General features: G+C 45.7%; 84 protein-coding genes and 1 riboswitch (2 of these 85 only partly in view). Of the genes, 36 read left to right on the top strand and 48 right to left on the bottom strand.

The genetic code is table 11. The annotated features are described in order from the left end of the window. Nucleotides 1-797: the 5' portion of a CoA-acylating methylmalonate-semialdehyde dehydrogenase gene (locus tag VEJY3_RS23980; protein WP_014235026.1), read on the bottom strand. 700 nt of this gene lie to the left of the window's left edge; only the first 797 of its 1,497 coding nucleotides appear in the window; it begins with the start codon at nucleotides 795-797; its stop codon lies off the left edge, out of view. A gap of 25 nt (nucleotides 798-822) precedes the next feature. Continuing rightward, entirely contained in the window at nucleotides 823-2,163 is a 1,341-nt protein-coding gene (locus VEJY3_RS23985) for an aspartate aminotransferase family protein (RefSeq protein WP_014235027.1), read from the bottom strand. Between the two features lie 349 nt (nucleotides 2,164-2,512). Here VEJY3_RS23985 and VEJY3_RS23990 point away from each other — a divergent pair, with 349 nt between their 5' ends. Beyond that, nucleotides 2,513-3,427, top strand: a complete 915-nt coding sequence (locus VEJY3_RS23990; protein WP_014235028.1) for a LysR family transcriptional regulator — start codon at nucleotides 2,513-2,515, stop codon at nucleotides 3,425-3,427. Between the two features lie 263 nt (nucleotides 3,428-3,690). Then, the gene (locus tag VEJY3_RS23995) at nucleotides 3,691-4,890 is read left to right on the top strand and encodes a type III PLP-dependent enzyme (protein ID WP_014235029.1); all 1,200 of its coding nucleotides are present in this window, start codon (nucleotides 3,691-3,693) and stop codon (nucleotides 4,888-4,890) included. A 125-nt stretch (nucleotides 4,891-5,015) separates the two neighbouring features. Here the strand turns inward: VEJY3_RS23995 and VEJY3_RS24000 are convergent, their stop codons facing one another. After that, nucleotides 5,016-5,903 (bottom strand): LysR substrate-binding domain-containing protein, encoded by an 888-nt coding sequence (locus tag VEJY3_RS24000; RefSeq protein WP_014235030.1) that lies wholly within the window; start codon nucleotides 5,901-5,903, stop codon nucleotides 5,016-5,018. A gap of 137 nt (nucleotides 5,904-6,040) precedes the next feature. On the opposite strand from VEJY3_RS24000, the gene VEJY3_RS24005 reads away from it, so the two are divergent. Together VEJY3_RS24005 and putP (VEJY3_RS24010) are read left to right on the top strand one after the other, a co-directional pair. Next, nucleotides 6,041-6,427 carry an ectoine synthase gene (locus VEJY3_RS24005; protein ID WP_014235031.1) on the top strand — a complete coding sequence of 129 codons (387 nt, stop codon included), beginning with the start codon at nucleotides 6,041-6,043 and terminating at the stop codon, nucleotides 6,425-6,427. Nucleotides 6,428-6,476: 49 nt separating this feature from the next. Then, a complete protein-coding gene (putP, locus tag VEJY3_RS24010; RefSeq protein WP_014235032.1) occupies nucleotides 6,477-7,928 on the top strand; it encodes a sodium/proline symporter PutP in 1,452 nt (483 codons plus the stop codon). 210 nt (nucleotides 7,929-8,138) lie between these two features. On the opposite strand, the gene VEJY3_RS24015 is transcribed toward putP (VEJY3_RS24010), so the two are convergent. From VEJY3_RS24015 to VEJY3_RS24035, 5 genes are all read right to left on the bottom strand, one after another. After that, nucleotides 8,139-9,062 carry an OmpA family protein gene (locus VEJY3_RS24015; protein WP_014235033.1) on the bottom strand — a complete coding sequence of 308 codons (924 nt, stop codon included), beginning with the start codon at nucleotides 9,060-9,062 and terminating at the stop codon, nucleotides 8,139-8,141. 728 nt (nucleotides 9,063-9,790) lie between these two features. Continuing rightward, nucleotides 9,791-11,191 carry an APC family permease gene (locus VEJY3_RS24020; protein ID WP_014235034.1) on the bottom strand — a complete coding sequence of 467 codons (1,401 nt, stop codon included), beginning with the start codon at nucleotides 11,189-11,191 and terminating at the stop codon, nucleotides 9,791-9,793. A gap of 38 nt (nucleotides 11,192-11,229) precedes the next feature. Then, nucleotides 11,230-12,522 carry an FAD-binding oxidoreductase gene (locus tag VEJY3_RS24025; RefSeq protein ID WP_014235035.1) on the bottom strand — a complete coding sequence of 431 codons (1,293 nt, stop codon included), beginning with the start codon at nucleotides 12,520-12,522 and terminating at the stop codon, nucleotides 11,230-11,232. A 94-nt stretch (nucleotides 12,523-12,616) separates the two neighbouring features. Then, nucleotides 12,617-13,036, bottom strand: coding sequence for a RidA family protein (locus VEJY3_RS24030; RefSeq protein WP_014235036.1), 420 nt, complete (start codon nucleotides 13,034-13,036; stop codon nucleotides 12,617-12,619). A gap of 35 nt (nucleotides 13,037-13,071) precedes the next feature. Continuing rightward, nucleotides 13,072-14,211, bottom strand: coding sequence for a tyramine oxidase subunit B (locus tag VEJY3_RS24035; RefSeq protein ID WP_014235037.1), 1,140 nt, complete (start codon nucleotides 14,209-14,211; stop codon nucleotides 13,072-13,074). A 251-nt stretch (nucleotides 14,212-14,462) separates the two neighbouring features. Between VEJY3_RS24035 and VEJY3_RS24040 the strand changes: the two genes are divergently transcribed. From VEJY3_RS24040 to VEJY3_RS24065, 6 genes are all read left to right on the top strand, one after another. After that, entirely contained in the window at nucleotides 14,463-15,296 is an 834-nt protein-coding gene (locus VEJY3_RS24040) for an AraC family transcriptional regulator (protein WP_014235038.1), read from the top strand. A gap of 157 nt (nucleotides 15,297-15,453) precedes the next feature. Next, on the top strand, nucleotides 15,454-15,912 hold the full coding sequence (locus VEJY3_RS24045) for a hypothetical protein (RefSeq protein ID WP_014235039.1): 459 nt from the start codon (nucleotides 15,454-15,456) through the stop codon (nucleotides 15,910-15,912). 756 nt (nucleotides 15,913-16,668) lie between these two features. Further along, on the top strand, nucleotides 16,669-18,234 hold the full coding sequence (locus tag VEJY3_RS24050) for a M6 family metalloprotease domain-containing protein (protein ID WP_237708190.1): 1,566 nt from the start codon (nucleotides 16,669-16,671) through the stop codon (nucleotides 18,232-18,234). A gap of 11 nt (nucleotides 18,235-18,245) precedes the next feature. Continuing rightward, entirely contained in the window at nucleotides 18,246-18,467 is a 222-nt protein-coding gene (locus VEJY3_RS24055; RefSeq protein ID WP_014235041.1) for a hypothetical protein, read from the top strand. 9 nt (nucleotides 18,468-18,476) lie between these two features. Further along, a complete protein-coding gene (locus tag VEJY3_RS24060) occupies nucleotides 18,477-18,887 on the top strand; it encodes a hypothetical protein (RefSeq protein WP_014235042.1) in 411 nt (136 codons plus the stop codon). An 80-nt stretch (nucleotides 18,888-18,967) separates the two neighbouring features. Next, nucleotides 18,968-19,252 carry a hypothetical protein gene (locus tag VEJY3_RS24065; protein ID WP_014235043.1) on the top strand — a complete coding sequence of 95 codons (285 nt, stop codon included), beginning with the start codon at nucleotides 18,968-18,970 and terminating at the stop codon, nucleotides 19,250-19,252. A gap of 388 nt (nucleotides 19,253-19,640) precedes the next feature. Here the strand turns inward: VEJY3_RS24065 and VEJY3_RS24070 are convergent, their stop codons facing one another. The 3 genes from VEJY3_RS24070 to katG all read right to left on the bottom strand — a co-directional run bounded on the left by VEJY3_RS24070 (nucleotide 19,641) and on the right by katG (nucleotide 25,995). Further along, nucleotides 19,641-21,263, bottom strand: a complete 1,623-nt coding sequence (locus VEJY3_RS24070; RefSeq protein WP_014235044.1) for a glycoside hydrolase family 32 protein — start codon at nucleotides 21,261-21,263, stop codon at nucleotides 19,641-19,643. A 72-nt stretch (nucleotides 21,264-21,335) separates the two neighbouring features. Next, nucleotides 21,336-22,907 (bottom strand): glycoside hydrolase family 68 protein, encoded by a 1,572-nt coding sequence (locus VEJY3_RS24075; RefSeq protein WP_014235045.1) that lies wholly within the window; start codon nucleotides 22,905-22,907, stop codon nucleotides 21,336-21,338. 270 nt (nucleotides 22,908-23,177) lie between these two features. Next, nucleotides 23,178-23,262, bottom strand: a riboswitch (cyclic di-GMP riboswitch). Between the two features lie 561 nt (nucleotides 23,263-23,823). Continuing rightward, nucleotides 23,824-25,995, bottom strand: a complete 2,172-nt coding sequence (gene katG, locus VEJY3_RS24080; protein ID WP_014235046.1) for a catalase/peroxidase HPI — start codon at nucleotides 25,993-25,995, stop codon at nucleotides 23,824-23,826. Nucleotides 25,996-26,285: 290 nt separating this feature from the next. On the opposite strand from katG, the gene VEJY3_RS24085 reads away from it, so the two are divergent. Then, complete coding sequence (locus VEJY3_RS24085; RefSeq protein ID WP_014235047.1) at nucleotides 26,286-27,383, top strand: AarF/UbiB family protein; 1,098 nt, start codon at nucleotides 26,286-26,288, stop codon at nucleotides 27,381-27,383. 58 nt (nucleotides 27,384-27,441) lie between these two features. On the opposite strand, the gene VEJY3_RS24090 is transcribed toward VEJY3_RS24085, so the two are convergent. From VEJY3_RS24090 to VEJY3_RS24120, 7 genes are all read right to left on the bottom strand, one after another. After that, complete coding sequence (locus VEJY3_RS24090; protein WP_014235048.1) at nucleotides 27,442-30,195, bottom strand: pitrilysin family protein; 2,754 nt, start codon at nucleotides 30,193-30,195, stop codon at nucleotides 27,442-27,444. 181 nt (nucleotides 30,196-30,376) lie between these two features. Further along, a complete protein-coding gene (locus VEJY3_RS24095) occupies nucleotides 30,377-32,395 on the bottom strand; it encodes a polysaccharide lyase 8 family protein (protein ID WP_014235049.1) in 2,019 nt (672 codons plus the stop codon). A gap of 107 nt (nucleotides 32,396-32,502) precedes the next feature. Then, nucleotides 32,503-34,689, bottom strand: coding sequence for a 1,3-beta-galactosyl-N-acetylhexosamine phosphorylase (gene gnpA, locus VEJY3_RS24100; RefSeq protein WP_014235050.1), 2,187 nt, complete (start codon nucleotides 34,687-34,689; stop codon nucleotides 32,503-32,505). A 66-nt stretch (nucleotides 34,690-34,755) separates the two neighbouring features. Next, nucleotides 34,756-35,925, bottom strand: coding sequence for a glycoside hydrolase family 88 protein (locus VEJY3_RS24105; protein WP_014235051.1), 1,170 nt, complete (start codon nucleotides 35,923-35,925; stop codon nucleotides 34,756-34,758). A gap of 256 nt (nucleotides 35,926-36,181) precedes the next feature. Beyond that, nucleotides 36,182-37,234 (bottom strand): UDP-glucose--hexose-1-phosphate uridylyltransferase, encoded by a 1,053-nt coding sequence (locus VEJY3_RS24110; RefSeq protein WP_202796691.1) that lies wholly within the window; start codon nucleotides 37,232-37,234, stop codon nucleotides 36,182-36,184. Nucleotides 37,235-37,248: 14 nt separating this feature from the next. Then, nucleotides 37,249-38,265 carry a UDP-glucose 4-epimerase GalE gene (gene galE / locus VEJY3_RS24115; protein ID WP_014235053.1) on the bottom strand — a complete coding sequence of 339 codons (1,017 nt, stop codon included), beginning with the start codon at nucleotides 38,263-38,265 and terminating at the stop codon, nucleotides 37,249-37,251. A 3-nt stretch (nucleotides 38,266-38,268) separates the two neighbouring features. Next, nucleotides 38,269-39,894, bottom strand: a complete 1,626-nt coding sequence (locus VEJY3_RS24120; RefSeq protein ID WP_014235054.1) for a SulP family inorganic anion transporter — start codon at nucleotides 39,892-39,894, stop codon at nucleotides 38,269-38,271. A gap of 837 nt (nucleotides 39,895-40,731) precedes the next feature. On the opposite strand from VEJY3_RS24120, the gene VEJY3_RS24125 reads away from it, so the two are divergent. Next, nucleotides 40,732-43,440 carry a sugar-binding domain-containing protein gene (locus tag VEJY3_RS24125; protein WP_014235055.1) on the top strand — a complete coding sequence of 903 codons (2,709 nt, stop codon included), beginning with the start codon at nucleotides 40,732-40,734 and terminating at the stop codon, nucleotides 43,438-43,440. Nucleotides 43,441-43,543: 103 nt separating this feature from the next. On the opposite strand, the gene VEJY3_RS24130 is transcribed toward VEJY3_RS24125, so the two are convergent. From VEJY3_RS24130 to VEJY3_RS24165, 8 genes are all read right to left on the bottom strand, one after another. After that, nucleotides 43,544-44,707 carry an ROK family transcriptional regulator gene (locus VEJY3_RS24130; RefSeq protein WP_041170446.1) on the bottom strand — a complete coding sequence of 388 codons (1,164 nt, stop codon included), beginning with the start codon at nucleotides 44,705-44,707 and terminating at the stop codon, nucleotides 43,544-43,546. A 9-nt stretch (nucleotides 44,708-44,716) separates the two neighbouring features. Next, on the bottom strand, nucleotides 44,717-46,720 hold the full coding sequence (locus VEJY3_RS24135; protein ID WP_014235057.1) for a methyl-accepting chemotaxis protein: 2,004 nt from the start codon (nucleotides 46,718-46,720) through the stop codon (nucleotides 44,717-44,719). Between the two features lie 113 nt (nucleotides 46,721-46,833). Further along, nucleotides 46,834-48,507 carry an ABC transporter ATP-binding protein gene (locus tag VEJY3_RS24140; RefSeq protein WP_014235058.1) on the bottom strand — a complete coding sequence of 558 codons (1,674 nt, stop codon included), beginning with the start codon at nucleotides 48,505-48,507 and terminating at the stop codon, nucleotides 46,834-46,836. 10 nt (nucleotides 48,508-48,517) lie between these two features. Next, a complete protein-coding gene (locus VEJY3_RS24145) occupies nucleotides 48,518-49,693 on the bottom strand; it encodes an ABC transporter permease (RefSeq protein ID WP_014235059.1) in 1,176 nt (391 codons plus the stop codon). A gap of 16 nt (nucleotides 49,694-49,709) precedes the next feature. After that, entirely contained in the window at nucleotides 49,710-50,705 is a 996-nt protein-coding gene (locus VEJY3_RS24150; RefSeq protein ID WP_014235060.1) for an ABC transporter permease, read from the bottom strand. Between the two features lie 113 nt (nucleotides 50,706-50,818). After that, nucleotides 50,819-52,738 (bottom strand): ABC transporter substrate-binding protein, encoded by a 1,920-nt coding sequence (locus VEJY3_RS24155; RefSeq protein ID WP_014235061.1) that lies wholly within the window; start codon nucleotides 52,736-52,738, stop codon nucleotides 50,819-50,821. A 67-nt stretch (nucleotides 52,739-52,805) separates the two neighbouring features. Then, nucleotides 52,806-54,527, bottom strand: coding sequence for a DUF2264 domain-containing protein (locus VEJY3_RS24160; RefSeq protein WP_014235062.1), 1,722 nt, complete (start codon nucleotides 54,525-54,527; stop codon nucleotides 52,806-52,808). Nucleotides 54,528-54,875: 348 nt separating this feature from the next. Then, complete coding sequence (locus VEJY3_RS24165) at nucleotides 54,876-56,078, bottom strand: anaerobic sulfatase maturase (protein WP_014235063.1); 1,203 nt, start codon at nucleotides 56,076-56,078, stop codon at nucleotides 54,876-54,878. A gap of 135 nt (nucleotides 56,079-56,213) precedes the next feature. Between VEJY3_RS24165 and VEJY3_RS24170 the strand changes: the two genes are divergently transcribed. Next, nucleotides 56,214-57,710 (top strand): sulfatase, encoded by a 1,497-nt coding sequence (locus tag VEJY3_RS24170; protein WP_041170447.1) that lies wholly within the window; start codon nucleotides 56,214-56,216, stop codon nucleotides 57,708-57,710. Further along, complete coding sequence (locus tag VEJY3_RS24175; RefSeq protein ID WP_014235065.1) at nucleotides 57,707-59,173, top strand: arylsulfatase; 1,467 nt, start codon at nucleotides 57,707-57,709, stop codon at nucleotides 59,171-59,173. Before VEJY3_RS24170 ends, VEJY3_RS24175 begins: the two co-directional genes overlap by 4 nt. Before the next feature lie 203 nt (nucleotides 59,174-59,376). Here VEJY3_RS24175 and VEJY3_RS24180 read toward each other — a convergent pair whose 3' ends face one another. From VEJY3_RS24180 to VEJY3_RS24205, 6 genes are all read right to left on the bottom strand, one after another. Then, nucleotides 59,377-60,300: a Fe(3+) dicitrate ABC transporter substrate-binding protein gene (locus VEJY3_RS24180; protein ID WP_014235066.1), complete on the bottom strand. Its 924-nt coding sequence runs from the start codon at nucleotides 60,298-60,300 to the stop codon at nucleotides 59,377-59,379. 86 nt (nucleotides 60,301-60,386) lie between these two features. Further along, on the bottom strand, nucleotides 60,387-62,498 hold the full coding sequence (locus VEJY3_RS24185; protein ID WP_014235067.1) for a TonB-dependent siderophore receptor: 2,112 nt from the start codon (nucleotides 62,496-62,498) through the stop codon (nucleotides 60,387-60,389). 228 nt (nucleotides 62,499-62,726) lie between these two features. Beyond that, a complete protein-coding gene (locus tag VEJY3_RS24190) occupies nucleotides 62,727-63,701 on the bottom strand; it encodes a porin (RefSeq protein WP_014235068.1) in 975 nt (324 codons plus the stop codon). A 756-nt stretch (nucleotides 63,702-64,457) separates the two neighbouring features. Next, nucleotides 64,458-65,447 carry an L-arabinose ABC transporter permease AraH gene (araH, locus tag VEJY3_RS24195; RefSeq protein WP_014235069.1) on the bottom strand — a complete coding sequence of 330 codons (990 nt, stop codon included), beginning with the start codon at nucleotides 65,445-65,447 and terminating at the stop codon, nucleotides 64,458-64,460. A gap of 17 nt (nucleotides 65,448-65,464) precedes the next feature. Beyond that, a complete protein-coding gene (gene araG, locus VEJY3_RS24200; protein WP_014235070.1) occupies nucleotides 65,465-66,982 on the bottom strand; it encodes an L-arabinose ABC transporter ATP-binding protein AraG in 1,518 nt (505 codons plus the stop codon). A gap of 59 nt (nucleotides 66,983-67,041) precedes the next feature. Continuing rightward, a complete protein-coding gene (locus VEJY3_RS24205) occupies nucleotides 67,042-68,040 on the bottom strand; it encodes an arabinose ABC transporter substrate-binding protein (RefSeq protein WP_014235071.1) in 999 nt (332 codons plus the stop codon). A 381-nt stretch (nucleotides 68,041-68,421) separates the two neighbouring features. On the opposite strand from VEJY3_RS24205, the gene VEJY3_RS24210 reads away from it, so the two are divergent. The 4 genes from VEJY3_RS24210 (at nucleotide 68,422) to araC (ending at nucleotide 73,691) form a co-directional block, all read left to right on the top strand. Next, the gene (locus VEJY3_RS24210; RefSeq protein WP_014235072.1) at nucleotides 68,422-70,125 is read left to right on the top strand and encodes a ribulokinase; all 1,704 of its coding nucleotides are present in this window, start codon (nucleotides 68,422-68,424) and stop codon (nucleotides 70,123-70,125) included. After that, nucleotides 70,118-70,852, top strand: coding sequence for an L-ribulose-5-phosphate 4-epimerase (locus tag VEJY3_RS24215; RefSeq protein WP_041170449.1), 735 nt, complete (start codon nucleotides 70,118-70,120; stop codon nucleotides 70,850-70,852). Before VEJY3_RS24210 ends, VEJY3_RS24215 begins: the two co-directional genes overlap by 8 nt. A 63-nt stretch (nucleotides 70,853-70,915) precedes the next feature. Beyond that, a complete protein-coding gene (gene araA, locus VEJY3_RS24220; protein WP_014235074.1) occupies nucleotides 70,916-72,418 on the top strand; it encodes an L-arabinose isomerase in 1,503 nt (500 codons plus the stop codon). 436 nt (nucleotides 72,419-72,854) lie between these two features. Further along, nucleotides 72,855-73,691: an arabinose operon transcriptional regulator AraC gene (gene araC, locus VEJY3_RS24225; RefSeq protein WP_014235075.1), complete on the top strand. Its 837-nt coding sequence runs from the start codon at nucleotides 72,855-72,857 to the stop codon at nucleotides 73,689-73,691. A gap of 63 nt (nucleotides 73,692-73,754) precedes the next feature. On the opposite strand, the gene galM is transcribed toward araC, so the two are convergent. Genes galM through VEJY3_RS24240 form a run of 3 tightly spaced genes read right to left on the bottom strand, consistent with a single transcriptional unit; the run spans nucleotide 73,755 to nucleotide 77,234 of the window. Continuing rightward, nucleotides 73,755-74,834 carry a galactose-1-epimerase gene (gene galM / locus VEJY3_RS24230; RefSeq protein ID WP_014235076.1) on the bottom strand — a complete coding sequence of 360 codons (1,080 nt, stop codon included), beginning with the start codon at nucleotides 74,832-74,834 and terminating at the stop codon, nucleotides 73,755-73,757. Between the two features lie 56 nt (nucleotides 74,835-74,890). After that, nucleotides 74,891-75,829, bottom strand: coding sequence for a glycoside hydrolase family 43 protein (locus VEJY3_RS24235; RefSeq protein ID WP_014235077.1), 939 nt, complete (start codon nucleotides 75,827-75,829; stop codon nucleotides 74,891-74,893). 10 nt (nucleotides 75,830-75,839) lie between these two features. Continuing rightward, nucleotides 75,840-77,234 (bottom strand): MFS transporter, encoded by a 1,395-nt coding sequence (locus VEJY3_RS24240; RefSeq protein ID WP_014235078.1) that lies wholly within the window; start codon nucleotides 77,232-77,234, stop codon nucleotides 75,840-75,842. Nucleotides 77,235-77,523: 289 nt separating this feature from the next. Between VEJY3_RS24240 and VEJY3_RS24245 the strand changes: the two genes are divergently transcribed. Further along, a complete protein-coding gene (locus tag VEJY3_RS24245) occupies nucleotides 77,524-77,769 on the top strand; it encodes a DUF3297 family protein (RefSeq protein ID WP_014235079.1) in 246 nt (81 codons plus the stop codon). Nucleotides 77,770-77,929: 160 nt separating this feature from the next. On the opposite strand, the gene VEJY3_RS24250 is transcribed toward VEJY3_RS24245, so the two are convergent. From VEJY3_RS24250 to VEJY3_RS24265, 4 genes are all read right to left on the bottom strand, one after another. Further along, on the bottom strand, nucleotides 77,930-78,910 hold the full coding sequence (locus tag VEJY3_RS24250; protein WP_014235080.1) for an ABC transporter permease subunit: 981 nt from the start codon (nucleotides 78,908-78,910) through the stop codon (nucleotides 77,930-77,932). After that, a complete protein-coding gene (locus tag VEJY3_RS24255; protein WP_014235081.1) occupies nucleotides 78,910-79,761 on the bottom strand; it encodes a taurine ABC transporter ATP-binding protein in 852 nt (283 codons plus the stop codon). Before VEJY3_RS24255 ends, VEJY3_RS24250 begins: the two co-directional genes overlap by 1 nt. A gap of 29 nt (nucleotides 79,762-79,790) precedes the next feature. Beyond that, entirely contained in the window at nucleotides 79,791-80,822 is a 1,032-nt protein-coding gene (gene tauA, locus VEJY3_RS24260) for a taurine ABC transporter substrate-binding protein (protein ID WP_014235082.1), read from the bottom strand. 215 nt (nucleotides 80,823-81,037) lie between these two features. Next, complete coding sequence (locus tag VEJY3_RS24265; protein WP_014235083.1) at nucleotides 81,038-82,453, bottom strand: aspartate aminotransferase family protein; 1,416 nt, start codon at nucleotides 82,451-82,453, stop codon at nucleotides 81,038-81,040. Nucleotides 82,454-82,632: 179 nt separating this feature from the next. Here VEJY3_RS24265 and VEJY3_RS24270 point away from each other — a divergent pair, with 179 nt between their 5' ends. The 7 genes from VEJY3_RS24270 (at nucleotide 82,633) to VEJY3_RS24300 (ending at nucleotide 91,722) form a co-directional block, all read left to right on the top strand. Continuing rightward, a complete protein-coding gene (locus VEJY3_RS24270; protein ID WP_014235084.1) occupies nucleotides 82,633-84,108 on the top strand; it encodes a PLP-dependent aminotransferase family protein in 1,476 nt (491 codons plus the stop codon). A gap of 193 nt (nucleotides 84,109-84,301) precedes the next feature. After that, complete coding sequence (locus VEJY3_RS24275; protein ID WP_014235085.1) at nucleotides 84,302-85,027, top strand: TSUP family transporter; 726 nt, start codon at nucleotides 84,302-84,304, stop codon at nucleotides 85,025-85,027. A 34-nt stretch (nucleotides 85,028-85,061) separates the two neighbouring features. After that, complete coding sequence (locus VEJY3_RS24280) at nucleotides 85,062-85,838, top strand: SDR family NAD(P)-dependent oxidoreductase (RefSeq protein WP_014235086.1); 777 nt, start codon at nucleotides 85,062-85,064, stop codon at nucleotides 85,836-85,838. A 528-nt stretch (nucleotides 85,839-86,366) separates the two neighbouring features. Continuing rightward, the gene (locus VEJY3_RS24285) at nucleotides 86,367-87,062 is read left to right on the top strand and encodes an ABC transporter ATP-binding protein (RefSeq protein ID WP_014235087.1); all 696 of its coding nucleotides are present in this window, start codon (nucleotides 86,367-86,369) and stop codon (nucleotides 87,060-87,062) included. Next, nucleotides 87,059-89,548, top strand: a complete 2,490-nt coding sequence (locus VEJY3_RS24290; RefSeq protein WP_014235088.1) for an FtsX-like permease family protein — start codon at nucleotides 87,059-87,061, stop codon at nucleotides 89,546-89,548. Before VEJY3_RS24285 ends, VEJY3_RS24290 begins: the two co-directional genes overlap by 4 nt. Further along, a complete protein-coding gene (locus VEJY3_RS24295) occupies nucleotides 89,548-90,657 on the top strand; it encodes a lipocalin-like domain-containing protein (RefSeq protein WP_014235089.1) in 1,110 nt (369 codons plus the stop codon). The genes VEJY3_RS24290 and VEJY3_RS24295 overlap by 1 nt, the downstream gene beginning before the upstream one ends. A gap of 165 nt (nucleotides 90,658-90,822) precedes the next feature. Continuing rightward, nucleotides 90,823-91,722: a GyrI-like domain-containing protein gene (locus VEJY3_RS24300; RefSeq protein ID WP_014235090.1), complete on the top strand. Its 900-nt coding sequence runs from the start codon at nucleotides 90,823-90,825 to the stop codon at nucleotides 91,720-91,722. Nucleotides 91,723-91,777: 55 nt separating this feature from the next. On the opposite strand, the gene VEJY3_RS24305 is transcribed toward VEJY3_RS24300, so the two are convergent. After that, nucleotides 91,778-92,200: an organic hydroperoxide resistance protein gene (locus tag VEJY3_RS24305; protein ID WP_014235091.1), complete on the bottom strand. Its 423-nt coding sequence runs from the start codon at nucleotides 92,198-92,200 to the stop codon at nucleotides 91,778-91,780. A 135-nt stretch (nucleotides 92,201-92,335) separates the two neighbouring features. Between VEJY3_RS24305 and VEJY3_RS24310 the strand changes: the two genes are divergently transcribed. The 4 genes from VEJY3_RS24310 (at nucleotide 92,336) to VEJY3_RS24325 (ending at nucleotide 97,244) form a co-directional block, all read left to right on the top strand. Beyond that, a complete protein-coding gene (locus VEJY3_RS24310; RefSeq protein WP_014235092.1) occupies nucleotides 92,336-92,794 on the top strand; it encodes a MarR family winged helix-turn-helix transcriptional regulator in 459 nt (152 codons plus the stop codon). Nucleotides 92,795-93,073: 279 nt separating this feature from the next. Next, nucleotides 93,074-93,631, top strand: a complete 558-nt coding sequence (gene ahpC / locus VEJY3_RS24315; protein WP_014235093.1) for an alkyl hydroperoxide reductase subunit C — start codon at nucleotides 93,074-93,076, stop codon at nucleotides 93,629-93,631. 159 nt (nucleotides 93,632-93,790) lie between these two features. Further along, nucleotides 93,791-95,383 (top strand): alkyl hydroperoxide reductase subunit F, encoded by a 1,593-nt coding sequence (ahpF, locus tag VEJY3_RS24320; RefSeq protein ID WP_014235094.1) that lies wholly within the window; start codon nucleotides 93,791-93,793, stop codon nucleotides 95,381-95,383. 289 nt (nucleotides 95,384-95,672) lie between these two features. Next, entirely contained in the window at nucleotides 95,673-97,244 is a 1,572-nt protein-coding gene (locus VEJY3_RS24325; protein ID WP_014235095.1) for an arylsulfatase, read from the top strand. A 162-nt stretch (nucleotides 97,245-97,406) separates the two neighbouring features. Here VEJY3_RS24325 and VEJY3_RS24330 read toward each other — a convergent pair whose 3' ends face one another. Beyond that, complete coding sequence (locus VEJY3_RS24330) at nucleotides 97,407-98,408, bottom strand: arginine deiminase-related protein (protein ID WP_014235096.1); 1,002 nt, start codon at nucleotides 98,406-98,408, stop codon at nucleotides 97,407-97,409. Nucleotides 98,409-98,898: 490 nt separating this feature from the next. Here VEJY3_RS24330 and VEJY3_RS25690 point away from each other — a divergent pair, with 490 nt between their 5' ends. Together VEJY3_RS25690 and VEJY3_RS24335 are read left to right on the top strand one after the other, a co-directional pair. Beyond that, the gene (locus VEJY3_RS25690) at nucleotides 98,899-99,102 is read left to right on the top strand and encodes a hypothetical protein (protein ID WP_014235097.1); all 204 of its coding nucleotides are present in this window, start codon (nucleotides 98,899-98,901) and stop codon (nucleotides 99,100-99,102) included. 334 nt (nucleotides 99,103-99,436) lie between these two features. Continuing rightward, nucleotides 99,437-100,144 carry a hypothetical protein gene (locus VEJY3_RS24335; RefSeq protein WP_041170450.1) on the top strand — a complete coding sequence of 236 codons (708 nt, stop codon included), beginning with the start codon at nucleotides 99,437-99,439 and terminating at the stop codon, nucleotides 100,142-100,144. A gap of 70 nt (nucleotides 100,145-100,214) precedes the next feature. On the opposite strand, the gene VEJY3_RS24340 is transcribed toward VEJY3_RS24335, so the two are convergent. From VEJY3_RS24340 to VEJY3_RS24365, 6 genes are all read right to left on the bottom strand, one after another. Continuing rightward, on the bottom strand, nucleotides 100,215-100,691 hold the full coding sequence (locus VEJY3_RS24340; RefSeq protein WP_006740877.1) for an Lrp/AsnC family transcriptional regulator: 477 nt from the start codon (nucleotides 100,689-100,691) through the stop codon (nucleotides 100,215-100,217). 523 nt (nucleotides 100,692-101,214) lie between these two features. After that, the gene (locus tag VEJY3_RS24345; RefSeq protein WP_014235099.1) at nucleotides 101,215-101,463 is read right to left on the bottom strand and encodes a hypothetical protein; all 249 of its coding nucleotides are present in this window, start codon (nucleotides 101,461-101,463) and stop codon (nucleotides 101,215-101,217) included. 574 nt (nucleotides 101,464-102,037) lie between these two features. Continuing rightward, complete coding sequence (gene putP, locus VEJY3_RS24350) at nucleotides 102,038-103,531, bottom strand: sodium/proline symporter PutP (protein ID WP_014235100.1); 1,494 nt, start codon at nucleotides 103,529-103,531, stop codon at nucleotides 102,038-102,040. A gap of 136 nt (nucleotides 103,532-103,667) precedes the next feature. Continuing rightward, nucleotides 103,668-104,375: a 1-pyrroline-5-carboxylate dehydrogenase gene (locus VEJY3_RS24355; RefSeq protein ID WP_014235101.1), complete on the bottom strand. Its 708-nt coding sequence runs from the start codon at nucleotides 104,373-104,375 to the stop codon at nucleotides 103,668-103,670. An 11-nt stretch (nucleotides 104,376-104,386) separates the two neighbouring features. Then, a complete protein-coding gene (gene putA, locus VEJY3_RS24360) occupies nucleotides 104,387-107,533 on the bottom strand; it encodes a bifunctional proline dehydrogenase/L-glutamate gamma-semialdehyde dehydrogenase PutA (protein WP_014235102.1) in 3,147 nt (1,048 codons plus the stop codon). A gap of 386 nt (nucleotides 107,534-107,919) precedes the next feature. Continuing rightward, complete coding sequence (locus tag VEJY3_RS24365) at nucleotides 107,920-108,732, bottom strand: AraC family transcriptional regulator (protein WP_014235103.1); 813 nt, start codon at nucleotides 108,730-108,732, stop codon at nucleotides 107,920-107,922. A gap of 762 nt (nucleotides 108,733-109,494) precedes the next feature. Here VEJY3_RS24365 and VEJY3_RS24375 point away from each other — a divergent pair. Then, complete coding sequence (locus tag VEJY3_RS24375) at nucleotides 109,495-110,214, top strand: PAS domain-containing protein (RefSeq protein ID WP_024372625.1); 720 nt, start codon at nucleotides 109,495-109,497, stop codon at nucleotides 110,212-110,214. Nucleotides 110,215-110,281: 67 nt separating this feature from the next. On the opposite strand, the gene pdxH is transcribed toward VEJY3_RS24375, so the two are convergent. Continuing rightward, on the bottom strand, nucleotides 110,282-110,917 hold the full coding sequence (pdxH, locus tag VEJY3_RS24380) for a pyridoxamine 5'-phosphate oxidase (RefSeq protein WP_014235106.1): 636 nt from the start codon (nucleotides 110,915-110,917) through the stop codon (nucleotides 110,282-110,284). A gap of 278 nt (nucleotides 110,918-111,195) precedes the next feature. Between pdxH and VEJY3_RS24385 the strand changes: the two genes are divergently transcribed. The 3 genes from VEJY3_RS24385 to VEJY3_RS24395 form a co-directional block, all read left to right on the top strand. Further along, nucleotides 111,196-113,046, top strand: a complete 1,851-nt coding sequence (locus VEJY3_RS24385; RefSeq protein WP_049794713.1) for an ATP-binding protein — start codon at nucleotides 111,196-111,198, stop codon at nucleotides 113,044-113,046. After that, entirely contained in the window at nucleotides 113,039-114,265 is a 1,227-nt protein-coding gene (locus tag VEJY3_RS24390; RefSeq protein ID WP_014235108.1) for a sigma-54 dependent transcriptional regulator, read from the top strand. The genes VEJY3_RS24385 and VEJY3_RS24390 overlap by 8 nt, the downstream gene beginning before the upstream one ends. A 169-nt stretch (nucleotides 114,266-114,434) precedes the next feature. Continuing rightward, nucleotides 114,435-115,343, top strand: partial view of an HlyD family type I secretion periplasmic adaptor subunit gene (locus tag VEJY3_RS24395; protein WP_014235109.1) — the 5' portion only. The gene runs 483 nt beyond the window's last position; only the first 909 of its 1,392 coding nucleotides appear in the window; its start codon is at nucleotides 114,435-114,437; its stop codon lies off the right edge, out of view.

Genomic DNA, 115,343 nt, shown 5'->3' on the forward strand with positions numbered 1-115,343 from the left:
TTGATGGTGCTCGAAACTTCAGCATCCGGCATGATGATCGCATGGTTCTTCGCGCCACCAAGTGCCTGTACTCGTTTACCGCGCTTAGTGCCTTCCGAATAAATATATTCCGCGACAGGCGTCGAACCCACGAAGCTCATCGCTTTCACTTCCGGAGCTTCGATCAACGCGTCAACAACCTCTTTGCCGCCATTTACCACGCTTAATACGCCATTTGGCAACCCTGCCTTATGCAATAACTCAACAATAAATAACGTTGAAGCCGGTACCTTCTCTGACGGCTTGAGGATAAAACAGTTACCGCAAACAACCGCAAGTGGATACATCCAAAGCGGCACCATTGCAGGGAAGTTAAATGGTGTAATACCAGCGACGATGCCGACAGGTTTGTGATCACTCCACGCGTTAATGCCCGGTCCGGTTCCTCGGGTGTATTCGCCTTTTAATAACTCTGGTGCACCACAAGCGTATTCCACATTCTCGATACCACGCTGCAGTTCGCCGAGAGAATCTTCTATCGTTTTACCATGCTCTTCACTGATCAAACGCGCAATCTGATCTTGATTCGCTTCCAAAAGATCCTTGAACGCAAACATGATACGCGCTCGTTTTAGCGGCGGTGTTTTGCTCCAGGCTGGATAGGCACGTTTCGCCGATTCTATTGCCTGAATCACAGTTTCAGACGTACCCATTTCTACTTGGCGAATCGGCTCACCTGTCGCCGGGTTGTAAACATCAATCGTCGAACCTGAGTGTGAGAACTTGTCTCCGTCAATAAAGTGCGAAATAACTTCCATGATCTGACTTCCTTCCTTAATTTTTTTAATTTAGTTGATTCAATGTCTCGTAAACCGCGTCGAATAAGCGCTCTAGATCTTCAGCTTTGGCATTAAAATTTGGACCGAATTGAATCGTGTCGCCACCAGAGCGCACATAGAATCCTTTTTCCCACAGGTCTAATGTACATTCGAACGGCCTAATCGTTTGATCATTGTCTCTCGGTGCGATCTGAATCGCTCCGGCTAAGCCGCAATTTCTGATGTCAAGAACGTGGTTTGCACCTTTTATCGCATGCAGTTTATTTTCAAAAATCGGTGCCAGCTCGCTCGACTGTTGGATTAACGCGTCTTTTTCCAACAGGTCTAATGTTGCCAACCCTGCGGCACACGCGACGGGATGAGCGGAATAAGTATAGCCGTGAGCAAACTCGATCATATGAGGAGGTAAATCCTGCTCCATAAATGCCTGATAGATTTCATGAGACGTAATCACTGCGCCCATTGGGATTGCACCATTGGTAAGCTGCTTCGCGGTGTTCATAATATCTGGCGTCACGCCAAAATACTCAGCACCAGTCCAGCATCCCATACGTCCGTATGCCGTAATGACTTCATCGAAGATCAGCAAGATGTCGTGCTGGTCACAGATTTCGCGCAGACGCTGTAGGTAACCTTTCGGCGGCACAATCACGCCCGCAGAGCCCGACATTGGCTCTACAATAATTGCGGCAATATTGGATGCGTCATGAAGTTCAATGAGCTTCAAAAACTCATTCGCAAGTTCCACACCACCCGTTTCTGCGCAACCTTTTGTAAAGGCTAAATCAGGTTGCAGGGTGTGAGGAATATGGTCGGCATCAAACAGCTGACCGAATGTCTTTCTATTGCCGCCAATGCCACCCAGACTGGTGCCGCCAACGTTAACGCCATGGTAGCCACGGGCGCGACCAATCAGCTTAGTTTTCGACGCTTTGCCTTTGACACGCCAATAAGCTCTTGCCAACTTAAGTGAGGTGTCAGCACATTCCGAACCAGAGCCAGTAAACAGCACATGATCGAGCCCTTGTGGCATCTTCTCGACGATTTTATCTGCCAGTTTAAAGGAGAGTTCGTGACCAAATTGAAACGCAGGTGAGTAATCGAGAGTCCCTAACTGCTCTGCTACCGCTTTTTGAATCTCTTGGCGACCATGCCCGGCACCACATGTCCAGAGCCCAGACAATGAGTCATAGATATCACGACCATTGGCATCTTTGAGCCAAGCGCCTTGAGCTTGAGTGATGATGCGGGGATTTTGGTGAAAGCTGCGATTGGAAGTAAATACCATCCAATGAGCAGAAAGATCTGTATCGATTCCATCTTGTGCAAATTTGTAGTTACTCATCGCTATATCATCCTTGTAGTGACCAGGGTCTGTTGACCTTTCGCGGTTAATTTTTGTTCGAGATAAAAGCGTTTTAATCGCGGCGAGAGGTTTGTAGCCTAGTCATTCTAAGCAAACACCTCTCAACAAAGAGTAAAACGCTTTTAGCCGAACCCTTCGGGCAGCGTTTGTGGGTCCTTTCTACTGTGTTATCGGCTTATCAGGTAGGTCAACTACATTTCAAAGCCTCTGCCTTGTATAAAGAACCCACAAACTGCTGCAAAAATCAGCTCGAAAGGTCAACAGACCCTTTATTTATTTTTAGCACATGAGTATGTTAAGTAGATTATAAATTTACTTTACGTTAGTTATGAAAAAGCTCAACAATAAAAACCGAAGCATCATTAATCAGATCACCGACTTTGATATCAAACTGATCCGCCTGTTTAAAACCGTTGTCGAGTGCGGCAGTTATACCGCTGCTGAGCCCGTTCTTGGCATTACAAAATCAGCCATATCGTTACAAATGAGTGATCTTGAAAAACGGCTAAATATGAAGCTTTGTCATCGAGGGCGAGGTGGTATTACCCTGACTGACGAAGGCGAAGCAGTATTAGAATCCGCCGATATTCTGCTTGCTTCGATTGAGCAGTTTCGCAATGACGTAAACCAAATCAATAATGAGCTGCGTGGCGAGCTCAATATCGCGCTAGTCAATAATTTAGTTACTCAACCACACATGAAGATAACCCGCGCGCTAAAGCATATTCGGAAGATGAGTGAAAAGATTAATATCAACATCACGATGTCGACACCAGCAGATATCGAAAAAGGCCTGATCGACGGACGGTTTCATGTCGGCGCATTCCCTGCCAATAACAAAAGTAACAACTTTGATTACCGCACTTTGTACAACGAAAATTACTTCCTCTACTGCAGCAATGAGCACCCATTGTTTATGGAAAGTGATCAGAATATAGAGCGCCTTAAACAGACCAATTCGGTCATCACAAGACACCGAATGTCTCCCGAAGTCACCGATCTGTATCAAAAGCTAAAATGCTCGGCGACGGCGTCCGATCACGAAGGTATCGCTTTCCTTATATTGACAGGGACTTACATCGGGTTTCTACCGCAGCATTACGCCGATTATTGGTGTAATAAAGGCCAAATGCGTCCTCTATTTACCGATACGTTTCACTTCAGTTCAGACATATCCTTGGTGACCAGAAGCGGGTTAAAACACAACCAAATACTAGATAAATTCTTAGAAATCATAGAGTAAACATTAATTAATAAATGTTATCCTGACGATAAAAAACTTGTTCTTTATTTGCTGTATTTTTTATTGCGCGTGAAAACTTATGACCTTAATATCGCGCTGCTTCTTGATGATAGCCAATCCGAGTACATCACAGCAGTTTTGTGGCAAGGCGATAGAGCAACTATCCAAGAGTTTCTTTGACGGCGGTAATCCCGCTCTTATTGACGCTCCACTTTTCATCACAATGCACATGAAAAGTGTCTACTTAACTTTGGAGGTTTGCGATGGCTCATTCTGCGTCTGTACTCGGTTTTCAATCTTTTTCTTCTCCGGCTTTACCAGCGGAGACGGTCGATCTTATTCAAACATCTGTTGAACAATTTGGCGCGCCATTGTTAATGCTCGACTGCGATATGATTCGTAAAAATTACAGAGCACTAAGCCAAGCATTACCGAATGTTACTCTGCACTTTGCATTGAAGCCATTGCCTCATCCAACGGTGGTTAAAACCCTATTGGAAGAAGGTGCAAGTTTCGATTTGGCAACATCAGGTGAAGTTGACCTGGTAAAACAGCAAGGTGTGCCTGCAGATCGTACGATTCATACTCACCCTATTAAACGTGACCGTGATATTCGTGATGCATTAGCGTATGGCTGCAATGTGTTTGTTGTTGATAACCTGAACGAGCTAGAAAAGTTCAAAGCGTACAGCCACAAAGTAGAACTACTTGTGCGTTTGAGCTTCCGTAACTCAGACGTGTTTGCCGACTTATCGAAAAAATTCGGTTGTACGCCAGAACAGGCACTCAACATCATCGAAACGGCGAAAGAGTGGAATATTCGTATTAAGGGACTGTCGTTCCATGTTGGTTCACAAACGATGAACCCACAGAAATACGTTGATGCAATCCGTACTTGTAAGCAAGTGATGGACTTAGTTGTGGCTCGCGGTTTACCTGCATTGAGCACACTGGATATTGGTGGTGGCTTCCCGGTTTCTTACTCAGAAAAAGTGATGCCAATTGATGAATTCTGCGTACCGATTAACGAAGCGTTAAACGAGTTGCCAGAAACAGTACAGGTCATTGCAGAACCAGGTCGCTTTATTGTTGCTGAGTCAGTTACCAGCGTGGCATCAGTAATGGGTCAAGCAGAGCGTGACGGCCAAATGTGGTACTACCTGGATGATGGTATCTACGGCTCATTCAGCGGTTTGATGTTTGATGACGCGCAATACCCATTGGTGACGTTGAAGCACGAAGGCGAGTACTTACCAAGTGTGTTGTCTGGCCCAACTTGCGACAGCATTGATGTGATCGCAGAAAACGTAATGCTACCAAAACTAGAAAACGGCGACTTGATCATTGGCCGTATGATGGGCGCTTACACCAGCGCAACAGCAACGGATTTTAATTTCTTCAAACGTGCTCAAACGATTGTGATTAACGAGCGTGATGAGCGCAGCGAACGTCTGTTTGGTTAATTAAAAGCAAATAGAGATAGAACACAAAAGCTCCCAACTCTGGGAGCTTTTTTCTTTGATAAAACAGCAAATTAATCCTTCGCCACAAGCAACATCTAAACGCTCCGATATCACCCTAGCGCATTTTACTTACACACATCGACAAACCACTCGACAAAAGACATCACGTCTTTGGATGCATCTTTCCTTTTGCAGATGTTGTAAAACTTATCGGTATTACTCGCGATATCAAAAAGAGTAACTAAATCGCCTCTTTTGATTTCTTCCCGGAAGGCATCAATAGGGCAAAGTGCGACGCCATGGCCTGCGATAGCGGAAATCACGAGTAAGTTAAAATCGGCATAAGTGTTACCTGGAAGCCCTCCCTCCACATCGACTCCCGCCAATTTGAACCACTCTGTCCAACCATCTTTGTTTTCATCGTGAATCACCTCGGAACGGAGTAAGTCTTTGGGTTCATCAAACGGGCCATATTCTTCCAAAAACTTCGGGCTACAGACTGCGTAGGTGTTCCTTGAGATGAATGGAATTTCAATCACATCATCCGATTCCTGCTCGATGTAGGTGATGAGTACATCATAGGTACTTCCCGCCAGTTGATCCCGCATATCCACGTATAGAACCTGCACTTCAACTTCTGGGTAGAGCTTGGTAAAACTTTTCAGATTTGGAACCAGCCACCGAGTTGCAATCGAAGGAATACACCCGACGACTAACGAACTTTTCCTGCCTCTGACTTTAAAATCCGTCGCTATATCCGCAAGCTCATCAAAAACACGCCCGGTTCTATGCTTAAGCTCATGTCCGGTTTGGGTCAGCATCACGCTCCTGCCCTTTTTCTTGAATAACTCAACTCCAAACCACTCTTCGAGGTTTGATATCTGATGGCTGATAGCCGTACTCGTGACGTGTAACTCCTCGGCGGCTTTAGAAAAATTCTCATATTTTGCTGCACAATTAAATGCTTTTAGAGCATTAAGAGGAGGTACTAAAAACCCTTTATTTATACTCATCAATAGTCAACTTTTTCTCATCATTTAATCTAGATTTCATCATTTGTTTACAAAAAACTCAAGTGATAGCATTGTTTTCGTAGTAAAAACTAGCCAAAGCCAACAGGATTGGTGAATTAATTTCATAAGGAAAACACATGTTTGTAAGAAGTTTAAAAGACGTAGCGACGAGTGATTACTTTGTTGATTGGGGTAACGGTACGAGCCACCGACTGCTTACTGAGCAAGATGGCATGGGATTTACCGTATGCCACACCGTTGTTGCACAAGGTTCAGAGTCAATCCTTGAATACAAAAACCATCTAGAAGCATGTTACTGCATTGCTGGCGATGGCGAAGTTGAAGACATGGAAGGCAATGTCTACAAAATCTCTCAAGGCGATATTTATGTTTTGGATAAGCATGATAAGCACTACCTGCGAGCTTCAGAGAAAAACGACATGATTCTAGTCTCTGTGTTTAACCCACCACTAAAAGGCACAGAAAGACACAATCTTTCTGGAGATGGCTCATCAAGCTACTAATCTCAGCGCCCCTTAAATAACAAACAACTACATTCAGGGAGGAATGTCTATGGGTTATCTATATACAGCCTTCATTCTCTATTTACTGGGAATGCTGGCCATTGGGTACTACTTCTACAGAAAAACGAATACGGTATCCGATTACATATTAGGTTCTCGTAATCTACCACCAAGTGTTGCGGCATTAAGCTCAGGGGCTTCTGATCTGAGTGGTTGGGCGTTGATGGGTTTACCGGGGGCGCTTTATGCCGGCGGCCTCGGATCCGTATGGATTATTGTATTTACCCTGATGGGTGTTTATCTCAACTGGAAGCTGATCGCACCTAGGCTGCGTTTAGAGACGGAAAGACTAAACGATGCTCAGACGATTCCAGAATATTTACACTACCGCTTTAAAGACAATACCAATGTTCTTCAACTTACGTCCTCGCTCGTCACTTTGCTATTTTTTACCCTTTACGTAGCAGCAGGACTCAGTGGCGGAGCGGTTCTCTTTGAAAGTACGTTCGGCTTAAGTTACGAATCAGCCCTAATTATTGGCTCAATTGTTATCGTCTCTTACACCTTCATGGGAGGTTACCTTGCGGTATGCTGGACGGACTTTTTCCAAGGGTTAATGATGGCGCTATCGCTGTTCATTACCGCTTTAAGTTTGTTCTTCCTGTTTAGTGCACCAGAGCAAGGCGTAAGCTACAGCCAAATCATGAGTGAGATTTCACTGGAAAGCTTAAAACCATCTAATGGCTGGTTCTTGGGTCTTCTATCTCTCAGTGGCTGGTGTATTGGTTACTTAGGTCAACCTCACGTGCTCGTCCGTTTTATGAGCGTACGCAGCGTAGAAGACGTGAAAGTTTCTCGCCGAATTGCCATGGTCTGGTCAACCATAACCATGATGTCTGCAGTCGTTGTTGGCGTGCTCGGGTCATACTATTTTGAGCCAAAGCTTGATAATGCTGAAACGGTATTTATTGCATTGGCACAGGCATTTTATCATCCACTGGTTGCTGGACTGATTATTGCGGGTGTGCTGGCAGCAATTATGAGCACCATAGACTCGCAGCTGCTTGTGTGTTCAACCACTATCTCTGAAGACTTATACAAAACCTATTTGCGCAAAAATGCATCTGACAAAGAAGTGTTACTGGTTGCACGCCTTGGTGTCATTGCCGTCGCACTAATTGGCCTTGCGCTGGCATTCAACAAAGCGGATCAAACACTATTAAGCATGGTTGCCTTCGCTTGGGGTGGATTTGGTGCAGCCTTTGGTCCTGTCATCTTACTGAGCTTGTTCTGGCCAGCGATGACCAAAGCGGCCGCTATTTTCGGAATGATAACAGGTGCAGCCATTGCATTAGTTTGGGAAATTTTGGACGGAGGTATTTTTGATATCTTTGGTGTCGTGCCAGGATTCCTGATGTCCACACTCGTGATTGTTGTATCAACGTTGTTGTCAGCCAAAAACGACGGTAAAGAAAGCGAGACATCATTGCAGTTCAAGTAAAGCAATAAGGCTGCTTTTGAGTCTCTAGAAAACTACCTTCAGACGAAGGTAGTTTTTTATTACAGGAAGACTCCGACCACACAGTGGATCAATTTACAAAACTCCCAGTCCCAGAACGTATAAACCGTCCCAAAAAAAGACGGATTACTCTTTCCTGTATAACAAAGAGGCGAGTACACGACTCGCCTCTTAGAGCTGTAGGAATTTGTTTTAGTTCAACGTGATCTGAACAGAACGCTCAAGTTGTGCGTTACTACCATTCGTTAAAGGCTGTTGATTTGCAACACCAGAAGTGTGGATGCGTTCAGCGTCAATACCTTGATCGATCATGTATTGGGCAACATGCTCTGCACGCTGCGTTGAAACACGTTCATTGGTAGCAGCAGAACCAGTCGCATCCGTACGGCCTACGATTTCAGCAGTCAACTCAGGGTTGCTGCGCATTGTCGTGATCACTTCATCAAGGTTGTAACGACCGTAGTCATTTACATCAACCTGGCCCACTTGGTAAGGCAGTGTGTAAGTAGAGCGAGAAGTCTGCGTCACTTCTTTTACGACTTCTACTGGCACTTCAACTTGCTCTTCAACGACTAGAGGCGTTTCAGGTTGGCCGAATTTGTACGTCATGCCCCAGTACACTTGACTAAGATCTAAATCGTGGCCATTTTTCGCTTCAAGATTGTTGTAGTAGTCGTAACCGATTTTTGTCGTTACAGCATTAGTCAGTTGGTATTCAAGACCCACACCTGCAGTACCACTAAAGCTGTCAGTTTTTAGTTCGCTACCATCAGCAAAGATGTACGTTGCACCAAGCTTACCGAACATCGACAAGTTGTCAGTGAAGTACAGATTTCCTTTCACGCCTAATGTGCCAAGGTGCAGTTCTGCATCGCTTAGGTTATGCATGTAATCGTACCTGCCGTAAAGACCAAAATGCTTGCCGAAATCGTAACCCATTTCAAGTTTAGGGCTCAGTACTTCGCTTTCTCCAGCATCAGTATCAGATAGACCCATACCAGCTGCTGCACCCAGCCAAAATCCAGATTTATCGATATTTTGATCTAAGTCCGCTGCATTTGCAGCCGAAATCCCCCCAGCCACAATAATTGCTAGCGTTGCTACTTTTAGTTTCATATATTTTTCTGCCTTTATTCAATTATTCGATATAAAATTAAAATCGATAGTTATCGAAATAAAATAATCAATTAACTGAGTTAATAATGTGTAATTTAATTAAAACAAGGAACAACTAGTAATAAGAATGAAATTACATTTTATATGAATGCTGTTTTTTAATTAACAACTCAAATTTATCTCTGTCATAAATGACATTTATAGAATCCAGTCACATTACACTTGCTAATTAATTTCAACATCATTAATTCACGAGGCGCATAAAAGCATACCATTTCGCTCAAAAATCAAACTAAATTAACAAATTACCTCTCTATAGAAAGAGAACGCCTCATTTTTGTAATCATAAATTCCATACTTGTAACTACATGTTTTTCAGATAGTTCTTACAAAACCGATAAATCGAAGATTATTATTCATCCGTATGTATTTTAACAGTGAGTTTTATACGTTATATCTGATGAAAATTAACAATCCTTTTCTTTTCCTGAGAAATTAATCCATTAATGGTTTTAATAAGATTGATGTTTTTAATTATGTTGATGAAAAGCTAATCTCAGTCGGTTAGTCAGCCATCATCATTGTTGTTTGGTCTCATAAAATATAGTTCAGATGAAATTTCTACGTAATTTGTAAAAGTGTCTTTAAATAACCAAAAGGACGCATTACTTGCGTCCTTCTATTCTTAATTCACTTTTATACACTTAACGTTTAAACGCTAGGTTTCGCTATTTCATGTCTGGTTCAAACAATTTACGTTTCATGTAAAACTTCACCCAAACAGCACTTATCGCTATCACTAAAGCCAAAATGCCTCCAGTAATGGTGTAAACCAGCGATGTCATCTCCGGTGAAGGTGAGTTATTCAGCGCGACATAACCCATCCCGATAATCCCTAAGATCTGCGGCAGCGGGTAGAAAGGCGTTTTGTACGGACGCTTGTGTTCTGGCATACGTTTACGCAATACGATGACATTGATATGAGCCACCATGTAAGCCAGTAACCAGCTTGTGGTTGCCGCAATCACCAACACAATCAGTGAGTCGATATCGAGAAACAAAAACGGAATAGAGGTACAACCAGCCATCACTACGATGCCTACCCAAGGCACATCAAAGCGATTAAGCGCTTTAAACTGCGGGAATGCCTGATCTTGCATCGCCATTCCGTGCAGCATTCTAGGGATAGAGGCTAAAATAGTATTTACCGTGCTGCAGGTTGCGGCCAGCGCCATCACTGTTGCAATCACTAAACCAGCTTGCCCGAAGACAGCATTGATGTAATCAAGATATGGGATTGGTGAGCTCACTAACGTATCCACGTTGAGATAAAGGCTGGCTCCGTAGGCAAAAGCGAGAAATATTAGGAAGATCAACAACAAAGAAAGGTGCATAGAACGGGGGATATTCTTAACAGGATTTTTCACCTCTTTGATCATCGGGCAAATAAACTCGACGCCGACCATCAGCCACATTGCGAGTGCAATCAAGCCGACAAAACTACCATCAATGACACCACCAAAGCTCCAATCCACCGTTGTGCCTGATAACTCGGGATGCGGTTCACTTAATCCGGTGATCGCACACAATCCGACAAGAATAAGCGCTGCGACCAGAATAAATGCCAGCAGGTTTTGAACTCGAGCAAAGACATCCGCGCCAACCATGTTTGTAACACTGAGCAAAACAAGGATACCTAAAGGCACCACTTTTTCAGGTAGCATACCGGGCAATAGCTCACTTAGCATGGCGTCGACTAAGAACAACTCAACCGGCAGTGCCAGCACGGACACCACGACATAGCCAGCAAATACCGCGACAATAGCAGGAAAGTGGCCGATGGCTTTTTGTGTGTAGGTCGCAAGCGACCCCTCCTGCGGAAACATCAAAGACAGTTCCGCAAAGCTCATCGCATTAAACTGGGCGAGGATAAAGGCGGCGAACATAGCGGCAACAAACGCCATACCACCGAGGCCAATGCCCTGAGTCGCCGAAATCATGGCACCCTGAACAATAACCAGGCCGATACAAATCGCCATCATTGTTCCAAGCCCAATCTTTAACTTTTGATTCTTAGTCGCTGATCCTTCAGCTATATGAATGTTGTTAGTGTTGACTACATCGTTCATATTTCTATTCCTTAGATTCGTTAAATCAAGATAACCAACTACAATCGGTCAAATCGGTATGGCTCGGGATTAATAAGTGGTGTCGTGCCACTTATCAGATCGGCCGCGAGCATCCCTGCGGCTGGCCCTGTACCAAACCCATGACCCGAAAACCCGGTAGCAATAGTCAACCCAGGTATCGCGTCCAGTGTGTCGATAACGGGTTTGGAATCTGGTGTAATATCAATCAGCCCTCCCCACTCTTCAGCAATTTCAGCTTGCTCAAAGTCAGGCCATGCTTTGCGCAGATTTCTCAGTGCTTCTTGGTTTAATCCAGAGTTATGATCCGGGTTCATTACGCGAATTTGTTCGAACATGGAAGATTTGTTGCGTGACCAGCGTTTCGAAGCTTTAAGATCTTCAATGAAATGTCGCCCGACCGAAATTCTCAGCGCATCGCGTTGCTGTTTCAGCTGCCCTAAATAACGGTGTCCAATCAGGAAGTGATCGAGTGTCAGGCGTGCTTCTATCGCGCCGCGCTGCATGATGACAAAGCCGCCATCCAAGTGTTTACGAAATGAAAAATCTGGTCCCGCAACGGCGATGTCCGTCGGGCCGTTCATCGGCTTGGAACGCATCACGGAACAAATCAAAGGCAACGAAGGCAAAGATACACCGTGGTGACTCAAGAAAGCTTTAGACCACGCACCACCAGCCAGCAGTACTTGCTCACAACGAATCTCACCCTTTTCAGTCACCACGCCGCTGACTTTCCCTCCTGACAAAGACAAATTGCGCACCGCACAGTTCTGAATAATGACCGCACCTTTCTCAATCGCAGCTCTCGCCATCGCACTGGTGGCGATGGAAGGTTCAGCTCTGCCGTCCGAGGCGGTATAGATTCCACCCAGCCATTTGCCTTCACCGCCTGGCACCATCGCTTTGATTTCTTCAGCACTCAAAAGTTTGGAGTCCAGAGAAAGCGACTTAACCGATTCAAGCCACGACTCATAAGCGCCCATCTGCTTTTCGTTATCAGCCAGGAACATAATGCCGCTTTGCTTGTAATCCACATCACGGTTGATTCTTTCTGACATACCCGCCCATAGCTGGTCAGAAGCGAGTGCCAAAGGAACATCGTCCGCATGACGATTGGTTTTACGTATCCAACCCAGGTTGCGTGAAGATTGCTCCGCGCCAACAAAGCCTTTTTCAATCACAACAACTGGAATGTTTCTCTCAGCTAATGTCAGTGCCGCATTAATACCAACAATGCCGCCACCAATAATCACGACGCTGGTCGATGCTGGTAGCTCGTTTAGTGTCTCTACAAATTCGAGTGTTTTTATCATGTCTACATCCCTTTAGTAACCTGAACTCGAACCATCAAAAACTCAGCGATTTGCTTGTTCCAAGCTCAGGTTAAAATGATAAGAATCTGCCTTGTTAGCCGATAATCCGATGTTCGGTATCGCTCTTAGAAGCGCCTCGGTAAGCCGTCACTTCCAACTCAACTTTGTAAATACTTGAGCCCAGAGGAGGACACGTGACCGTGGTCGTAGGATCGATTCCTTTAAACTTACTGCCGATGTGTTCCATCACAGCGCCGACGTCGTCTGGATTTTGAATGAACACTTTTGACGTCACGACATCGCCCAAGCTCGCGTCTACAGCTGCAAGAGCCCGCTCAATGTTGAGAAACACCTGATCAGTTTGCTCGAACACATCGTCTGGCATTTCGTTGGTTTCCGGATTTCTTCCCGCAGTGTTGGAGACGAATATCCAGTTATCGACAGTCACGACACGTGAGTAACTCGCAATCTCTTCGAATCGGGAGCCGGTTTTTACCTTGATTATTTTTGCCATCTCTACATTTCCTTTGTTCTGTTATGCCACTCGATTTAGCTAAGTACTGGCTCATCCCATAAATTCAGCGAAACACCAATGCCTTTCTCAACAGCGTTGCGGTAAATTTTGGTTGCCCAAGCCACATCTTCGACTGGCATGCCACCCACTGACATCACGATGATTTCTTCGTCGTTTTTGCGCCCCGGAGTAACACCTGCGACAATCTCACCCAGATCTTCCAGTTCACTTGCAGACATTTTTTCAGCGTCGATCATGTCCATAAAGCGCATTCCAACCAGAGGGATGATGTTGTGAGTCGGCTTGGGTACCTCTTCAAACCACGCCTCATACAGCCCTTTGTTATCCATTACTTTGCGAACATCAGACTGTTCCATCCCTTCATCGAGACGACAGCTGGCTGGCATCGCAAGAAATGCCCCCGGTTTTACCCACTCGCGTTTCACTTCCGGATAAGTAGACGGATCACCGGTCTCTCCTGAGTTGCAATAAGTCACCAGATCGGAATCTCGAACCGCCTCTTCTACGGTATCGACAATCTGAACATTGGTGATTTGAGGGTAAGAAGCGGCGAGCCAAGTCATAAAGCTGTCCAGGCTCTTTTTGCCACGACCTTTAATTTTGATGGTATCGACCTGCGGGCAGGCTGCGATAAAGGCGGCGACGGTGGTTTTGCCCATGACACCAGGGCCAAGCAAACCAATCACTTTGGCATCTTTTCTCGCAAGGTGGCGCGCGCCCACTCCGGGTACTGCGCCTGTGCGATACGCAGAAAGCAAGTTTGCAGACATATAGGCAAGTGGAGCACTGGTTTCAATATCGTTGAGGATGAACATCAGGATTGAACGCGGCAGGCCTTTCTCTCGGTTGGCGATGTTCGAGCCATACCACTTCACGCCGCAAGTCTGGAAATCACCGCCCAGGTATGCAGGCATCGCCATAAGACGTCGGTCAGCCGTGGGTTTAGGCATGTTCGGGAAAGGGGACTCATCAGGAAATGTCACCATTGCGCCGTGCGAATCATTGTTCGCACCTGCCATTCGGTAGTCACCTTTTTGGAGCAGTGAGAACATCTCTTCCATTGTGTCGACACATGCAGGCATATCCGTTACACCCGCTTTAATCATGTCCTGCTCTGAAAGGTAGATAAAATCAATTTTTGTGCTGTCTGACATAACGCCACCTATATCCATATAGTTTTTTGTTTGCTGCTTCATGCATTCATCAATGTGCTCAAGAAATCCGTTATATGTGAATCAGGCAGTTTCCGTCTTGAGCCATTGCTTTCGATACTATTGAGCAATGTTCTTGGCGTATTGAATTTTTGCGACATTGGGGAACACGGGGCTTCGCGGAAAAATATGGCACCTTGCTTGCTTTACTTGCTTACTTTGGCGGCTTATCGCTGAGCAGTGAGGAGAAGTGAATGGTGGCTTCATCAATGATGTTCAATATTTCGGGGATTCACTCAAAACAGCCTTGGTTTGTTTTGAGTTCAGAGCAGTTTCTTACGCGTCTATCAACCAGCAACCCCGAAGTGTCTCACTTCTACAGCTTTAAAGCCGGAAGTTCAGAATCCCCAACGACTGCCATTCCAGATGGGTGTATCGATATCGTCTTTGACTGCGATGCAGACACATCTGGCGCATTAGTCTGCGGTACGAGATTAGAGGCTTCGTCGGTACTATTTGAACGGGGCCATCGCTATTTCGGTGTCCGCTTTAACCCAGGAGTTAAGCCCGATTTTTTACAGGCCTCAGCAGGCGAACTCACGAACAAAGAATATTGTTTACAAGATGTTATGCCTCACTCCAATGAACTCATTGATTACGTCTTAGCAGCAAAAGATTTTTCGAAGCAAGTTGACGCAGTAAGTCAGTTTCTCACTAGGAAAAGCCCGCGAGATTCGACGAACGTGACCCGACAAATCGTAGCCAAAATTTGCCAGCACAAAGGGAATATCCAAGTTCAGGAACTGGAGAGGTTTTCAGGATATACCTGCCGGACTTTGCAGCGTATGTTTAAAAATGATATTGGACTAACACCGAAAGGCTTTAGCCGCGCTATTCGTTGCCAGTCAGCCGTTTACGATATAAATCACAGCAACAATCTCACGTTTTCTAACCTAGCGACAGATTTAGGTTTCAGCGACCAACCCCACTTCCTTCGAGAGTTTAAGAAGCTAGTGAATGTTACCCCGCTCGAGTATCAAAACAGAGTAAAAGAAAAGACTTATCTAGAGCGAATTCATTGCTACTAAAAGCACTTTAATGGTGCGCTTTGCTCTAAATTTGTACACTTCTGCGTTGTTTTTCTCACAATAAGAGTCACTCCTAAACGAGAATAAACAGTGGTAATCGAAATTTCAGCACTTAGAATGCAAGGACTGAAACCTATTACCAAACTAGAGTGATTTTATGCTTCGTGATTACACCTTCGATTGCCTTGTAACCATGCCTCGTCATGAGCTGGAAGAGTTTAGTGCTCGCATGATCAGCAAAATGGTGCCAGAAGACGTGATGAATGAGCTGTTTACTTTTGATCAAGAAGAAGTGGATAGTGAAGACCGCATGCTGTCTGCCCGCCTCGATGCGATGCTGCGTATGACGGCTATTGCGCTGAGTGAAGTTCAACAAGCTTTTTATGACTCCGAGAACGCGAAGCAAAACAGCGAGAGAATGACACGCCTGATCCTTTGGCATTTCTATGCGATCTCATTCCGTTTGGAAGAAGCCATCACACTTGAAACCCATTGTGAGCAAGTAGAAAAGCTGCTTGAAAACACCCCGACGGATGTATTTGTGTGGGTTAAGACGCTGACAGAGCTCCTGCACACTTATGCTGAGATCAATGCCAAACAAGCCCCGCAAGATTAAGTTCGTTTTACTATCTTCAGGTTAATTGGAACAAGGTGGAGCATCGGTCCACCTTTTTACAACGCTATTCTTAGACGCTGGCAGTGTAATCAGGACTGCCTCTACTTAGCTAGAAAATAGCGTATAGTTGAGGAATCCATTCCCCCAAACACACTCGAATAATCACCTGCTTTCAACAAAAAAATCAGATAAATTTTTTCGTATTATAACAATCTGAGCAAACAGAAAATTAATCACGATAGTGATACTATTTTCATATTAGATGCGAGCAGTCTGGAATCACGCAAAAAGTTAAACAAACCTCTACACACTCACCAATATGCAACTTCGTGCATTTAAAAACTCTCATTTTAACAACTAGCAATTACTTAAAAAATATCTTTTATTTTTACGTCGCCTCATTGTTAGTGAGTATTTACATACTTAATCAATATTATCGTTCTTAACCGCTCATTTTAGCTTGTTTTCAACGCCTCTTCTGTCTTGCCAAATTAGGCTGTAGCCCTTGCTGTATTTGACTTGCCGATTGTCTTGACTAAAGTTTTATGCACGTAGTTGAGTAAAGTATAAATAAGAAGAGTTTGAGACATCTCTGCCAATGCAGGGACAGTTGGAGTAGTAACGTGAATCTTACAAGACATGTTCTTATTTCAGGCTGAATCAGCTGCTTCATTTGGTAACGAGCTTGCCCTTGTAAGCACGTGCTATCGTTCTGGCCAAGCAGTTAAAAGATAACCAGAAATCGAACGTAATATAATGGCAAAAGGAATTTATATTATGTGTAGAGACTTATGTATTATGCCTCCGGACCCGGATCTGCATAACAAGATAGACAAGTCCAAGGATGCTTTCTTACACGGTAGCCTACTGGACCAGGTCGATCAGGTCGACTTGCTTGATATGCGTACTTATACGCTTATCACCGGACGCCCGGCAAAAACCCGCTCTCATAACCACACTCTTGAGTCGGCTCCGGTAACCGGAGTGCGACGGGCGCTGGTGTTGCTCGTCGACTTTTCAGATAAAACCGCCACGCAACCACAGAGTCACTTTAATAACCTGCTGTTTTCACTCGGTGGCAACAGTATGCGTGAATACTATCGCGAAGTGTCCTACAACAAGTTAGATGTACAGGGCCAAGTATCCGGCAGCGGTCCAACAGCCGGATGGTATAGAGCGCCGCAGCCAAAAAGTTATTACACCAACAACGATTTTGGCTTTGGTAGCTACCCTCGCAACGCTCAAAAACTGGCAGAGGATGTGATTGATCTGGCTGCACCTCATGTCAACTTCGCCAACTACGACAACAACGGAAATGGCAAAGTAGAAGCTTTGGTGATCATTTGTGCGGGCATCGGCGGCGAACAATCTGGTGATAAAGATGACATATGGTCACATAAATGGAGCATCTCACCCAAGAACGTAGATGGAGTGGTGGTCGATCGTTATTTTATGGCACCAGAAAATGGCCGGGTCGGCGTCATGTCGCACGAATTAGGGCATCTGCTAATGGGATGGCCAGATCTATACGACACCGACTATTCAAGTCGCGGTACTGGTAGCTGGGATTTAATGGCGGGCGGCAGCTGGAACAATGGCGGTAATACCCCAGCGCACCCGACCGCTTGGTGTAAGGTACAAGCTGGGTGGGTCACACCTGGGGTGATCTTCAACAGTGCTCAGGCTATTAACCTCAACCCCTACAGCGACAACGCACAGGTTTACAAGCTTCCGATTGGTAGTGTCAACAGCAAGGAGTACTTCCTGCTCAGCAACCGTCAAAAAAGCGGTTACGATCAATACTTACCCGGAGAGGGGATGATCATCGAGCATGTCGATGAAAACAAAACAAACAACACCGACGAAAGCCATTATCTGGTCGATATTGAGCAAGCTGATGGGCAACGCCATCTCAATACCAACGCTAACTCAGGCGACAGTAACGACCCGTATCCATCGGGCAGCAATAATCGCTTCTCCAATACCTCGACACCCAACAGCAAAAGCTACAGCGGTGCCGACTCCAAGGTAACCGTCAGCGATATTACTCGCGTGAGCAACAATATCACGGCTAACGTCAATGTCGGCGGTGCAGCGGCGAAAGAATGGAAGCACAACGTCGCGGTTTCACGCACGTATGCCACCGTTCATACGAACAATTGCTGGGCCTACCTCGCCGGAATCGGCTGGCGGAAAATAGATGGTATCAGCAATGATGGCGTCAGTAATGTATTCAATCTATTGGTAAACGCGCGAGCCTTCGATAGACCCGTCTCGGTACAAATCGACGGTAGTAAAATTTATGCCGCATACATGAATTAGGAGAAATACTCATGAACTTTTCCAACAAAAAAATTCTTCGTACCTATTCGACTCCACACTCAAAAAATGTCTGGGGGTATATCGATACCATCGGCTGGCGGAAAATTAAGCCTAGCAATACCGATAGCTCAACTAATATGTTTATGATGCTCAATGCCGCAAAAGGCAGCGGTAAAACTGTATCCGGCACCATTGAAGACAGTACCAGTCAAATCACCATCCTTTATTTCTAGGGGGCTGCTATGGCACAGACTATTAATATCAATATTACTGAGTCACAACCTGATGTTCAGACATCGGCTCAGGCATTCGTCACAGACGACGGTCCTCCCCCTACAGGCGTTGAAGAAGTTGCAGAGAGTCACGATGAGCTGAGTGCACCGGCACCCAACGGTTCTGCTGAGTTCAACGAAGCGGCTGCGTTTGACGACGTGCCCGCACCAGGTCCTGAAGACTTCTTTCACGAAGAAATAAGCGACCTAAGTGTGGCTCCGCGACCGGATATGGTTGAAATGGCATTTTCCGACTCGCTCGATGAGCATGTACCCATGCCTGACGATTTCATGGATGCAGAGTTGACCAGTGACGCCATCCCCGAACCGAAAGAACAACCGGTCGCTGAGAAGAAAAAATCCACCCGAGCGAAGAAGTAGAATTGAACGGGTACTTAACAAGCCGATGCACACCTTCTACACTGCTGGTGTGCATCTTGTTATTTTTTACGGAGCCAACTATGAGCGGAGTTTCGGCAGCCCCCAATCAATCCACCCTAACCGGTCAGGTGCTGGTAATTAGCCCGAATGAAAATGGTAAGCATCGGGTACGTTTACTCATCGAGCAGGTCGATCGTCAGTTTGGCCCTTGCTTTACAGAGCCTGGCTCCCATTTAGACTGTTTCACCTTTGACAACGTCGACGAGCTAACGGTCGGCAGCCAAATTCGGGGACAGGCAGAGTTTATCGGCGGGCCACATCATCAGGAATGTCTACTGAGCGATATCAGTGTCGATTTTCATTAGTCTCTAGACGATTAGGTTAAGCTGAGGATTACGCCAAAGGTCACAGCAGAATCGGACTCAGAAAAGTACTTTCCTAGCCCTCTAATAATTCCTTAAAGGTAGACTTACCTGAGAGCTCCCCTTTACCTTCCCCCAAGGGTAACCATTATCATCAGATCGACATTTCTCAGTAATAGAGGACCAACCATGAGCTGCTGTAATAAACCCCCACGTGGTGGTAGTAATGATCTTGGATTAATGATGAAGTTTTTTCTGGTTATGCTGGCTGTTATTTTTGCGTTAGCCTTAATTGCCGGAATGTTTTAGTTAGTCGGTTTAGCGACTCTGAGGCAAATATGAACAAATTATGGCAAGCCATCACGCCCTTTTAGCTTGCCAAATTAAACTCTTATTTCTTCGCTCCCTCACTAGAGTAACGCTGAATCGGAGTAACCTTCAGTGGCGTAAGTTCTAGGTTACGGAGTACGGTGGTGCCTCCAACAGATACCGCCGTAAGATCATTGGCGTCCTGAGTTCCAAATATCAGATTAGACAGCGACATCTCACCATCGTTAACAAAGACCTCGATGGAGAACGTATCGACAATGATGTCTAGTTTTACGACACCGTTCTGGGCACGAACTACCGTTTTACGTTCCTCACGATATACATCAGGCATTGAGCTTGCTATTGCGTCCCTATCGCGTCTGATAAACACCGTTTCGTGTTCGAAGTCATACCCTACAATGGCAAAATGACCGTCCTTTCCTTTGAGTTGTAACTGGAACTCGCTGGCGTCGGAGTGTGCGTCAAGATCGATTTTAAGGCGGTAAGCGTCAGATATCGGCTTAGGGAAACTTGTGTTCGATGACTCTAATACTTCAACGGCCGAGCGAGTATAAGGATCGCCTTCAAGCCCTGCTATTGCCTCAATCGGCTGGGAGAAAAGGACAGGGTTTCCATCTACAGAACGCAGTTTTATTTGACGAACAATAGAACTCGCGGCTCCATGCCATGCTTTAGTGGGCAACTCGTTGGCATAACCCCAATTGTTAAGCCAGCCAATCGCGTAGCGAGATTCAAGACGCTGGTCAGCACCTAAATTGGAATCTTGCCACGACACCATCGCATAAAAATCGGCTCCTGCGTCCAGCCATTGTGGTTCTTCACTTTCTGGTATAAAGCGCTTTCCATCCCAGCTTCCAATCCAGTAAGCCGTGCCCGTCGTTTTTCCTGTTCTGAAACCATTCGCGCCGGATGCAAGCACCCAGCGAATATTATTAGGATCACCATCAAGCGAGAGTTGAAACAGATCAGGACACTCGAGAAGACCAAGATCATCACGCTGGAAATCGGATTGATATGTCCAGTGTTTAAGGTCTGAAGAGGTATAGAAGCCAATTTTGTGCCCTTCCGCAAGCGCCATTACCCATTGACTGTTCTCCTCATCCCAAATGACCTTGGGATCACGCCAATGTTCAGCCCCGGGATTATCCATAATTGGGTTATCGTCATACTCTTTAAAGTGATAGCCACCATCGGTTGAGACAAAGAGTGACTGACGCTGTACTCCGTCATGTTGCTGAGTTGCAATAGCAATAATCGCTCCGGCACCAAAGCCCGCTGTATTTTTGGTATCAACGACGACGCTCCCCGTTTGAATATCGCCAAGACCATTTTTATATTTGTGAATAGCTACACCATGTTCCTGCCAATGGACGAGGTCTTTTGATGTCATGTGATACCACGCCGTCCCATTCCCATTTGGGTAATCAGCGTTATAGAGATAGTAGAAATGCCAGACACCATCGATAAAGAAAGGACGCTGAGGATCATTCATCCAATGTCTGTTGGGAGTAATATGTATAGCTGGCCGATAAGGGGACCATTCTGAAGGGCGAGTAAATTGAGACGAGCTGGCAGACGCTAATTCAACGCCAGAAAGTGAGAGACTGGCAGTAAACAATGCAAATGAAGCACAGGCAACAGTGACAAGTGGCATGCCCGTCAGTGAGTTAAGTTTAAAGCGCATAATCCTTCTTATTATCATAGAGGGGCGGAATGCCCGCCCCTCTGATTTATGACATGTACAACTTCAGGAATTCTATTTAAGCGTTTTCTGGATCACACCGCTTGGATTAACGTTTATATTTGCAGGGATATCTGCCCAGCCACCTAGCCCACTCGTCCCGTAAGAGTAATCGACTTCAGTAGTGTCACCATCAATCAGGACTTTCACTGTTGGAGCCAAAGTACCACCACGTCGGAAGTTTTCTTTAACGCCGATAGTATCGATAAAGGATTGAATCAACCCATCAGGCATCACATAGTGTGAGTAAGACTGGAAGTGACCTGCTGGCTGGTTGTAGTCTGGGTCGTAAGGCGTTCCTGGGTAGAAGTTCAGGTTGGTTGGGTTACCAAGTACAAGACCTGAACCTTGGTTCAGTGGTTGGTAATCACTACGGATACCATCACCTACAAAGCCATACACCCCTTCCGGACCAGTGATACCACTTGCAAACGTCGTGCTGTGGCTGATAGTGAATAGGTAGTATTTACCATCTTTTTGATAGATCTGAGGGCGTTCGGTCTGGTCAGTAACACAGTTCGCCGAAAGGATCGGTGGTAAAAACTCCCACTCGGTAAGGTCATCATTCGTCGCTCGCGCTAAACCAACGTTACCAATCTGGAATGTCGCACCCGATGCATTCACATCTCTGACTGTTTCAGCGTACGGGTCACCATCCTGATAACCTAGATCTTCCTCGGAACACTTCGCCGAGCCCCTTTCCATTGCTGAGTTACCTTCAAAGACCATGAAGGTTTCGCCTGGATGAGCAGTATCTTCGAACGTAAACGGGTCACGGAAGTTAAAGTAAGGGTTTTGTTCAGCCGTCTGATAGTAGGTACCGTCAGCTTCCAGAAGATTAATCACCTTATCGAATCCGGTGAATTTTACGCCATTTTTATTCGCGTGTATCTTACCGACACTGAGTGCAATGCGTGGGTCATATGGCTTGATGTCATTGCCGTTTGAGTCACGATAGAACGCAACATCGGTAAAGAAAAGTTTCACTTCACCACCTGGGAAAATTCGGGCAGAGCCAGACCATTGTGTCTGATGACTGTATGACTGATCCTCAAAGATTTGTCCGGTGACACCTTCGTCAAAAACAAGGCCACCATAAGTCCAGCCACCGTTTTCTGGGCGTTCCTCTGCTGGAATACCCGCTGGACGATAGAAGTAGCCGATCTTCGCATACTGGTGTCGTTCATCAAAACCTAGGCTTCTATCCGCAACAAGAGAGAAAATAATCTCCTGTCCGTTCACGCTATATTGGTTGGCATCCGCATCAGTCAGTGGCCATGAATCCCATACCCATACCTGCTCATTAGACATGTCAGGAAAATCCTGAGGGACGCTAGGCATCGTGTACTCTTGTGGCATAGAGTTCTCACGTGACCCAGCCATTGGATCAGACATACGCTTGAGCTGACGAGCATCAGCACGGGTCCATTTAGCCGTAAAATTACTCTCAGGAGCGTAAGCTTCTTGAGTGTGTAACGTTGGCTCTGGACCAGGTTGAAGCTGTGCTGCAAAAGCTAACTGACTTGCCGCTGTTCCCATTAAAATCCCTAAAATAGGGACTCCCGTTTTCATTTTTGTCGAACGCATTTTACTTACCTCTGTTAATAAAATTCTCAAAATATTCAATTTTCCAGAAGTGGTTAACCCTCAGAAATGTCACAAACTATCAACGGCATAACCCATTCGAAATCATCTAAAAATCACACTAATTTCGGTAACGTTCCCGAAATTAGGTAAAACTTAGCCATTCACAGACAAACAGAATCAACAAATGGCTGAATGCACCCGTGAATGTAAATATCAGACCAAAGAGTTTGATACTAAAAATCGAACGAATTTAATAAGTCGAAATACAAAACTGGCGGTCCCGCTATCATAGGAAATGTCCGTTAGATCGGAGACTTTGCGTCACCCCCTTTCGGAGGTTTTGCCTTTTCAGTCATGCATCCTACAAGAGAAGAGATGATGAACTGAGTGTGGGTAAGCCTTTGCTAACCACGCGAAAAAGCATAACAACGAAAAATGACAATTCAAGATCAATAAGATTAAGGATATAAAACTCTGACAATAGCCAGACATCCTAATGCCTTTATATATGAATACGCGTATCTAACAAACCCTTAATGAAACTGACTTGGATCCGGTTACAATAAAATTGTTTAGATACATTAACGCCCCCTTCATAAACAACTGATTTATTAACTAAAAACTGTCATTTTTATGACAATAATTTTAGTAATTTAAATATCGATCAAATTTCATACACAACAACGAACTCACATTGGTTTAACTTAGAATAAAAAGGGAACGTTACCAATTATTCAAAAAGTGTATTTGGGTAAGATAAAGCGATACATATCTGCCGTTACAATTTTCATTCAAGCAACGTTATGCAAATAAAAAATGTCTGGCATGGATTCGCAAAAAAGCCAGCAGCGATGCTGCTGGCTTTTAAACACGAACACTGATTACTCATCAGTCTGTATTTGACAGAATTAGTTCGTTAAACCAAATCGAACCTGTCAGCATTCATCACTTTCGTCCAGACAGCGATGAAGTCTTTGACAAACTTCTCTTGGTTATCGTCCTGAGCATACACCTCAGCGTAAGAGCGCAAGATAGAGTTTGAACCAAACACAAGATCCGCGCGAGTTGCAGTGAACTTCACTTCACCCGTTTTGCGATCACAAATCTCATAAGAGTTGCGGCCTGTTGGTTTCCAGCTGTATGCCATATCAGTTAGGTTGACGAAGAAGTCATTCGTTAATACACCAACGCGGTCAGTGAATACCCCATGCTTGCTACCACCATGGTTTGTACCAAGTACACGCATTCCACCAATCAGGACTGTCATTTCTGACGCGGTTAAACCAAGTAGTTGTGCGCGGTCTAGCATCATCTCTTCTGGAGTAACCGTGTAGTGCGTCTTCTGCCAGTTACGGAAAGCATCTGCCAGCGGCTCCAAAACGTCGAATGACTCTGCGTCAGTTTGCTCTGCTGTCGCATCACCACGGCCAGCGTAAAATGGCACGTCAAAGTCAAATCCTGCTGCTTTCACCGCTTGTTCAATACCGACGTTACCCGCAAGAACAATCGCGTCTGCAACACTGATACCAAATTCTTCCGCCACTTTCGTTAACTCTCCCAGCACTCGCGCCAGACGTTCTGGTTCGTTACCTTGCCAAGCATTTTGCGGGGCCAAGCGGATTCGCGCACCATTTGCTCCACCACGAAGATCCGAACGACGGAATGTGCGAGCGCTATCCCAAGCTGTCGCAACCAAATCAGAAACACTCAGGCCAGTTGCGGCAATCTTCGCTTTAACCGCTTCGATATCGTATTCGGTATTACCCGCTGGAATTGGGTCTTGCCAGATTAAGTCTTCAGCCGGCACATCAGGGCCAACATACCGAGCTTTAGGGCCTAAATCACGGTGAGTCAGTTTGAACCAAGCACGAGCGAAGACTTCATTGAAATAAGCTGGGTCTTGGTAGAAACGCTCTGAAATCTTACGGTAGTCAGGATCGACTTTAAGCGCCATGTCGGCGTCCGTCATCATAGGGTTGTAACGGATTGAGAAGTCTTCAACATCGACTGGTTTATCTTCTTCGGCAATTTCTACTGGTTCATATTGCCAAGCACCTGCCGGGCTTTTTGTCAGCTTCCATTCGTGCTCAAGCAGCATTTTGAAGAAACCGTTATCCCATTGTGTAGGATGAGTGGTCCACGCGCCCTCAATACCGCTGGTCACCGTATCACGGCCGATGCCACGCGATGTATGGTTGTTCCAGCCAAGGCCTTGCTCTTCAATATCTGCAGCTTCTGGCTCTGGCCCCAATTCCGCAGCATCACCATTACCGTGCGCTTTACCGACCGTATGGCCACCAGCAGTTAGTGCTACCGTCTCTTCATCATTCATCGCCATGCGAGCAAAGGTCACGCGCATATCAGCTGCCGTTTTTAACGGGTCCGGATTGCCATCGACACCTTCTGGGTTCACGTAAATCAAACCCATCATTACAGCTGCTAGAGGGTTTTCTAGGTCTCGCTCGCCAGAATAACGACTCCCCTCAACACCTGAAGGCGCTAACCACTCTTTCTCCGAACCCCAGTAGGTATCTTTTTCTGGGTGCCAGATATCTTCACGACCGAATGCAAAACCAAAGGTTTTAAGACCCATTGATTCGTACGCCATGTTACCCGCCAGAATCATTAGGTCAGCCCAGCTGATTTTATTGCCGTATTTTTTCTTGATTGGCCACAGTAAGCGGCGTGCTTTGTCTAAGTTACCGTTATCAGGCCACGAGTTTAGTGGCGCAAAGCGCAGATTACCGGTAGATGCACCGCCTCGACCATCAGCAGTACGATAACTGCCTGCTGAGTGCCACGCCATGCGGATCATCAAACCACCGTAATGACCCCAATCCGCTGGCCACCACTCTTGGCTATCTGTCATCAGATCTTTTAGATCATTTTTCAGCGCTTCTACATCCAGCGTTTTCAATGCTTCACGATAGTTAAAACTTTCACCCAGAGGGTTGGTCTTTTTATCGTGCTGATGAAGAATATCTAGGTTTAGGGCATTCGGCCACCAATCCATAACAGTAGAACCCGTAGATGTCATACCGCCATGCATCACCGGGCACTTCCCCGCAGAATGGTTATCTTTACTCATAAAGTTTTCCTTAAAGAGATAAATATCTTTTTGTAAGTGAATCTCATTTATCGCTAAGTTAGCATAAGCTCTAGGCTAATTTTCAAACACTTACCCCTTTAATCATGGTTTAAGAACTGTATGACAAATTGGTCAGAAAGGTATGACACACGCATACAGATCATCCTCACAAAACTTCAGTTCCCGATATGCGCCTTAAAACTCAGCCTCTTAGTTTATGAAGTAAGGAGGATTTACAAACTGACACTCTTGATAAAATAATCAGAATCAATAGGAAGATGGGCATTCACATGGACAAACGTCAAAAGCAGCAGATGCAATTTGAAAAGAGCGGAGAAAATCTCATCGTTGGCAATATTGACGATTGTCCGATATCTCCGGAACAATTGGCTCGAACGACGGAGGCTTCTCCTTATGTGGTGGAAGCTTTTCAAAGTGGATTAACGGCTGAAGTATTTCGGGTTCAGTTTGATGGAAAAGACTACACTCTGAAAAAGAAGCGCCCTGAAGCCAAGGTGCAAAATCTTAATGGACAGTTGTCGTTCCTGAATGAAGTGCAGCGTCGTTCTGATTTGCAAAAGCAGAAAGATTCTACGCACACCTCCGTGGACTTCGAATGCATCGTGCCGACGGTGTACGCTGATTATCGCTTAGGCATCATTCTTTCTGAGTGGATAGAAGGGAAACCCATCAGCGATGTATCTTCCTCATTGCTTTACCAGCTATTCTCAACCTTATCTGCGTGTGAAAAAATTGGCCTGTTCGAGTGGGACTTGTGCAGCGGCAATCTGCTCGTAGATGACGACCATAAGCTCTGGCTGTTCGATTTCGGTTACATGTACCCCTTCGACCCGCTAACGGAGCTCAACAGTGACGGCCTTAATGCGCCTATCTTTCAGTTTTGTGAGCGCTTTGAAACTCGATTCCTTTCGGGCTGGCTTGTGCAGCAAGGTTATTCTCATCAAGAATCATTAGCTCTGTTCAAAAACGTTAAACATGAAGCACTTAGCGTCTTACTTGAGCAATGCAAGTGGCTACGTCTTAACCACGCCAGTTCAGCCGTTTTAAACCACAAAGAAGCGCAAGTGACCAAATACCAAACCGCCCTTCAGAATGAAAAAACCTTAGAGGACTTATTCATTGTTGAGATGTTCCGCTCGCATGTTTTGGATATCGAAGATGATATTGATGGGAAAAGTTGTACTGCAACGACGCTAAAGCGCGTTAATACGGTTCTTGAGATGGTAAACGAGCATTATGATTTCCTCCGCGAACAAGGTGCACTGTTCTACCAAAATGAAGGGAAATCAAAGCAAGAACTTATGGACTCCTACCGCGAAAAACTTGCTTTGGTGAAGGAATATCAGCTCAGTAAAAACCACCAGTAACCACTTAATAGCCCAAGTAAAATGTCCATCTTCTCACTTGGGCTAAGTGACAATTGTGCTACTTCTTAATCGGATTAAGAATGATCGTTGTGCGTTTTGCTTTCGGTCCAAATACTGCTCGCGCACGCGACTTAACCTCTTCCAAAGTGATGCTTTTAGCCGTTTGTTCCACATTCAGCAACAGATCCAGCCCATAGTCATGCACCAGATAACGACCATATGCCCATGCTCGCTGGCTAGGTCTGTCTTCCACTCCCTGCATGGCGACCACCAATTGTTTCGCTGCGATATCGACCTCTTTCTGGGTAATGTCTTTCGCCAGGTCATCAAAAATTTTATTTAACTGACTGTCCATGACCGACACATCTTTTGGGTCGACTTGCGATTCAAAGATCCAATCCGAGACTTGCTCACGATCCTGTATCATCGGGTAAATACTCGGACTGTAATCCAAACTCAGATCTTCACGTAATTGAGCCATTACGCGTCCGGCACTGATGCGCTGTAAGATGTCGACAACCATAGTGTCCCTCGCGCTTTGGGTAACATCATTGGCGTTGGTCAAACGCTGTAAATAAAGTGAAGACGGCTCATGACCATCCGTCATAACAGAGCGACCAGATGCCTGCGGATTCAAAGCCACGTGGTAATCAATAGGCTCACCAGGTGTCATTTCGATAGAAGCAACAAACTTGGTCAACAGGGGTTCAAGTTGCTCTGGTTCTATGTCCGCAACCACCACCATTTTGAAGCCGTTATTGAACTTAAATAAACGCTTGTGTACGGCAAGTATCTGTTCTGCGGTAACGCTCTCGACACCATCGCTATCCAAAATACGATGGCGACTTTCCGGCAGATAAGCATTTTGATTGGCTTCCTGAACCAGCTTTCCCATTGGTGATTCAAAAAACGCGCGACGCTGCTGTTTAAATTCTTGCTTTACCGCTGTCAGTTGGCGCTCATCGACCTTAATTTCTGTGCTCAGGTTGTAAATTGCATTCAATGCACTTTCTAACTGTGCTTTTTGTGTGGTGACTTTTACGCCGTGACTGGTGGTATCTAACATCGGAACAATAGAAGTATTATTGCTACGCAAGTAACTGTCTAACTTCGAACCTGAAAAGTACCCGAGCCCGCTTCTTACCGCTGCCATGGTGGCTATCTCATAAGCTGGGTAAAGCGGCTTATCTACTGCCGCTTTACCGCCTTGGCTTGCAAAGTAAATGTAAGCGCGCCCACCCGCTTTTTCGTCCTTTTGGAACCATACATCGACGCCATTAGAGAGTGTATATACCTCAAACCCTCCCGCCTCTTTGCGAGCACTGATAATGCTGCCTTCCTTAACTGGCTGAAGGAAACCACCCGCTCTCGCTTCCATCGACAATGGTTTTTCTCCGGGTTGGAAATAAGCCGTATTTAGAGATGAGAATACATCGGGAAACTGCGCGCGCGTTTCGTTTTTGCTCATCCCGATAGAAAAGCTCGGCGGCAAAGATAACAGCTCTGTAATGTGGGCATTCACACTGGCTAACGTGGCGTTGTCGAGAAACGTTGCCAGGCTCTGAGCGTAACTTGATTTGGACTGGCTGACGCTGTTTTGCTCTAACTGGAATACACGCGCATCTGCGTAGCTATTGGGTTTACGCTTGCTCCAGTCAGAATCCAGATTGGTGAGTTCACCTTGCCAGTTAGCCATAACACTGTCTAATTCTGCTTGGGTGACGCCATAACTCCGAAGCGAAGTTAACGTGCTGATAAACAGGCGGTGCATTTTTTCGCGGCGCTCTGGCGCAAACGCAATACCGGCAGACATCATCCGGTGGTAGTTAGAATAGTAAGGTTGAGCGTACGCATACTGGAAAGGAACGGCAGCATCATTGAGATCCGTGATCAGTCTCTGCTGGATCAATTGTCCAGCGACTTCATCCAGCCATTCTTGATGCTGATGTTCGACGGTTTGGCGTCCTATCGCGCCTCGTTCAACAACAAGATGCAGGCTGGGTGACTCAATGGAATTACTTGGCAGGATTTCATTATTGATGTTAACGCGAATATCGCGGCGTTTTTTAATCACCACATCTGACGAGCTTTTCCAGCTGGAAAAGGTCTTGTTAATGTCTTCCGCAAGAGCGTCGACATTAACATTGCCGGTCACGATAAGCTCGGCGTACTGCGGCTGGTACCACTGTTGATAAAAGCTTTTCAGCGTAACTGGCGTCGCCTTTTCTATCGAATCTCGAGTACCAATAGGATCATGCTCGCCATAAAGTGTACCTTCTACCGAAGCTTGATACGCATTTAAAGCAAAAGGCTTATCATCCGGGTTCGCACGACGCCACTCACCTAAGATCACGCCTTTTTCTTTTTCCACTTGGGTTGGTGAAAAGGTCAGCCCGTCGCCAATATCGCGCATCCAGATTAGTGCGTCTTGCAATTGACTTGAGTCCGCGAGCTCCAGTTTATATCCCGTCTGCTGATAGGTCGTGAAAGCATTGATGTCCGCGCCAAAACTCCCTCCGGACTGCTCGAATAATCTTATCGCCTCATTACCAGAAAAGTGCGTACTGCCATTAAATGCCATGTGCTCAACAAAATGCGCATAACCTTTTTGGCTTGTTTGCTCTTGGAACGAACCAATGTTCATCACCATACGCACAGAGATCTCTTGGTCTTGTGTCGGGTAAATATGATATTTCAAACCATTCGGTAACTGATTAACATACCAGTTGGTGTCAGCCTGAATCTTTGTCGAGTTAGGGGTAACAACACAGCCCGACAATATTAAGGTCGAGGCTAACAAACTATAGCGCATAGCAATGATCCGAGATGATGACCATGCAATTCAAACCCTTTCTAGTCGCATAGCCTTAATATAAGTGATGGGGTCTTCGGCTTAAATCCATACTCCAGACCCCGCTTTAGCGATGGCTTATATCCAATTGAAGTCCAGGTGCAAGACTCAAAGCGTAGCCACCAGCTCAAGTTAAAGAAAACTAATGCAAGTGTAGGTCAAAACGAACACTCTCTCCGAGTCGATCAAGCTTGTCGGAAGTCTCGACAAAAAATCGATGACTCTCCCCTTTAGAGTGAAGATCTAAGTTGACTCTATCCCCTCTTCCAGGCGTTGATACGGCAAACTGAAAACCTGTCTGTGTTTTCTCACAAAGCAATAAACACGGCTTATCGACCTCTAAAGTTACACCTTCTTGCGTATCAGACTCAGGTATTTCAATACGCCCCGGATGACGAAAAACACAACCAATATGGCCTTGATAAACCACCGCCTGAAGCGCAGGCGTATTCTCCAATACCTTAACATAAGGTTGAGCGGCATAACGTTTCGTCTCTGCTAATGAAGACCCAGGTAACAGCGTGTATTCATAACAGGCATTTTTAGGTTGAACACCATGGTCAATTGACAATTTAAACACCCTGCCACTCACTTTGTCTGCACTCAAGTGGGCATTAATTCGCTGCCCACTGCCTTGTTGTATGTGACTATGTAAGTGAGCATTCACATTACCTAGCACGTAACCCACATTTGCATGATGCAACCAACTTTTGGCTTTAACCAGCGTAGACTCACCATTATGGTATGCATCATTTACACACGCTGGGAAATCATAGTGGCACTGGTTAATCGTGGTCATTACCGGCTCAGGGTGCGTCGAACTTATCCCCGCACCAAGAGCGATAATCGCCCCCTCACAAAAGAACCACGATTTTAGCCCCTGGGTTTGCATCACATCCAGCTCGAAACTGGTGATGCCCCAACGGCGATTGCTGACGCCGCCCGTCCAGTCGGTTTGTTGTTCTATTCTTCCCCATTCGTGGGCTGGCATTACAATTTGTGGACAAGTCACACCCGGAATCTTAGCCCAATCCCAATAAGGATAAATATCGTGGTACTCGTTACCCGTCACCCCAATATTCATACTGCCAAAGCCCAACCAAAAACCCGTCAGATTTTCCTGATTACCAGTTTCAATCGGCGTGATTCGACAAGAATTGGCTTTCACAGACACAGCGTATTTATTATTAGCCATAACCGCGTAATCAGAACGCCAGAAGTGTTTAAACCCAGAAAAAGGGTAGTCATGCCCCTGAAGGTGTTCGAGATATCTTTGCAGCTGAAGGCGATAATCAGGGAACAAAGCCAACAACATCTTCGCTTGAGTTGTCAGCATGGTTCGACAATGCGGTTTTTCCAAATCAGGTTTGGCGATAGCCCGGCCACAAGCGTTGTAGTCCCAGCGCCCGGTCCGAGTCATCCATACCGAGCCTTGGAGATAGTAAGTCAATAACAAACGTTGTTGCTGTGATGAAAAACGGAATCGAGTCTGCGCGCAAACATAAGCCCAGGGAAGCGCAACATTGATAAACGATTCACCATAGCCACCATTTTGTAATTGCGGACCGTGCTGTTGATAGGAGAAATCAGCCTGTATGCCCTCTTCCTGAGTGATGGCAATCGTTTCTGCTATCGCTTCCATCGCCTTTGCAAAAAGTGATTCATCGCTTTCTAACAACCCACGATAGGCTATTCCATTGGCAAGATCGACACGATTGGCGCCTGTCATTGACGCGTTATTGGGCAGATCTTCTATCAACTGCTTGATTAACGTTTCACTAAGCTCTTCACTGAGCAACAGAGCGATTGGCCCCATCAGTCGTTGCTTGCCGATTTGGTTCCACCACCAGTTCCAGTTAGTTGGATTTATTTGATACCAATACGCCAAGGCCTGTTCAGCAATAGTATGCGCGTTTAAACAGCGCTGACGTTTAAATTGGCAAGCGAGAACCAGCACACGCTGTAAATAAGCATGGATGATTTGTCCATCCTGCACGGCGTCTGCCAACTGGAGATCGGGCCAACCAGAATGAGGAGAAAAAGTGGCTTGCCACTGCGCTACTTGCCGTTGCCAGACTTGTTGTGTTTGAAGAGACAATTGCTGATCAACAATTGTTTGTGACACCTTATGTCGGATCTGCATCAAATGTTGTGAATACACGATGCGAGTAACTCCTTAATTCAGCCAGAAAGGGGGATGCAACAGTCAACCTTGTTCACTGTCAGAAAATAAAAAAAGAAGGTGCTCTCACACCTTCTTTGACTTGATTAGTTATCGAACCAACTCCACTCATATGGCTGTAATGCCAATTGTTGTGGTTCACCTTGTGTATTGAATACCGTGACCTGCTGAGCTTGATCCGTGAAGTTCACGGCCGTGGCTTTGTTGGTCTCAGGATAAAAAGCAACATCGACGTACGGGTTGTTAGACAACCATGCGTGAGAAACCGCTTCCTGCTGGGTCAGCCACAACAGAATGTGTTGTAGCAAACGCGCGTTTTCCATACTGAATGGCAAGTTACCCAGATACACAGCTCGACCAGCACCGTATCCGCGCGCGGTTAACGCCAAATGTTGTCCCTGCGCTGCCAATACCGTCAAGTCATCCGCTTGTGGATACACATAGCTTGGGTTACCGAAGTCCTCGTCACCCTTAATGAACTGACTTAAGTAATGGTTTTCCGCGATTTGCAGTGGCATCGCGACGCGTCCCATCGTCAGAGAGGTTTCTTTCTCTAAACCAAATACATCGCCAAGCTGGAAGTAACGGCCATTTTTCTGCCATGCAGAAGGCTCAGACACACCCAGTAAGCCACCGCCTTCAGCAACAAACTGACGCAGTGCAACGATGACTTTTGGATCGTTCCAACACTCACCACCACTCCATGCAGAGTTCGCATCACCCGTGTTGATGATAACTTTGATCTCCGGATCGATGCCTTTTTCTGCAATGTCATCAAAGCTGATGAACTCAACGTCAAACGGCAAACCAGACAGACACTCAAGGATGTTGTTACCTACCAGTTCCATCACATCAGGGCGAGGTGGAACGTAGAAACGCTGGTCTCGAGCCTGGTTTTGCAGCCAGCTACGTGCCGCGCCCCATGCGCTTAACACGGCAACTTTTCCTGCTACTTTCTTCGATTCACTGCGTTGTGTGAACTCAAGGTAGTCACCGAACTGACTTGAGATTTCCGTCACATGGTCAATAAAGTGCGGGAACTGGTTCGCAAGTGACAAGTAGCCGCCATAGCCAATACGGTCCAACGGTTTTTGCAACATCGCACGGCGAATCTTGGTCCAGTTAGACATAGACTCAACCACAGGATCATTTCCCTCGCGGAATACATCCGGGAAGAAGTAAGGATAAAAACGCGCTTCACGAATCTGATCACCGCCCGAATCCGTTAAACGACGCAGAGCTACGCCATCTTCTACCGCGCCGACATTGATATCGATGCCAATCTTTTGGTAGCTCTCAAGGAACGGTTCTGTGCCAATCCAGTGATCACCCTGGAACATCGCGGTCTTTTTGCCTGCTTGATGAGCCATGTTGACTAACTCTGCAGCAAACTCCACAACGAATTCCTGGACAAAGGTCATCCAATCTTGGTACTGCTTAGAAGGCACTTTATAGGTACCGTTGTAGTAACCGGCATCAACAAAATCTTCTGGAGACAACTTGTAGCCAAAACGCTTTTCAAAATCTTCCAGCGCTCGTGGGCTCACGGTTTCGCCATAGCCCGTCCAATCTCGATAGATGTCTTGGTTCTTTTCACCCGTATCGATAACAAACAAAAACGCAAAGGTGGTGAATCGAACCACTGTGGTATTTGGGTGCGTTTCCAACCAGTGTGCAAAATGGTTTAACAAATGTGCACGACATTCCGGATGGTATGGGTCAAGACTCTTAATACGAGGGCCTTTCCAATCGTTAGTCAGCGCGTTGTACATAGAAACGCTGTCCCAAACCTGGCGCGCCATAAAGGTAATGGTGTACTCGTGATAAGGGATCGCATCAAAGATTTCAATACGTTGATGTTCCGCATCAAATTCCCACTTGTCAGCCGGAATCACTTCGTTCAAGGTACGGTTTCTTACTTCCCACCAAAGCTTCGGCTCACTGTCATCATCCAGTTCATATTTGTCTTTGCTGTAACCATTGAGTGGGTAAATCTCAACGCGATCACTCATCGCCGTCACAGGGAACGACATCAGATATTTACGATGTAAATACTCTGGATGTTGGTTAGCGTATTCCTGATCAGCACGAACAAGGCACATCACTGAATAGATGTCGCTGTCTTGTTCAGCTAATGAATCTGGCATGGTTGTACCATCGCTGTCGCGAAGTGCATCCGCTTGCCAACGCTGATATAAATCCAGTACTACTTCTTCCTGCCCTTCTTCGACAGGCAGGGTCATATGACCTTTACGAGAGGCAAATTGGGTCATGATAGGCTCCAAAAAGTTGGGAGAGACAGGGGGCTTTCATCCCCCTGAATGGATATTCGAGTGTGCTTACCAGAAGAACTTCTGATAACCGTTTGCGCGCATCAAAGCTTCTAGATAGTAGTAATCACCGTACGGCAACATGTTGTCGCACAGACCAACTTTGACAAACGAAGCGCCATGCGCAAGCAAGCCAAGCGCAGATTCATCGCCCGTTAAATCACAGCTGTTCATCAGACCTTGCAACAGGAAGTTACCCCAATCTCGGTACTGCTTCGCTTCTTCTGGATCTTGAATACACTGCGAAATCAACAGTAAGCCCGCAGCAGTAATTGCGCCTGCTGAACTGTCTTTGTACTGAATTTCGTCACTTGGTAGCGAGTAATCCCAAACAGGAACGCCATCGTCTGTGATTTGCTCTACAGCGTAGCGGGCTAGCTTCTTCGCCAGCGTTAGGAATTTCTCGTCTTGAGTGTACAGATAAGTTTGAGCGAAACCGTGGATTGCCCATGACTGTCCGCGAGCCCAACAGGAATCATCCGCGTAACCTTGGAACGTCTCACCTTTGATCGGCTCCTGAGTGACCGGATGGAAGTTAAATGAGTGATACGTTGAGTAATCCTCACGCACAATATGCTTCGCTAGCGTCTCGCTGTGTCGAGTTGCGGCTTGCGCATAAACAGGAGAACCCGTCACTTTTGACGCCCAAAATAGTAACGCAGTATTTTGCAGAGAATCGATGATCGATTTGCCTTGCGTAATTTCAGGGCCAAGAGGATGCGTGTCATTCCACGCAACGATATAACCACCAATCTTTCTGAAACGATGGATAAGGTGATCAGCGGCGCGAATTGCCATCATTTTTGATTCTTCATCGCCCGTCAATTTGTAATCGGCCACGCAGCTTAAGCTGTATTGGAAACCTAAGTCGTGATCTAACCAGAATGGGTCAAGCAACATGTCGGCAAAATATTGTTTGCGCAACTTGGCACTGTTTTTAAACTGCTGATCAGCCGTCATTTGGTAGCAGAGCCATAACTCTCCAGTCCAAAAAGACGATACCCAATCAAACTGGTCACAGTAATCCCATTGGTGATCCGACGTACCAATTTTTGGATTACGCTCACCAATTTTAGGAATATTACGCTTAATCGCTTCTACTACCGTGGTTAGATGGTTCACCACTTTTGTTTCGTCCAGTGTGCCTGGCAACGGACGCAAAGTAATCGTTTCACTCATACCGAAATTCTCTTAAAACCTTTGTAATGCAAACTCAGGGTTATGCTCGATGATATATCTATAGTTTACAGTGATACTTTTCTATAAACGCATAACTCGCTCACATTTTTAAAACATCATTTCATTTTAAATATTAATTTCAAAAAAAAGCTGATCTTCAGCTTTCTATTACAGCGAATGGTCAAACTCGCCAACCGCCAACTACCTTTATGATTCAGCGGTTCGGAGAAGCGTTTCTTCTCCGAACGTCGCAAAACTAGTCTTGCTGCTTGTAGTGCGTCTCTGAAGCGTTGCGTAGACGCTCTGCCGCTTGCTCAGGCGTTAGGTCACGCTGGCTCTCTGCTAGCATTTCATACCCAACCATGAACTTACGTACTGTGGCACTGCGTAGTAATGGTGGTAAAAAGCTCGCATGTACTTGCCAATAAGCGTCGGGATTTCCGCCGATAAACGGTGCTCCATGCCAGCCCATTGAGTAAGGGAAAGAGCACTGAAAAAGGTTATCGTACTTAGTGGTTAACAACTTAATTGTCTTGGCGAGATCAGCCTGGATCTCTTGAGTCATTTCCGTCAGTCGACTTAGCTTAATTTTTGGCAATACCAAAGTTTCGAATGGCCAAGCTGCCCAGTAAGGAACCAAGGCCACCCAATAATCACTTTCGACAACAATACGCTCGCCAGACGCCACTTCACGCTGAACATAATCCAGTAACAGAGGACTATGGTACTGCGCAAAATAGCGCTGCTGCTGCTGGTCTTTTTTGGCTACCAAGGTAGGCACAAAACTGTTTGCCCAAATTTGACCATGCGGGTGAGGTTGAGAGCAGCCCATGCTTTCACCCTTGTTTTCAAACACCTGCACCCAAGGATAACGCTGGCTCAGTTCTTCCGTTTGTTCTATCCAAGTAGTAATCACATGTCCAATTTCTTCCACGCTCAACTCTGGCAAAGTGCGGCTGTGATCAGGCGAGAAGCAGATCACTCGGCTTTCCCCTTTGGCACTATGAAGTTGAAAAAGAGGATCATCGCTCACTGGTGAATCAGGGGTTTGCTCTGTAAGGGCGGCAAAGTCGTTCTTAAACACGAACGTACCTTGATAATTCGGATTCACATCACCGCTGATTCTAGTATTTGTTGGGCACAAAAAGCATGAGTCATCATAACTCGGCAGGCTTTCAATATTGAGGGTTTCTTGTTGCCCTTGCCATGGTCTTTTCGCGCGATGAGGCGACACCAGCACCCACTCACCCGTAAGAGGATTAAAACGACGGTGAGGATGCTCTGCAACATCAAATGATTGAGACATTATGTTTCCTTAAAGAATTAAGATTGGTAACCATTCGGATTGCGCTGCTGCCAGTTCCAACTGTGCTCAACCATATCCATTAAATCGTGATTCGCGCTCCAACCGAGCTCTTTCTCAGCCTTATCCACTTCGGCAAAACACTGCGCAATATCACCAGCTCTTCGTGGCTCGATACGCACTGGTAACTCTCGGCCGAGTACCTTATTCATCGCCGCAACCATATCTAATACGCTGACGCCATTACCCGTCCCGAGGTTATAAACATGTAGCCCACTGACATTGCCTCGCTCTTCCAGTGCCGCCACATGGCCTTCGACGAGATCTTGAACATGAATGTAGTCACGTACGCCAGTGCCATCATGCGTTGGGTAGTCGTTACCGAAAATAGAGAGCGTGTCGCGTCGTCCAATCGCCACTTGAGTAATAAACGGCATCAGGTTATTGGGGATACCGGTTGGGTCTTCACCAATTAAACCGCTAGGATGAGCCCCGATCGGGTTGAAATAACGTAACAGCGTGATGCTCCAGTCCGGGTTGGCAGCAGAGAAATCTCTCAAACAACTTTCGACCATATGTTTACTCGTACCATATGGGTTGGTCGTAGCGCCGGTTTGGGCTGTTTCAGAAATAGGAACCGTTAGAGGATCGCCATAGACCGTCGCCGATGAACTGAAGATCAAACGGTAAACATGTGCGGCTCTCATCGCTGCCAGTAAATTCAGCGTGCCTGAGAGGTTGTTATCGTAGTATTCGAGGGGTTTGGCCACTGATTCGCCTACTGCTTTTAACCCGGCGAAATGCATCACGGCACCGATTCTGTGCTGTTCGAAAATGCAATCAAGCACGAGTCGGTCGCGAATGTCGCCCTGATAAACAACCAATGGACGCCCAATCAACTTCTCAATACGAACCACGGCCTTAGGGTTACTGTTGCTGAAGTTATCCAGCACAATCGGTTCATGTCCTGCAGCAACCAATGCAACACAGGCGTGACTGCCGATATAGCCGCAGCCACCCGTCACTAATACTTTCATGAATTACCTCTTACAAATGAGCTTTAACAATGGCGTCAATCGATCGGAAAAATGTTCTTCTCGTACCGACGTTGCGCCATTTAATAGTGATGCTTTGGCGTTCGCTTTAAAGCGACAGAAATAGACGCTCCGCCCGCTGGTTGACACGTAGTCATCGAGCATCTGTACGCCAAGGTGGTCAATGAAGTTGATCCCTCTTCCTAAGATAATCAGTTGCTTAGAACTGATCTTCTGCAACTCTTGGTGGAGGTATTGAACGCAACCAAAGAAAATCGAACCATTGATGCGGATAACCGCGATATCTTGCTGCTCATCAATATTCAGCTCGTCGCAATTGAGTAATTCAATGGTAGGACGCGACGTTCTACGCAGGTAAAAGAAGAGAGAAGCTGCAACGCCAACATAGATAGAAAGTTCAAGGTGAAGAAAAATCGCGGCTAGGCTGGTCACTGCCAAAATAAAGATTTCTTTACCATCATGTTTTGCAATCACTTTAATGTGATGAACATCCACTAGGTTCCAGGCAACAACCAGCAACAAACCACCCATACCTGCAATCGGTATATAGGCTGCGTACGGAGCAAACAGCACCATGATGATTAATAAGAATAAGCCAGCGAACACCGCGGCTAGTGGGGTTTGTGCGCCGCTACTGTAATTCACGCCGCTGCGGGTGAAAGAGCCCGAGGAGACATAACAAGAGAAGAACGAGCCAACCATGTTTGAAATTCCCTGGCCGATAAACTCTTGATTACTATCAAGCTGTTGGCGAGATTTCATCGCAACTGAGCGGCTAATTGAAATCGCTTCAACCAGACCCAACATCGCAACCGCAAAAATGCCGTCAAGCATGGTAGATATATGGCTAAAACCAACAAAAGGAGAAGACAGGCTTAAATAGTTACTGCTTACTTGGCTCACCATCAAAACCTCGTTACCGGCATGATTCATCCAAGTCGCAAACCCCATCGCCACCAAGGTCGCGAATAACATGTGGGGTAGTTTTGGCCAAATGCGTTTACACAACACACAAACTGCGATGGTAACAATGCCCACTAATAGCTCTTTACTATTTAATGCATTGATATTACTGACTAGCAGTATGATATTTTCAACCGCCGTTTCGCCTGAGTCATATTGTAAGCCCAATACATGTTTAAGCTGGCTGACCCCAATAACAATCGCCGCACCTAAAGTGAACCCAAGCACCACCGAGTGAGACACAAAATTGACCACAACGCCAAAACGCAACAGTCCAAAAAGCAGTTGAATAATCCCGGCACACAAGGTCAACGTAAAACACAGTTGGATGTAAAGAGGCGTTCCCGGATCAGCGAATTGACTTATGGTGGTAAAGACAATCACCGAAAGAGCCGCTGTCGGGCCCGAAATCAAATGATGCGATGAGCCAAACAGTGATGCCAAAATAGCGGGAATAATTGCTGTATACAGACCAAACTCAGGTGGCAAACCTGCAATTATGGCATAAGCAATACCTTGGGGGAGCACGATAATTGCTCCTGTAAGTCCGGCTAAGATATCCGCTTTAAGAGTTTGAGAGTTTACCTTGGAAGACCAGCTTAAAAACGGAAACAGAAGGGACAACTTGCGATGTTCAACAGCGCGCATCACGATTCCTCTAACAACAGTCGATTTATGACGGGAAGATGATCACCTCGCTTTCCTGTACTCACCCAGAAACTAAAAATTCATACAGAAGCAAAATGAGCACAAAAACTATAAACAATCGCCCCGATGCAATCAACATTAAATGAAACATCATTTCATTTTTAATTTTTATCAATTTCAATTATGTGACACAGATTATAAAACATCGTTTCAAAATTGATTTATCACTCCATAGTGATACTATCTAGCTGTGAACGCTAGTTAGCTATTAGCTGTTCTTATTTTATGAAATATTTCTTCACTATCAGATTAATATTTTAATCCAAAGATATTGAATATGAGTCATTTAAAATACGATGGTTTTAATGAGGTTAAGTTAGCAGCATTTGAAACTTAAAGTCTTTGATAGCTCAAAGTAAGTTTTAACTGGTATTGGCCCTACGAAAGTAGTTACTGGTTGAAATAAGATATAGCTTTATATTTCCTAAGATATTGTTTGCATACTAAAAGAGCCCTTATGGGCTCTTTCTTTTTTATAAACAAAATCAAACAATTAACTTATTCATCACCACTTACACTTTCTATTAACAACCCATTTCGCCCCAATAAAAATATAAGACAAAATAATATTCCTTTATTTTTTCGACCTTGTTAATTAATAAATAAAGCGACAATTGAGTTTACACATTCGTAAATACCAACAATCACGCGATTAAATGGAACAATAGTAAACTTGGTTAACTTTGTAGTGTGATTTTGGATTCAAAACTGTTCTAAATTGAATTTTAAGGCGTTGATATAATACCGCGGTCTAAGTAACAGCATTAGGAACAACACATGGCATCACAGATAGAAAAGACACGTTGCCTGTCACAACTCATTCACCACAAGCCAATTCACTCACTTGATTGTCAGCGTGATTTTTCTCATTCTGGATTTTTCTCTATGCCAGCTCCGTCTCGTCACGTTTTTGATTTCAATGGGGGCTGGCTGTTCTACAAGGGTGATCCTGTAAACGCCAATCAACTTATTTGCGATGATAATAACTGGACATCAGTTTCTCTCCCACATTGTGTGGAATTGTTACCTGAAGATGCCAGTGGCACCATTAACTACCAAGGCGTCGTTTGGTACCGGAAGCACTTTCTTATCCCGGAGAATTTAAAAGATCAAAGAATAGTCATTGATTTTGAAGCGATTCAAGGTAAATCAGAAGTGTGGATTAACGGAGAGCTGATTGCCTCGCGTAAAGAAGGCTTTCTACCGCTTGTTATTGATATAACGTCATTCCTGAACTTTGATTCAACCAATATTATTGCGGTCAAAGCAGATAATAGCGATGACTCAAGCTTCCCTGCAGGAAAAAATCAATACGAGCTTGATTTTACTTACGTTGGCGGTATTTATCGCGATGTGTGGCTTTTTTCCACACAAAAGATGATGCATTTTGGCCATGAAGGAATCGCTAACACTCCAACCCCTAATACCAAACATTCTGGATTAAGAGTTCGCTATCGCAACGTTTCAGAACAAAGTGCCACCATTGATCTTGGCATGCAGATCATTAATCAAACGAATAATACGCAGCCAGTCACTATTGAGTGCCAACTGAGCTCTTGCCAAACTGGATACGTTACTACCAAGCAGTCGTTGAATGTTTCGATAGAATCTAGTGATCAGCATGTCAGCTGTAAAATGCAAGTAGAGCAGCCAGAACTTTGGCACCCCGACTCACCTAATTTGTACTGGCTAGACTGCCGACTCTTCGACAATTCTGGCGAACAGATTGATAGCGTGCGATTGAGAATTGGCATTCGCACTCTCGAACTTAAAGGAAAAGATGGCCTTTACATTAACGGCAAAGCCTACGAAGAAAAGTTAATCGGTGTTAACCGCCATCAGTACTACGCACACATCGGCACTGCATTGAGCAATAGTCAGCATTGGAATGATGTAAAGAAACTCAAAGATGCTGGCTTATCGGTGATCCGCACTGCGCACTACCCGCAAGACCCAGCCTTTCTTGATGCCGCTGATCAATTAGGAGTATTAATTATTCAGCCTTCTATTGGTTGGCAATTCTGGAATGAAGAGACTCAGTTTGTTGAACAAGCCAAGCAAAACGTACGCGAAAAAATTCGTCGCGATCGCAACCACGCATGCATTTGGATGTTTGAACCCGCTCTAAATGAAACCCATCAGCCGAACTGGTTTTTAAAAGAGTTACACCAAATTGTTCATCAGGAAATGGATGAAACGACTTGGGTTCCACTCGATAGCTATATTGATTGCCCTGAAGCAAGAGAAGTGATGTATGCACACCCTAACCAAGTCAAAGCAGGTGAAACGGATGAAGGGCAATTGATTTATCCTGCGGAATTTGACGTTCCCGTATTTACGCGCGAATGGGGAGATAACGTCGACGACTGGAATTCTCACAACTCTAACAGCCGAGTTCATCGTAGCTGGGGTGAACAAGCACAAATCATTCAAGCGCTGCACTACGCTACAGGCTCCGATAGTTCCGGCCATGAATATGCCACCAATCTCAACGTATTACATCAAACACCACGGCAGCATATTGGCGGCACTTTATGGCATGGTTTTGATCACCAACGCGGTTATCATCCTGAGCAGTTTTGGGGTGGTATTATGGATGCGTTTCGCCAAGATAAATACAGCTACCATGTATTCATGGCGCAGCGTAACCCAAACAAAACCCATCCTATTTGCCAATCGGGTTACCATTTAAAAATACTCCACGAAGCTACGCCTATTTCTGGTTCAGATATCGTGGTGGTGAGCAATGTGGATAGAGTTGAACTGAGTGTCGCGGGTCAATATTTCGGTACGCAAGTTGTCAAAAATCCGAGAAAAGGCATTCCGTTTTTGCCTGCTATATTCAAAGGCGCTTTTGATTTTATGGACTTTAAGAATCTACACCGCGAAGAAAGGTTCACCGAAGCCTGCATTATTGCCAAAGGCTTTGTGGGTGACGAATGTGTGATCACCGAAATCAAGTATCCGGCAAAACGACCAACACGTCTGCGCCTTAGTATCGACAACTCATCGCTCATCGCTAATGGTTCTGATATTGGTACCATCGTTTCTGAAGTCACTGATGAAGATGGAAATGTAAAACGTTTGGCCCGACATCACATAAAGTTTGAGGTTTATGGTGAAGCGAGCCTAATCGAAGCCGACAACATTTTTGCGAACCCAAGGGCGACGGAATGGGGGAGCGCACCAGCGTTGATTCGTACCACGCAAACGGCCGGCAAGATACTGGTGATTGCCCGTCCGGTAAATGAAGGGATGAATACGCTTGTACCCGCTATTTTGGAATTAGATACCAAGCCTAATACGCTTCCTATTCTGCAATCGGAGCTACCAACTCAATCATCCGATAGCATTGCGCGATTAGCCGAAATTAAACACTCTTTTGTTGAGGAAGTTGATAATAGAATCGCTCGCAACGCCTATATAAGAGCCAAGCATCGAGGTGTTGAACTGCAACAATCAGATTGTGGCGAATTTCATTTCTAATCTAACGCGCCAACTCAGTTGGCGCATTTTTCTCAGCCAAAAATCTTGGGTACTAAACTTACCCCGACTCTAAATACCTAGGTGTTAATCAATAATGCTCAGGCTAATTTAAGCTTTTCTCAATAAATAGATACGCTAACCCCTTAAGTTGTTGAGAAGTCGATAATTCACCAAAAATAACTTGAGTTTGATGCTGAGTCAGCTCGTCGTTGTCATTGAATGGGTGTGAGGCAATTGCTTCGCGAATACTGCTTAACCAAGCGTCACCCAACTCACATAAAGGGCCATACAGTAAAATTTGCTCAATGCCGACTAAATTTAAGCAATTACTTAACGTTCGGCCAATCACATTGACTGCATTTTCACTCAAACGTATGGCACTTGGATGATTCGCTAATACCGCATCAATAAAATGTGCATTCCCTATACACCCTTTCTGTAAAACCTTGTCCCACTCACTTTGTAATGCCGATAACGAGGCAACCGTCTCCAGGCACCCTCTCTGGCCACAGCCACACTGCTTGCCATGAATATCCACCAAAGTGTGTCCAATTTCGCCATTCGCATGAGAACGACTAAAAAAGACTTGCTCATCGATGATAAAAGCCGAGCCAATTCCATAGTCTAAATTCACTACACAAAAGTGCTCAGGGCGTTCACTTTGCCACTTTTCTGCCAATGCCAATCCGACACAATCGTTTTCAACAATGACCTCTGTATCAAGCCGTTGCGCTAACAAATATCGACATTCAAAGCCGCCTTTCCACTTGGCAAGAGGCATATGTAAAGATGCCCCACTGTGCCTGGATACTTGACCGTGCAAGCCGATAGCGACACGTAGTTTGCGCTGTTTACTGGCGTTTCGTGCGTTATCATATACGTCACAGACCGCGTCAATTAACGCTTCTGGTGTTTCGACATTGATCTCGGTCTCTGAGGCTTCGAATAGCAACTCCAGGTCTGCAGTAACAACGAGTGCCGCGATTTTGTTTGGTGATACATTTAAACAAAGAATGGGGCTGAGTTTATTACTAAGTGCATAGATCCCCGCACTGTTACCGCGGCGTTGAACAGGTCCGGGGAAAAGCATGATTTTTGATTCAGCATCCAATTCCGACAGTATCTTGCTCACAGCAGGTATCGAAAGCTGAGTGCGGGACGCCAACTCTGATTTACTCAAGGGACCACTTTTCGCCAAATGCATTAAGATGGAACGCTTGTTGTGAACTCGAATCGCTTTATTGGACAAACCTAATCCTTGACGCATCTCCATCACTCACCCCAGCTTATAGTGCTCAATCAATTTAAGTTGCTCTATCGACAGCTCTTGCAACTTCTGTCCGTTTGCTGCCACTTCCACAGCGCCTTTTGAATTCGATGACGCGATGTCTGAGATTCGACTGATGTTTTTTGCTATGTCTATCGCGGTGTTTTGTTGCTGTTCTGTCGCCGAAGCGATATGTGCTCCCAACTGAGCAAGTTCAGAAATTGAAGCTTGAATACCTTGCATTACCATGCTGGTTTGATTGGATGATTCGCGCGAGTGCTGCATATAAAAATGGCATTGTTCCACTTGCTGGACCGCCTGCTCAACCGATTTATGCAACAATTGAGTCATTGTATGGATCTCTTGGGTTGAACGACCTGTACGACCAGCGAGTTCCCTAACTTCGTCCGCAACCACAGCAAAGCCGCGCCCCATGCTTCCAGCTCTTGCGGCCTCGATGGCGGCATTAAGCGCGAGTAAATTGGTTTGATCCGCTATGGCTTGAATCACTTCGAGTACCCGGCCTATCTCTGTGCTTACATCACTCACTCGCGATATGGCATCTGCGGACTCTTTGAGAGCTTGTGAAAGCTGATGTTGAGCCTCAAGGTTGTCAGTGGTTTGTTTTTGTCCTTTCACGACCGAACGCTCAATATCGTTTAACTGAGTTTGGCTGGTACGTGTGGCTTGGGAGACCTCCGCGACCGAGCTTTCCATTTCGCTCATCGCCGCTGCGACACTTTCGGTTTCGATGCGCTGTGACTCCAGCGATTTTTGACTTTTAGAGGCAGTGACTTGATTGTGATTAGCAAGCTGGTTTTGCTGATGGGATACCGACTGTACCAATGCCACCAAGTGCTTGAGTGTATTGATCATTTGATCTATCGAGTTAGACAATTCGCCAAACTCATTCTTGCTTTTAATGCCGGTAGTTAACGTCAGATCGCCATTTTCTATACGATTTAACGACGCTTTAAGCATGTATAACGCGTTACGAATCGTCCGGCTTAGTGTCACAGCAACCATTGACACGATTAAGAAAGAGAATAACGTAACCAAAATGATCAGTTTTTCTCCCCTGGCTTGCATCACATTGACTTCAGTAACTTGCTGTTCAGACAGTTGTCGAAGCTGTTCAGACTGATGGACAAACAGATCGATCAACTGTGCCGTATCTGACTGAACCTCGGCGAGGAGTTCGAAAACTTCGGCCTGTTGCAACATGGCGTGATAATGTTTGACCAACACGCCTTGCTCGTCCGTCGCATGATCGATCACAGTCTTCAGGAGTTTTTGATCGCGCGTTGTATAACTGCGTGTTTTTTCCGCGAGAGACTGGCTGGTTTTAATAATCCGCTCGGCGACGGCGCGATTCTTTTTAATCAGTCCATCGATAACGTCTGCCGAACTCGAATTTAAGCCTTGGTTGGTATTAAAAATAAGTGAATCAATAGTGGCTGCTAGATTGTTTGCCATAAAGCTGGCATTCATATCATCAACCGAGCCAGACAAGCTATAAGCGGCACGTTTCATTTTGGTGCTGTCTAAAACAAACTGCCTAGTCCGACCCTCTACCCATTGCTCTGTGTCGACAACTTGTTGATACCATTTGAACAAATCGTGTGTTTGAGAAAATAGGGCGATGTCATGTGGAGTTTCTAACAAATCAATTTGGTGTTCGTTGAGTTGGGTGAACAACGCATCCAACTCCAACAATTTTTCATCATAGCGCTGATGGTTTTTTAAAAACTGAGATTCGATTGTTGTATATATGTCGGCATCCAACGGTGTGAAATAAGAGTTAGCCAAGGCTTGGCTAGTGAGCAGATGCACTGTCACTCGATTCAACTCAACCATATAAGGAGAAATCACTTCAGTCACGATATGGGTACGCTCAGACTGCAAGTTACCCTGGAGCAAACTCACGCCCGCAATCGAAATCATCGCCAGCAGCAACAAGGTAAAGCCAATGTAGATACGTCTAACAATGGACAGATCTTGCCAAAACTTCATAGGAACCTTTTAATATTTTTATAATTTACGAATTGTGAAAATAAAAAAGGCCGCATAACGCGGCCTTTTAAAGACAACTTAAAGTCACCCTGAGTTAGAGTAACCAGTGAACTTTACGCCACTTCTTTAGGTAGTTCGGCAACAGGAACCGCTGCAATCAATTTTTGAGTGTATGGTTCTTGTGGGTTATGAATTACCTGCTCGATGGTACCCTGCTCCATTATCGTGCCGTGTTGCAGTACGATCACTCGATCACAGAAGTACTTCACGGTTGCAATGTCATGGGTGATTAAGATGAACGATGTGCCAAATTCGTTTTGGAATTCAATCAATAGGTCCAAAACCTGTGCACGCAATGATACGTCCAATGCTGCCGTCGCCTCATCTGCAATGATCAGTTTAGGGATCGTCACCAGTGCGCGAGCAATAACAATTCGCTGGCGCTGCCCGCCAGAGAATGCGTGTGGATAGCGGCTTGAGAACTCCGCAGGCAAACCCACTCGACGCATCATATTACGTACGCGATCTTTACGTTCTTGCGCGCTCATCTCTGTGCGAAGCAGTTTCAGCGGCTCTTCAATGATATCCGCAACTGTCATACGTGGATTTAAAGAGGACCATGGGTCCTGGAAAATCAAACGTAGATCGGCAAACAAAGGATCGCGTTTAACACGCTTGTAGTCAGCAAGCTCAAGCTCGACGTCACTACTTTCGTCTACGTAACGAATGTTACCTGACGTTGCTGGCTGCATACCTAAAATCGCTCGACCTAAGGTACTCTTACCAGAACCGGACTCACCAACAATTCCCAAAGATTCGCCTGGGTGCAGCGTCAACGTCGCGTTGTTCACCGCCGTCATAAATTGTTTTTTCTCGAACATCTTGCCCGGTTTTTCAAACACTTTAGTGACGTTGTTTACATCTAAAAGTGGCGTTTGCCCTGTGTAAACAAACGGTTTTTTCACCTCAGAAGGTAGCTCAAGCGCACGCGTCGCATTCATCAGCTTAATCGTATATGGGTGCTCAGGTCGCTCGAAGATTTGGCGCACATCACCTTGCTCGACAACCACACCTTTTTCCATAACGACGACACGGTCCGAGATTTGTGCCACTACCCCTAAATCATGAGTAATGAACAAAATAGCCATGCCTATCTCTTGCTGCAGTTTGGCAAACAACTCCAAAATTTCAGCCTGAGTGGTCACATCTAACGCCGTTGTTGGCTCGTCGGCAATTAATACATCCGGACGACTGGCAATCGCCATCGCGATGACAACTCGTTGACGCTGACCACCAGATAACTGGAACGAGTACTTGTTAATCAAACTTTCCGGCTCAGGCATTTGTACCTGAGTCAAAAGTTCAATTGCACGTTCATGAGCCACTTGTTTCGTGATGCCTGGATCAACAAGACAAAGCACTTCTTTAATTTGATCGCCAACCGTATGAACAGGGCTCAGTGCTGCCATTGGCTCTTGCGATACCAATGAGAAGTTAAAGCGACGCAAATTACGCATTTCTTCACTACGCGGATGCAACGTGGTGATATCCACCTTGGATCCATCGGTATAATAAAGAATTTCCCCTGAATCAATGCGTCCTGGTTTGTCCAGCAGTTGAAGAATCGCGCTGGTTGTCACAGACTTACCAGAACCCGATTCACCGATGACTGACAAGGTTTCCCCACGATTTAAATGAAACGATACGTTTTTAACAGCGTGGAAGGTTTCCATCGTTGTCGGGAAGCTGACGTTCAGATCTTTAACTTCAAGAATTTTATCCGCCATTTTAAATACCTTATTTTGCACCTTGTTCATGGTAAGGGTCGCAGGCGTCACGTAAACCGTCACCTACAAAGTTCATCGCTAGAATGGCAATAACCACACTTGCTGCTGGAATTAACAGCCAGATTGCATCCGCTAGTGCACGGATGTTTTGAGCTTCTTGTAACAATACACCCCAACTCACCATAGGTGGTTGAAGGCCTAGACCTAAGAAGCTAAGCGCCGTTTCGCCCAAAATCATGCTCGGAATCGCTAGCGTAACCACTGCGATGATATGACTCAGGAAGTTTGGCACCATGTAACGGCGGATAATTTCAAATGGCGAGTTGCCATCTAACCATGCCGCTGCAACATACTCTTCGCTCTTCAATGACATGAAGCGGCTGCGGACAACGCGAGCCATATCAGGCCATGCAACCAAACCTAAGATAATGGTGATCAGGAAGTAACGCTGCAACGAGCTCCAGTCATTAGGTAATGACGCACCTAGCGCCATCCAAAGTGGAAGCGTTGGTACCGATTTAACAATTTCCATGGTGCGCTGGATGAAGTTATCCACTCTGCCACCAAAGTAACCGGAGATACCACCCACCAAAATACCGATGAAAAAGGTAAAAAATACACCAATCAGACCAACCGACAACGAGATACGCGCACCATGAATTAGTCGCGATAACATATCGCGTCCCATTCGGTCAGAACCGAGGATGAAGAAAGGATCACGTTTATTCTTAGGTACAAGTAACTTGTACTTCATCGGAATGAAGCCCGCTAGCGTGTACGGTTCTACCTCACCAAAAAATTCAAAGTAAACTTTCTTCTCTGGATTCTCGGTGTAATGACGTTTTAGCGAACGAGGGTCGGTTTTCACTGTGTAGCCGATTAAATGTGGCGCCCAATCCCAACCTTCGTTGGTTTTCTCAAACAGGTTTACCTGTTGCGGCGGCGCGTAAGTGTATCGACGCCAGTTGTCACTTGAGTTAAACGGTGCAAAAAACTCCGCGAATGCAGCGACAAAATAGATTAGAGCTAAGAACCACATACTGTACCAAGCCAGTTTGTGACGTCTTAATTTAAGACCAATCAATTGCCAGGCGGTTGCTTCCGTTAGGTCAATCTGTTTTTTCTTTCGCTTCCATACTCGAGCAAATATGCTATTGGCAGGAGCAGTTTGAATATTAGCTGTCATGATGATTACTCCTCGGTTAAAGACCAGCGCGTACGCGAGGGTCTACCCAATACATGATGAGGTCAGAAATGATGGTGCCGATAATGGTTAAGGTAGACATCAGCAATAGAATGTCGCCAGCCAGGTACATATCTTGGTTACGCAATGCGCTAAGCATGGTTGGTCCCATTGTCGGGATGTTCAACACCTGGCTTACAATCACGTCTGCACTGATAAGAAGTGGTAACTGCCAACCAATCGTCGCAGCAAGTGGTAGACACGCGACACGAATAGGGTATTTAACTAAGAGCGTAAATTCTTTTTGGCCTTTCGCTCGTGCGGTTTTTACATAAGGCTTTGTTAATTCATCGAGTAAGTTGGCACGCATAATACGAATGATACCCGCCATACCTGCAGTACCCGCAACGAGAATATACAACCAGCTACGACTAACACCGTCCATGAATTTGTCGAAACTCATAGGTTGAGAGATATACTCTGGCGAGTAAAGACCAGACAGCATCACGTCAAAAGAGTGATAACCAATTAGCAAGGCAACAATCGCAATAACAAAGTTAGGCGTTGCCATACCAATGAAGCCAAATATGGTTGCGATGTAATCGCCAAATGAGTATTGACGCAGAGCAGAGTAAACACCGATTGGAATAGCCAACGTAAATTTGAAAACCAGTACGGCACAGGCTAAAAGAATGGTAGGTAACAGTGTAGGCTGAATGTTATCCCAAACTGGTTTATTGTTAACCAGAGAAAGCCCGAGATCACCTGTAAGTAGACCTCCCATCCAACTTATGTAACGCTCATGCAACGGTTTATCCAAACCAAACATTTCACGCAAAACAAGTATCTGCTCTGGGTCGACATCTTGACCCATAGCGGCCATTTCTGCGATTTTTGCAGAAGCAAAATCACCTGGTGGTAAATCAATAACGACAAAAACTAAAATAGACACGACCAGCAAAGTGGTAAATACCGCCGCTAATCTTTGTCCTATATACAGAAAAAAACTGCTCATAATTATTCCTACATTTGCAACTTCGCAAACAGTTAAAACAAAAGGTTCGTTAGCCGCAGCTGCTAGTGACTGCGGCTAACAGGTCTGGTTTAACCATACCTAGTTCAACGAAATTACTTTGATTCCTTCCAAAGTTGAGCGGTACGCATTGGACCTGGCGAAGCGATACTGTATGAGTTTGGAACCTCAGTATCAGCGTTGCGAACGCCTTTACGAATGATCACACCTTCATCCAGAGGCTGAACCGTACCAATCACATAGAAGTTTTCTTTCGCAATATCAATAATTTGTTGCATCAGCTTAGACTGTTCTTCATGAGAAGACGTTTTACCCATAGCTTGGTAAAGCTCAATTTGCTTCTTAACATGTGCAGGTGGCTCAACAGCATTAGCGTGTGAAGTATCTGTCATCCAGTAGTAGTAGCCTAAGCCCCAGGTAGACTCTGGGTTTTGAGGTGCATAGCTGCGGAAAGTATCCAACACACCGATACCACCATCACCTTTCGCTGGCGCTAAATCATATTCATTCGCCAAACGTTGAGTTTGCAGGTAAGAACCTTCAACGATACGGATATCCAGGAATACGCCCACGTCTTTCCAATCGTTTTTCACAAGCTCAAGAATGTCTGTGGTTTCACCAACGTGCTGTTGGTTAACCAACGCTTCAATACGCAGGCGGTTGCCATTTTTATCCAGGCGGTAGCCATCGTCGTCTTTCTTGTTCAGGCCGACTTTGTCTAACAGTTGGTTGGCAAGTTCTGGGTTGAACTCTGTGTATTGAGTTGCAAATTCCTCATCGTAGAATGCACTACCCTCTGAAGGCGCTGCTTGGTATGGCGCAACGACACCAGAGAAAATAGTCTCACTAATACCTTCACGATCAATTGCGTGAGAAAGTGCTACACGGAAATCTTTGTTAGAAAATAGTTCACGCTTAACTGGATCTTTGTGTGTTTGGTTTAAGCCAAGGATCTGCGCGTTCATGCTAGTACTTGGACGAGTCGCGTAAGTGTAGTCACCCTTCTTCTCGTTTTCGATGAGCATTGGACGGTACTTAGCTACGCCAATATGGCGAGTTTGGAAGTCTGTCTCACCAGCGGCAGCGCGAAGAACCATCTCTTCTTTATTCTCAGAGTAAGAGAAGTAAACCGTATCTAGGTAAGGTAATTGGTTACCCGCCGTATCGACTTGCCAATAGTATGGATTGCGTTCCCAAATTGCATATTGCGTTTGCGGACCTGGAGCGACTTTTACTTTCCAGGCGTTTACTGTAGGACGGTCTGGGTTTTGGTAACTTTCTTGGAAGTAAATCGCACGACACTTAGTTTGGAAGTATTGCTGCCAGCTATCAAAGCCAGCGGCTTTTGCTTCTTCAGTCACTTTAGCGTTTACTTCAGGCAAAAATTGCTCACAGTAATGTTTCGGGAACTGAACGATGTTAGAACCATCCGTGTTCGCCAATTTACGAATGAACATACCATCGGCATTTTTTAGCGTGATTTTGATTGTGTGTTTGTCGACAACGGTACCGACTGCATCACCTGATTGACGAGCATAGAGTGGTTTGTTGCCAGACCAGTCTTCACGGTTAATTAAATCTAGGTAGAACTTGATGTCTTCCGCTGTAAACTCTGTTCCGTCAGACCATTTAACGCCTTTGCGCAAGCTGATCGTGTACTCTGTAAGCTCTGGGTTTACTGTGTAGCTAGTCGCTAGATTTGGCTCAATACCCGTGTAGTGACGGTTAAAGTTAAATAAGTTGTCGTACTTAAGCATACGCATACGGTGACCACGGTCCGCTTTTAAACCAAGCAGACGCAACTCACCACCGTATTGACCGATAGATTCAATCGGCTCAACAACAAGTGGGTTTTCAGGCAAACGCTCAGAAACAGGGGCTAGTTGCCCAGCTGCCACCAACTCTTTTAGCTGTGGGGCTTCGTTGTACGTATCCGCCAAAGCAGAAAAAGAGACAGAGGCTGCAACCGCGATAGCGACTTTGCCAAGTAGAGGTAAGCTATTCTTATAACTCATCAGTAACTCCCTGATTTGTATACAAATGTAAAGATTAATTCTTTCGCACTTCGCGTAGCCATTTAACTCAGCGAGGCACATTGCCAGCGTTCACGGCGACAATATACTGGTGTGTACCGGGTTCGATACGGCCAGTAATGGCAGGAACACTAGCTTGGGGATAAAGTAAATTGGTGTTGGGTGCGCATGGGTAGACTCGGGTTTTCCCCTCACCTTGCAATAAAATCAGTTCACTAAAGAGCCGCTCAGACTCCACTCGTGCAGGCTGAATCACCTGATGGCTAAACCAAGCTGACCAGCCATCTACGGCATACCCTGTCATCACAAATTCCAAAGCAAAGTCTGTGGTAATTTCATGGCTGCGAAGTTCACCCTGCTCAGTAAATTGTTGGCGCGTTTTCACCACACAACCTTCAAACGGCTGCCATAAAGAGACCAGTGCATCGCCTTCACGATAGCTATTGATATTTCGGGTGCGGCTAAACCATTGACGAGTCTGTGGATGAGCAAAAGCAAAAATATTGTCTCCCGCCCAACCCTGATCCAACCAATTAGTTGATTCAACACACAGTCCATGCGCGGAGCTATAGGCAAACTTGCTGTATTTGTCATTACAATTACGCAGCTCGTTTGCAGGTGCGCTATTGGTCAACAGATAACTACCCTGACGGCGGGTAATCAGGTGGCGATCACCAATCCACGTGGCGGGCATATTGCTCGATAATGGTTGTTCTTCTACCGTCCAAAATGGATGCTGTTCAGGCAGGTAGAGGGCGTTAAAGGCTTTAAGTGCCAACATCGGTGACGCGTAACTGGTATAGAATTCACTCACGAGCAAGTTAGGGTAAGCAAAGCCCGGTAACAACTGTGCCTGTTGATCCCATATCGGCTGATTCGCCCACCAGCGCATGGTTTGCATCCAGTAGCTTTTTGCCGTTGCGATATCAATATCAGGATGTTCAGTACGCGCCAATTCCGCCCAAAAAGCAGCACCAGCAAAGCGATAATTCAACGAGCGGCCGTAGCACAGAGGCTGACCATCTTCGCCAAACCAATATTGATAGCGATGAGAAAACTCTATTGCACGGTCAAGCAAAAGCTGACTGCCAGCACTCTGATAGTTGTCCCAGCGGGCGTACACCAATGCGTAAAGTTGGAAAGCAAACGGGTTGTAATAGTCCACCACACCTGTGAGACCATCCTGATACCACCCGTTTTTCAAATGCATTTCATCAATAAAAGCGAGGTCTTGTTCAAGCACCTGTTGCTGAATTTCCACACCCAGTAACGATAGTGCTTTTAAGATCAGAACCCTAAACCAGCGCCAGTTGTTTGGTGGCAACTCTAAATCGGAGACGGAATTTAACCAACTCACAAGATTGGTGCGTTGCTCGCGATCTAACGGCTGCCAGTAAAATTCGTTAGCATCGATCAACGCGACTGCAATCGATGACATCTCCACCACACGTTGGTCATAATTGCGTGGAAACTGCCAAAAGTCTTGGTGCATGGGATTGGTACCGTTGGCGATTAACTGGCGCAACTCGGCATGCTCATCTTTCAGCGCCTCTCCAGCTGGCACTGCACCCCACATCAAACGACAAACATGTTCGATACCCGCTACGCTTTCTGTATAGTGCGCCGCGCTATTAAAGTGCGGCACGTCTTGTGTTGTTCCACGAACAACATCCATTTGGCGCTCTACAATCGCTTTTAGCATTTTCAGCGTTTCAGAACGGCCTGTGCATCCTTGCGCCGTATTTGCCAAACAATTCAAACTTATTGCCACGGGTTACTCGCTTAACAACAAAATCATCAATGAATGAATTAAAACTCATAACCTATAATTATTGAAACGCTTTTTTATATTTTTGATATAAAGATCAAAACTACGTTTTATTTTTTTAGTTCAATGCCCACCTAGCTCACAAAATTGAACTACCAAAAACAATAAAATTAAAACGATGTTTCATTTATTAATAATTTGCTTTCTTAGCATAGATTAAACGGGTTCTGATGTGCTGGGCTGATAGGACTACGGAATTGTAAGCACGCTGAAATAGAAAAATTAGGCTATGACAGCATGCCCTTTAACAATGCCAGCAGAATTGCTCAAAGGATGGATGCGCACACCAGCCTAAGGATGGCGCATAAATCGAGCGTAATAGAGAGGTGGCAAGCCACGTTGCAAGCATCGCCCCATCGCATCAAGGTAAGGGCGAAGATGAGAGAAAAACTGATAATACCCGTCACACAGATAATGCTTTGCGGATATAGATAACTCCCCGTTTGCATCGATCCGCTGCGCAGGGCAAGCGCCATGACAAAGCGAACGTTGGTCACATCGCTGGCAATGGATTTGGCTACCAGTTGGCTTGCGGGTAGCAAATTGTTGCTGGATCGGTGTTTCTATCAAGTCAGGGTAATCTCGCTGGTTGATATTCCCCACTTTAAATTCTGGATAAACAAAATGGTCACAGCTATAGGCATCACCATTGTGCTCAATCACAAGATTCTCCCCACACTGAGGGGCATGTACACAAATAGAAGACGGCATACCCAAATGCATACCAAGCGCATTATCAAAATGGCTGACGTACACCTTACCAATGTCACCTTTGCGCCACTCTTCAAACACATCCACCATAAACTGACCAAACTGCGTCGGTGATACACTTCGCTCCGAAACACCTTTACCTTTTTCCGGTTCAACAATTGGAATGAACTGAATAAATGTCACCCCAAGTTGTGTCAGGTGCCGATATACTCGTTTACCATGATTGCCGTTGTGGTTTTGAATCACAGTCAGCACATTGGTATCGACCTGATACTTTTGTAGCGTCTGCAAACCTTGGATCACCTGACGATAAGAGCCCTTCCCACTGCGTGTTTTGCGGTAGTAGTCATGCAATTCTTCATCACCATCAATACTGATCCCAACCAAAAACTCATGCTGTTTAAGAAACTCGGCCCAACTGTCGTTAATCAGCACACCATTGGTTTGCAGCGTATTGATGATCTTCATTCCCGGGCGGGCATATTTTTTTTGCAGCGCCACTGCCTGGCGAAAAAACGCCAACCCTCTTAATGTCGGCTCCCCACCCTGCCAACCAAACGTCACTTCCGGACAACCAGCAGGCTGGCTCTCTATGTAGTTTTTTACGTGTGCCTCAAGTGTCGTGTCCCCCATATCAAACTGCTTGGTTTGCGGGTAATAGTCGGTTTTGTCGAGATAGAAGCAATAGTCGCAATCTAAATTGCACAAAGGTCCAATCGGTTTGGACAAAATATGAAACGGACGCTTTGCTTTCGCTTTACTGATGGGAATAATAAGTGACACCGTAACTACACCTTGTTATTAGTTGACGAATTATTTTAAAACGCCATTTTAATTTATCATCAATCCGTGATCGCAAACAACATTTATAAAACAATGTTTCAATATAATATTTCAAACCCTCTATTATTGTGAATCATGAAAAAACCCAATTTACTCTATGTATTCCCCGATCAATTTCGCCTGATGTCGTTAGGTATCTGGCAAAATCCTGACTATCGTGACTTAATTCCCGGTGTGGGGGACCCTGTCCATACACCCCACCTTGATGCGTTTATCCAACAATCAACGTTGCTGAACAACGCCGTAAGTAACTGCCCAGTTTGTAGCCCACACCGCGGTAGCTTGATGACCGGGCAATTCCCGTCACGCAGTGGTGTGCCACTGAACTGTAACTCAGACCGCGTTGATTCCGAGTTGCCAGAAACCGCGATTTGTTTCACTGATGTCCTGTCAATGTCAGGCTATCACGTCGGCTATATCGGTAAATGGCATTTGGATGTACCAACACCAAATGATCCAGTGCAGCCCGGTCATTACGTTGACCCGAATGTACCTGCCTGGGACTCGTACACCGAACCACAGCGCCGCCATGGAATCGATTATTGGTATGGATACGGCACGTTTGATGAACACAACAATCCCCACTACTACGACACCGATGGCCGCCGTCACGAACCAAAGGTATGGTCGGCAGAACATGAAACCGACAAGGCGATTGAGTATCTGAAGAACGAACAAGGCCAGCGCGACGCAAACAAACCTTTTGCGCTGTTTATGTCGATGAACCCGCCACACAGCCCATACGACAGCCTTGACGATTGCCGTATGGAAGATTGGTTACGTTACAAAGACACGCCTGTTGATGATCTTTTATTGCGCGAAAACGCTGATACGAGCCTCGAAAAAGCCAATAGCGCGCCTTATTACTTTGCCAATGTTACAGGCACCGACAGTGAGTTTGGCCGTCTGGTTGAGACACTGAAAGCGATGGGTGAATGGGACAATACCATCGTGGTATTTACCAGCGACCACGGAGAAACCTTGTGCAGCCAAGGCGTAAATGATGCCAAAAACTGCATCTATAACGAGGCATTTTCAGTACCTTTCATCGTAAAAGCTGCCGATCAGAGTCAGGCAAATCAACACCCAGCCTTTTTGAGCAGTGCTGATATTATGCCAACTGTCTTGGGATTGATGGGGCTTTCATCATCTTGCCCAACCAATATTCATGGCCGCAATCTCGATGAGATTTTCCGCTCAGGTTCGATGGATACCAGCCCAACTTACGCTCTCTATCTGAAGAACATGAATACCGCGCCAGGCGCAGACGGTAAAATCCGTGGCTATTTCGCTTCAGTTCGAGGCATTAAGACTGAGCGCTACTCCTTAGCACTACATATTGATGATTTCGGCCAAGTCGAAAAAACCCAATTTTTCGACAACATCCAAGATCCCTACCAAACCAATAATCTAGCTTTCGACCCTGAACAAGCGGACCTTCGTCGCCTATTACGCGCCATGGCAGAAGAATTGGTTCGAACCGACGATCCATGGGCTGACGGCCGAGTGCTTGATCACTTGCTTCCATATGACTTGTTCATTCAAAGTGGAACCGATAAGGAATTCTCATGAGTAACGATACACTCCCTAATGTAATTATTATGTATGCCGATGATCTCGGTTTCGGCGATTTGAGCTGTTACGGTGCCAACGACATTCCAACGCCTAACCTGGATAAACTGGCTGAAGAAGGGCTTAAATTCCATCAAGGTTATGCCACAGCGGCAACGTGTACGCCTTCGCGCTATAGTTTACTGACTGGCTCTTATCCTTGGCGTAACCCTAACGCAGCTGTTTTACCAGGCGATGCCCCGCAGATCATCACCATCTCTGATTTTACGATGCCAAAAATGTTCCAAAAGGCTGGCTATCGCACCGGCATCGTCGGTAAATGGCATTTAGGGCTCGGCGATGGTGAACTCGATTTCAATCAAGAAATTCAGGGAACACCAAACGATGTCGGTTTTGACGATTCCTACATTATGGCTGCGACCAATGACCGTGTTCCATGTGTCTACATCGACAATCGCCATGTTGATAACCTCGATCCTTCAGACCCGATTGAAGTGACCTACGATTGGGATCAAGCCTTTAATGACGTACCTACAGGCCGCCACAACCCAGAGCTTCTGGATGTCATGTACGATCATGGCCACGACGGCACGATCATCAATGGCGTTAGCCGTATCGGTCACATGCGCGGCGGTCAATCCGCAATCTGGGATGATGAAACCATGGGCGAAGTCTTTGCCGACAAAGCCATTGAGTTTATCGAGCAAAACCAAGATCAGCCGTTTTTCCTTTACTACGCCTTGCATCAACCGCACGTACCGCGTATTCCGAACCCTCGCTTTAGAGGCGTGACACCTCACGGTGTTCGCGGCGATGTAATCGTCGAAATGGATTGGTGCATTGGGCAGGTCCTCGATAAATTGGAAGAGCTGCAACTGGCTGATAATACGATCGTGATCTTCTCCAGCGACAACGGCCCTGTACTAAATGATGGCTATAAAGATCAAGCGGTTGAGTTCAACGGCGAACATCGAATGGCTGGCCCACTGCGCGGCGGAAAGTACAGCCTGTTTGAAGGTGGTACGCGAGTGCCATTTATTGTCCGCTGGCCAAACGGCGCTACCCGAGGAGAAACAGAAGCCTTGTTCAACCAAGTCGACCTTTATCACTGTTTTGCTCAGCTAACCGGCTCTGAACTGCAAGAGGAAGAAGCGCCAGACAGCCAACCGCTGCTGGACACGTTACTGGGTAAGGAACCTCAAGGCCGAGACAATATGGTGCTTGAAGGGATGCAATACAAAAAGGTATTCAGAGACCAGCGTTACGCTTATATTCCGCCACACGATGACGATTTTATCTGCCAATATACGGGGAATGAAAAAGGTAACCTCTCCAGCGCTCAGCTATTTGATTTACAGGATGATATTGGCCAAGTCGTTAATCTCGCCGAGCAGTATCCCGAAAAAGTTGAAGAGTTAGCAGCTCTGCTTGAAAAGAGTATTAAAGCACCACGCACTCGTTAATCGCTTCTCTTAGATGTACTGGTGATTGGAGACAGTTTACAAGCGATTTTTGGTACGCAGTCTGACTCAATTAAGTCAGAAGTGCACAGCGTACTTGCGACCTCCTGATCTTACCTCCCCCCATCTGGGTAAGATTTGCCAACCTCCTTGTGAGGTTGGCTTTTTCGTTTTTCCTCCATCGCAGGTTTTTGACCTGTGACGAATTAGGAGCGTTCCAAAAGCGCTTTAAGATTATGGGCGATCTCTTCAGCCGCCAGCATACCGCGGTTGAGTGACCACAGTTGCGGTGAAACCTCGATAACTTGTTGCTTTTTGACTGAAGTCAGCAATTTGAACAATGGATTTTTGCGCCATTCATCGACAACATTTGGGGTGGAATACAGCCCAATCAGTAACCAATCTGGGTTAGTTTTGAGAAGAAACTCAAAACTTGTCGGCAAATAAGCCGTTTGCGTTTTGTCGTCCAGAGGACTGTTTAGCCCCAGAGTCGTTAACACTCCACCAGCGTAAGACACCGGACTATGTAACCACATACCTTTGTCGGAAACGACGCCAAACTGTATAGTCTCTTGAGTAGTAAAGTGCTGTTTAAACTGCGCCATCGTTTGATGATGCTGCTCGACTCGCTGCATCATTTGATCTTGCTTTCCAATCGCGACACCAATTTTTAATGCAGACTCAAGATTCTCTTGGTACGTCTCACCACGACTTTTTAGCAACAATGTTGGCGCTATTCGCTGCAAATCCTCATAGATAGTACGATGACGTTCCGCGTCAGCAATGATGAGATCCGGCTTTAGCTGCGCAATCACTTCTAGGCTAGGCTGTGACCTAGCACCAACAGACTGCCAAGGTTCTACTTTCTCTCTAACGGCGGCAATGACGCGTGTTGGGTCTTTATCATCGGCAACACCAACTGGCGACACATCTACTGCGGCTAAGGCATCCACAAAAGAAAACTCTAAAACAACGACACGTTCTGGCGTCGTTTCTATCTCGAATGTGCCCTGCTCATCTTGAACGGTGCGCATCTGAGCCATGGCTGAAGATGAAGCAATGACAAGCATAAGCAACATTAGTGAACACACCAAAAAACGGTCAGTCGCCAATCTAGCTTTATTTTCCATAACAATATTCTCCAATACTATGATCGGCAAAGTCGCCAACTTAAGCCGACGACTTTTTTCTAGATCAGTAAATCAAGTTCAAAGCACTAAAACTGGTAGTTGAGATCAAGCGTGTATGAGCGTCCAGGTGCTGGGTAGCGACCAACAGGGCTAGTATCGATTCCGCGGAAGTAATAATCTTCATCAAACAGGTTGTTCACGGCGACATTCATGCGCAGCTTACCTTTTTCATCCTTGTATAAGTCCGTACCTAAGTTAAAGTTCCAGACCATATAAGACGGTACTTTACCAGTCGCTCCCGTACTATCCTCAGAGCTAGTGTTGGCGTTATCGGTATACGCATCGCTGAAATAGAAACCAGATAAAGTGGTATCTACGCCAGAGAAGACATAAGTCGCATCCCAGCCAAGTTGGTGCTTGGAAGAGAACGGTAGCTGATTGCCTTTGTTGTCACCATCTTCTTCGAGTGTGGCATCTAAGTAGTTGTAGCTTACGCCGAGGCTGAGTAACGGTAATGACTCGGGAACATATCGAGCTGACAGTTCAATACCCTGATGCAGCGTTTTACCAATGTTGTCAAAAGTTTGCGTCGCGCTTTGCCATTGCAGTTGATCCTCGAAATCAACGCGGTAAATTGCCGCGTTGAAACTTGTCTCGTTCTGAGTAAAACGCGCGCCCACTTCGTAGTTCCACGCCAACTCACTGCCCTCTTCACCCAAGCCTCGAATGTAAGCAATCTGAGGTGCACGCAGAGATTTTTGCGCATTTGCGTAGGTAACCCACTGTTCATTGAGACTATAAGCCAGCGTCAAACCGGGTAACCACTCTGTCACTTTATTATCTGCACTTTGCTCTTTTCCAAGATCGTCAAAGCTCATATCAACCGATTCAAAACGCAATCCAGGCGTGATTTTGAGTGTATCGTTGAATAGACCAATTTCATTGCTGATGTAACCCGCAAACGCGTCGGTATCTAAGTGCCAGTCACGCGGAACATTGGTGTTACCTCCAGAGAGAGGCGTTTGCGTAAGTTTGTAGTCGATATCTTCGTTTACGTAACGAGCACCAATAATCCAGTTTTGAGTAACGGACTGACCTTCACCAAAATACATTGCTAATTTCGGCTCGATACCATACACAGTAAATTCGCGAGGTGAGGTACGAATATCAGTGGACGGCAAAGCGGGATCAGCCCAGTGCCCACCAGCACTATTAAAGCCCCACTGGAAAAAACGCTCAGATTGATGACCAAAGGTGAGTAACTCAAGTTCAGCACTGTCTGCAAAGGCTAAATCGTGAATGTATTTTACGCTCCAACGCGTCGATTCACCCTGATACTCATCGTATTGGCGTTTCGACTGCTCACGGTCTTGCTGATAATCTTCAGGAGAAAGTGCACCCGGCATTTGAGTGTCTGCTTCATAACGTTGAATAAATGCCTGAAGCTCTTGCGTATCACTAAGTAACCACTGAACTTTGGCTTGGAAATTTTTCACATCCGTATCTGAATGTTCACGGAAGCTCTCACCTTTTAAAAAGTTACCTTCCAATTGCAAAGCGAAAGTATCACTTAACCACCCCCCAGTTCTCAGGTAGAAATCGTTGAGCGGTGTATCTCCGCCTTCAAATACTGTCAGACGATTACTGATCTCCGTCTGCCAAGTGTGGGGAATCGGTTTGGTGACTAAGTTGATCACGCCACCTACGTTGTTTGGTCCGTACTGAACCGCCGCTCCGCCGCGAACAATGTCAATTCGTTCAACCATGGACAACGTCGCTGGGAAAATAGACTGACCAGTATGGCCATATGGTGCGAGGGTTAGGGGAACACCATCCATGAGCATTTGAGCATGACCACTGCGACTCGCATTTAAACCACGCACTGAAATGTTGGGTAGGACTCCCGTTCCGGTTTCATCCTGAACTTTGATACCAGGAACACTTTGCAGCGCGCCATCAATCGAACTTGCCGCCGTTTTTTTGATTTGATCACTGGTGATGATGGTTCGTGCGCCTGGATATTCTTTAACATCTTCAATTTCAGAATTACCTATCACGCTACCCGTAACAACAACGGTTTCCATTGCTGTCGTATTGACTTCAGAAGGTGAAGCACTTGCCTGAGATACCATCGTTGTTGAAGCTAGCGAGGACACTATCGCAATAGCCAAAGGATGCATGGTCAACATTTTGTTCATTCGTTCATTCCGTTTCATTATATATGACATACAAATACGAATGAGAACAAATATTAATTATGTTTTCAACATTAACTTGAAAAACATTTTTTATTTACCTTAAAAACACAGACGACAACAAAAAACTAACGCAACATCCTCTCTTCAAAAACAAAAAACCCGCATTCAAACCGGAATGCGGGTGGCTTTAAGTAAGGTAAAGCAGTGGATTATTAATAGAACTGGAAATTAGAACGAGTATTTCGCTACAAACTTAAGGCCGTAACCGTCTTTCTTCTCTTCGCCTTGCTTTTCTACAGAACCAGTTTGAACGACAAAGTCTGTTTTGAATGAATCTGTTACATCGTAGCCAAGACCTAGGTATGCAGTTTGCGCTTCTACAGCCGTACCTTGTAGGTCACCGTCTGCGTATTGAAGTGAACCGTAAACTTTGAAACAGTCAAATGTGTACGCTGCTGCTACAGAGTAAGTTTCACCGTCGTTTGGAGATTCAAGCTTAAGTTCTACACTGTCGCTAGCTTTCAAGCTCGCTGCGTTTTCGAAAGAAATGAATGCCGCGCCAAATTTGAAATCACCCAGTGTTACGTCACCTGCTAAACCGACAGAGTTAGCTTTGTCACCGTCAGAACCGTAAGCTACCGCTGCAGAGAAATCGTCTACTTTGTAGTTTAGAGATGTAGCAAAGTTTGCTTCGTTGTCTGAGTCACTGTCCGTTTCGTAGTTTGCTGAAAACTCAAGATCGTTGATTGTTTTCTTGTAACGGATACCTTGGCCATCTACACCACCTTGACCGATGATGTATAGGTTAGAACCTTCTCCTTGTTTCGCTTTTTCAACTGCACCGAATGAGTTACCTGTATCACCGAAAGAGAAGTTACCGTAAGTAGTGTGATCAAATTCTAATTTAATATCAGCGAATTCTGCATTACGGTTTTCTTTTGTCACACTGTCGCCAGCATTAATTGCGAAAGAACCGATTAGTTTCGCATCTTCATTCAATTGATGCGTACCTTTAACTTTTAGGTGTGCATCTGTAAATACGTGTGGTTCTTTCTTTTTATCATCAGCATTAACGTAGATTGCGATACCTTTTGCCCAACCTGACATTTCAACTGTATTTTCGTCTGATTTGTAAATTTCGCCAGCTGCTGCTGCACCAGTAAATAGAACAGAAATTGCAATAGCTAAAGGTTTGATGTTCATATCGTACTCCATGTGTTGCATAATTTTCATCGCAACTAATTGTATTAAAAGTATTTATAGGCTAAGAGATTACATTCTTATGCTGAATGTGCTTCTGGGATAATATTATCGAAATAAATTTAATTTAAAATTGAAATGTTATTTTATTTTTAATAAACAAGATCTAGATCATAATTAAACCTATATTTGCAAAGTCACGATATGCAGTTTCATGCATTTAAATTACTAGTTTACGGCGTATTTTATTGATTAAGATCAAACACAAGATCAATCATTATTGAGGTGGCGGGGTTTGATATATAAATATGTTTTAAAAACAAACAATACAGTGATAATAAAATCATGAAATAATAAAAATAAAAATTAGATATGAATCGCAAGTCTATTTATAGATATATTCATTATTATTTTAAAAATGCTAAGAGCGGGATCGGATATATAAATATATCTCTGAACATTGAAGATAATTGATTTCGCATCTTTGAGGATTATGATTTTCACATAATTGAGACGCTGGCTAAACAGCAGACAAGAGCCCTAAATCCAGCATGATGCTCGAGTGCTTGCGCGTATAATCGCTGTGTTCCAGGTTTCTGAGGGGTGGGATGTTATGATGAGTTCGTAAGCTTTGCAGATTCAACCAACCAGCAAGACTCAGTAGATCAATGGGTTTTAAGATAGACAAAATAAAAAGTCCCCTCATTACTGAAGGGACTCTTTCTAGTGATTTGTAGCGTTCTTAGGTCAGCAATTCATTTATGCTTTTGCTGTCTGTTTGTAGCGGTCAAAGATAACCGCTGCTAGTAGAATTAAACCACGAACAACGTATTGAGAAAACGGAGACATGTTCAGTAGGTTCATCGCGTTTTCTACAGTACCCAGAATTAATACACCAGCGATAACGTAAGAGACTTTACCGATACCGCCTTTTAGAGATACACCACCCAGAACACAAGCAGAGATAACCACCAGTTCAAAACCAACCGAAGTCATTGGCTGACCAGAAGTCATACGTGCAGCCAGAATAACACCCGCTAGTGCAGCCATGAAACCAGAGATGGTGTAGATCATCATCTTGGTCTTAACCACGTTTACACCTGCCAGACGTGCAGCTTCTTCGTTGCCACCAATCGCCAGTGTATTACGGCCATAAACGGTACGGTTCAGTAAGAATGTGAAGACAGCGAATGTAATCAGTGTTAGCCAAATTGGTGTCGGAATACCGATGAAAGAAGAATTACCTAACGCGAAGAAGCTCTCTTCTGTGATACCTACCGCTTTACCGTCAGATATGATGTAGCCTAGACCACGAGCGATCTGCATGGTTGCGAGCGTCGTGATCAGTGCGTTGATTTGCAGTTTGGCGATAACAAAGCCGTTTAACAGGCCAAATGCCACACCAGAAAGCAGGCCTGCACCCACACCCAGAACGACGCTGCTGGTCGCGTTGATAGCCACAGCGGTGACAACACCTGAACATGCGATTACTGAAGCAACAGAAAGGTCAAGGTCACCACAAGCAAGACAGAACAGCATGGCACATGCCACCATACCACTCATTGAGATTGCCAGGCCTAAGCCTTTCATGTTGATGAAGGTTGCAAAGTAGGGAACGAAAAGGCAGCAGAGTATAAACAGACCTGCAAACACCATTAGCATTCCGAATTTATCCCAGATTTTACCGAAGCTAAAGCTGCCAGTTTTTGGAGCTGACTCTATCGCTTTTGTAGGGTTAGAAGTAGACATAATGATATTCCTTAATTTTAAGCGGCTGCCGACTCTTCTTTATCTAGCATGGCCAGACGAAGCGCGGTTTGTTCATTAAATTCGTCGCGTTGTAGTTCACCGGTTACCGCGCCGTCTTTCATAACAAGTACACGGTCAGAGATACCCAACACTTCTGGTAAATCGCTGGAAACAACGAGTACCGTTACTCCGTTTTCTGCCAGCTTAAAAATGAGTTCGTAAATTTCAGATTTGGCGCCCACATCGATACCACGAGTAGGTTCATCCAGTAAGATGACGCTCATTGCCGTTGATAACCAACGACCAAGAATCACTTTCTGCTGGTTACCGCCTGATAGCTTGCCAATTGGCTGCTCCAGAGAAGAAGCTTTGACATTCAGCGCTTCTTTTTGCTTCGAGGCATTCTTCTTTTCCCAGTCGAAATCAATCAAGCTCTTGAATTTTAAATGCCAAGGGCGAGCACTGATGTTGGTGTTCTCTTGTACCGACATGATAGGAACGATGCCGTCTGCTTTGCGGTCTTCCGAACAAAGCGTAATGCCGTAACGAATCGCATCTTGCGGGTTTTTGACGCCAATTTTGACATCGTGTAAGTAAAGATCGCCGCCTGTCTTTTTATCTGCGCCGAAAATAAGACGAGTAAGCTCAGTACGACCTGCGCCAACCAATCCAAACAAACCAAGAACTTCACCTTGTTTGACATCCAGTGACACCGGTGCGGTTAACCCTGGGCCTTCGAAGTTTTCAATGCGTAAACCACTCTTACCATGTTCACGCGGGCGGTAGTTGAAGATGTCACTAATTTCACGGCCAACCATCAGTTCAACTAGACGATCGTTAGTCAGCTGAGAAAGGTCAGTAAATGACTGCACGTGCTGGCCATCTTTGAAGATAGTTAATGCATCACACAGGTCGAAGATCTCTTCCATACGGTGCGATACGTACATAATGATTTTGCCCGCATCACGCAGTTCACGGATAACCTTGAATAAGTTTTGAATTTCGCGCTGTGACAAACTACTGGTTGGCTCATCAAATGCGATAATTTGTGCGTTTCGGCTTAGTGCTTTGGCGATTTCCACCATCTGCCATTGGCCAATAGACAACTCTTTTAGCTGGCAAGATGGGTCGAATGTTTCACCTAAACGCTCCAACTGAACTCGTGCGTTCTTGTTGAGGGTTTCTGTATCCACTCGACCACCCTTGGTTGGTAGTTGACCAAGATAAATATTTTCCGCAACCGTCAACTCAGGAACCAAGTTGAGCTCTTGATAAATAATGGCAATACCGTGCTCAAGCGCATCATTGGTTGAATTCAGCGCTACTTCTTTACCATCAATAGCGATGTGACCTTCCGTAGGCTTATGAAAACCACTTAAGGTTTTGAGTAACGTTGATTTACCAGCACCATTTTCACCCATCAAAGCATGAACACTGCCCGCATCGGCGCGGAAGCTCACGTTGTTCAATGCCTTAACACCTGGGAAGTGCTTCGAGATGTTTCGAAACTCTATGTAAGAGGGGGACTTCGCCATGACATTCTCTCCGTTAAATCAGTTGGTGACGACCAAGCCGGCCGTCACCGAAAGTGAGCTTACAGCCCTTTTTTCGCCAGTTCGTCTTTGAAGTTGTCACGAGTGATAAGAACAACGTCCGTAACTTCAACAAATTTCTCTGGTTGAACGTCTTCTTTTACCCACTTGTATAGAGACTCGATACTCTTGTAGCCATGTACGTCCGGGCTAGGTAATAGTGAACCGTAGAAACCGGTCGGTTGAGATTTCGCAAGTTCGTTAACCGCATCCACACCGTTGATACCAATGCCGATTACGTTGTCTGAACCAAAGCCCTGACCTTCCGTTGCACGTACGCCGCCTAATACTGTGTTGTCGTTCATACCAACAATTAGCCATTGCTTAACTGTTGGGTATTGAACAAGTAGAGAGTTCGCAGCGTCCAGTGCTCCTGGAATATCATTGGTTTTGGTTGGTACGCGGTAAATTTGATCAGCTGGGAATCCAGATTGCTCCAGAGCCGAGATAGCACCGTCTACGCGACGACGCGCCGTATCAAGTTCGTCCGCAGTGATTGCCATAACGCCAGTTGTCGAAGCATCCCAGCCACGCTTCTGCATTTCTTTGTACAGCTCTGTACCTTGACGTTCACCGATAGCAGTCGCTGCCATCATAACCAATGGTACGTCTGTCATTGGCTCGCCTTTCGCGTTTAGGAACTGGTCATCAACAGTGACAACTTTTAGATCATAGCTTTTCGCTTTCGCCATGATTGCAGGACCTAATTTAGGGTCAGGAGTACAGATAACGAAGCCTTTCGCGCCTTGCGCCGCTAGAGTGTCGATAGCATTCAGGGTTTTTTCGCCATCTGGCACCGCCATTTTTACTACTTCAAAGCCTAAATCTTTACCGGCTTTTTCAGCAAATGACCATTCCGTTTGGAACCATGGCTCTTCAGGTTGCTTAACTAGGTAGCCTAGTCGGGTGTCATCATTTGAACCGAAAAATGCGTTGGCCGAAGCACTAAGCATAGTTACGCCAGATAGGGCAGCGATTGTGAGTAGTTTTTTTAGTTTCATTGTTATCCATCCACTGGTAGAGGTGAGTGTTCGCTATACATATTTGTGGATTTAGGGACATTTGTTAGTGACAAAAATCACAGCGGAAAAATGTAGCGAATTTGTCCATTCATTTAGCCAGTGTGGCTATGACACAGATCTCAATTATGCGACCAATGATCCAAATTCTCAGTAAGCAACCCAATACCAGCCTAATGCAAACGTTGAATTCGCTGGTTTCTTGCTTTTCCGACCTGACAGAAGAAGGTGTTAAAAAGAACACAAAAAATCGTCCATGACGTTTTTGTCCATAAAGTTAGCAGACCTCTTTATGGGATAACGTCCCTCCTCTAGCTATAACAACAAGTAGATTTAGTTTGCTGACCAAAAGCTGGAGCAGTCATGGACACATTAAACACACAACAACAGCATGTCATTGGTTTGGACTTCGGTTCAGACTCCGTACGTGCCCTTATCGTAAATGCACAAACAGGCAGTGAAGTATCTTCGTCTGTCGTCTATTACCCGCGATGGATGAAAGGGCTATATTGTCAGCCTGCTCAATCTCAATTCAGACATCACCCTCAAGACTATCTGGATGCAATGACCAGTGCGATCCAAGAAGTACTGACCACGGTTTCACCTGAATTGGCCTCTTCCATCGTTGGTATCGGTGTCGATACCACAGGCTCAACACCAGCCCCAATTGATGAAAACGGCAACATCCTGGCATTACTACCAGAGTTCGAGAACAACCCAAATGCGATGTTTGTCCTTTGGAAAGATCACACGTCGGTAACTAAGGCGGATCTGATCAACGAGCTTGCCCACTCAGGTGATTTCACCGATTACACCCGTTACATCGGTGGTATTTATTCATCGGAATGGTTCTGGGCTAAAGCCGCTTGGGTCAGCGAACAAGACGAACAAGTTGCTAAAAGCGCGTACAGCTGGGTAGAACTTTGTGACTGGATTCCAGCGATTCTCGCTGACGCTCAGCATCCGCAAAAACTGCGTCGCGGTATTTGTGCTGCCGGACATAAAGCCATGTGGCACGACAGCTGGGGCGGTCTGCCTGACCAAGCGTTTTTAAGCGCGATTTCTCCAACACTGGATGGCATACGCGATCGTATGTTCACAGAAGTATTCACTTCGGACCAAGCCGCTGGTTTCCTGTCAAAAGCATGGGCAGAAAAACTGGGCTTGCCAGAAGGCATTGCGATTGCAATTGGCGAGTTTGACTGTCACATGGGCGCGGTGGGTGCCGGTGCCGGTGCCAATGATTTGGTTAAAGTGATTGGTACCTCTACGTGTGACATCTTGATGGTTGAAGCCGATCAGGTTGGCGATCGCACCATTCACGGCATTTGTGGCCAGGTTGAAGGTAGTGCGATGCCAGAGCTACTGGCGCTAGAAGCAGGACAATCTGCGTTTGGTGATATGTACGCTTGGTTTAAGAACGTTCTGATGTGGCCATTGCAGGCTTACGCTGAGCGCAATCCAGACTTTGCAAAAACCGCTGACGAAATTGCGTCTGACTTATTGCCAATGCTTTCGCAAGCCGCGGAGCAGCAGGGTATCGACAAATACACACCTGTCGCGATGGACTGGCTCAATGGCCGACGCACACCATACGCCAACCAACGACTAAAAGGTGCTATCAGTGATTTGAACCTTGGCAGTGCTTCACCAGCCATCTTCTCAGCGTTGGTTGAGTCAACGGCTCACGGTGCCAAAGCGATTGTGGATTGCTTTATCGAGCAAGACGTCAAGGTTGAACGCGTGATTGCCATCGGTGGTATTGCGCAGAAATCCCCGTTCGTGATGCAGATGTGTGCGGATGTGATTGGTCGAGAAATCATCGTGGTTGAGTCGGATCAATGCTGTGCATTAGGGGCAGCGATATTTGCGGCAGTCGCGGCTGGCGTTTACCCAGACACCAAAGCAGCGCAAGACGTCATGGCAAGCCCTGTTCGTCAAACATACTCACCAAACCCACAAGTGCAAGCACTGCGAGCAGAGCGCTACGCCACTTACCGTCAACTCGGTCAACACATGGAACAAATGGCAGAGTTCCATCAATCTCAGGAGCGTGAAGATGTCTGAACAAACAACATGGAGTGACGTGGATTCATTCGCTGAACGCATGAAAACGCTTCGTCATCAGGTGTGGCAAGCGAACATGGATCTTCAGCGACACAACCTCGTGACCTTCACCTGGGGCAATGTTTCAGGCATCGATCGCGAATCCGGTTTAGTCGTGATTAAGCCAAGTGGCGTCGAATACAGCGAACTCAGTGCGGAAAACATGGTGGTTGTGGATCTGCAAGGCGAAATCATTGAAGGCAATCTTAAACCTTCTTCTGATACCGCGACGCATCTAGAGCTATACCGCCAGTTCCCGTCAATCGGCGGCATCGTGCATACCCATTCGTCTTATGCGACGTCATGGGCGCAAGCGGGCGCGGCGATTCCTGCATTCGGCACCACGCACGCGGACTATTTCTACGGTCATATTCCTTGCGCCCGCGCTTTGACTCAACAAGAGATAGAAAGCGATTACGAGCTGAATACCGGCAAAGTCATCGTTGAAACGATTGGCGCAACTGATCCAATGGCGATTCCCGGAATTTTGGTTCGCGAGCACGCGCCATTTACCTGGGGAACCGACCCACATAAAGCCGTACATAACGCCGTGGTGGTGGAAGAAGTGGCAAAAATGGCGTTCCGCACACTGTCTATCAACCCGAGCACGTTACCGATTCCACAGACCTTGCTGGATAAGCACTACTTACGCAAGCACGGTAAAGACGCGTACTACGGACAAAAATAATCAACAATTGTCGCCTGGCAAGTAGCGAGGCGACCAATGCGACACAGAATAACAGAGGCACTTATGAAAGATTTAACAAACAAATCTGTATGGTTTATCACCGGTTCACAGCACCTATACGGTCCTAAAGTATTGGAGCAAGTGGCAAAGAACAGCGAAGAGATCGTGGCTGGTTTCAACCAGAGCGACGATGTGTGCGTGCCTGTTGTATGTAAAGAAACAGTGAAGTCGCCAGAAGAAATCCTCAACGTATGCCAGCAAGCAAACAACGATGAAAACTGTCTGGGTGTAGTGCTATGGATGCACACTTTCTCGCCAGCAAAAATGTGGATTTCAGGTCTTAAGCAACTGAATAAACCGTTTGTTCATCTCCACACCCAGTTCAGCGAAGCGCTGCCTTGGGAAAGCATCGACATGAACTACATGAACCTGAACCAAAGTGCGCACGGTGACCGCGAATTTGGCTTTATCGGTACGCGCCTTGGCTTGGACCGCCGCGTTATCGTTGGTCACTGGCAGAAGCCTTCTGTACGTAAGCAGCTCGACCACTGGTGTCGCGCGGCAATTGGTTGGCACGAGAGCCATACTCTGCGTGTCGCTCGTTTTGGCGATAACATGCGCCAGGTAGCGGTAACTGAAGGTAACAAGGTTAGCGCACAAATCGAATTTGGCTTTGAAGTACACGCCTACGGTTTGGGTGAGCTGACTGAAGTCGTGAACAAAGTCGAAGACAGCGCAATCAATGCCCTGCTAGAAGAGTACCGCTCAACGTACCGAATCGCTCCGGAGATTTTTGAAACGCCAGAACAGTTGGAAATTCTTAAGAATGAAGCTCGCCTTGAACTAGGCATGGAAACCTTCCTGCAAGAGCGCGGCTGTATGGCGTTTGTGAACACGTTTGAAAACCTGACTGGTTTGACTAACCTACCTGGTTTGGCAACACAACGCCTAATGGAAAAAGGCTATGGTTACGGCGGCGAAGGCGACTGGAAAACGGCCGCGCTGACACGCATCATCAAAACCATGGGTCAAGGTCTACCTGGCGGCACGTCGTTCATGGAAGACTACACCTACAACCTAACAGGTGAAGGACAGGTACTGGGCGCGCACATGTTGGAAGTGTGCCCGACTATCGCCGCTGACAAACCATCGATTGAGATTCATCGCCATACTATCGGTAAAACTGACGATGTCGCACGTGCGATCTTCAGCGCCAAAGCGGGCCCGGCATTAGTGGCAACCCTGATTGATTTGGGTAACCGCTTCCGCTTGTTGGTGAATGAAATTGATACCGTGACACCGCCATCAGATCTACCAAACTTGCCAGTGGCACACGCGCTTTGGGAACCTCAGCCTAACCTGGAAGTATCTGCGGCTTCATGGATTCATGCGGGTGGCGCGCACCACAGCGTATACACGCAAAACGTCACTTTAGATATGCTAGAAGACTTCGCTGAGTTTGCTGGTATCGAGCTGGTTGTGATTGACAAGAACACCACCATCCGTGACTTCAAAACAGAGCTGAAACACAACAGTCTGTTCTACCGTTTTAGCAGCGGTATCTAAAAACACGCATGCACCTATTCGGCTGAGGGGGTCAGTCGAGTAGGTGTTTCGCTATATTTTGAACATCCAACTTCCCGCACATCATGCCACCCTCCCTATTAGCTTGAACAATTCCCTACCTCTCGTTTTCGTTACCTATTTTTTTACTGCGCAAAGTAATCGAGTAGAATTTGTGGGTTATGCGTATGCCAAACGAACAAGGATAGCAGTGCGGTCTGTGACAACTATACTGATAAATCCATGCTTAGCATGACAGGTTGTGGCGTAGCGATGTGATATGCGAACTAGGTGCCTGCCATCGCAACAACATAATGGCTGCAACCGATAATTATGGTGAAGCGTTAAAACAACGACTTAAACAACGCCTCCCACTCTGGTTTACTTTTTTGCCGCGCGATTTTGCGGCAAGTTTTAATGCTGTTATACGGAAAATAGAATGCAAAACGATCCCTTGAAACCTGGATATGACTTCAATGCTCATTTAGTTGCGGGTTTAACGCCAATCTCAAAAGGCAACGATCTAGACTTTGTTATTGACCGTCCTCATGGGATGAAGGGCTTTATCATCAATTTGACGGTAAAAGGTCAGGGCACCGTATTTCACGGTGACGAATCATTTACGGTTAATGAAGGCGATTTACTACTCTTTCCAACGGGTGTACCGCACTACTACCACCGCTCAGAAGAGGCTGAAGACTGGCATCATCGCTGGATCTATTTTCGCCCGCGAGCCTACTGGATAAACCGTCTCAAGTGGGAAAGCTGCATCAACGGTGTGTTTATCACTAAAGGTGTGCACATTGACGCTCAGGAAAAGCTCGAGCAGCTGTTTAAGCAGATTGAAGACCTGAGTAAAAAGGACGAGCCCTACAGCGATGAGTTGACGCTCAACTTGCTAGAGCAGCTATTGATACGCTGTAAAATGAACCAGCCGAACCTGATCAAGAAACTCGTTGATCCAAGAATCACCAACGTGTTGAATTACATGGCCAAACACCTCAATGAAGATTTCAGCAACGAAAAATTAGCCGATCTTGTGTGTTTGTCGCCCTCGAGATTGGGGCATTTATTCCGCGACGAAGTTGGGATGACGATAATCCAGTGGCGTGATGACCAACGAATTAGCCGAGCGAAACAGTTACTGGTGACATCGAACTATTCCATCAACCAAATTTCTCGCTTGATTGGCTATTCGGACCCACTCTATTTTTCGCGTGTGTTTAAGAACAAAGCCGGGTTAAGCCCGAAACTCTATCGTGAGAAAGTGATGTAAGTAACCTTAAGACGCTGAGTATACATGTCGGGCAGGAATCTCTCCTGCCCGAATTATTTATGATTATTGAAAGTTGAACTGGTAACTGGTTTGATGCTGATAGAACGACTTTTGAGTAATAAAGCGTTTGTTCGCCTCTGGCCATTCTGGGTGGTTTGGGCAATCCGGTAAGAACTGAGTTTCAAGCGCTAGGCCTTGATAATCGCGATACTCCCCATTGCGAGAAGGCGTTCCTGCCAAGAAGTTACCGCTGTAAAACTGAATCGCAGGTTTATCGGTAAACACTGACATCTCCACCAGCTTGTCTGAGCTAGTCAGGCGAGCGATAGTGCTAACGCCATCCGTTAACTCTTCGGTTAAGGTAAAAGCGTGGTCATAGCCTTTGGCTAGCTTCTGGTCTTCATCCTCTAACAATCGATCTCTGATTACCTGAGAGCGACCAAAGTCAAAACTGGTCCCTTGTACTGCTTTCAGCTCGCCAGTTGGTATGAGATCTTCATCAGTCGGCAGGTATTCGTTGGCCAGCAATTGCAGCTCATGATCGAGAATGGTCTTGCCAGATTCCGCGCCGTCTAAATTAAAGTAGGCGTGGTTGGTCAGGTTTATTGGACAGTCTTGGTCACAAATCGCCGAGTATTCGATGCATAGCTGATTGTTTTCCGTCAGTGTATAAGCCACTTCAGCAGTAAGGTTCCCCGGGAAGCCTTGGTCACCATCGGGAGACATCAAACAGTAAGTAATGTGTGAATCGCTTTTATCTTTCACTAGCCAGCGGCGTTTATCAAAACCTTCAATACCGCCATGTAGGCTATTGCCATTATTGTTGCGAGTAATGGAATAGGTTTGTCCGTTTAAGTTGAACTGCCCCTTAGCAATGCGGTTGGCGAACCGGCCAATGGTCGCACCTAAAAAAGCAGAATGAGACTGATAATCGTGCAGCGAGGTCATGCCGAGCAGAACTTCTCTTGGCCCAGAGGAAGTCGGAAGCTGACAACTTAGCCATGTGGCACCAATGTCCATAAAGGTAGCTGTCATGCCGTGATGATTACGTAATATATGAACCGTCGCAGGCTTACCATCGGTGAAAAGATCGTGCTCAATCGCAGCCTTGATCGAGTCGGGTGGGATAATGCTGTTGGGCATAGAGGCTCCTTTCAAAAACACAGTACCTGCAAATCGCAGGTACTGATATAACAGGATTAAATCGCTTCGCCGAAGAGTGGGAAACCATCTTTCCAAATGAGGCGTTTGATACGCGTATGGCGGTTAGGGTCCCAGAGTGGGTCGCCTTCAATTTCGGTGTAATCACGCGCATGATAAACCAATAGGTCGTGGCCTTCTTCATCAACGGTAAAGCTGTTGTGACCTGGCCCGTAAATCTTTTTCTCCCAGTTGGTTTTAAACACTGGTTGTTTGGCTTTCACCCAGCTTTTCGGGTCTAGCAGGTCACTATTTTCATCTGCATAGAGCAATCCCATGCAATAGTTTTCGTCGGTCGCACTGGCGGAATACGTCATCCAGAATTTACCATGGCGGTGAATTACCGATGGCCCTTCGTTAACCCAAAAGCCGATTTGCTCCCACTCAAACTCTGGAATCGTCAGGCACTGTGGCGCGGTACGCAGCTTGGTTGGCGTTTCCAATTCAGCAATGTACAAGTTTGAGTTGCCGCCGATGTTGTTGTCTTTTTGCGCCCACACGTAGTAGTTAACGCCATTGTGGCTGAACGAGGTCGCGTCTAAGCAGAAGGTATCCATACCAGTGTCGATTTGCCCTTCGAACGTCCATTCCGGTGTGATCGGATTCGGGTTCGAATTCGATATCGCGTACATACGGTGCTGGAACAAGCCATCGATGATTTCTCTAGACGGTGCGGCAGCAAAGTAGACATACCAAGCGTTATCGATAAAGTGCAGCTCTGGCGCCCAGATTAAATCACTGTATGGGCCTGTATCAGGCTTGTACCATGCGTTGATCAGTTCGCTGGTCGTGTCGAGCTCCGCGATGGTCTTTGCTCGACGAATCTCAATGCGATCGTATTCCGGTACCGAAGCGGTGAAATAGTAGTAGCCATCCGTGTGTTTGTAGATGTGCGGATCGGCACGCTGCTCGATAATAGGGTTTACGAAATCAGTCATACTGCTTACCTTAATTTGCGTAATTTGATTGTGGTTTTGAAGATTGAACGTCGCTTAGGTTTTTCTCTTCTTCCAGAATGTTCGTTGCCGTCATCGACTGGTAGTACTTATCGGTCACTTTGTATTTGAACATCAGTGAACCCATTAAGAAGTGGAAGAAACCAGGGATCACCGTCAGCATCAGTGCGATACCAGTCAGTGCGTAATCCGATTGCGCTTCATTTGGTACGTAGTTAAAGAATGTCAGTAGCCAACCTACCACTGCGCCGCCGATACCCATACCTAGTTTTTGGCTAAATGAGATGCCGCCAAACGCAAGGCCAGAAACACGTTGACCGGTTTTGTAAGCGCCGTAGTCGACCGCTTCTGCAATGGCTGACCAGAACACTGGCGCATGTAAATCCACCACGAACGAAACTAAGAAATACAACACGAAAGCCAACGCCAGATCATCACGACCAACGAAAACGTAAAGCATCGCGCTCAGTAACAGTACCGCGACCTGGCTATAACGGAACAGTTTAATTTTGCAGTACTTTTTAGTAATCCAAGTTGATGCCACCATCGCCAGAATCGCCGCACCGACACCCGTCGCAAGGAAGGCTGAAATTGTGCCTGCGTCACCACCAAGGTAGTACTTAGCGTAATACGCAGCCACTGAACCACGAATTACATAGCCGATAGTGCCCGTGACACATACCGCGCAAAGCACCAGCCATTGGTCGTTTTGCTTCAACAACTTAACCTGGTCTTTAAATGATTTTTTGTCGACCACGTGTTCAATACGTTCTTTGGTGGTCGCGAAACAGAACAAGAACAGCAGTGTGCCCATCAGTCCCATAAGCCCCATCGAGTATTGGTAACCCAATTGAATGTTGTCTTGACCCCAAGCTGCTGATAGCTGCGGTACGATAATGGTGACCAGAAACGCCGCGATTTTAGCGAAGAATAAGCGATAACCGTTCGCAGACAATCGCTCTTTCGGGTCATCGGTCATCACACTGATGAGGGAAATGTAAGGAATGGTCACCGCGGTAAACATGACTGTGACAAAGATGTACGTCGCGTAAGCGTAAACTAGCTTGGTGTTGTAATCGCCATCTGGCGTGCTGAAAGCTAGGTAAACCGAGATTCCGAAAGGAATGGCTAGAAAGAGCAGATACTGGCGGTAGCGGCCCCAACGAGAGGTAAACTTATCAGTAATCATACCCATTACCGGGTCGGTCACTGCGTCGATTAATCGAACTACGATAAATAGCATCGCTAAGTCTTCGGGTTTAATACCAAAAATATCCGTATAGAAGAAGGTAATGATTAACATCATTGATGAAATCACTACGTTGACCGCCATGTCACCGGCTCCGAAACCGATTTTCTCAAGGACAGGTAATTTATATTTATACATAGGGACGAATCCATTGTTTTCACGATGACAGGGATACTACTTAGGAATCAGAGGTCTGGCTGTTAGGAATCTCATAGATACATGGTGATAGCGATTTTGTGCATGCCTTCAGCCAATCTGTTTATGTGACAGGATGCGAATCAAGACATCAGGACGAATAAATTACGATAACTACGGCAGTACAAACTTATAAAAGACAATCAGTCACAGGTTGGAGTAAGGTTATCTTGAACACGACGCGGACACTGACTACAATGGCGCACTTTCTTTACGGAATCCAGGTCATAAAATGAACGACACTACTAAACCAGCTCTACCAGATCGCCTTGCAGGTAACCCTCGTAGCCCATTCTTCGTGAAAGAGTGCTTCGACCACCAAATCGGTATTCGTTTCAACGGCAAAGAACGTACTGACGTTGAAGAATACTGCGTGAGCGAAGGCTGGGTAAAAATCGCGTCTCCAAAAGCAAAAGACCGTTTCGGTAACCCAATGCTGATCAAATTGAAAGGCGAAGTTGAAGCGTACTACGTGTAAGCCTTCCTTTCTGCTCATAAAGCCTGGTTTATCCAGGCTTTATTGTTTCTAGAACCACGTGTCTGTGTTTCTATGTTATTTGGGAAATAGAAAAGTTTAGGACATAAAAAAGGCCAGCTTTGATAGCTGACCTCTTCGATAAAACTCATCCACTCGGCGCTTAATAACCCTTCCAAGGCACCAGTTTTTTCTCCAGATAACGCATAAACAAATCAAACGCGTAGGCAATCACACCGATAATAATAATGCCTGCGATCACAACGTCTGTGACAAGGAACTCTGCGGCATTGAGCACCATAAAGCCAATCCCCGCTTCTGCTGCCACCATTTCACTCGCCACCAGCGTGGTCCAGCCAAAGCCAATACCGATACGCAGACCCGTCAGAATTTCAGGCATCGCACTTTTGATGATGACGTGATAAAGCACCTGAGCTTTGGAAGCCCCCATGGAATACGCCGCCTGAATCTGTTCACTACGCGCTGAATTCACACCCGCTCGGGCACTCAATGCGATTGGCGCGAACATCGCCAGATAAATCAACGTCACTTTACTGGTTTCATCGATGCCAAGCCAGATGATCACCAAAGGCAGGTAAGCAAGTGGAGGTAAAGGGCGGTAAAACTCAATCAAGGGATCGAAGATGCCGCGAATCCACACATTAGAGCCGATAAGAATACCAATTGGCACAGCGGTAACAACGGCGAGGATAAACGCCCCAAATACGCGCCCTAAACTTGCGGCCAGATGCTCCGTGAGTGACACGCCAGAAAAACCATTGACCACCAAGTCACCAAAACGCTCTATCACTGCACTCGGAGCGGGCAAAAATAGCGGTTTTACCCAGCCCATTTCGGTGACCAGTGCCCATAGTGCGATAAAGAAAATACTCGCAATAACCGACACTAATCGAGAGTCGCCCTGCCCCGGCTCGCCATAATAGTTGCCCGGCACTAAAGTCTTCTTCTTTATTGCTTTGATAAGCGCATAAAAAGGGGGCGTTTTGTGAATCACACTATCTTGCTTGCGTTCTTCAACCGTCACTTGTTTGGTTTTGTCCTGTACGCGATCTTGTTTCACTTCCGTTTCTGCGGATGTTTCTGTAACCGCACCTGTTCCTGTAACCATAGCTGCTTGAGTCATTACGCCACCTCCGGTACTTCATCTTGGTGAATGATGGAAAGGATCTTTTCTCGCATCTCGATAAAATCAGGCATCGATTTAACGGCTCGTGCATCCCGACATTCCAAAAAGCGTTTGTTGAAGTCCAGGTCAAAGCTATGGGTAATACGCCCCGGTCTTGGCGACATCACGATGAGGCGAGATGCCATAAACAGAGCTTCTTCGACACTATGAGTGATAAAGAACATCATTTTGTTGGTGGTCTGCCACGCATCGAGAAGCAGCTCTTGTAAGGTCTCGCGGGTAAGCGCATCAAGTGCACCTAACGGCTCATCCAGCAACAGAATGCTCGGGTCGTTCGTCAGAGCTCGGGCTATCCCAACACGCTGCTGCATACCGCCAGAAAGTTGATACACCTTGTGCTGATGAAAATCTTCCAAACCAACTAATTTCAGGTATTTGGCTGCGCGTTCCAAGCGTTCTTCTTTGCTCACACCTCTAAGCTTTAAACCAAATGCTGTGTTTTCGATGACGTTAAGCCAAGGAAATAACGCATGTTTTTGAAACACCACGCCTCGGTCAGCGCTCGGGCCCACAATTTGGTCGCCAATATCACGCCCTAAAGCCACACGAGGTAATCCTTCCACCGATGAGTTGCCCAAGGTTAAATACCCTTCTGTTGGAGTGATAAAGCCAGCCATCAAATTCAATAGCGTCGTTTTGCCACAACCCGAAGCTCCGAGTGCAACGACCAGATCCCCTTGTTCTATCTCCAAATTAACCCCCGATAGAGCAAGGACGGGTTCTCCTCCCTGACGATCTTCATACACGACCGACACGTCTTCTATTTTCAGTGTTTTCTCTGTAGACATACGATACTTCCTTGTATTTGTAGATGTGATTACTGAGCTTTCGCTGCTTCGGCGTAACTTGGGTTAACAAATACGCTGTAATCTGGCATCAGTGCCGATATCTTCTTCTCTTTCAACAGAAAAGCAGACGTTGCTTCGAGCGCCTTGCTCGCGCCTCCCTCTTTACCACAACCCAGCCATTGACATGACAACTGAGTATCCACATCCAGAAATTCATACAGGCTCATCGCGTCAACTGCGCCTTCTGGTTCACCCCCAGCCAGTTTCGCGACTGAAACCGCCATTGGGTCTTTAGCGCTGAAGGTTTCTTTTCCAGCGCGGTATTGCTGATCAACACTCGCAACTACAGTGATAAATTTCGAAACGAAGTCACCGTTTTCAGCAGCAAACTGCTTGTTCGCAATCATTCCATCGAATGTCGGCTTGCCCCACGCGCTAAGTTGTTTTGAGCTAATAAGTACGCTGCCGTCTTGCTTGATCTTGCCCAAAGCAGGATCCCAGATAAACGCGCCGTCAATATCACCACGCTGCCAAGCCGCCATGATCGCATTCGGCTGCATGTTGATGAGCTTGACGTCTTTCTCGCTCAATCCAAATTGTTCTAGAGCAAATAGCATGTGAAAGTGGGTAGTAGAAACAAATGGAACCGCGATACGTTTACCTTTGAGATCGGCTGGCGAGTTAATACCACTGCCGTTTTTGACGACCAAGGCTTCTGCGTCTGCGATGTTTTCCATCACCCATACCAGTTCCATCTCAACGCCATTACTTGCCGCGCTCGCAATTGGGCTGGAGCCAGCAACAGTCATATCGACAGCACCTGCCGCCATAGCCGTAATTGCTTTTGCGCCAGAATCAAACTTGCGCCACTTGATGTCGTAACCCGTTTCTTTTTCAACCAGCTTTTGATCAATGGCATACTTCATCGGGTTGAACATTCCCTGGTAGCCGATCGTCACTTCTTTCGCTGCCCAAGTATTCATTGAACAAAGCAAAGTCCCCAGTAGTACCGTTTTGCTCGCCAACTTGTTTTTCAGTGATTTATTCATCAGTGCCTTCATATCCACGTCCTTATGTGCTGTATGACATCTTCACATTACGAGTTGCTGTTGTGGTTAGGTAGTACCAGAGCATTTCTTTATTGGTCCAGTTACGCACCAATTCAGTGCGCCATCTTAGTGCATTTATTATCGGGTTTAATAACGAGAAAAAGCGCCTTGGCAATCCACGAAGTATCACCAAGGCGCTGTTGATTTTTATTGGTTTTAAATAGACGTTAAACCACAGGTTCTGCGATTTTTTCGGCAATGGCCACGTCAATAACATTCACGATTTCATCGGCTTGCTCTAGGGTGAGAGTCAATGGTGGACTTAGACACAATGTGTTGTTGAGTCGTTCAAAGGATCGATTGGTACGCCCGATAAGCACACCTCGCTTCATACACTTAGCCACAATATCGGCAGCAACGGCCTCTTTGACAGGTTCTTTGCTTGTTTTGTCTTCTACCAATTCAATACCAAGAAATAACCCTTTGCCTCGCACATCACCGACCATTTCATATTTCGATTTCAAGCGCTGAAGCTGCGCCATCAAATAGTCACCAACGTGAGCGGCGTTATTGATCAGGTTTTCTTCTTCAATGATTTTTAAGTTCTCTAATGCGGCGGCGGGGCCAATAGTGCAGCCGCCGAAAGTACTGATGTCTCGGAAGTAGCTGTATTTATCCGAAGGATCGTCTTTGAACTGTTGGAAAACTTCCTCTGTTGTCACGGTACAAGAGATAGCAGCGTAAGCCGATGCAACCCCTTTCGCCATCGTCACGATGTCTGGCTTGATACCATAATGTTGGTAGCCGAACCATTTGCCAGTGCGACCAACACCACACACCACTTCGTCAACGTGAATTAAAATATCGTACTTTTTACAGATACGTTGGATCTCTTCGTAGTAGCCTTTCGGCGGGGTGATCACGCCACCCCCCGCCGTGATCGGCTCAACGACAATCGCACCTACGGTTTCTGGCCCTTCACGTAAAATCACCTCTTCTAATTGTTGTGCTGCTTTGATGCCGTAGTCATCGACACTGCCAAACTGAGAGCGATACTCACAGCAATGTGGAAATTCAACAAAGCCTGGGGTAAACGGGCCGTACTGTGCTCTGCGTTCTTCTTGCCCGGTGGAACTCAAGCAAGTGATGGTTGTGCCGTGATAGTCTCGCTCTCGGTAAAGGATCTTATGCTTTTTACCACCATACTTTTTGTGCGCAATCTGGCGTACGATTTTGTACGCTTTTTCATTCGCTTCAGAACCCGAGTTAGAAAAATAAACACGGCTCATACCCGGCATTTTTTCGATGAGTTTACTGGCAAACTCCGCCATCACTGGAGATCCAGCGGAACCTGCAAAGTAGTTCAATTGCAACGCTTGGTTTTTTATCACCTCGGCAATTCGCTCGCGTCCATAGCCGACATTGACACACCACACACCACCTGAGCTCGCGTCCAAATAGCGATTGCCTTTAATATCCCAAACATACTCGTCTTTACCATGGGACATGATAAGCGGTGACTGGCTTTCAAATGCGGCATGTTGTGTTAAGTGATGCCAAACATGCGCTTTATCCCACGCTTCGACCTGTTCAACATCGCGCTGGGCTGGCTGCTGTGCCAAATGTGTTTGTCCGTAATCCATAAACGCTCTCCTTCGGTTTTCTTTCACCTTAGACAAGCTCCCTGTCTGGCATATAGATCCAGTTGTAGCTTTTTATGGGGTCAACACACATTGCAGTAACTATTAAGTAAAAGGGAAGTTGGTACGGTTGATGCTTAGCGATTGTTAGTAGAATAAAACAGCACCGTTATAGGCGAGTTATGAAAAGTGAATATTTGATGCACATACAATTCTCTCCAGAGAGAAGCTTGCAAGAACAAATTAGGGAACACTTACTCGACGCAATGCGTAATGGCGTCTTCGAAGATAAAGCGTTACCTTCGTGCCGCAAGCTGGCATCAATGCTCAGAGTTTCTCGAAATACCGTTGTTCTCGTCTATGACAAACTGGTTGATGAAGGGTATTTAAAGTCGCAGGAGCGCAGTGGCTACTACCCAAATACAGAAGCATTACACGAAGATTTAAATATCGACGACACATCAACATCGCGTGATGAAGTCATTCTTGGTGCAAAACCTGCCCATTTTTGGACCAATCGAATTAAGAAAGATCTGCGTAATCAACGCAATATATCCAAGGCCAAAAACTGGCAAGATTACCCTTATCCGTTTTTGTTCGGACAACCTGACCACTCGATATTCCCTCTAAACCATTGGCGCGAATGCTGCCGCTTATCACAGCGTTCCGGTGTAGTAAAAGACTGGATATCAGACTCAATCGACAGTGATGACCCGGCACTTATCAAACAGCTACAAAGTAACGTGCTCACCAAGCGCGGTATAAAAGCCCATCAGGAAGAAATTCTTATCACGATAGGTACACAAAATTCGTTGTATCTGTTGGCAGAGCTGTTGGCAAATCAAGGAACGGCCATTGGTATTGAAGAGCCGGGCTACCCAGACGTGCGTAATATTTTTGCTTCTCGTGGCGCGCATATCGTACCTATTGGCATAGATTGCCAAGGGATTGAAATCAGTGACGAGTTAAAGCAGTGTGACTATGTCTACGTCACCCCGAGCCATCAAGTTCCCACCAATGTCACCATGTCGATGCAAAGGCGACAAGCACTGCTGGATGCCGCTGAAAAATATGACTTTGTGATCATAGAAGATGACTATGAGAGTGAAGTCAATGTGCTAAGTCAGGCGAGCCCATCACTCAAAAGTTTGGATACACATGGCCGAGTCATTTACATCGGTAGCTTATCCAAATCACTATCCCCAGGACTGAGATTAGGCTATATGGTCACTGAAAGGCCTTTGATTCAAGCAACACGTTCACTTCGACGCTTGATGTTCCGCCATCCACCAGCGAACAACCAACGCACCTGTGCACTGTTTATTTCGCTTGGTCATTACGACGCCTACCTGCGTAAGCTTAAAAATTGCTACCAAGAACGCTGGACTGAAATGCGCACTTCAATAGAAAAGCCCCTGCCGCAATGTGTGACCACAGAAACGATGGGGGGCAGCTCATTCTGGCTGAAATTGCCTCGACCTATCGACTGTGAAGCTTTCGCCAAAAAAGCTCAAGATGCAGGAGTATTGGTAGAACCTGGAACCATTCACTTCGCCCGTTTCCATCTAGATAGCCGTCGATACATAAGACTCGGCTTCTCCGCGATAGACAAAGGCAAGATAGACGCCGGGATCCAAAAACTCGCCTCACTATTGTAAATCCGCCCGAAAGAAAGAGTTTTACCGAACCAATAACCATACATTACGAACTTAACTCGTGATGGTTTTTTTATTAATTTTCATATCCTTACCTGTACCCATAAATAACCTCAACTGGTACTAAGGAATCCTTCCTAATCCAAGTAAATTAACGTTAAGCATTACGGTTGGTTGATTAGAAAGGAAGGTCGCCGTGTCAGAATTTATCATTATTTCTACATTGATTGTTGCAGGTTTCATCAGAGGCTATACCGGCTTCGGTTTCTCAGCCTTGGTTATCCTAGTCCTTTCTTCTATGTACCCTGTTGCCGAAATGGTGCCTGCGGTACTGCTATTAGACTTGCTAGTTTGCTTGCCTTTGGTCGCTTCCGCGTGGAACAAAACCGATTTCAAAACACTGACCCCACTGCTATGGGCAACGGGTCTTGGTGTACCTTTTGGTTACCTACTCTTACTCTACCTGCCAGATAGTCAGCTTAAAGTGATCGTTCCGGGCGCGATACTAGCCCTTGCTGCACTCAGTCACAGCAAGCATGCCCTGACATTACAGCTATCACGGTCACCGTTGTTGTGTGGGTTTATGTCAGGCTGGACAACCAGTGCTGTGTCCGCAGGGGGCGCACCCGTTGTGATTTACATGCGCTATAGCAAGATGCCCATTGACGTGCAGCGCAATAGCTTAATCAGCTACTTCTTTCTTACTACCTGTTTTGTTGTCGGCAGTAGCTATGTGATGACCAAACAGTGGTACTTCATGCCCGATCACCCATTAGGTTATGCACTAATTGCAATGACGGCATTGATGACAGGAAAACTGGCTTTTAAATACAAGAACTTAAACATCATTCATCAAGCGGCATTCTATCTGATGTTAATACTATCAGCTCTGGCGCTGCTCCGAGCAATTTGGATGCTCTAACGGAAAATGCTCTAACGGAAAAAGGACATTGGCTATGAATCTACCTACTGTGTTTATCACTGGCGCAACATCGGGCTTTGGCCAAGCGGCAGCAAGATGTTTTGGTCACGAAGGCTACCAATTGGTGTTAACTGGCAGGCGTAAAGAACGTTTGAACGCGCTCGCGGATGAATTATCTCAAGACTGTGACATCCATATTGCGACAATAGATGTACGAGACGCTGAAGATATAAAAGCGGTGATTGAACAATTACCAGAACAATTCAAGAACATCGAAATTTTGATTAACAACGCAGGCCTGGCATTAGGAGCAAGCCCCGCAAATGAAGCGTCACTCGATGATTGGCACACCATGATCGATACCAATGTCACTGGCCTGGTTAACGTCACGCACGCACTGTTGCCAATCCTGCTAGAGCAACCAAAAGCGACCATTATCAATTTAGCCAGTATTGCCTCCAACTGGTGTTATCCGGGCGCACACGTCTACGGTGCCAGCAAAGCATTTGTGGCTCAATTTTCGCGTAATTTGCGTTCGGATTTCGCAGGCACGGGGCTCCGTATCACCAGTTTAGAGCCGGGCTTGTCTGAAAGTGAGTTCAGTTTAGTGCGCTTTAATGGGGATCAGGACAAGTACAATCAAATATACGATGGCACTAACCCACTGCAGCCAGAGGACATCGCAGACATCATGCTGTGGATAGCAGAGCAGCCAAGCCACATCAACATTAACAGCTTAGAAGTGATGCCAACTAGCCAAGCTTGGGACAACTTCAAAATTGTGAAGGCACCTAGTATTAAAGCCTGCTGAAGAATGAGAAAAAACGAAACGCTCTAAATAACAACCGCCTACTCAAGTAGGTGGTTGAGATCGTAAACCCAAACTACCATCTCCCCGAACCACTCATCCATTCCCTTCTCTTTTGAGTACAAGTTGTCAGGAAGTCGACGTTAATCGCTATCGTTTTCAGTTTGTTTTACAGGGTCTGTTGACCTTTCGAGCTGATTTTTGCAGCAGTGTGTGGGTTCTTTATACAAGGCAGAGGCTTTGAAATGTAGTTACCCTACCTGATAAGCCGATAACACAGTAGAAAGGGCCCACAAACGCTGCCCGAAGGGTTCGAGCTGGACGCCCCCGCTAAAAGCGTTTTACTCTTTGTTGAGAGGTGTTTTGCTTAGAATGACTAAGCTACAAACAACTAGCCGTCCGCCTCTCGCCTCGATTAAAACGCTTTTATCTCGAACAAAAATTAACCACGAAAGATAAACAGACCCTAATCTTATAGATATACAACCGCCGAAAGAAACGGCTCAAGTTGTTGGATTACAGGGAGAGAAAATGGGAAATCCGCTTGTCACACTTAAAAGTGCCAGCAAAAGCTTTGTTGATGGCAACGAGAACCACCGTGTGCTGGAAGATGTCGACTTCACTCTGACAAACGGCGCAAGCGTGGCATTAACAGGGGCAAGTGGTAGCGGTAAAAGTACCCTACTCAATATCATTGCGGGTTTCGAACCTCTATCAAGTGGCGAACTATGGTTAGATGGAGAAAACACCACCGCTTGGAAAGACCCGCAATGGAGCCTTTTTCGACATCAAAAGCTTGGCGTCATCTTTCAACAATTCAACCTGTTAACGCCACTAAACGTTAAACAAAACATTGCCTTTCCACTAAATTTGAACCAGCTAAATTGGAACGAATGGTGTGACTATTTAGTGGAGACTCTGGCTATTAGTGATTTACTAAACAGGCATGTCTCTACCCTTTCTGGTGGTCAGCAACAACGTGTCGCCATAGCCAGAGCCTTAGCCCACAAACCCAAACTCTTACTCGCTGACGAACCTACTGGTAACCTTGACCAAAAAGCCGGTTTAGAGGTCATGAAGCTGCTGAGTGACATTACCACGCAAGGTAAAACCGCAGTGATATTGGTGACGCATAGCACTGAATGTGCCGAATTCATGCAAGCTCAACTGCGCTTGAAAAACGGTCACCTTGTCCGTGAGCTGGACAACCTCCGAGCCGCGCTATGAAAAAAACCAGGTTTGCGCACACCAAACTCGCACTTTACCTGTTTACCACTCATTATCGGCAAGCACCGCTGCAAGCCGCAGCAATTCTAGTTGGCATCGTACTCGCCGTTACGTTGTTTGTCGCCGTGCAAGCCATCAATCTCAATGCCAAGCGCAGCTACGCAGAATCTACAGAGCAGCTGAGTGCTCAAGCACAAAACCTGATTATCCCACCAGCTGGTCAACACTATTTGCCCGAATCGCTCTACTTTTCACTTAGGCAAAAGGGGTTAAGCGCCTCACTGCCGGTGATTGAAGGTCGGGTCAGGGATGAACAAGGTCGTCGGTGGTCAGTGCAGGGCAGTGACCTTATTGCTGCGATCACCTCTGGAACACGCTATGCCTCAGATTCTAGTAACGAACAAGATATTTCCCTGTTCGATAGCACACTCCCCCTGACTCAGCTATTGGCTGGTGAGCCAATTGTGATGATGAGTCAATCCCAACATCACAATCTAGGTGGCGCAGATTTCATGATTCTGGATGAGGTCAAAACGAAAGTCGTTGTTCTGCCGGATGACTGGCAACTGGGAAGCCGGATGTTGATGGATATTGGCTTCGCTCAGCAGTTACTCAATAAACCCGGGCAACTGAGCTATATCGCGGTTTTCAATAGTGAAGGCAATAACCTCGAGAAATGGCAAAGCTTAGTCGGAAAACAAGGACAATGGGTCGCCAACACACAAAGCACCGATCTTGGCTCACTAACGGACAGCTTCCACCTTAATCTTACTGCGATGAGTTTGTTGGCGTTTTTAGTCGGCCTGTTTATCGCCTATAACGGCGTGAAGTACAGCTTACTCAAACGTAATCGCCTGTTGGTACAAATTCAGCAGGCTGGCATCGCACCGATAAATGTGTTCTCTGCGCTATTAGTTGAATTGATGATTTTGGTGGCGTTCGGCGCGTCACTTGGCTTTGTCCTCGGTATGCAATTAAGTCATTGGTTACATCCAACGGTTGCCCTTACGCTTGAGCAACTCTACGGCGCAACGCTACTCCCCGGCACCTGGCAGTGGCAATGGTGGGCGCAGGCTCTGCTGCTGACGTTAGCGGCGGCTTTGCTCGCTTGTTGGCAGCACTTTAAACAGCGAGTCCATCAGCCGCTTTCTTCGCATAGTGGTCTTTATCAAGCACCAGAAACATCCAACCAGAATCAACTGTTCCTTGTCGGCTTGGTGCTCACCACGCTATCTCTGACAGGTTTATGGTTGAGTGACCATCATCGCCTGACCATGGCATGGCTTGGTGTGTTAGTGGTTTCAATTCCTTTATATCTACCGAAAACGCTCAGCGTATTAGCGTATTGGAGCGAGCAGCGAACCACACCTGGCTTGGTGCAATATCTGTTTGCTGAACTGCGTGAGCTGGTTTCTCCACTTTCTCTTGCGATGATGGCGCTGCTTCTTGCCGTGACCGCCAATATCGGTATGAACAATTTGGTCGGAAGCTTTGAATCCACCTTAAAGCAATGGCTCGAACAAAGGCTACATGCGGATATTTACGTCAGTCCATCGCAAGGTGAAATGGCGAATGTTGAGCATGCTCTGGAACACTTCGACAACGTAGAAAAGGTCTATAAACAGTATTATGTCGATGCGAACTTGCAGGGCTTACCTATCCGACTTGGCACCAAAGACAAAGACACTTTAGAACAAACCATGGTATTTAAGTCCCGTGTTGATGAATTCTGGCCGCGCTTTTATCAAGGAGAGGTCGTTGCGATCAGTGAACCTACCGCAGTGAAACTTGGCTTATCGCTTGGTAGTGACCTGAAGCTCGATGCGTTGAAAGGCGAGACTCTGACTGTCGGAGCCATTTTTCACGACTACGGTGCACCCAATGGCGAAGTATTACTTGCTCATAAATTGTGGCAAGAGCGCGGTTTTACAGACTTGCCGATTAGCCTTGGGATCAAAATCTCTGGCGACAAAAAATCCATGTATGACCAATTACAACAACAGTTGGCTCTGAATCCGAGTCAGCTCTACGATCAGGCTCACGTCAAATCAGTCGCGTTAGATATCTTTTCACAAACCTTTGCCATCACACGCACACTAAATGGCGTCACCTTAATGGTGGCTGTGATCGGTTTGTTCAGCGCTTGCTTTATGTTACTCGATGCGCGCAAAGCCGCCATTGCAAGGTTGTATGCGCTTGGCGTAAGTCGTCGAAAATTGATGGCGATGGTAGTTGGGCAAATCGTCGCTTTGGTTAGCTTTACGTTGGTTGTCGCCATACCACTTGGCGCAATGGTCGGCTATATACTGACTGACGTAGTAACCTTACGCGCTTTCGGCTGGAGCTTGAACTACCTATGGAGCTGGAGTGATGCACTCAGTATCTCCGTCATTACCATTTTAGTCGCGGTGATGGCTACCCTGATCCCACTGTGGCGCTTGGTGAGCAAACCTGTGGTATCCAGCTTACAAAGTGAGGTACTGTGATGAATCAAATTATAAAACATGTTGCACTAGTACTTGGTTGTTTATCTCTTATCGGCTGTGAAGAATCCAAGCAACAAAATGTGGGAATGCTATTAGGAGGAAGTGAAGTACCAGCCGAGGCCGAGCCGTTCACTCCCGTGATGAAAGGTGTTGAGATCACCTTCCCTGCCGATCATCAAGCGCACCTCGATTTTCGTCATGAATGGTGGTATTTAACGGCAAACTTAACCGATGAAAAAGGCAACCCTCTCGGTGTGCAATGGACACAATTTCGCTTCGCTGCGGTACCACAGAAAAACAAACCAGAAGAAACAAAGGCCGTATGGCAAAGCCATCAAATTTACATGGCGCACAGTGCCGTCACCACCAAAGACAAACATTACGCCGATGAAAAATGGTCACGGGATCACAGCGAGCTTGCCGGAGTGGAAACCTCACCATTTCGTGTTTATCTGGATGACTGGCAGTGGACATCGTCGACTGATGATTTGTTTCCCGCTACGCTCAATACCAACTCCAAGCAATTTGCTTACTCACTCAACTTAACCAGTAATGCACCCTATCAAAAGCAAGGCGAGCAAGGATACAGCACCAAAAGTGCCGATGGTCAGGCCGCTTCGCATTACTACAGTCAGCCGTTTATTGATGTAGAGGGAGAAGTCACCATCGATGGCGAAACTCATCAGATCTCGGGTAAAGGTTGGATCGACAGAGAGTGGAGTTCACAGTACTTACACGAGTCACAGCAAGGTTGGGATTGGTTTGCGCTAAGGCTGGGTGAGGAAACAAGCCTGATGGTGTTCCAACTTCGCGATGCAAAAACCGGAAAATCCAGTTACTCGCACGCTAAGTTGATGAACCAAGATGGCAGCGGAACCGCGATTCAACAAAACGAGCTCCGCTTAAAAGCTTCCCGAAAAACGACTATTCAAGGTCGTGACTATCCAACTGAGTGGCAGCTTTCGATCCCCAGTCAGCAAATTGAAATCACGATTATTGCACTCAATCCTAACGCACAAATGCCCCTGTCGGTAACCTATTGGGAGGGTCCGGTGACCATCGACGGGTCTCATTCAGGCACCGGCTATATGGAGCTGACAGGGTATTGAGCACCTTATTGTGTGCTTCGCTTACCAGTGTGAGGCTTAACCTATTGTTGAACAACAATATCTTTATTGAAAACAACCGACCGCGACGCATTTATCCAATAACAGCCTTGAAAGCTTGCCTTGTTACGATACGCTTTGAGCAAATCAAACAAGGATGAACCAATAATGCGCGTCGATTATCAAAAACGACTCGTTCCTGTTATTCGCTATCTGGAACAGCACTTTAACGAACCACTCAATCTACTCGAAGTGGCGGCGCTAGCGAACTTATCCCCCTATCACTTTCATCGTACTTTCAAAGCCGTGCAGGGCGAGACCTTAGCCGATTTCATCCGACGTTTAAGACTAGAAGCCGCAGCGGATGACCTGTTCAAATCCAAACAACCGGTGCTCAACATTGCTTTAGAGTACAGTTTTTCTAGCTCACAAAGCTTAGCCAAAGCCTTCAAACAACATTATGGGGTGACGCCAACGGCCTTTCGCGATTGTGAAAACTACCAACAGTTTTCTGAATTAGCGCGAAACAGCAAGATTGGACACACATTGCGCAAGAACGGAAACGAAGAAAATCCCAGCGATTCATATACTGGCTCTGAACTCACAACATGGAGCATTATTATGGAAACGCAACACTTTGACGCAACCAAACTGGCGTACATTCGCGTGAATGGTCCTTACGGCAAAGGCTATGAAGAGCCAGCAGGTCATCTATACCGATGGGCTGGCATGAAAGGTCTGGCGGGCAACACCTGCATCTTTATTTACCACGACAACCCAGAAATCACGCCGAACGAGAAATGTCGAACTGACATCTGTTTGATGGTGCCTGAAGACACCGAAGTTCCAAGTGGCATTGAGCTGCAAGACTTTCCTGGTGGTCAATACGCAGTCATGCGTCAACGCATCACCGAAAACGGCCAATACTCAAAAGCATGGGATGATTTGATGAGTAAAGTGATTGAGTCTGGCATTGAAAGCGATGATCGTCCTTGCTTCGAGCTTTACCATAGCTTTGACCCACAAACTCACCATGCAGATGTTAGTTTCTGCACTGCCATCAAATAGCCGAAAAGCCTGCGATTATGCAGGCTTTTTTATCTGATTAAGCATTCCAACTCAATTAAATCGCTTCGCCATTTACGGTGACTGCAACATCGATATTACCGCGCACCGCATTTGAGTATGGGCAAACCTGATGTGAAGTACGAGTCAGTTCAAGCGCCTGTTCTTGTGGTAAATCCAGCTCAACCGCCAGGCTCACTGTCAAAGCAAAACCACCGTTGCCGTTCTGACCAATACCGACTTCTGCGGTTACTGGCGCATGTTTGAGATTCACTTTAGCTTCACGCGCTACGTGTAAAATCGCGTTAGAAAAACACGCCGAGTATCCCGCAGCAAACAGTTGCTCTGGGTTTGTTGCTGCACCTGTGCCACCCATTTCTTTCGGGTATGCTAAGTCGAGAGACAATAGACCATCGTCAGTTTTCACTTGGCCATTACGACCAGCAAGAGCAGTTGCTTGAGTTTTGTATAACGTCGTCATACGAATATCCCCTTTCAATTAAAGTTGTGTACAATTTAATTGCTTGCAATCTTATATCGAAACAAACTTCACTTGCAACTATATTGTGCACAATTTATTTTCATAACCTCCATAGTGAACAGATAGGCCAAGCCCATGAGTCAGTGCTACACAGAAAACCCATTGAACGACGATGAGAAAATTTTGCTGGAAAATCAAGTGTGTTTTCCGCTCTATAGTGCAGCTAACGCCGTCATTCGCGCTTATCGTCCTCTACTGGATGAGCTGGAACTTACCTACTCTCAGTATCTGGTCATGATGGTTCTTTGGGAAAAAGACGGCGCAAGTGTCAAAGAATTAGGCTCACGTCTTCACTTGGACTCAGGCACACTGACGCCTCTGTTGAAACGACTAGAAGCAAAAGGGTTCGTTACTAGGGCGAGAAGCGAAAGCGATGAGCGTGTGAGAGTTTTGAACCTGACCAGCGAAGGAAAACAGTTAAAAACACGCGCTAAATCCGTTCCTAATGCCATAGCCTGCAAAATAACATTAGAACTGGATGAACTGATTACTTTAAAGAATTTGTGCAACAAGCTGTTGGACACACTTACGTAATTTACATTTATTTAACACCATAACAACAATAAACAAACCTAAAACTATTGGCTTGTGAAGCTTCTATCCAGGCACAACATGGTCATCGCAGAGTGAAAAACAAAAACCTATTAATAGTCAGTACAAATTAGGCGTAATAGGTTTTTTCTATTTAGGAAAATAGGAATCAGCTATCAATAAGATAGTTAAAAGCAATTTTATTTAACCTAACTCAGATGCGAATATACTTTCCGACAGCAAGATTTGCTAATCCAAAATAACCGAAAGGAAAGTAAAGTAATGATCAATACTAAAATCAAACCATTTACAGCTACAGCGTTTAAAGAAGGCGAATTCGTACAAGTAACAGAACAAGATGTTCTAGGTAAGTGGGCGGTATTCTTCTTCTACCCAGCTGACTTTACGTTCGTTTGTCCGACCGAGCTAGGTGACTTAGCAGACCACTACGCAGAGCTACAAAGCCGTGGCGTTGAAGTTTACTCAGTATCAACTGACACCCACTTCACTCACAAAGCATGGCACGACAGCTCTGAGACTATCGGCAAAATCAACTACTACATGCTTGGCGACCAAACTGGCAACATCACAAACAACTTCGGCGTGATGCGTGAAGGTCAAGGTCTTGCAGACCGTGCAACGTTCCTAATCGACCCAGAAGGTACTATCCAGGCAATGGAAATCACTGCAGAAGGCATCGGCCGTGACGCAGAAGACCTACTACGCAAAGTGAAAGCGGCTCAGTACGTAGCTGCACACCCAGGCGAAGTTTGCCCAGCTAAATGGAAAGAAGGCGAAGAAACGCTAGCTCCTTCTCTAGACCTAGTAGGCAAAATCTAATTCTAGATTAGCCAACACTGGTTCAATCTAAGAACCAAAACCTAATTAAAGAGAGCAATCCGGGTTAGATACCTTGACGACCTTCTTCCCGGTTTGCTCTCTCCTCATGTTTTTATCCAGAGTAACCACTCTTCTGTTTATTAAAAGGTAATAACAACTATGTTAGACCAAGCGATCCAACAACAACTCAAACAATATCTGGCTAATGTAAAAGAAGACGTACGTCTAGTGGTTAGCCTAGATGAAAGCAAAGCGGCAAATGATATTTTGTCTCTCGCTAATCAAATCGCAGAAATGAGCGAGCATATTTCTGTTGTTCGTGACGACGCAGCCAGTGACCGTAAACCAGTAATGGCGGTAACCAACCCGACTAAAGGAACAGCACTTAGCTTTGCTGGCCTGCCTATGGGCCATGAATTTACGTCACTAGTGCTTGCTCTGCTTCACTCTGGCGGTCACCCAATCAAGCTAGAGCCAGAAGTGATTGAACAAATCGCTGCGCTAGACAAAGAATTGGATGTAGAAATCTTTATTTCTCTGTCTTGTCAGAACTGCCCGGACGTCGTGCAAGCGTTCAACATGATGGCAGCGATTAACCCGAAAGTGAAAACAACCATGATCGACGGTGCTTTGTTCCAAGACGAAGTGAAACATCGCGATATCATGGCAGTACCAAGTGTATTCGTTAACGGTGAGCTGTTCGGCCAAGGCCGCATGTCTCTTACAGAAATTCTGAACAAAGTCGACGACAGCGCAAGCGAGAAAGCAGCCAAAGCACTGGATGAAAAAGAACCGTACGACGTACTCGTTGTAGGTGGCGGCCCTGGTGGTAGTGCAGCAGCGCTTTACGCAGCACGTAAAGGCATCCGCACTGGTGTTGTGGCTAAACGTTTTGGTGGTCAGGTTATGGACACCATGGCGATCGAAAACTTTGTCTCGGTGAAACGCACTGAAGGTCCTAAGCTGGCGGCTGATCTTGGCGAGCATTTGAAAGAGTACGACGTTGACGTTGTGACAGAGCAGCAAGCTAAAAAGCTAATGGGTGCAGCACATACTGAAGATGGTCTTATCCATATTCAGCTAGAAAGCGGCGCAACACTTAAGAGTCAGAGTGTCATTCTGAGCCCAGGTGCACGCTGGCGTGAAATGAATGTTCCTGGTGAGCAAGAGTACCGCAATAAAGGCGTTGCTTACTGTCCACACTGTGATGGTCCGCTATTCAAAGGTAAAAAGACGGCCGTTATCGGCGGTGGTAACTCAGGTATCGAAGCGGCAATCGACCTTGCAGGTATTGTGGAACATGTAACGGTTCTTGAATTTGCTGATGTTTTACGTGCTGACCAAGTACTGATCAACAAAGCGAACTCGCTACCAAACGTCGACATCATTACCATGGCACAAACAACGGAAGTTGTAGGTGACGGCAAGCGCGTGACTGGCCTGAAATACAAAGACCGCAACACAGATGAAATCAAAGAACTTGAGCTATCGGGTATCTTCGTTCAAATCGGTCTTGTTCCTAACACAGAGTGGCTGAAAGATTCAGATGTGAACTTGTCTCCACGTGGTGAAATTGAAGTAGGCAGTCACGGTGAAACCAGCCTGGAAGGTGTATTTGCTGCGGGTGACGCAACAACGGTACCTTACAAACAGATCATCATTGCGATGGGTGAAGGTGCAAAAGCAAGCTTAGGCGCGTTTGACTACCTGATTCGTAAGCAAGGTTTATCTCCAGAACTTCTGGAACAATAAAAAGAAAAGAAGCCCAAAGACTTTGCCAGCAGACCTCTATCTGCTGGCTTTTTTGTGCCTAAAGAAATAGTAAGTACTTACATCATAAAATAATCAGATTCTTCAAAATATCTAAAATCGTCATGCTGCCTTCACGTTACCTCTGTCTTAAAAACACGACTCGTTGAAAATATTTGCGACTCTAACGTGCCTCGCCTGCAAATATCCCAAAAAGATATTCAAACTCAAACCGAATGAAATCCTTGCACTATACTGATTTGGACAGTCAGTAGCATATGGAAATTAATCTATGAAAATCAAATCAATTGCAGCAATGATAGGAGCAGCTTTACCAGTAACGGCTCTGGCCGCTGAAAAGCCAAATATTGTGGTCATTTTTGGTGATGATATTGGTTGGCAAAACGTTAGTGCTTATGGCATGGGTACGATGGGATACAAAACACCGAACATCGACAGTATTGCCAATGAAGGCATCATGTTTACCGACCACTATGCCCAACCTAGCTCTACTGCAGGCCGTGCAGCATTTATTACCGGGCAATACCCGATTCGTTCGGGGATGACTACTGTGCAGATGCCCGGCGGTACTCTAGGGATTCAAAAAGGATCGCCTTCCCTGGCTGAGGTATTAAAAGAAGCAGGCTATGCGACCGGACAATTTGGTAAAAACCATCTGGGTGACCAAAACTTTTCCCTGCCAACTGTCCATGGTTTTGATGAGTTCTTCGGCAACTTATACCACTTAAACACCCAAGAAGAACACGAACAGAGAGATTTCCAAAACTTCGCCAAGGAATATTCAGGCTCAGTTGAAGAGTACGAGAAAAAATTTGGTACTCGTGGCGTGTTACATTGCTTCGCTACAGAAACCGAAGACAAAACGGTTGAGCCTAGGTTTGGGGCTGTTGGTAAACAAAAATGTACCGACACAGGCCCTCTGGGTCAGGAGCGTATGAAGAACTTTGACCGTGAAGAAATGCTGCCGGCGGCGGTCAACTTTATCGATAAATCCATAAAAGACAACAAGCCGTTCTTTACTTGGATAAACACCAGCCGAATGCACTTGTACACACGCTTAGATGAAAAATGGCGCTACGCAGCAGAGCATCTTACCAGTGAATATGATGTCTACGGCAGCGGCATGATGCAGCACGATGATGACATTGGTTTTTTACTGGAAGAACTTAAAAAAAGAGGCTTAACAGAGAACACCATCATCGTCTACTCAACAGATAATGGCCCAGAGCACTCATCGTGGCCTCATGGTGGTACGACACCATTCCGCGGTGAAAAAATGACCACCTATGAAGGTGGGGTTAGAGTACCGACCATGGTCAAATGGCCTGGCGTTATTCCTCCAGGGCAAGTACTGAATGGTATTCAAGGACACCAGGATCTCTTTACTACTTTAGCCTCTGCCGCGGGGGTTAAAGATGTTAAAGAGAAAATGATCAAAGAGAAAAAACAGTACATCGATGGTATTGATAACTTAGCGTACTGGAAGGGTGAGTCAGACAAATCGGCCCGCAACTCGATTTTTTACTATTTTGAAAGTCAGCTGTCAGCGATTCGCCTTGGTCCTTGGAAGTTCCACTTTGCCATTGCCGAACACTACTATGACAACTTATTACCTTTAGCTAAACCTAAAGTGTACAACTTACGTGCCGACCCATTCGAAAGTTATGATTCAGTAGACTCAAACGGTCACTTAGCTCAGAAAGTCTCTTGGATGCTTGCACCTGTAAGTGAAATGATGGCAGAACATGTCCAAAGCTTAGTGGACTATCCTCCGACACAAGGCGGTACGACTTTTGATATGTCTAAAGTGATAGAAGATGCAATGAGCGCTTCGCAGCAATAACATTCTCTGAATATCAACGCAAAGGGCGAACTATTTCCTGTTCGCCCTTTTTTATTCCCAAATTAACCTGTACACCAACGAATATGTGGCAGATAGAAACAGTTTCGCCAACCCTTCAAAAGGATTGGCGAAACGTTTAGAGCTAAATTAGTTAGTAAGTACTTACAGCATAGCTTGACGGCTTGGCAAGAAGACTTCACCCAGCATACAGCGAACAGAACCACCACCGATAGATTCGATTGTCGTCACATCAAACGGTAGCAATTTACCGTGCGTCGCTAACTGGTTTCTTTGTGCTGGTGAAAACGCATCGTATGCCGATTGAGACATCGCAATCACCTTGTCACCATTCACGGTTTCAAGTTGAAGGATGTTGCCGCAGAACTGATTCATCTGCTCAATCGAAATCGAGATCACTTGCTTGTCTTTCGCCAGTGATTTCAGCACAAAGCGACGCTCGAACTCAGGGATTACTTCGTCACAGATAACACAGAACTGTTCACCTACCGCCATCATTACATTGGTATGGTAAATTGGCGATCCTGAAGGCAAGCGTGTTTGGAAAGAAATCACGCGATCGTAGCCAATACGATTTGCATAATCTTCCAGAACTAAACGGTCACAGCGCTGAGAAAGTGCCGCATAAACTGTCTTGTTAAAATGATCAAAAATCATCACACCAGTACTTTCCAGATACGCCTGATCGTTAACGTATTCGGTTAAGCTAGCTTGCTGTGATACCTCTCGTCCCGCTTTCGCTAACGCGGCGACAAGAGCGTCTGGACGAACTTCTTTCTGACGGTTTTCACACGCCATCGGGAACGTATATAAGGTCCCATCACACGTTGTACTGAACCAGTTATTCGGGAATACCGCATCTGGCGTCGCAACATCTGACAGAGGATAATCAAACTCCACCACCTGAACGCCTTCCTGGCGCAAGGTTGCTACCATCGCAGCAAATTCAGCCATGGTTTTTTGAGAAACTTCTTTCTGGCTGAGTGACACCTGATTCTGAAACTCGTTGTCTCTCGCAGTTTCTTCGTTAAAGCGAAATTCTTTAGGTGGCACCATCACTACGCAGTTTGCGGTATGGCGCAGAGCACTTTGTGTGCTTTCTTCGTTCCCATTTGCAAATTGGGGTACTGATTCGTGTAATAGCATCCGATACATTCCTTCTCACTAGAATGAGGAGATTGTAAATACATTGTTACGTAAGGTTTTACTGTTTTCACGATTATTTCATCCTCCCAAAAGGAAAATTTACTGCCAAACCCCATAAACTCAGAAAATATAATTGCCACCTTACAGGCTTAATTTTTTGTGTTACACGGGTTACAAATCGGAAAAATCAGTGTTACGAACTCAAATTATAGCCAATTACACAGAGTTAGCTTAAAGATATGCAAGATTCATTATCAAAATTGCTTTAAACATCAGAAATCACAAACAGACAGATCAAAATAAAAAACCTTAAAATGTGAATATAAATTCAGCAAATAAAATGGCGAAACAAGATATTTTCAAAGAAAACACCGATCACCCCAAATTGAAGATATGGAGACAGGAATGATGCCAAAAGAGCCAAAGGCAGCTGTGGTTTTCGCATTATCTAGAGTAAGGATAATCATAGAGAGCGTATAGATTCTCGGATATGAAACAACACGACACGATAAAAGCCGTACTATTCTGCTACTATCTTGGCTCATTGCGTATCCACAGCGATGAACACCTTACAGAGTCTCTGACTGGATCATTTATCAAGCTACGTTTTGATAACCAGCTATACTCAACAGACGGCTGGTTCTACCCAAACCACGATAAGTGGTCGCAGGTAATTAAACTGATAATAAGGTAATTGGCTTATGTGTAAATGTGGTTCAATGCAGATCGTACAACTTAAACCGAGTTGGACTGACAAGCTATTTGGCTACTCAGAAAGATGGAAATGCCAACTTTGTTGTAAGATCTACCGCATCTAAAAATACAAAAATGACACTTAGATTTTCTAAGAAAAAGCAGTGACCCGACAATGATTGTCGGGTTTTATTTTTCTATCTCTCTAATAAATCTTCAAATCATTTCCACATCCTAGAACCAAGTCCTCCCCGCTGAATCTAGCATCTAGAGGTTATTTAGGTATAAAATCACGCCACTTAATTCACTGCTAATTTCTTACATAACTGGTCACTATGAACAAAAGTTTGTTAACGAATGTCCTCGCAATCATATTGATGGGTGCTGGCCATCAACTTCAAAACAACTATCTTTGGTATGCAGGTTTATTTGCCTTTTCTGGAGCTATCACCAACTGGCTAGCCATCCATATGCTGTTTGAAAAAGTACCCGGCTTATATGGTTCTGGTGTTATTCCGGCACGATTTGAAGAATTCAAACTCGCCATCAAGAACCTGATGATGGAGCAGTTCTTTACTGAAGCTAATATTGACCGATTCTTGAATAAAGAGATGGCGGGCGGCGCGAGCATCAACCTTCAGCCTGTGATTAATAAAGTGGATTTCAACCCTGCTTTTGATTCTTTGGTGGAGGTGATCGAAGGCTCTCAGTTTGGTGGAATGCTGGCGATGTTTGGCGGTTCAGAAGCGCTTCAGCCAATGAAACAACCCTTTGTAGAGAAGATGCAAGAATCCTTAGTTGAGCTAAGCCAAAGCGACTCAGTAAAAGAGGCGCTGAAAGAACAGTTTGAATCACCTGCGATGATGGATGAAATCAAACAAAACATCGAAAGCATTATCGATCAGCGCCTCAGCGAACTGACACCAGCGTTAGTAAAAGAGATGGTACAGAAAATGATTAAAGAACACTTGGGCTGGCTTGTTGTTTGGGGTGGTGTTTTTGGCGGCGTAATTGGTGTGATTACGACCTTCATCAGCGTCTAATCAGTTAACATTCTGAGCACAATTGACAAAGGAGCCAAATGGCTCCTTTTTTGATTGCATCAGATTAAGCTTAACCCAACAGCTCAGGGTTCACACCAAATCCGGTTTTATGTTCTTCTATGACCACTTCACTGCGTGTCTGAATCACTCCCGGCAGAGTACCAAGCTTGCTCGACATAAATTCCTGATACGCTTTCATGCTTTTGACGCGAACTTTAATCATGGTATCGAAATCCCCGGAGAGCGAATAACACTCCTCGATTTCAGGCATCAACTCAACCGCCTTGGCAAATTTCTCAAATATCGAGAAGCTGGTTTGATCTAGACGAATGTGAATGAACACTTGCACGTCCAGACCCAATTTTTCTGCATTCAGCTCCGCATGATAGCCATTGATATAGCCTTCTTTTTCTAGTCTTTTAACCCGATCAGAACAAGGCGACGTCGTTAGATTTATCTGCTTTGCTAGTTCAACAACTGGAATTCGGCCTCGTGAATGAAGCACTCTCAAAATATGCAGGTCAATCCTGTCCAATTGATAACTCATCAACCACACCCTAGTCATATCATATGGAGGCTCACCATAATCGTTAGTAAGGCATTTGCAAACTGGCAAATGACTAACGTGTGAAACCAGCTTTGTTTTTGTATTGGATACGCATAAAAAGCAGACGCTAATGCCCACTAGCCCACCGTCATTGATACCAATCACGGTGAATCTCTCATTTTAGCTCAGGTTAACTAAAAATAAGCGCAGGGAAAAAACGAAGAAAAAGCCTGAAGATGGATGAGAGACATTGTGGTTCATGCTTGGGAGAGCAAAACGGATTGCGCACGATTTGTCGATGCATAAAACAAAGGAACATGGCTTTGAAACACACGTATTGAGCCAGATTCAAAGAAACAACAGAGAGATAGAGGCTGCAACTTATTTAAACCGTTTGAGCGAGCCAAGAGCTCTACATCACCGTTTAACAAAGTCACAAAACTCTAGCACCTAAATGTACTCGCTATTACTGTTCGACTCGCATTTAGGGTCAGCGCACTTTAACGAAAAACCATCGACTCAACTACATAATTGCAGACGTTTGTCTTGTCGGATGTGACACCACTTCGCCAATCGCGCGGTGATTACAACGACGACAAAAATACTGAGGTTCCATCTCATAATAATGTTCACCCGAAACGAACTTCGCCATCAACTGTGTAAAGCTCAGAACTTTGCCAGTCAAGGTTTCAACTGGCTGCGACTCACAACGTCTCATGATGACCTTATGTTGAGTCGACTTTCTACAAGCTGAGCAATAAATATCCGGCATTTCTTTTTCTCCCAATTTTTTCTGTGCTACTGATAATTGACATATTTTGTTCAAAATAATTCCACATTAAAAAATACCCTTTTGAGTTTTGTGTCCTACCTCCAAAAAACAGGGTAATGTATTTATAAAATTGAGACATTGCTCAGATGTCAATTTTTGTTGTTATTTTGTGAAATTTAATGCCAATTACTGTCAGAACTTGATGAAACACACATAACCAATTGTTGAATATCACTATTTTTAAAACCATTCCTAAAGCTAACTGTTAGAAATCCCCCAATTAACGCTACTTTAAGTGGAAAATTCACGCGGTTAACTACATATTTAGCGCTAACTTTCACTTTTTATTCAATGATATAGAGCCTTTATGCTGCATCCTAAATTACTATCAAGATGTCAGCGAATGCCCTAGAAAAGGAAAAATACGGTTGCCGTTTGAGGAGGAGTTCTCAAAACATAAAAGGAAGGAAGAGTAAAAGTGTGGTGAGAATGTCTGGGTGTACATTTGCAAAATTCAGGCAAAAATAAAGCCCGCTTTGAAGCGAGCTTTATTGGTTTCATCTGTGACTAGAAATTAGTCCAAATCAATCAATTTCTGTTTGTATGACTTGTGTTGCTCCAATACGTCGTGCGCAGCACCACCAGTCATTTTACTCACTACAAAGATAGCCAGTGTAGAGAAGATGATTCCCGGTACGATTTCGTAAACATCGAACCAACCGCCTGATAGCTGTTTCCATAGAACGATGGTCACACCACCAACCAGAATACCTGCAAGCGCGCCGTTACGGTTCATACCGCTCCAGTAAAGGCTAAGTACTACTGCAGGGCCAAATGCGGCACCAAAGCCTGCCCAAGCGTAAGATACAAGTCCTAGTACTGAGCTGTCTGGTGTCATTGCCAAGAATAGAGCAAGCAGAGAAATCACGATCACGCCTACACGGCCAACCATTACGATTTCTTCTGAAGATGCGCCTGGTTTGAATACTTGCTTGTAGAAATCTTCTGCTAGTGCTGAAGAAGAAACAAGAAGCTGAGAGTCTGCTGTACTCATTACCGCTGCAAGAATCGCTGCAAGCAGGATACCTGCGATAACTGGGTGGAATACCGTGTTAACCAGTAGCATGAAGATTTTCTCTCCATCTTCTAGTTGAACACCAGTGTGATCGCCAACCCATACAAGGCCAACAAGACCTACAAGCATTGCACCCGCCATTGAAAGCGCTGTCCAACCAACTGCGATACGGCGTGCAGTCGTCAAATCTTTGTTTGAACGAGTCGCTTTAAAACGCGCCAGGATGTGAGGCTGACCGAAGTAACCCAGACCCCAAGCTGCCAGAGAGATGATCGCGATAGCCGATAGTGGCTCACCTTTCACATCACGCCAAAGCGTCAGTAGTTCAGGGTTGATGTTATGCATATCTGATGAAAGCTGGCCTAATCCACCGTCCATCACTGCAACAGGCACGATCATCAGTGCTGCAGCCATTAGCAGGCCTTGCACCAAGTCTGTCCAAGATACCGCCAGGAAGCCACCGAATAGTGTGTAAGAAACCACACACACCGTGCCAATAATAACCGCATAGGTGTAATCTAGACCAAATACTGTTTCAAACAGTTTGCCCCCTGCTACCAAGCCAGAGCTGGTGTAGAAAAGGAAAAATAGAAGAATGAAAAACGCAGAGATTGTCTGGATCAGTTTTGATTTGTCGTTGAAACGACGTGACAGGAACTCTGGCAATGTCAGCGCGTCAGTCTGGATACTGTAAGTACGTAGACGTTTTGCACTGATTAACCAGTTCGCCCATGTACCAACCAGCAGACCACCTGCTAGCCAAAATGCCTCGATACCCGCAGCATAAGCGTAACCTGGTAGACCAAGTAGCAGCCAGCCACTCATGTCTGAAGCACCTGCAGATAACGCAGCAGGCCACGGACCTAGGCTACGGCCACCTAGGAAGTAATCAGATGAGTTTGCAGTCCTTTTATAGGCGATAACGCCAATAGCAACCATGATTAATAAATACGCCACAAAAGTGGACGTGATAGCAATGCTATTTTCTATCATTAGATAGTCCTCGTTATAATTATTTCCTTCCTTGTCTTCTTTGATATTTTGCCATCTCAGCAATACAACAAAGCAAGAGACACCAACCTGAAACGGTTCTCAGGGGAGCTATTCCAAATTGGTGTCACAAGTCAGGTTAGTGAGTTTCGTTCCCCAGCTCGAGTAGAGTTGCGTTACCACCCACCGCGGTAATATTTATCGTTCGAGTACGCTCAGTAATAAAGCGTAACGACAGATGAGGATCATGAGCCAATTTCGGTGACTCTAAATCCGTTTCAGAAACTAAGCCGACGATGGCACCATCGCGCTTAGCCAGTTGAAGATTGAGCGCGTGCTCAACCTTAGAATGCCCAACATAACCCACACTACGTACATCACTCTCAAGCAACGGTGCTGAGGCGTCATACGCAACTACCTGGACTAAGTTAGATGGGAGGTTCGTCGACGATACCGCTTTTTTAACCAGTTGGTTTAGCTCGATATTGTCGCTGCAAATCACAACACTGTTACCAGCAATTAAGGCACAGGTGATCATTGCAAATGCACTGTATAACGCGTTAGTCGTATTTTCGGTGTTGTTTTCACAAATCACCAAAGCTACGCCACGACCTGCAGCATACAGCTCGTTAGTTTCACCAGTAGGCCCTACTAACTGATGAGTTTCTGCAAGAAGTGCTGACGCCTGTTGCAAGTGGTATGAAACCACTTTTGCTACTGTGGCATTGTGCCCTTCTAGTGCAGATTTAAATGCCAGCGCGTGCTCGCATTTGTAATCAAAATCGGTCAGATTCCACTGTTCCCACGCAGAAAATGCATCTTTAAAATATGTGATCTGATGAACCATAATGCGACTCCTTATGCGTTCTCTGCTTGAGCAACTATTTGTTGAGCAAGAACAGGTTGAGTAAAGCGGTACAAGTAGTGAGGACCACCAGCTTTAGGGCCAGTACCAGACAAGCCTTGACCACCAAAAGGTTGAACACCTACTACGGCACCAACTTGATCTCGGTTGATGTAGCAGTTACCAACACGAGCGTGTTTTTCAATCCAACGGTAAGTGGTTTCGTTACGACTATGGATACCCATGGTCAGACCAAAACCCGTTTGGTTGATTTGCTCAACAACGTTTGGTAATTCAGACGCTTTAAAGCGAACAATGTGTAGAATTGGGCCAAATTGCTCTTCTTTCAGCACATCAATGCCTGAGATTTCAAACGCACTTGGTGACACAAAATCACCGTACTGGCACGCTTCGTTAAGGTTCAACTCAGCCACTTTCTTCTGAGTTTTGCTCATTTGCTCAATGTGAGCCTGAAGTTTCTGCTTCGCATTTTGGTCGATAACCGGACCAACATCGGTTTCATGCAGATACGGCAAGCCAACTTTTAGCTCATTCATCGCACCTTGGATAAGCGTGATGATTCGATCCGCAACGTCTTCCTGCACAAACAGTACACGTAGTGCAGAACAACGTTGACCAGCTGATGCAAACGCAGAACGAATAACATCACGTACAACCTGTTCTGGCAGCGCCGTACTGTCGACAATCATCGCGTTCTGACCGCCTGTTTCTGCGATAAACGGAACAGGTTTCGCTGTGCGCTCTGCCAATGTCACGTTGATACGCTGTGCAGTTGCTGTCGAACCGGTAAATGCCACACCAGCAATCGCATCGTGAGAAGTCAGTGCATGACCGATTTCACCACCGCGACCAGGAAGCAACTGAATAACACCTGCTGGGAAGCCTGCTTCCAGCATCAGTTCAATTGCACGCGCTGCAATCAAGCTGGTTTGTTCAGCCGGTTTCGCTACCACTGTGTTACCAGCAACAAGTGCTGCTGTGACCTGACCAAGGAAAATCGCCAGAGGGAAGTTCCATGGGCTGATACAAACAAACACACCCAAACCTTCACGGCTCGAAATACGTTTAACGCCGTCAAAGCCTTCTAGCTCGAATGGTTTTAGATTTTGTGCTTGCTTCGCGTAGTAACGACAGAAATCCACCGCTTCACGAACTTCGTCGATGCTATCGTGAATCGTCTTACCTGCTTCCTTGTGACAAATCGCCACCAACTCAGCAAGATTCTCTTCCATCAAATCAGCAAGTGAGTCTAAGCACTGTGCTTTCTGCTCAATCGCCGTATCTTTCCACGCAGGGAAAGCACTTTGAGCCGCTTGAATTGCAGAGGACACATGATCAAGCGTAGCAAAAGCGACTTTACCTGCTTCGATACGACGATCGTATGGCGCAGTAACGATCTCTGCAGCGTTATCCTTGATCATGCTTTCAGCGAAAGACTCACCATTGATCACAGGACCAGCTGTCCATGTGTTGTTCAGGAAGCTTTCAACTTGGGTCTCAAATGGTTTAGCTTCACTTTCGATATCAACGTTTACGCCATAAGAGTTCTTGCGCTCTGGGAAAATACCCGATGGCAATGGAATCTTGTCGTTGTTCAACGTATCAAAACCAGTCAGCACATCCACAGGGTGATGCGTTAACTCGTAGATAGGGCAACGAGCGTCGACCAAACGGTGTACAAACGAGCTGTTTGCACCGTTTTCTAACAGACGGCGAACCAGATAAGGAAGCAGGTCAGCATGGCTACCAACTGGCGCGTAGATACGCACTGGCTGGCCGTATTTAGCCATCACATGGTTGTAAAGTGAGTCACCCATGCCGTGCAGGCGCTGGAACTCATAATCTTTGTGCTGCGCCATGACTGCAATTGCTGTCACAGTGTGCGCGTTGTGACTCGCAAACTGCGGGAAGATATTGCCACGTACGCCGTCACTCAATAGGAATCGAGCACAAGCTAGGTAGGCAACGTCCGTCGCTTCTTTACGAGTGTAAACTGGGTAGTTGTCGTAGCCAGCTTGCTGTGACCATTTAATTTCGCTGTCCCAGTAAGCGCCTTTAACCAAACGCAGTGGGATAAGATCGCCCTGCTCTTTCGCTAGCGCATTTATCCATACCAATACAGGAAGAGCACGCTTCGAGTACGCTTGAATTACCAGGCCAAACTTGCCCCAGCCTTTCACTAGGTCGCTGCGGTAGACTTTCTCAAATAGTTTTAAAGAAAGCTCAAGACGATCGGCTTCTTCTGCATCAATCGTAATCGCTACATCCACTTCAATCGCACGTTTTAGCAACTGCATTAACGAGTCGTACAACTCGGTCATGACACGCTCTTCATTTGCAACTTCATAGCGTGGGTGCAATGCAGAAAGCTTAATAGAAATAGAAGGTGCTGGGCTGGTCTCGCTGCCGTAAGTCTCTCGACCAACCGCTTCGATAGCCATTAGGTAATCTTTGAAGTATTTATTCGCGTCAGCTGTGGTCAGCGCCGCTTCACCCAACATATCAAATGAGTAAGTGAAACCTTTGTCGCGCATCGGGCGACCATTTTTTTGCGCTTCTTCAATTGTGCGGCCACGAACAAACTGATGACCCATGATCTTCATCGCCTGATACATGGCTTTACGAATCACAGGTTCAGAGAATTTGTTCACCAGACGGTTTACAGCCTGACTTGGGCTCTGGCTGCCTTTTTCACCAAGACCAACCACTTTACCCGTCAGCATAAGACCCCATGTTGACGCGTTAACGAAAACAGAGTCTGAATTTTTCAGGTGAGATTTCCAGTCCGCAACACTTAGCTTGTCTTTGATCAACGCATCAGCAGTCGCAGAATCAGGGATACGCATTAATGCTTCTGCAAGACACATCAACAAGATACCTTCTTGTGTATCTAAGCTGTATTCCAGCAGCAGGGCATCAATCATCTGGATTGACTTCTTATCGGCACGAATGGCTTCGATAAGTTGGGTCGTTTGGATAGTGATCGCCGATTTTTCTTCCTCTGTCGGCGTCGCTAGCGGCAATAATTGCTCTAGCCATTGAGACTCGTCCACCATATACAATGGCGAGATCAGTGACCACAACTTATCAAGCGGCTGCTCGATAAACTCCGGTGTCAACACGTTTGTAGCTGTAAACATGTGTGTTCCTCAATCTCACTCCTCGAAAACCGCTTCGAGGATCATCAATGGCTGGCAGTGTATTTTGAGGCCGACAAGAATACTTGTCAAAAACTACGGTATTTTTGCTAAAAACTCGCTTTTATAACAAAACATCCACACAATCACGCTCAAATAGGTAATATTTTGTATCGGAAATTTTAATTTTTCTGGCTTATTAACAACAAAAAACCAACGATATCAATAATATTGTTCGTAAGCCCGCGGTCCTAACGGAATAACTCAGGACAGAATGCTGCTTTAACGTACAACTTGATGAAAAATGAAGAGAAAAGAGATCTAAATCACACTAATACAAAACAAAAAACCATGCTAAAAGCATGGTCTTGAGTAAAAATCTTTGGAATTTATCCAATCTGTTTCTTATATTGTGAAGGCGATAATCCCTGAAGACGAGTAAAAGTATGGGTGAACGTACTTTGGTTAGAGAAACCTGTGAACTCCGCAATTTGCCCCAGCGATAGCTGTCCTTGATTAATTAACTCTCGCGCCATATCAATGCGTTTACCCAAAACATACTGATGCGGTGTAATTCCCATTTGCTCTTTGAATAAACAGTGGAACTGACTTTCACCTAAAAACACTCGACCAGCGAGTTGAGCAACACTGATCTTATGGCTTAAATGCTGCTCTATGTAGCGGTCGATTGCTTCCAGATCAAAACGGGACTCTTTGCGGCTGGTTTCAAAAGCGGAGATATGGCGCTGCATCAGTGCGATGACCGTATCGTTACAAGCACGGCTCAATAACAGATCTTCTGGGTGACTGCGCATCTCCTGAACCAGCATCTGTACCAGCTTCTGAATTTGACTATCTAGCTTGAAGTACAGGTGCGAACGCTCCAAATTGTTGAGTTTATCCAACATTTCAGGATCGTCATTGGTCGGTTTTGGCATATTGAGTACCAAAATATCTGACTGATTTATCACCCCTCCGAAAGCATGATCAGAGCAGGCGGTTACCACGCATCCCTGACCCGGTCCGACGAGATTTCCCTGCCCGCGCACTTCAAACTCAGCTTGTCCTTTCAACCCAATGACAATCTGAGTATAAGAATGATCATGGCATTCCATATAAGATGGAAGCGTGATCAGTTCTGCAGGGCGAGGCAGCATAATATCTTTATATAGCGGGGCTTTCGGGTTATCTGAATCAGTCATTTCACACAGTCATCTTAAGCGTGAGGCTTACAATCACGCATGATATACCTTCTAGGGAAGCTTGCAAATCTTCCACACATTAATCGGACAAGATCAAAACACGATGATCAACATGAATTACATGATCATCGTTCCGGAACGATGATCATGTTGGTTCAAACTACGGTTAACGACAAACCAATTTTGATAGTAAAAACGGATAGATAGCGAGCACTGTTGAATGTAACCACCATTATTAGTAAAGATCCTCACTTGCAATCGGACGCTTACGTAGACTCAATCTACTGAGCGAATAATCAATGATGAAGATTGTCTTAAATCATTGCTCATAGAGGGAATTCCCCCCTTACTTATATTCTACCGATTCAATACATTAGACCGAGAACTTTAGGGAACATCCCCCTTAAGATCTAGGTATCTCGTTGATACCTCTAATTTACCTAGCAGGCCCTCGCTACGTAAATTAGAACCTCTTCTACAAGTCAATAAGATTAATATCTTGTGTTGCCAGCCCGTCTTCAGGCTGGCTTTTTTTATATGAATGAAAACAATAGCATAAGCTGATATCATATTGACCACCTAACTGTATCCTCGCGTTAACTATCATTTTGAGAAATCTTAATCACGCCCGTCCCAGCGCCAACCCGTTTTAGCGACACGACGAAAGCATGATCAAGGGACACTCTTTATGTAAATCGGTAAAAACCGAGACGCGAGCTTATTAACCTGAAATTACTCAGTCAGAGAGTAGTGAGTCCTGTTGTGAATATCCCAGTCAATAGCATAGAACAGTCACTCCTTCGACAACTTCCCGGTTGTTGGGGGTGCAAAGATAAAGATTCCGTGTTCCGTTACGTTAATCAGGAGTATGCCGAGCTAATAGGCCATACCAGCCCCGAACATTGTATTGGTAAGACTGACTTCGACATGCTAAGCCCAACCACTGAGTGTGCAGAAGAGTTTCAACGTCAGGATAAATACGTTATGGAGACTGGTGAGTCGCTGAAAATTCTTGATATTCATCCCTACCCAGACGGACACTGGCGCGCCCACATTTTTACTAAAACGCCTTGGCGAGATGAACAGGGAAATACCTTGGGTACCATCTTTTATGGAAGAGAATTGACCGACACGGCAGTTATCGAAGTGGGCTATTGGGTTTGCCGAGCGGTCGAAACCGATCCGAATCAGCAATCCATATTCCGTTTCTCGAATCTAGACTCCAAGGCCGTGACACTCACCAAGCGTGAGCAAGAAACGCTTTTCTTATTACTTTACGGCAAGAAGCCGCAGTTCATTTCCCAAGTAATGGGGATTTCGACCAAAACGGTTGAAGGTCACGTCGCTCGCCTGCGCAACAAATTTGATGCGAACAGCAAAAATGAGTTGATTGATAAAGCGATGGAAGCTGGATACGGCTCTGTGGTACCGAAGACCTTACTGAAACATCAGCTTTCTGTTGTTCTCAATGGTGACAGATAAAAGTAGCAGATAGCAAAACACCGCCGAGGTGGCGGTGTCTTTCAGTCAAATAGCCTGATGTCGTGGACTATGGCGCTAAGCGATCGATGTCCCATTTACCGTCATGCTGCGAAAACAAGAAACGGTCATGCAGTCGATGTTCCCCACCTTGCCAAAACTCAATGCTTTGCGGTTTCACTCGGAATCCACCCCAAAATGACGGCACTGGAATTTCGCCTTTGGCAAACTTCTGTTTTAGCTCAAGGAACTTACCTTCGAGTACGCCACGAGCCGAAATACGACTGCTCTGCTTACTGGCAATGGCAGCAAGTTGACTTTCTTTAGGGCGAGAAGTGAAGTATTTCATGTTTTCCATCGCGGTGAGCTTTTCGGCAACGCCAGTGATGTGAACTTGTCGTTCAAGAGGGTGCCAAGGAAAATGCAGACTGATGTTGCTGTTATGCTCAAGTTGTTGAGCCTTACGGCTACCCAGGTTGGTGTAAAACACAAAGCCATTTTGATCGACATTTTTCAGCAGCACAATACGCTGAAACGGCATGCCATTCTCATCAACCGTTGCCACCGTCATTGCGGTAGGATCAGTTAACCCCGCTTCAACCGCTTGCTGCAGCCACAGGTTAAATTGATCAATAGGATCCGCCGCCAAATCTTTACGACGCAGACCACCTTTCGTGTATTCACGACGAATATCAGCAAGTTCCATCTTTACTCCTTCACTATTTTTTGTCGATTGTGCTCTCGATAATAAGGAAATACAAGGACATCAATGGTTATGTCTCGTAATCGCTGCGCCTCACAGCATCATCAGATACCTTCTGATAAACTAGGCCTCAAGTGACTTATTTACCTTAATAACTTTAAGATGTAGGGAATATATCGAGACTATCAGAATCAATTATGATTGATTCATTAATCCCGCGTCTGAACCCAAAAACTCTCGCCGCCCCAATTAGGGATAGCGTTATAACTGGTGAGCCAAACGTGAACTTACTCAATCCCAAAGCACTTCGCCACTTTTTATTACTCCTGTTTGCTGTTGGTCTCACAGGGCTTGCTCTTACTCATCATTACGCAACTCAGTATCAACATGATCAATGGCAGCATAAACTCGAAAACCAAGCCTCTCTGGTGTCGCAAGAAGTCGACTACGAGCTGGCTAAATTTGAGCAAATTCCTAATCTGTTAAGCCACGACCCAAGATTGCTCAAAGCGGTACAGCAAGGCACCGCATCTGATGAGCTCAATGTCTTACTGGAAAACTGGTTAAAACAAAGCTTAGCGGACACGATTTATGTGCACGACAGCACGGGGTTGGTCATTGCATCAAGCAACTATCAGCAATCGGATTCGTTTGTCGGTTCCAGTTTCAGTTATCGCCCCTATTTTCAAAATGCGCGACGCGGACAAACGGCTCAATATGTCGGTTTGGGCGTTCGCTCGAACAAACGCGGTTACTTTTTCTCGTCACCACTTTGGGTCGATGACCACGTCGCGGGCGTAATTACCGTTAAAGTGAATCTGGAACAGTTGGAAAAGCGACTCGCTCAAAACGGTACCGATGTTTTGATTGCAGATAAACATAATGTTGTCTTCATGAGTAACTTGCCCGAGTGGCGCTACAAAGCACTGTTCCCTTTGACCCCAGAAGCGATTGATGCGCTGACTCAAACCCGACAGTATGGTGATACCTTGCCGGAATACAACGGTTCACTTACTGCGCAAAGCAATGCCGCCAACTTCTCAGGCAACCAGCTCTTGTTGTCACCAAACTATCTCGCTTATGCGACCGAGCTGTTAGACAAAGGTTTTCGAGTTATCGCACTGATAAATCAAGATACCGTTCTTGCTGCTGTTCTACAGGCGGATGCCGTTTATCTGATCCTTTACGCTCTCATCGCTTTGATTGCACTTGCCTGGTTTCAAATGCTGGTCAACAAAGCCCATCTGGCCAATCTCAATGTCAGTTTGGAAGAAAAAGTCGTTCAACGAACGGTTGTGTTAAGCGAAGCGAATCAAAAACTGCAACAAACCATCCGCCAATATGAACAGAGCCAGCAAGAGCTTAAACAAACACAGCAGGAGTTGACCCAAGCGGCGAAACTGGCGTTATTGGGAGAGCTTTCTGCCAGCATTAATCATGAAATAAACCAGCCTTTAGCCGCATTGAGAACTTACACTGAGAACTCGCAACGTCTGCTGGCAATGGAACGCTATCCGATGGTCGCAGACAACTTGGAGAAGATGCTGACTTTGAATGACACCATTTCCGAAGTCATTGCTCGCCTCAAAGTCTTTACCCGTAAAACCGATCAAAACTCTTTCAGTGAAGTATCGATACTGCATGATGCTGTACACAACGCCACCAGCATCTTAAGTAACAAACTGATTAAACAGGGCGTCACGCTGAAAGTACCCGAGATCGATAGCAGTTTGCGTTTAGCCATTCACAGTGTTGAATTGGAGCAAGTCTTGATCAATATCTTTCACAACGCAGCGCAGGCAATGGATGGCTATTGTATCGATCCGCAAATTTCGATTGCCGTTCAATGCGATGACTCGAGCTGTGACATTCTGATTTCTGATAATGGTCCTGGTATGACCGACGAGGCATTAGCGAAAGTCTTCGACCCATTTTTTACCACTAAACCTGAGGGGTTAGGACTCGGTTTGACCATTTCTAAACGTATTTTAGAGAGCTATCAGGGTTCGCTCAGCGCCTTTAATCATAACAGCTCTACATCAGAGCAGCGCGGCGGTATGACCTTTGTGGTCAACATCCCGATGACCAAGCCATACACAACCACTCAATTAATGGAAAACGATCATGCATAACCCTGTTTTCTTCGTAGACGATGAACCTCATATTCGAGATGCGGTTTCTCAGGCCCTACTTATCGAAGGTATAGACGTCACATGTCTGCCAAATGCCGTCGAAGCGTTACGCGTGATCGATCCAAACTTCCCTGCCGTCATCATTACCGACATTCACATGCCAGTGATGGATGGTCTGGAGTTCATGCGAACTTTGCTGAGCAAAAACAAACACTTTCAGTTTATCGTGTTAACCGGTCACGGAGATGTCAAAACTGCAGTTGAAGCGATGAAAAGTGGTGCGTACGACTTTCTGGAAAAACCCTTTTCAACTGATCAGTTAATGAAATCGCTCAATAATGCCGACGATAAACTCAATCTACTGCAAGAAAACATCTGGCTGAAAAAAGAACTCGACATGCAAACGCATGTCGGTCCTAAAATGATCGGACACAGTAAAGCCATGGTTAATATTCGCCGGTTACTGATTAGCGTACCGACGAACCAACCATTGATATTCATTGGTGAAGATGGCACAGGACGCAGGCTTGCCACACAGTTTGCTCATGATATACACGCTACCGCCGACAGCGAATTAATCGCCGTCTCCGGAGAAGACTTACCAGAGCTTTCTGTCGATTCGTTAGATAAAACCATTCAACATTTAACCGAAGGGAAAAGCCATTGCAGCTTATATCTATACAATGCAGAAAACCTTTCTTTGGATCAGTGGCAGAGCCTATTTAACCACCCCAAACTCGAACGTGTCTTTGGTGCTGCGACACACGTAGAAAAAGACATCAAAAACATAGCAACGCTGATTCACTTACCCACCTTGGATGAGCGAAAAGAAGATATCGGCCCGCTGTACAAACACTTCGTACGCCATGCTGCCAGCCGTTATCAACTGCAACCACCACACATCAGCCTTGATGAAGTCAAATACATTACGGAATTGTCATGGCCTGAAAACATCAAACAATTGCGTCGATTTGCAGAATTGCGTGCACTCAAGCCTGATACCTTTCGTATCGAAGATTGGAATAGCGACAAAAGCATCGAAATTCAGAGTATGACCCAACGCACAGAACACTTTGAATATTGTCTATTAATTGATGCTTTACAGCGGCACAGAGGCAGACTTAAAGAGGTTCAACTAGAATTACAGGTATCACGCAAGACCTTGTACGACAAACTAAAAAAACATCAGTTGGACAAAACAAAGTTCAAGGCACTGTAAAGGCGAAAACAGCGCCCGTGCCACACGGAGAACGGTATAACGTTGGGTGATTAACGGGGGGAGGCAATCCCTACACATTGATTCAGTCGAAGCAAAACGAGAACAAACGCATAAGACTGAACAGTAATTAGATCAAAAATATAATGAGCCATTGTGATCAGGGAATGTGATGGGCCAAAACAACTACAGCAAACTCAGCACTGATGAACTGGATTTTGTCGACGATAAAACCGCAGCTTTGCTTCTTAATACCCCCAGTAGCGCACGCCTGATGCTTTGGGTGATGATGTTTTTTTTCATTGCCGCTATTGGATGGGCCTCTTGGGCAAAAATAGATAAAGTGACCGTTGGCCAGGGCAAGGTCATTCCTTCTTCTCAAATTCAGGTCGTCCAAAACCTAGAGGGCGGCTTGGTCAAAGAAATTTTGGTGAAAGAAGGTCAGCTGGTCGAAAAAGGTCAACAACTCCTGTTAATTGACGACACCCGATTTCGCTCCGATTTTCGTGAACGAGAGCAGCAGGTTGCGAACTTAACGGCTTCTGTTCTTCAGCTTTCAGCCTCGATCAGCAGTGTGGAAGTCAATCGAGATTTTGATACAGACAACTGGAAACAGAGTGTCGTGCTGGATTATGGCAAACTCACCTTTCCCCCCCTATTAGAAGAAAAACAACCACAATTGGCGCAGCGGCAAAAAGCGGAATACCGTGAAAACTTAGATAACCTGCGCAACCAACTTTCCGTTATCGATCAACAAGTCCAGCAAAAACAGCAAGATCTCGTCGAGATAGAAGCCCGCGTGAGAAACTTACGTCAAAGCTATCAATATGTGCGTAAAGAACTGGATATCACCAAACCTTTAGCAGACGAAGGCGTGGTACCGCGTATTGAACTACTTAAACTACAGCGTCAGGTTAATGATACTCGCCGTGAAATGACGTCTAGCGAACTGAAAATTCCGGTACTCAAGTCCGCGTTGAGAGAAGCCATGCTCAAGCGTATTGATGTCGCATTACAGTTCCGCTCAGAGCAACAAGAAAAACTCAATAATGCACAAGACCAACTTTCAGAGTTAGTTGAA

This window comes from Vibrio sp. EJY3 (genome assembly GCF_000241385.1).
Lineage (GTDB): Bacteria > Pseudomonadota > Gammaproteobacteria > Enterobacterales > Vibrionaceae > Vibrio > Vibrio natriegens.

Coding starts and splice junctions, on each gene's coding strand:
- VEJY3_RS24250 (WP_014235080.1), bottom strand. CDS start 78,910: ATGACTCAAGCAGCTATGGTTACAGGAACAGGTGCGGTTACAGAAACA.
- VEJY3_RS24330 (WP_014235096.1), bottom strand. CDS start 98,408: ATGCTATTACACGAATCAGTACCCCAATTTGCAAATGGGAACGAAGAA.
- VEJY3_RS24390 (WP_014235108.1), top strand. CDS start 113,039: ATGCATAACCCTGTTTTCTTCGTAGACGATGAACCTCATATTCGAGAT.
- katG (WP_014235046.1), bottom strand. CDS start 25,995: ATGAGTAAAGATAACCATTCTGCGGGGAAGTGCCCGGTGATGCATGGC.
- VEJY3_RS23990 (WP_014235028.1), top strand. CDS start 2,513: ATGAAAAAGCTCAACAATAAAAACCGAAGCATCATTAATCAGATCACC.
- VEJY3_RS24340 (WP_006740877.1), bottom strand. CDS start 100,691: ATGAGTTATCAATTGGACAGGATTGACCTGCATATTTTGAGAGTGCTT.
- VEJY3_RS24015 (WP_014235033.1), bottom strand. CDS start 9,062: ATGAAACTAAAAGTAGCAACGCTAGCAATTATTGTGGCTGGGGGGATT.
- VEJY3_RS24005 (WP_014235031.1), top strand. CDS start 6,041: ATGTTTGTAAGAAGTTTAAAAGACGTAGCGACGAGTGATTACTTTGTT.
- VEJY3_RS24120 (WP_014235054.1), bottom strand. CDS start 39,894: ATGCGCGCTGTTGAACATCGCAAGTTGTCCCTTCTGTTTCCGTTTTTA.
- VEJY3_RS24265 (WP_014235083.1), bottom strand. CDS start 82,453: ATGGATTACGGACAAACACATTTGGCACAGCAGCCAGCCCAGCGCGAT.
- VEJY3_RS24135 (WP_014235057.1), bottom strand. CDS start 46,720: ATGAAGTTTTGGCAAGATCTGTCCATTGTTAGACGTATCTACATTGGC.
- VEJY3_RS24150 (WP_014235060.1), bottom strand. CDS start 50,705: ATGAGCAGTTTTTTTCTGTATATAGGACAAAGATTAGCGGCGGTATTT.
- ahpF (WP_014235094.1), top strand. CDS start 93,791: ATGTTAGACCAAGCGATCCAACAACAACTCAAACAATATCTGGCTAAT.
- VEJY3_RS24055 (WP_014235041.1), top strand. CDS start 18,246: ATGAACTTTTCCAACAAAAAAATTCTTCGTACCTATTCGACTCCACAC.
- VEJY3_RS24040 (WP_014235038.1), top strand. CDS start 14,463: ATGGTGGCTTCATCAATGATGTTCAATATTTCGGGGATTCACTCAAAA.
- VEJY3_RS24335 (WP_041170450.1), top strand. CDS start 99,437: ATGAACAAAAGTTTGTTAACGAATGTCCTCGCAATCATATTGATGGGT.
- VEJY3_RS24285 (WP_014235087.1), top strand. CDS start 86,367: ATGGGAAATCCGCTTGTCACACTTAAAAGTGCCAGCAAAAGCTTTGTT.
- pdxH (WP_014235106.1), bottom strand. CDS start 110,917: ATGGAACTTGCTGATATTCGTCGTGAATACACGAAAGGTGGTCTGCGT.
- VEJY3_RS24290 (WP_014235088.1), top strand. CDS start 87,059: ATGAAAAAAACCAGGTTTGCGCACACCAAACTCGCACTTTACCTGTTT.
- VEJY3_RS24070 (WP_014235044.1), bottom strand. CDS start 21,263: ATGCGCTTTAAACTTAACTCACTGACGGGCATGCCACTTGTCACTGTT.
- VEJY3_RS24240 (WP_014235078.1), bottom strand. CDS start 77,234: ATGTATAAATATAAATTACCTGTCCTTGAGAAAATCGGTTTCGGAGCC.
- VEJY3_RS24170 (WP_041170447.1), top strand. CDS start 56,214: ATGAAAAAACCCAATTTACTCTATGTATTCCCCGATCAATTTCGCCTG.
- VEJY3_RS24355 (WP_014235101.1), bottom strand. CDS start 104,375: ATGGTTCATCAGATCACATATTTTAAAGATGCATTTTCTGCGTGGGAA.
- putP (WP_014235100.1), bottom strand. CDS start 103,531: ATGATAGAAAATAGCATTGCTATCACGTCCACTTTTGTGGCGTATTTA.
- VEJY3_RS24235 (WP_014235077.1), bottom strand. CDS start 75,829: ATGACTGATTTCGTAAACCCTATTATCGAGCAGCGTGCCGATCCGCAC.
- galE (WP_014235053.1), bottom strand. CDS start 38,265: ATGAAAGTATTAGTGACGGGTGGCTGCGGCTATATCGGCAGTCACGCC.
- VEJY3_RS24145 (WP_014235059.1), bottom strand. CDS start 49,693: ATGACAGCTAATATTCAAACTGCTCCTGCCAATAGCATATTTGCTCGA.
- putA (WP_014235102.1), bottom strand. CDS start 107,533: ATGTTTACAGCTACAAACGTGTTGACACCGGAGTTTATCGAGCAGCCG.
- VEJY3_RS24090 (WP_014235048.1), bottom strand. CDS start 30,195: ATGCGCTATAGTTTGTTAGCCTCGACCTTAATATTGTCGGGCTGTGTT.
- VEJY3_RS25690 (WP_014235097.1), top strand. CDS start 98,899: ATGAAACAACACGACACGATAAAAGCCGTACTATTCTGCTACTATCTT.
- VEJY3_RS24085 (WP_014235047.1), top strand. CDS start 26,286: ATGGACAAACGTCAAAAGCAGCAGATGCAATTTGAAAAGAGCGGAGAA.
- araC (WP_014235075.1), top strand. CDS start 72,855: ATGCAAAACGATCCCTTGAAACCTGGATATGACTTCAATGCTCATTTA.
- VEJY3_RS24215 (WP_041170449.1), top strand. CDS start 70,118: ATGTCTGAACAAACAACATGGAGTGACGTGGATTCATTCGCTGAACGC.
- gnpA (WP_014235050.1), bottom strand. CDS start 34,689: ATGACCCAATTTGCCTCTCGTAAAGGTCATATGACCCTGCCTGTCGAA.
- ahpC (WP_014235093.1), top strand. CDS start 93,074: ATGATCAATACTAAAATCAAACCATTTACAGCTACAGCGTTTAAAGAA.
- VEJY3_RS24105 (WP_014235051.1), bottom strand. CDS start 35,925: ATGAGTGAAACGATTACTTTGCGTCCGTTGCCAGGCACACTGGACGAA.
- VEJY3_RS24140 (WP_014235058.1), bottom strand. CDS start 48,507: ATGGCGGATAAAATTCTTGAAGTTAAAGATCTGAACGTCAGCTTCCCG.
- VEJY3_RS24345 (WP_014235099.1), bottom strand. CDS start 101,463: ATGCCGGATATTTATTGCTCAGCTTGTAGAAAGTCGACTCAACATAAG.
- VEJY3_RS24305 (WP_014235091.1), bottom strand. CDS start 92,200: ATGACGACGTTATACAAAACTCAAGCAACTGCTCTTGCTGGTCGTAAT.
- VEJY3_RS23985 (WP_014235027.1), bottom strand. CDS start 2,163: ATGAGTAACTACAAATTTGCACAAGATGGAATCGATACAGATCTTTCT.
- putP (WP_014235032.1), top strand. CDS start 6,477: ATGGGTTATCTATATACAGCCTTCATTCTCTATTTACTGGGAATGCTG.
- VEJY3_RS24125 (WP_014235055.1), top strand. CDS start 40,732: ATGGCATCACAGATAGAAAAGACACGTTGCCTGTCACAACTCATTCAC.
- VEJY3_RS24000 (WP_014235030.1), bottom strand. CDS start 5,903: ATGAGTATAAATAAAGGGTTTTTAGTACCTCCTCTTAATGCTCTAAAA.
- tauA (WP_014235082.1), bottom strand. CDS start 80,822: ATGAAGGCACTGATGAATAAATCACTGAAAAACAAGTTGGCGAGCAAA.
- VEJY3_RS24065 (WP_014235043.1), top strand. CDS start 18,968: ATGAGCGGAGTTTCGGCAGCCCCCAATCAATCCACCCTAACCGGTCAG.
- VEJY3_RS24050 (WP_237708190.1), top strand. CDS start 16,669: ATGGCAAAAGGAATTTATATTATGTGTAGAGACTTATGTATTATGCCT.
- VEJY3_RS24180 (WP_014235066.1), bottom strand. CDS start 60,300: ATGGAAAATAAAGCTAGATTGGCGACTGACCGTTTTTTGGTGTGTTCA.
- araA (WP_014235074.1), top strand. CDS start 70,916: ATGAAAGATTTAACAAACAAATCTGTATGGTTTATCACCGGTTCACAG.
- VEJY3_RS24210 (WP_014235072.1), top strand. CDS start 68,422: ATGGACACATTAAACACACAACAACAGCATGTCATTGGTTTGGACTTC.
- VEJY3_RS24245 (WP_014235079.1), top strand. CDS start 77,524: ATGAACGACACTACTAAACCAGCTCTACCAGATCGCCTTGCAGGTAAC.
- VEJY3_RS24270 (WP_014235084.1), top strand. CDS start 82,633: ATGAAAAGTGAATATTTGATGCACATACAATTCTCTCCAGAGAGAAGC.
- VEJY3_RS24045 (WP_014235039.1), top strand. CDS start 15,454: ATGCTTCGTGATTACACCTTCGATTGCCTTGTAACCATGCCTCGTCAT.
- VEJY3_RS24025 (WP_014235035.1), bottom strand. CDS start 12,522: ATGATAAAAACACTCGAATTTGTAGAGACACTAAACGAGCTACCAGCA.
- VEJY3_RS24185 (WP_014235067.1), bottom strand. CDS start 62,498: ATGAACAAAATGTTGACCATGCATCCTTTGGCTATTGCGATAGTGTCC.
- VEJY3_RS24205 (WP_014235071.1), bottom strand. CDS start 68,040: ATGAAACTAAAAAAACTACTCACAATCGCTGCCCTATCTGGCGTAACT.
- VEJY3_RS24020 (WP_014235034.1), bottom strand. CDS start 11,191: ATGAACGATGTAGTCAACACTAACAACATTCATATAGCTGAAGGATCA.
- VEJY3_RS24190 (WP_014235068.1), bottom strand. CDS start 63,701: ATGAACATCAAACCTTTAGCTATTGCAATTTCTGTTCTATTTACTGGT.
- VEJY3_RS24310 (WP_014235092.1), top strand. CDS start 92,336: ATGAGTCAGTGCTACACAGAAAACCCATTGAACGACGATGAGAAAATT.
- VEJY3_RS24075 (WP_014235045.1), bottom strand. CDS start 22,907: ATGCGTTCGACAAAAATGAAAACGGGAGTCCCTATTTTAGGGATTTTA.
- galM (WP_014235076.1), bottom strand. CDS start 74,834: ATGCCCAACAGCATTATCCCACCCGACTCGATCAAGGCTGCGATTGAG.
- VEJY3_RS24365 (WP_014235103.1), bottom strand. CDS start 108,732: ATGACTGATTCAGATAACCCGAAAGCCCCGCTATATAAAGATATTATG.
- araH (WP_014235069.1), bottom strand. CDS start 65,447: ATGTCTACTTCTAACCCTACAAAAGCGATAGAGTCAGCTCCAAAAACT.
- VEJY3_RS24300 (WP_014235090.1), top strand. CDS start 90,823: ATGCGCGTCGATTATCAAAAACGACTCGTTCCTGTTATTCGCTATCTG.
- VEJY3_RS24060 (WP_014235042.1), top strand. CDS start 18,477: ATGGCACAGACTATTAATATCAATATTACTGAGTCACAACCTGATGTT.
- VEJY3_RS24175 (WP_014235065.1), top strand. CDS start 57,707: ATGAGTAACGATACACTCCCTAATGTAATTATTATGTATGCCGATGAT.
- araG (WP_014235070.1), bottom strand. CDS start 66,982: ATGGCGAAGTCCCCCTCTTACATAGAGTTTCGAAACATCTCGAAGCAC.
- VEJY3_RS24255 (WP_014235081.1), bottom strand. CDS start 79,761: ATGTCTACAGAGAAAACACTGAAAATAGAAGACGTGTCGGTCGTGTAT.
- VEJY3_RS23995 (WP_014235029.1), top strand. CDS start 3,691: ATGGCTCATTCTGCGTCTGTACTCGGTTTTCAATCTTTTTCTTCTCCG.
- VEJY3_RS24325 (WP_014235095.1), top strand. CDS start 95,673: ATGAAAATCAAATCAATTGCAGCAATGATAGGAGCAGCTTTACCAGTA.
- VEJY3_RS24155 (WP_014235061.1), bottom strand. CDS start 52,738: ATGAGTTATAAGAATAGCTTACCTCTACTTGGCAAAGTCGCTATCGCG.
- VEJY3_RS24035 (WP_014235037.1), bottom strand. CDS start 14,211: ATGTCAGACAGCACAAAAATTGATTTTATCTACCTTTCAGAGCAGGAC.
- VEJY3_RS24130 (WP_041170446.1), bottom strand. CDS start 44,707: ATGCGTCAAGGATTAGGTTTGTCCAATAAAGCGATTCGAGTTCACAAC.
- VEJY3_RS24295 (WP_014235089.1), top strand. CDS start 89,548: ATGAATCAAATTATAAAACATGTTGCACTAGTACTTGGTTGTTTATCT.
- VEJY3_RS24280 (WP_014235086.1), top strand. CDS start 85,062: ATGAATCTACCTACTGTGTTTATCACTGGCGCAACATCGGGCTTTGGC.
- VEJY3_RS24030 (WP_014235036.1), bottom strand. CDS start 13,036: ATGGCAAAAATAATCAAGGTAAAAACCGGCTCCCGATTCGAAGAGATT.